This window comes from Xylophilus sp. Leaf220, assembly GCF_001421705.1.
Classification (GTDB): Bacteria; Pseudomonadota; Gammaproteobacteria; order Burkholderiales; family Burkholderiaceae_C; genus Xylophilus.
This window is the reverse complement of record NZ_LMKO01000025.1, coordinates 1-115,343: the sequence shown is the minus strand read 5'-3', so window position 1 is coordinate 115,343 and position 115,343 is coordinate 1. Positions and strand designations below refer to the sequence as shown.

92 protein-coding genes, 3 tRNA genes and 2 riboswitches (1 of these 97 running past the window's edge) are annotated in these 115,343 nt (G+C 70.5%); of the genes, 48 read left to right on the top strand and 47 right to left on the bottom strand.

All coding sequences use genetic code 11. From position 1 onward, the window contains the following. Positions 1-477, bottom strand: partial view of an RNA polymerase sigma factor gene (locus ASE76_RS16975; protein ID WP_055842215.1) — the 5' portion only. It extends 108 nt beyond the left edge of the window; the window shows 477 of its 585 coding nt (coding positions 1-477); the start codon lies at positions 475-477; the stop codon falls past the left edge of the window. Positions 478-621: 144 nt separating this feature from the next. Here ASE76_RS16975 and ASE76_RS16970 point away from each other — a divergent pair, with 144 nt between their 5' ends. Together ASE76_RS16970 and argG are read left to right on the top strand one after the other, a co-directional pair. After that, a complete protein-coding gene (locus tag ASE76_RS16970) occupies positions 622-939 on the top strand; it encodes a pyrimidine/purine nucleoside phosphorylase (RefSeq protein ID WP_055842213.1) in 318 nt (105 codons plus the stop codon). Between the two features lie 8 nt (positions 940-947). Further along, complete coding sequence (gene argG / locus ASE76_RS16965; protein WP_055842209.1) at positions 948-2,294, top strand: argininosuccinate synthase; 1,347 nt, start codon at positions 948-950, stop codon at positions 2,292-2,294. Positions 2,295-2,483: 189 nt separating this feature from the next. Here the strand turns inward: argG and murB are convergent, their stop codons facing one another. After that, positions 2,484-3,542: a UDP-N-acetylmuramate dehydrogenase gene (murB, locus tag ASE76_RS16960; protein WP_055842207.1), complete on the bottom strand. Its 1,059-nt coding sequence runs from the start codon at positions 3,540-3,542 to the stop codon at positions 2,484-2,486. Positions 3,543-3,573: 31 nt separating this feature from the next. Between murB and ASE76_RS16955 the strand changes: the two genes are divergently transcribed. The 3 genes from ASE76_RS16955 to ASE76_RS16945 all read left to right on the top strand — a co-directional run bounded on the left by ASE76_RS16955 (position 3,574) and on the right by ASE76_RS16945 (position 5,945). Continuing rightward, positions 3,574-4,263, top strand: coding sequence for a TIGR02281 family clan AA aspartic protease (locus ASE76_RS16955; protein WP_055842204.1), 690 nt, complete (start codon positions 3,574-3,576; stop codon positions 4,261-4,263). Between the two features lie 97 nt (positions 4,264-4,360). After that, a complete protein-coding gene (locus ASE76_RS16950) occupies positions 4,361-4,846 on the top strand; it encodes a YajQ family cyclic di-GMP-binding protein (RefSeq protein ID WP_055842201.1) in 486 nt (161 codons plus the stop codon). Positions 4,847-4,940: 94 nt separating this feature from the next. After that, positions 4,941-5,945 (top strand): HD-GYP domain-containing protein, encoded by a 1,005-nt coding sequence (locus ASE76_RS16945; protein WP_055842197.1) that lies wholly within the window; start codon positions 4,941-4,943, stop codon positions 5,943-5,945. Positions 5,946-6,002: 57 nt separating this feature from the next. On the opposite strand, the gene plsY is transcribed toward ASE76_RS16945, so the two are convergent. From plsY to ASE76_RS16930, 3 genes are all read right to left on the bottom strand, one after another. After that, positions 6,003-6,644, bottom strand: a complete 642-nt coding sequence (plsY, locus tag ASE76_RS16940; protein ID WP_055842193.1) for a glycerol-3-phosphate 1-O-acyltransferase PlsY — start codon at positions 6,642-6,644, stop codon at positions 6,003-6,005. Positions 6,645-6,726: 82 nt separating this feature from the next. Continuing rightward, the gene (locus ASE76_RS16935) at positions 6,727-7,218 is read right to left on the bottom strand and encodes an aminoacyl-tRNA deacylase (protein WP_055842437.1); all 492 of its coding nucleotides are present in this window, start codon (positions 7,216-7,218) and stop codon (positions 6,727-6,729) included. Between the two features lie 178 nt (positions 7,219-7,396). Then, positions 7,397-8,458 (bottom strand): aldo/keto reductase, encoded by a 1,062-nt coding sequence (locus tag ASE76_RS16930; protein WP_055842435.1) that lies wholly within the window; start codon positions 8,456-8,458, stop codon positions 7,397-7,399. Positions 8,459-8,706: 248 nt separating this feature from the next. Between ASE76_RS16930 and ASE76_RS16925 the strand changes: the two genes are divergently transcribed. The 5 genes from ASE76_RS16925 (at position 8,707) to ASE76_RS16905 (ending at position 16,026) form a co-directional block, all read left to right on the top strand. Then, complete coding sequence (locus tag ASE76_RS16925; protein WP_055842432.1) at positions 8,707-9,621, top strand: alpha/beta fold hydrolase; 915 nt, start codon at positions 8,707-8,709, stop codon at positions 9,619-9,621. 213 nt (positions 9,622-9,834) lie between these two features. Then, on the top strand, positions 9,835-13,365 hold the full coding sequence (locus tag ASE76_RS16920) for a response regulator (RefSeq protein WP_055842191.1): 3,531 nt from the start codon (positions 9,835-9,837) through the stop codon (positions 13,363-13,365). After that, positions 13,365-14,198, top strand: a complete 834-nt coding sequence (locus ASE76_RS16915) for a protein-glutamate O-methyltransferase CheR (RefSeq protein WP_055842187.1) — start codon at positions 13,365-13,367, stop codon at positions 14,196-14,198. The genes ASE76_RS16920 and ASE76_RS16915 overlap by 1 nt, the downstream gene beginning before the upstream one ends. After that, complete coding sequence (locus ASE76_RS16910; RefSeq protein ID WP_082448680.1) at positions 14,198-14,824, top strand: chemotaxis protein CheB; 627 nt, start codon at positions 14,198-14,200, stop codon at positions 14,822-14,824. The genes ASE76_RS16915 and ASE76_RS16910 overlap by 1 nt, the downstream gene beginning before the upstream one ends. Next, on the top strand, positions 14,818-16,026 hold the full coding sequence (locus tag ASE76_RS16905) for a hybrid sensor histidine kinase/response regulator (protein WP_201781879.1): 1,209 nt from the start codon (positions 14,818-14,820) through the stop codon (positions 16,024-16,026). The genes ASE76_RS16910 and ASE76_RS16905 overlap by 7 nt, the downstream gene beginning before the upstream one ends. 68 nt (positions 16,027-16,094) lie before the next feature. Here ASE76_RS16905 and ASE76_RS16900 read toward each other — a convergent pair whose 3' ends face one another. Next, positions 16,095-17,174 carry a sterol desaturase family protein gene (locus tag ASE76_RS16900; protein ID WP_055842184.1) on the bottom strand — a complete coding sequence of 360 codons (1,080 nt, stop codon included), beginning with the start codon at positions 17,172-17,174 and terminating at the stop codon, positions 16,095-16,097. 127 nt (positions 17,175-17,301) lie between these two features. Here ASE76_RS16900 and prfB point away from each other — a divergent pair. The 4 genes from prfB (at position 17,302) to ASE76_RS16880 (ending at position 22,365) form a co-directional block, all read left to right on the top strand. Next, positions 17,302-18,406, top strand: a protein-coding gene (prfB, locus tag ASE76_RS16895) for a peptide chain release factor 2 (protein ID WP_156362841.1) whose coding sequence is annotated in 2 segments (ribosomal slippage) — positions 17,302-17,382 and positions 17,384-18,406 — 1,104 coding nt in all. Because the reading frame shifts where the segments join, the coding sequence is not laid out codon by codon here. Positions 18,407-18,487: 81 nt separating this feature from the next. Next, positions 18,488-21,217: an aminopeptidase N gene (gene pepN, locus ASE76_RS16890; RefSeq protein ID WP_055842418.1), complete on the top strand. Its 2,730-nt coding sequence runs from the start codon at positions 18,488-18,490 to the stop codon at positions 21,215-21,217. Positions 21,218-21,269: 52 nt separating this feature from the next. Further along, positions 21,270-22,277: a class 1 fructose-bisphosphatase gene (locus ASE76_RS16885; RefSeq protein ID WP_055842181.1), complete on the top strand. Its 1,008-nt coding sequence runs from the start codon at positions 21,270-21,272 to the stop codon at positions 22,275-22,277. A 12-nt stretch (positions 22,278-22,289) separates the two neighbouring features. Next, positions 22,290-22,365, top strand: a tRNA-Thr gene (locus tag ASE76_RS16880). 95 nt (positions 22,366-22,460) lie between these two features. Here the strand turns inward: ASE76_RS16880 and ASE76_RS16875 are convergent. The 6 genes from ASE76_RS16875 to ASE76_RS16850 form a co-directional block, all read right to left on the bottom strand. Further along, entirely contained in the window at positions 22,461-22,874 is a 414-nt protein-coding gene (locus tag ASE76_RS16875; protein ID WP_055842179.1) for a hypothetical protein, read from the bottom strand. A gap of 115 nt (positions 22,875-22,989) precedes the next feature. After that, on the bottom strand, positions 22,990-23,343 hold the full coding sequence (locus ASE76_RS16870; protein ID WP_055842176.1) for a hypothetical protein: 354 nt from the start codon (positions 23,341-23,343) through the stop codon (positions 22,990-22,992). A gap of 206 nt (positions 23,344-23,549) precedes the next feature. Next, positions 23,550-26,768: an EAL domain-containing protein gene (locus ASE76_RS16865; protein ID WP_236698507.1), complete on the bottom strand. Its 3,219-nt coding sequence runs from the start codon at positions 26,766-26,768 to the stop codon at positions 23,550-23,552. 115 nt (positions 26,769-26,883) lie between these two features. Then, positions 26,884-27,849, bottom strand: coding sequence for an alpha-E domain-containing protein (locus ASE76_RS16860; RefSeq protein ID WP_055842171.1), 966 nt, complete (start codon positions 27,847-27,849; stop codon positions 26,884-26,886). A 1-nt stretch (position 27,850) separates the two neighbouring features. Beyond that, positions 27,851-29,296 (bottom strand): circularly permuted type 2 ATP-grasp protein, encoded by a 1,446-nt coding sequence (locus ASE76_RS16855; RefSeq protein ID WP_055842168.1) that lies wholly within the window; start codon positions 29,294-29,296, stop codon positions 27,851-27,853. A 110-nt stretch (positions 29,297-29,406) separates the two neighbouring features. Further along, positions 29,407-31,905 carry a DNA internalization-related competence protein ComEC/Rec2 gene (locus ASE76_RS16850; protein ID WP_236698506.1) on the bottom strand — a complete coding sequence of 833 codons (2,499 nt, stop codon included), beginning with the start codon at positions 31,903-31,905 and terminating at the stop codon, positions 29,407-29,409. A gap of 184 nt (positions 31,906-32,089) precedes the next feature. Here ASE76_RS16850 and ASE76_RS16845 point away from each other — a divergent pair, with 184 nt between their 5' ends. The 9 genes from ASE76_RS16845 (at position 32,090) to hemP (ending at position 42,447) form a co-directional block, all read left to right on the top strand. After that, on the top strand, positions 32,090-35,518 hold the full coding sequence (locus ASE76_RS16845) for a DUF2126 domain-containing protein (RefSeq protein ID WP_055842165.1): 3,429 nt from the start codon (positions 32,090-32,092) through the stop codon (positions 35,516-35,518). Between the two features lie 157 nt (positions 35,519-35,675). After that, positions 35,676-38,234, top strand: a complete 2,559-nt coding sequence (locus tag ASE76_RS16840; RefSeq protein ID WP_055842412.1) for a circularly permuted type 2 ATP-grasp protein — start codon at positions 35,676-35,678, stop codon at positions 38,232-38,234. 21 nt (positions 38,235-38,255) lie between these two features. Next, a complete protein-coding gene (locus ASE76_RS16835; protein WP_055842162.1) occupies positions 38,256-39,152 on the top strand; it encodes a transglutaminase family protein in 897 nt (298 codons plus the stop codon). 99 nt (positions 39,153-39,251) lie between these two features. Continuing rightward, entirely contained in the window at positions 39,252-39,707 is a 456-nt protein-coding gene (locus tag ASE76_RS16830; RefSeq protein WP_055842160.1) for a RidA family protein, read from the top strand. Positions 39,708-39,880: 173 nt separating this feature from the next. Further along, complete coding sequence (locus ASE76_RS16825) at positions 39,881-40,153, top strand: bacterioferritin-associated ferredoxin (protein ID WP_055842156.1); 273 nt, start codon at positions 39,881-39,883, stop codon at positions 40,151-40,153. Between the two features lie 84 nt (positions 40,154-40,237). Further along, positions 40,238-40,948: an energy transducer TonB gene (locus ASE76_RS16820; RefSeq protein ID WP_055842153.1), complete on the top strand. Its 711-nt coding sequence runs from the start codon at positions 40,238-40,240 to the stop codon at positions 40,946-40,948. A 19-nt stretch (positions 40,949-40,967) separates the two neighbouring features. After that, positions 40,968-41,684, top strand: a complete 717-nt coding sequence (locus ASE76_RS16815; RefSeq protein WP_055842150.1) for a MotA/TolQ/ExbB proton channel family protein — start codon at positions 40,968-40,970, stop codon at positions 41,682-41,684. A 2-nt stretch (positions 41,685-41,686) separates the two neighbouring features. After that, positions 41,687-42,100, top strand: a complete 414-nt coding sequence (locus tag ASE76_RS16810; RefSeq protein ID WP_055842147.1) for a biopolymer transporter ExbD — start codon at positions 41,687-41,689, stop codon at positions 42,098-42,100. Between the two features lie 128 nt (positions 42,101-42,228). Continuing rightward, positions 42,229-42,447 carry a hemin uptake protein HemP gene (hemP, locus tag ASE76_RS16805; protein ID WP_055842145.1) on the top strand — a complete coding sequence of 73 codons (219 nt, stop codon included), beginning with the start codon at positions 42,229-42,231 and terminating at the stop codon, positions 42,445-42,447. Positions 42,448-42,625: 178 nt separating this feature from the next. Here the strand turns inward: hemP and ASE76_RS16800 are convergent, their stop codons facing one another. Then, positions 42,626-43,033, bottom strand: a complete 408-nt coding sequence (locus tag ASE76_RS16800; protein ID WP_055842141.1) for a heme-binding protein — start codon at positions 43,031-43,033, stop codon at positions 42,626-42,628. Positions 43,034-43,248: 215 nt separating this feature from the next. Here ASE76_RS16800 and ASE76_RS16795 point away from each other — a divergent pair, with 215 nt between their 5' ends. Next, positions 43,249-43,947, top strand: a complete 699-nt coding sequence (locus tag ASE76_RS16795) for a Bax inhibitor-1/YccA family protein (protein ID WP_055842140.1) — start codon at positions 43,249-43,251, stop codon at positions 43,945-43,947. Positions 43,948-44,211: 264 nt separating this feature from the next. Further along, on the top strand, positions 44,212-44,601 hold the full coding sequence (locus ASE76_RS16790) for a hypothetical protein (protein WP_055842137.1): 390 nt from the start codon (positions 44,212-44,214) through the stop codon (positions 44,599-44,601). Positions 44,602-44,684: 83 nt separating this feature from the next. Here the strand turns inward: ASE76_RS16790 and rlmD are convergent, their stop codons facing one another. The 4 genes from rlmD to surE form a co-directional block, all read right to left on the bottom strand. Continuing rightward, entirely contained in the window at positions 44,685-46,139 is a 1,455-nt protein-coding gene (gene rlmD / locus ASE76_RS16785) for a 23S rRNA (uracil(1939)-C(5))-methyltransferase RlmD (RefSeq protein ID WP_055842408.1), read from the bottom strand. A 350-nt stretch (positions 46,140-46,489) separates the two neighbouring features. After that, positions 46,490-47,389 (bottom strand): peptidoglycan DD-metalloendopeptidase family protein, encoded by a 900-nt coding sequence (locus tag ASE76_RS16780; protein ID WP_055842134.1) that lies wholly within the window; start codon positions 47,387-47,389, stop codon positions 46,490-46,492. Positions 47,390-47,401: 12 nt separating this feature from the next. Further along, on the bottom strand, positions 47,402-48,187 hold the full coding sequence (locus ASE76_RS16775; RefSeq protein ID WP_369793414.1) for a protein-L-isoaspartate(D-aspartate) O-methyltransferase: 786 nt from the start codon (positions 48,185-48,187) through the stop codon (positions 47,402-47,404). Between the two features lie 49 nt (positions 48,188-48,236). Continuing rightward, positions 48,237-49,052: a 5'/3'-nucleotidase SurE gene (gene surE, locus ASE76_RS16770; protein ID WP_055842128.1), complete on the bottom strand. Its 816-nt coding sequence runs from the start codon at positions 49,050-49,052 to the stop codon at positions 48,237-48,239. A 164-nt stretch (positions 49,053-49,216) separates the two neighbouring features. Between surE and ASE76_RS16765 the strand changes: the two genes are divergently transcribed. Beyond that, positions 49,217-50,203, top strand: coding sequence for an NADPH:quinone oxidoreductase family protein (locus tag ASE76_RS16765; RefSeq protein WP_055842125.1), 987 nt, complete (start codon positions 49,217-49,219; stop codon positions 50,201-50,203). A gap of 33 nt (positions 50,204-50,236) precedes the next feature. On the opposite strand, the gene ASE76_RS16760 is transcribed toward ASE76_RS16765, so the two are convergent. The 12 genes from ASE76_RS16760 to ASE76_RS16705 all read right to left on the bottom strand — a co-directional run bounded on the left by ASE76_RS16760 (position 50,237) and on the right by ASE76_RS16705 (position 61,390). Then, on the bottom strand, positions 50,237-52,312 hold the full coding sequence (locus ASE76_RS16760) for a bifunctional diguanylate cyclase/phosphodiesterase (RefSeq protein WP_168389267.1): 2,076 nt from the start codon (positions 52,310-52,312) through the stop codon (positions 50,237-50,239). Positions 52,313-52,415: 103 nt separating this feature from the next. Continuing rightward, positions 52,416-53,045 (bottom strand): exosortase H-associated membrane protein, encoded by a 630-nt coding sequence (locus tag ASE76_RS16755; protein WP_055842405.1) that lies wholly within the window; start codon positions 53,043-53,045, stop codon positions 52,416-52,418. A 5-nt stretch (positions 53,046-53,050) separates the two neighbouring features. Next, positions 53,051-53,560, bottom strand: coding sequence for an exosortase H (gene xrtH / locus ASE76_RS16750; protein WP_055842119.1), 510 nt, complete (start codon positions 53,558-53,560; stop codon positions 53,051-53,053). Between the two features lie 164 nt (positions 53,561-53,724). Further along, positions 53,725-53,800: transfer RNA gene (locus tag ASE76_RS16745), tRNA-His, on the bottom strand. Between the two features lie 64 nt (positions 53,801-53,864). Next, a complete protein-coding gene (locus tag ASE76_RS16740; protein ID WP_055842115.1) occupies positions 53,865-55,784 on the bottom strand; it encodes a SurA N-terminal domain-containing protein in 1,920 nt (639 codons plus the stop codon). A 75-nt stretch (positions 55,785-55,859) separates the two neighbouring features. Continuing rightward, positions 55,860-55,935: transfer RNA gene (locus ASE76_RS16735), tRNA-Val, on the bottom strand. 13 nt (positions 55,936-55,948) lie between these two features. Beyond that, on the bottom strand, positions 55,949-56,221 hold the full coding sequence (locus ASE76_RS16730) for an HU family DNA-binding protein (RefSeq protein WP_055842112.1): 273 nt from the start codon (positions 56,219-56,221) through the stop codon (positions 55,949-55,951). A 324-nt stretch (positions 56,222-56,545) separates the two neighbouring features. Further along, on the bottom strand, positions 56,546-57,112 hold the full coding sequence (gene pgsA, locus ASE76_RS16725) for a CDP-diacylglycerol--glycerol-3-phosphate 3-phosphatidyltransferase (RefSeq protein ID WP_055842108.1): 567 nt from the start codon (positions 57,110-57,112) through the stop codon (positions 56,546-56,548). A gap of 74 nt (positions 57,113-57,186) precedes the next feature. After that, positions 57,187-59,202, bottom strand: a complete 2,016-nt coding sequence (gene uvrC / locus ASE76_RS16720) for an excinuclease ABC subunit UvrC (RefSeq protein WP_055842106.1) — start codon at positions 59,200-59,202, stop codon at positions 57,187-57,189. Positions 59,203-59,248: 46 nt separating this feature from the next. Further along, entirely contained in the window at positions 59,249-60,301 is a 1,053-nt protein-coding gene (locus ASE76_RS16715) for a CapA family protein (RefSeq protein ID WP_236698505.1), read from the bottom strand. Beyond that, positions 60,298-60,615 (bottom strand): hypothetical protein, encoded by a 318-nt coding sequence (locus tag ASE76_RS16710; RefSeq protein WP_055842103.1) that lies wholly within the window; start codon positions 60,613-60,615, stop codon positions 60,298-60,300. Before ASE76_RS16710 ends, ASE76_RS16715 begins: the two co-directional genes overlap by 4 nt. Positions 60,616-60,820: 205 nt before the next feature. Continuing rightward, complete coding sequence (locus ASE76_RS16705; protein ID WP_055842099.1) at positions 60,821-61,390, bottom strand: STM3941 family protein; 570 nt, start codon at positions 61,388-61,390, stop codon at positions 60,821-60,823. A 73-nt stretch (positions 61,391-61,463) separates the two neighbouring features. Here ASE76_RS16705 and earP point away from each other — a divergent pair, with 73 nt between their 5' ends. After that, positions 61,464-62,531, top strand: a complete 1,068-nt coding sequence (earP, locus tag ASE76_RS16700) for an elongation factor P maturation arginine rhamnosyltransferase EarP (RefSeq protein WP_082448677.1) — start codon at positions 61,464-61,466, stop codon at positions 62,529-62,531. A 107-nt stretch (positions 62,532-62,638) separates the two neighbouring features. Then, positions 62,639-63,193, top strand: coding sequence for an elongation factor P (gene efp, locus ASE76_RS16695; protein ID WP_055842096.1), 555 nt, complete (start codon positions 62,639-62,641; stop codon positions 63,191-63,193). Between the two features lie 80 nt (positions 63,194-63,273). Here the strand turns inward: efp and prpR are convergent, their stop codons facing one another. Then, positions 63,274-65,214 carry a propionate catabolism operon regulatory protein PrpR gene (prpR, locus tag ASE76_RS16690; RefSeq protein ID WP_156362839.1) on the bottom strand — a complete coding sequence of 647 codons (1,941 nt, stop codon included), beginning with the start codon at positions 65,212-65,214 and terminating at the stop codon, positions 63,274-63,276. 172 nt (positions 65,215-65,386) lie between these two features. On the opposite strand from prpR, the gene ASE76_RS16685 reads away from it, so the two are divergent. The 4 genes from ASE76_RS16685 to ASE76_RS16670 all read left to right on the top strand — a co-directional run bounded on the left by ASE76_RS16685 (position 65,387) and on the right by ASE76_RS16670 (position 69,685). Further along, on the top strand, positions 65,387-66,583 hold the full coding sequence (locus ASE76_RS16685; RefSeq protein WP_055842090.1) for a CaiB/BaiF CoA-transferase family protein: 1,197 nt from the start codon (positions 65,387-65,389) through the stop codon (positions 66,581-66,583). A 14-nt stretch (positions 66,584-66,597) separates the two neighbouring features. Continuing rightward, entirely contained in the window at positions 66,598-67,554 is a 957-nt protein-coding gene (locus tag ASE76_RS16680) for a hydroxymethylglutaryl-CoA lyase (RefSeq protein WP_055842087.1), read from the top strand. 80 nt (positions 67,555-67,634) lie between these two features. After that, positions 67,635-68,624, top strand: coding sequence for a tripartite tricarboxylate transporter substrate binding protein (locus ASE76_RS16675; RefSeq protein ID WP_055842086.1), 990 nt, complete (start codon positions 67,635-67,637; stop codon positions 68,622-68,624). A gap of 65 nt (positions 68,625-68,689) precedes the next feature. Next, positions 68,690-69,685: a tripartite tricarboxylate transporter substrate binding protein gene (locus tag ASE76_RS16670; protein WP_055842083.1), complete on the top strand. Its 996-nt coding sequence runs from the start codon at positions 68,690-68,692 to the stop codon at positions 69,683-69,685. Positions 69,686-69,710: 25 nt separating this feature from the next. Here the strand turns inward: ASE76_RS16670 and ASE76_RS16665 are convergent, their stop codons facing one another. From ASE76_RS16665 to ASE76_RS16655, 3 genes are all read right to left on the bottom strand, one after another. Next, positions 69,711-70,157, bottom strand: coding sequence for a GNAT family acetyltransferase (locus ASE76_RS16665; protein ID WP_082448676.1), 447 nt, complete (start codon positions 70,155-70,157; stop codon positions 69,711-69,713). 2 nt (positions 70,158-70,159) lie between these two features. Next, a complete protein-coding gene (locus ASE76_RS16660) occupies positions 70,160-73,012 on the bottom strand; it encodes a DUF349 domain-containing protein (RefSeq protein WP_055842079.1) in 2,853 nt (950 codons plus the stop codon). Between the two features lie 286 nt (positions 73,013-73,298). Then, positions 73,299-77,219: a DUF748 domain-containing protein gene (locus ASE76_RS16655; RefSeq protein WP_055842076.1), complete on the bottom strand. Its 3,921-nt coding sequence runs from the start codon at positions 77,217-77,219 to the stop codon at positions 73,299-73,301. Between the two features lie 528 nt (positions 77,220-77,747). Here ASE76_RS16655 and ASE76_RS16645 point away from each other — a divergent pair. The 4 genes from ASE76_RS16645 to yccS all read left to right on the top strand — a co-directional run bounded on the left by ASE76_RS16645 (position 77,748) and on the right by yccS (position 83,005). Next, positions 77,748-78,632 (top strand): lytic transglycosylase domain-containing protein, encoded by an 885-nt coding sequence (locus tag ASE76_RS16645; protein WP_055842070.1) that lies wholly within the window; start codon positions 77,748-77,750, stop codon positions 78,630-78,632. A 49-nt stretch (positions 78,633-78,681) separates the two neighbouring features. Further along, positions 78,682-78,845, top strand: a riboswitch (ZMP/ZTP riboswitch). 57 nt (positions 78,846-78,902) lie between these two features. Beyond that, complete coding sequence (gene glyA / locus ASE76_RS16640; protein WP_055842067.1) at positions 78,903-80,147, top strand: serine hydroxymethyltransferase; 1,245 nt, start codon at positions 78,903-78,905, stop codon at positions 80,145-80,147. Positions 80,148-80,187: 40 nt separating this feature from the next. After that, positions 80,188-80,637, top strand: a complete 450-nt coding sequence (nrdR, locus tag ASE76_RS16635; protein ID WP_055842062.1) for a transcriptional regulator NrdR — start codon at positions 80,188-80,190, stop codon at positions 80,635-80,637. An 85-nt stretch (positions 80,638-80,722) separates the two neighbouring features. Beyond that, positions 80,723-83,005: a YccS family putative transporter gene (yccS, locus tag ASE76_RS16630; RefSeq protein ID WP_082448675.1), complete on the top strand. Its 2,283-nt coding sequence runs from the start codon at positions 80,723-80,725 to the stop codon at positions 83,003-83,005. Here the strand turns inward: yccS and aroC are convergent. From aroC to ASE76_RS16615, 3 genes are all read right to left on the bottom strand, one after another. Then, positions 82,986-84,083 (bottom strand): chorismate synthase, encoded by a 1,098-nt coding sequence (gene aroC / locus ASE76_RS16625; protein ID WP_055842059.1) that lies wholly within the window; start codon positions 84,081-84,083, stop codon positions 82,986-82,988. The two genes, yccS and aroC, sit on opposite strands and share 20 nt — an antisense overlap. Before the next feature lie 69 nt (positions 84,084-84,152). Next, entirely contained in the window at positions 84,153-85,769 is a 1,617-nt protein-coding gene (locus ASE76_RS21405) for a methyl-accepting chemotaxis protein (protein WP_055842056.1), read from the bottom strand. Between the two features lie 275 nt (positions 85,770-86,044). Then, complete coding sequence (locus ASE76_RS16615; RefSeq protein WP_055842053.1) at positions 86,045-86,497, bottom strand: CBS domain-containing protein; 453 nt, start codon at positions 86,495-86,497, stop codon at positions 86,045-86,047. A 103-nt stretch (positions 86,498-86,600) separates the two neighbouring features. Here ASE76_RS16615 and ASE76_RS16610 point away from each other — a divergent pair, with 103 nt between their 5' ends. After that, positions 86,601-87,911: an O-acetylhomoserine aminocarboxypropyltransferase gene (locus ASE76_RS16610; protein ID WP_055842050.1), complete on the top strand. Its 1,311-nt coding sequence runs from the start codon at positions 86,601-86,603 to the stop codon at positions 87,909-87,911. Between the two features lie 2 nt (positions 87,912-87,913). Next, positions 87,914-88,747, top strand: a complete 834-nt coding sequence (locus ASE76_RS16605) for an alpha/beta fold hydrolase (protein ID WP_055842047.1) — start codon at positions 87,914-87,916, stop codon at positions 88,745-88,747. A 1-nt stretch (position 88,748) separates the two neighbouring features. Here ASE76_RS16605 and ASE76_RS16600 read toward each other — a convergent pair whose 3' ends face one another. Next, complete coding sequence (locus tag ASE76_RS16600; protein ID WP_201781878.1) at positions 88,749-90,017, bottom strand: YihY family inner membrane protein; 1,269 nt, start codon at positions 90,015-90,017, stop codon at positions 88,749-88,751. 55 nt (positions 90,018-90,072) lie between these two features. On the opposite strand from ASE76_RS16600, the gene ASE76_RS16595 reads away from it, so the two are divergent. Both ASE76_RS16595 and ASE76_RS16590 read left to right on the top strand, forming a co-directional pair. After that, the gene (locus ASE76_RS16595) at positions 90,073-90,468 is read left to right on the top strand and encodes a DUF2069 domain-containing protein (protein ID WP_055842043.1); all 396 of its coding nucleotides are present in this window, start codon (positions 90,073-90,075) and stop codon (positions 90,466-90,468) included. Between the two features lie 75 nt (positions 90,469-90,543). Next, the gene (locus tag ASE76_RS16590; protein WP_055842039.1) at positions 90,544-92,010 is read left to right on the top strand and encodes an FAD-binding oxidoreductase; all 1,467 of its coding nucleotides are present in this window, start codon (positions 90,544-90,546) and stop codon (positions 92,008-92,010) included. 90 nt (positions 92,011-92,100) lie between these two features. Here ASE76_RS16590 and ASE76_RS16585 read toward each other — a convergent pair whose 3' ends face one another. The 9 genes from ASE76_RS16585 to ahpC form a co-directional block, all read right to left on the bottom strand. Beyond that, on the bottom strand, positions 92,101-92,904 hold the full coding sequence (locus tag ASE76_RS16585; RefSeq protein ID WP_055842038.1) for an ATP-binding cassette domain-containing protein: 804 nt from the start codon (positions 92,902-92,904) through the stop codon (positions 92,101-92,103). Further along, on the bottom strand, positions 92,901-93,959 hold the full coding sequence (locus ASE76_RS16580) for an iron ABC transporter permease (protein ID WP_055842035.1): 1,059 nt from the start codon (positions 93,957-93,959) through the stop codon (positions 92,901-92,903). Before ASE76_RS16580 ends, ASE76_RS16585 begins: the two co-directional genes overlap by 4 nt. 123 nt (positions 93,960-94,082) lie before the next feature. Beyond that, positions 94,083-94,967 carry a hemin ABC transporter substrate-binding protein gene (locus tag ASE76_RS16575; protein ID WP_055842030.1) on the bottom strand — a complete coding sequence of 295 codons (885 nt, stop codon included), beginning with the start codon at positions 94,965-94,967 and terminating at the stop codon, positions 94,083-94,085. A gap of 76 nt (positions 94,968-95,043) precedes the next feature. Next, positions 95,044-96,183 (bottom strand): hemin-degrading factor, encoded by a 1,140-nt coding sequence (locus ASE76_RS16570; RefSeq protein ID WP_082448671.1) that lies wholly within the window; start codon positions 96,181-96,183, stop codon positions 95,044-95,046. Continuing rightward, positions 96,180-96,569, bottom strand: a complete 390-nt coding sequence (locus tag ASE76_RS16565; RefSeq protein WP_055842026.1) for a hypothetical protein — start codon at positions 96,567-96,569, stop codon at positions 96,180-96,182. Before ASE76_RS16565 ends, ASE76_RS16570 begins: the two co-directional genes overlap by 4 nt. Before the next feature lie 67 nt (positions 96,570-96,636). Beyond that, positions 96,637-98,913, bottom strand: a complete 2,277-nt coding sequence (locus ASE76_RS16560) for a TonB-dependent hemoglobin/transferrin/lactoferrin family receptor (RefSeq protein ID WP_055842386.1) — start codon at positions 98,911-98,913, stop codon at positions 96,637-96,639. Between the two features lie 195 nt (positions 98,914-99,108). Next, positions 99,109-101,247 carry a TonB-dependent siderophore receptor gene (locus ASE76_RS16555; protein WP_082448670.1) on the bottom strand — a complete coding sequence of 713 codons (2,139 nt, stop codon included), beginning with the start codon at positions 101,245-101,247 and terminating at the stop codon, positions 99,109-99,111. Positions 101,248-101,409: 162 nt separating this feature from the next. Beyond that, positions 101,410-102,966 carry an alkyl hydroperoxide reductase subunit F gene (gene ahpF, locus ASE76_RS16550; protein ID WP_055842021.1) on the bottom strand — a complete coding sequence of 519 codons (1,557 nt, stop codon included), beginning with the start codon at positions 102,964-102,966 and terminating at the stop codon, positions 101,410-101,412. Between the two features lie 96 nt (positions 102,967-103,062). After that, the gene (ahpC, locus tag ASE76_RS16545; protein WP_055842017.1) at positions 103,063-103,626 is read right to left on the bottom strand and encodes an alkyl hydroperoxide reductase subunit C; all 564 of its coding nucleotides are present in this window, start codon (positions 103,624-103,626) and stop codon (positions 103,063-103,065) included. A 237-nt stretch (positions 103,627-103,863) separates the two neighbouring features. Between ahpC and bfr the strand changes: the two genes are divergently transcribed. The 6 genes from bfr (at position 103,864) to ASE76_RS16515 (ending at position 111,625) form a co-directional block, all read left to right on the top strand. Next, a complete protein-coding gene (bfr, locus tag ASE76_RS16540; RefSeq protein ID WP_055842016.1) occupies positions 103,864-104,340 on the top strand; it encodes a bacterioferritin in 477 nt (158 codons plus the stop codon). 106 nt (positions 104,341-104,446) lie between these two features. Further along, a complete protein-coding gene (locus ASE76_RS16535) occupies positions 104,447-105,658 on the top strand; it encodes a threonine ammonia-lyase (RefSeq protein ID WP_055842011.1) in 1,212 nt (403 codons plus the stop codon). Positions 105,659-105,839: 181 nt separating this feature from the next. Beyond that, a complete protein-coding gene (locus ASE76_RS16530) occupies positions 105,840-108,011 on the top strand; it encodes a TonB-dependent siderophore receptor (protein ID WP_055842010.1) in 2,172 nt (723 codons plus the stop codon). A 43-nt stretch (positions 108,012-108,054) separates the two neighbouring features. After that, complete coding sequence (locus ASE76_RS16525) at positions 108,055-110,205, top strand: TonB-dependent siderophore receptor (protein WP_055842007.1); 2,151 nt, start codon at positions 108,055-108,057, stop codon at positions 110,203-110,205. Between the two features lie 113 nt (positions 110,206-110,318). Further along, positions 110,319-111,320: a DnaJ C-terminal domain-containing protein gene (locus tag ASE76_RS16520; protein ID WP_055842004.1), complete on the top strand. Its 1,002-nt coding sequence runs from the start codon at positions 110,319-110,321 to the stop codon at positions 111,318-111,320. Further along, a complete protein-coding gene (locus ASE76_RS16515; protein ID WP_055842001.1) occupies positions 111,317-111,625 on the top strand; it encodes a chaperone modulator CbpM in 309 nt (102 codons plus the stop codon). The genes ASE76_RS16520 and ASE76_RS16515 overlap by 4 nt, the downstream gene beginning before the upstream one ends. A 120-nt stretch (positions 111,626-111,745) precedes the next feature. Here the strand turns inward: ASE76_RS16515 and ASE76_RS16510 are convergent, their stop codons facing one another. Then, positions 111,746-113,449, bottom strand: coding sequence for a thiamine pyrophosphate-binding protein (locus ASE76_RS16510; RefSeq protein WP_055841998.1), 1,704 nt, complete (start codon positions 113,447-113,449; stop codon positions 111,746-111,748). 141 nt (positions 113,450-113,590) lie between these two features. Continuing rightward, positions 113,591-113,775, top strand: a riboswitch (FMN riboswitch). Positions 113,776-113,916: 141 nt separating this feature from the next. Between ASE76_RS16510 and ASE76_RS16505 the strand changes: the two genes are divergently transcribed. Then, positions 113,917-114,453 (top strand): 6,7-dimethyl-8-ribityllumazine synthase, encoded by a 537-nt coding sequence (locus tag ASE76_RS16505; RefSeq protein WP_055841995.1) that lies wholly within the window; start codon positions 113,917-113,919, stop codon positions 114,451-114,453. 34 nt (positions 114,454-114,487) lie between these two features. Beyond that, on the top strand, positions 114,488-115,138 hold the full coding sequence (locus ASE76_RS16500; protein WP_055841992.1) for a TetR/AcrR family transcriptional regulator: 651 nt from the start codon (positions 114,488-114,490) through the stop codon (positions 115,136-115,138). Positions 115,139-115,343: the final 205 nt, after the last annotated feature.

Sequence of the window (115,343 nt, the reverse complement as noted above, 5' to 3'; positions counted from 1 at the left end):
CAGGTCGCGCATGTAGGCCAGGCTGACCACCTCGCGCTGCTTGGCCTCGAGCCGCGACAGGCACTGGCGCAGGGCGAAGGCCTGCTCGCTCAATTCCGCCGCTTCGGCCGGGTTGGTGCCGTCGCCGGCCACCGTGTCCTGGATGTAGTCGTCGAGCTCGACGCCCTGGTCGGCCCGTTCGCTGGTGCGGCGCCGCAGGAAATCGAGCGCACGGCTGCGCACGATCACGCCCATCCACGCCATCGGCGGGCTGAGGCTGACGCGGTAGTCGCCGGCGATGCGCCAGATGTTGAGAAACGCCTCCTGCAGCACATCTTCGGCCCAGTTCCTGTTGCCGGTCACCCGCAGGGCCACGCCGTAGAGGCGCGACGAGGTGGCGTCGTACAGTTCGCGCAGCGCAGCGGCGGCGTCGTTGTCGTGGGTGGAGATGCGCTGCATAAGGTCGATCAGGGTTTGGTCGGGGTGTTCTGCAGGCATCCTGCAATTGTGGCCGATGCATCCATTACGCGGTCGTTCGGCGATCGGATGCAGGCGAATGGGGACGCGGCGAGCGGCGCGGGCGGCACGCCTAAAATCGCCGGTTCGTTCCTCGCAGCCCCTCTTGCGGAAAGCAGCAGCTCCATGACCACCCAGACTTTCGACGGCGTCTCCGTCAGCACCCAGGCCAGCGTCTACTTCGACGGCAAATGCGTCAGCCACGGCATCACCCTCGCCGACGGCACGAAGAAATCGGTGGGCGTGGTCCTGCCGGCCGAGCTGACCTTCAACACCGGCGCCCCCGAAATCATGGAATGCGTGGCCGGCGGCTGCCAGTACAAGCTGGCCAGCACCGACGACTGGAAAACCTCGGGCCCTGGCGAGAAATTCAGCGTACCGGGCAACTCGAGCTTCCAGATACGGGTGACCGAGCCCTACCACTACATCTGCCACTTCGGTTGAGCACCCCCATGTCCACCATCCTCCAACACGTTCCCGCCGGCCAGAAGGTCGGCATCGCCTTCTCGGGCGGCCTCGACACCAGCGCCGCGCTGCACTGGATGAAGAACAAGGGCGCCCTGCCCTATGCCTACACCGCCAACCTGGGCCAGCCCGACGAGCCCGACTACGACGAGATCCCGCGCAAGGCGATGGAGTACGGCGCGGAACTGGCCCGCCTGATCGACTGCCGCCAGCAGCTCGCGACCGAGGGCATTGCCGCCCTGCAGGCCGGCGCCTTCCACATCTCGACCGCCGGCGTGACCTACTTCAACACCACGCCGCTGGGCCGCGCGGTGACCGGCACCATGCTGGTGGCCGCCATGAAGGAGGACGACGTCCACATCTGGGGCGACGGCAGCACCTTCAAGGGCAACGACATCGAGCGCTTCTACCGCTACGGCCTGCTGACCAACCCGGCGCTCAAGATCTACAAGCCCTGGCTCGACCAGACCTTCATCGACGAGCTGGGCGGCCGGGCCGAGATGTCGGCGTTCATGACCAAGGCCGGCTTCGGCTACAAGATGAGCGCCGAGAAGGCCTACAGCACCGACAGCAACATGCTGGGCGCGACGCACGAGGCCAAGGACCTGGAGCACCTCTCCACCGGCATGAAGATCGTCAACCCGATCATGGGCGTGGCCTTCTGGAAGGACGAAGTCGAGGTCAGGCGCGAAGAAGTAACGGTTCGCTTCGAGGAAGGCCGCCCCGTCGCCCTGAACGGCAAGGAATACACCGACCTGGTCGAGCTGATCCTGGAGGCCAACCGCATCGGCGGCCGCCACGGCCTGGGCATGAGCGACCAGATCGAGAACCGCATCATCGAGGCCAAGAGCCGCGGCATCTACGAGGCCCCCGGCCTGGCGCTGCTGTTCATCGCCTACGAGCGGCTGGTCACCGGCATCCACAACGAAGACACGATCGAGCAGTACCGCGAGAACGGCCGAAAGCTCGGCCGCCTGCTCTACCAGGGCCGCTGGTTCGACCCCCAGGCGATCATGCTGCGCGAAACCGCCCAGCGCTGGGTGGCCCGCGCTGTGACCGGCGAGGTGACGGTCGAACTGCGCCGCGGCAACGACTATTCGATCCTGAACACCGTCTCGTCCAACCTGACCTACAAGCCCGAGCGGCTTTCGATGGAAAAGGTGGAAGACGCTCCGTTCTCGCCGGCCGACCGCATCGGCCAGCTGACGATGCGCAATCTGGACATCGTGGATACGCGGGACAAGCTGGCGATCTATACCAAGGCCGGGCTTCTGACGGTGGGCGGTGGCACGGCGCTGCCCCAGTTGACGGACGAGAAGACCCAAAAAGACTGAGGCTTCGCGCCCAGGGACTTTTGGGAGAAAAGTAGCCCGGGCCGGCACCGGACGTCGGCCTGTAGCTATTAAATAGAGAGCAAACCCTTTTTCGACGCTTCACCTGAACGGCCACCTCGCGGTGGCCGTTCAGCTTTTCCGACGACGCCCTCCGGAGTTCCGCAGGCCGGCACCCCGCCGGTTCGCCGCTCACACCACCACAGGCTCCGGCTCCAGCAGAATCCCGAAGCGCTCGTACACGCTGGTCTGGATCGCCTTAGCCAGCGTCATCACCTCCCCACCGGTCGCACAGGTCGCCGGGTCGGCCACCCCCGGGTTGACCAGCACCAGCGCCTGCTTCTCGTACACCGCGGCGTGGCCGACCGACTTGCCCTTCCAGCCGCAGGCGTCGATCAGCCAGCCGGCGGCCAGCTTGATGGAGCCGTCGGGCATCGGGTAGTGCACGATCTTCGGCTCGCGGGCGATGATGTCGGCGCACTGGTCGGGGGAGACGGTGGGGTTCTTGAAGAAGCTGCCGGCGTTGCCGACCACCTTCGGGTCGGGCAGCTTGGCGCGGCGGATCTCGCAGATCCAGTCGAAGATCTGCTGCGACGTCGGGTCGTCCACGCCGGCCTCGGCGCGGCGGCGCTCCAACTCCAGGTAGCCCAGCTCGGGCTTCCATGGGCGCGGCAGCAGGAAGCGCACCCGCAGGATCAGCGCCCGGCCGGCCAGGCCCAGGTCGTGCGGGCCGGCGGCGGCGTGCTTGAAGATCGAATCGCGGTAGCCGAAGCCGCACTGCCCTGCGTACAGGGTGAACAGGCGGCCGGTCTGCAGGTCGATCGCATCCAGCGAATGGAAGCGGTCCTGCAGCTCGACCCCGTAGGCGCCGATGTTCTGCACCGGCGACGCGCCCACGGTGCCGGGGATCAGCGCCAGGTTTTCCAGGCCGGGGATGCCCTGCGACAGGGTCCAGGCGACGATGTCGTGCCAGCCTTCGCCGGCACCGGCCTCGACCACCCAGTGCCGCTCGGCCGCCTCGACCACCCGGCGGCCCCGCACCTCCACCTTCAGCACCAGCGGCCGCACGTCGCCGGTCAGCACGATGTTGCTGCCGCCTCCCAGGACGAACTTGGGGGCGGCGGCCAGGTCCGGGTCGGCCAGCAGGGCGCGGACGTCGTCCTCTCCCGAGATCCGCACCAGGCGGTGGGCGCGGGCGACGATGCCGAAGGTGTTGTAGGGCCGCAGTGCGACGTTGTTCTCGACTAACATCCGCGGCATTTTCTCACTCCGGGTCTTCCCCATGCCTCTCGCACCGCACGGCACCGCCGCCCACCGCCTGCGCCGCCTGCTGCACGGCGCGCTGCTGGCAGCGGCCCTGTGCGTTGCCGGCCCGGCGGCGCAGGCCGCGCCCGCGGTGGCGCTGGCCGGCGTGCTGGGCGCCAAGGCGCTGCTGGTGGTCGACGGCGAAACCCGCGCCCTGGCCCCCGGCGAATCGGCCCGCGGCGTGCGGCTGGTGTCGGTGACCAAGAACGACGCGGTGGTGGAGGTGGGCGGCGCCCGGGCCACGCTGGTGCTGGGCGGCACGCCGGCCCTGGTGGGCGCCGCGACGCCCGCGGGCGGCGGCCGCCGGATCGTGATGACGAGCGACAGCCGCGGCCACTTCATGCCGCAGGGCAGCATCAACGGCCAGGTGACCCAGTTCATGGTGGACACCGGCGCCAGCGGCATCGGCCTGTCGCAGGAAGAGGCCGAGCGCATCGGCCTGCGCTTCAAGGACGGCGAGCCGGTGCAGATGCGCACCGCCAACGGCACCGTGCAGGGCTGGCGCACCCGGCTGGCGCAGGTGCGGGTGGGCGATGTGGAAATCTACGACGTCGAGGCCTTCGTCACCCCGCAGCCGATGCCTTTCGTTCTGCTGGGCAACAGCTACCTCAACCGCTTCCAGATGACCCGCACCAACGACCAGATGGTGCTCGACAAACGCTACTGACCGGCGGTGGCGACAGCGTGTTTTCCGACGCGGGAGGGACCGGGCTTTGGCATAACATGGCGCGCTGTTCCTTTCCGTACACGCCTGGAGTTCTGACATGCCTTCTTTCGATACCGTCTGCGAAGCCGATCTGCCGGAGGTCCGCAACGCGGTCGACAACACCACCAAGGAAATCGTCACCCGCTTCGATTTCAAGGGCACCTCGGCCGCGATCGAGCTGAAGGACAAGGAAATCACGATGTTCGGCGATGCCGAATTCCAGCTCACCCAGGTCGAGGACATCCTGCGCAACAAGCTCACCAAGCGCAACGTCGACGTGCGTTTCCTCGACATCGGCAAGGTCGAGAAGATCGGCGGCGACAAGGTCAAGCAGGTGATCAAGGTGCGCAACGGGATCGAGGCCGAGTTGGCCAAGAAGATCCAGCGCACCATCAAGGACAGCAAGATGAAGGTGCAGGCCGCGATCCAGGGCGATGCGGTGCGCGTCACCGGCGCCAAGCGCGACGACCTGCAGGCCGCGATGGCCCTGCTGAAGAAGGACGTGGTCGACATCCCGATCAGCTTCAACAACTTCCGCGACTGACCACGGCGAGCCCGGCGGCCTGCACTGCCCGCCGCACGCTCGCCGCCGTTTTCCGCCCACGCCTTCCGTCCCCCGCTTCCGTTTCCTGCCGACCATGCCCCATCCCACGTCCCTGCCTGCCGCCACCGAGCACGGATCGGAAGACCTGCTGAGCCTGTGGTCGGACCTGGAGTCGGGCCTGTCGATCATCCTCACGCGGCCGCAGAACGTGCAGGATTTCCCGCAGAAGGTGCTGCAGTACGACCGCTGGATGCAGGCGCTGGTGCTGCAGGACGTGGACACGGCGCTGTACCTGCTGTTCCAGCTGGCCTCGACCTCGTCGGTCGGCTACAGCGCGTCGCATGCGCTGGTCTGCGCCGCGCTCTGCCACATCGTCGCCGACGAACTGGCGCTGCCGCGGGCCGAGCGCGACACCCTGGTCCAGGCCGCGATGACGATGAACGTGGCGATGACCGATGTGCAGAACCGCCTGGCCTCGCAGAAGGAGCGCCCCAGCGCCCAGCAGCGCCAGGTGATCCGCCACCACGCGACCGACGGCGAGGCGATGCTCACCCGCCTGGGCGTGGAGAACCCGGTGTGGCTGGAGGTGGTGCGCACCCACCACGGCGCGGACAACGCCCGCGCCACGCTGACCGACATGGCCCCGGCCGCGCGGTTGGCCCATGTGTTGCACACCATCGACCGCTACGCCGCCATGATCAGCCCGCGCAGTTCGCGGACCGGCCGCAGCGCGCTCGATTCGGTACGCGCCATCCTGAACGGCCGCGACAGCTATCGCGACGAAGTGGGCTATGCCCTGGTGCGCGCGGTGGGCCTCTGCCCGCCCGGCACCTTCGTCGACCTGACCAGCGGCGAGACCGCGGTGGTGGTGCGCCGCAGCCCGGTCGCCAACAAGCCGATCGTCGCGATCATGCTCGACGCGCAGAAGCAGCCGCTGCGCAGGCCGCGCCTGCACCGGCTGGCCTCGGGCGCGCCGCGGATCCGCTCCGCCCTGTCGCACGACCAGGTGCCGCCGCTCGACCACCGGCTGGTGCTGCAGGTGGGCGTGCAGGCCAGCCGGCAGATCGCGTCGTGGACAGAACAGCAGTCGGCGGCTTAGCCCGCCCCCGGTAGAAAAAGCCGGGGCCGTTTCGGGCGGACGCGCAGCGGCGCGGCGTCATGCTTTCGGCTTTGCCTTCGAGCCCAGGCGGGATTCGGTGCCGGCGACCAGCCGGCGGACGTTCTCGCGGTGGCGCCAGGCCAGCAGGGCGGCCATGGCCGCGATGGCCGAGGCGATCCAGGGGTCGGCGGTCCAGGCGATGCCGTTGCCGAAGCGGTAGTAGAAGACCGCGAAGGCCGCGGCCACCAGCGAGGCCAGCGACGAATAGCGAAAGAAGAAGGCGATCACCAGCCAGGTGGCCGACACCGCCAGGCCCAGCCAGGGGTCGATGCCGTACAGCACGCCCAGCGCCGTCGCCACGCCCTTGCCGCCCTGGAAGCGGAAGAACACCGGGTACAGGTGGCCCAGGAACGCGGCCAGCGCCACCAGGGCCACGGTGCCGGTGCCCAGGCCCCATTCCCCGCCGTAGAGCCGCACCAGCAGCACCGGCACCCAGCCCTTGGCGGCATCCAGCAGCAGCGTGGCGATCGCTGCCTTCTTGCTGCCCGAGCGCAGCACGTTGGTGGCGCCCGGGTTGCCGCTGCCGTAGCTGCGCGGGTCGTCCAGCCCCATCGCACGGCTGACGATGACCGCGAACGACAGCGAACCGATGCAGTACGCCGCGAACGCGGCCAGGGCGGGAAGGTAGGAATTCGTCATCACGGCAGTCTGTCTCTCTGGCCCCGGCCTGCGCGGCGTGGCGGCGGGGCCGGGTGCGATGGATGGTGGATCGGCGCGGCGGCTATTCTGCCAGCGCGCACTGCACCGCCCGGGCCGCCAGCAGGTCCACGCAGACCTGCGGATCGATCCCCACCAGGTAGCCGCGCCGCCCGCCGTTGATGCAGATCCGCGGCAGCGCCAGGATGGTCTCCTCGATGTAGACCGGCATCGCCCGCCGGGTGCCGAAGGGCGAGGTGCCGCCGACCAGGTACCCGCTGTGCCGGTTGGCCACCTCGGGCTTGCACGGCTCGACCGACTTGGCGCCGATCTGGCGCGCCAGGTTCTTGGTCGACACCTTGCGGTTGCCGTGCATCAGTACCAGCAGGGGCTTGGCGTCCTGGTCCTGCATCACCAGCGTCTTCACCACGGTGAACGGATCGAAGCCCAGCACCGCCGCGCTGTGCTGCGCCCCGCCGTGCTCCAGGTACTCGTAGGGATGCTCGGTGAACGCCACGCCGCGCGTCCGCAGCATCTGCGTCGCCGGCGTCTCGGAAACATGCTCTTTCTTGGCCATGGTCATTGAAGCCAGCCGAAGCCGGCAGTAAGGAAAGGCGCCCTCGACCCACGCACCCGCACATCGGCCGGGCTCTGGGATGCAGCCGAGCCGGCTTCGCCAGGCCCCCGGCATCGCCCCCGGCTAGGGGGGGGATGCGAAGACACGAAATGCGAAGCCCTTTGGGGGGGTTGCCCGGCTACAGCGCCGGATCGCGGAACTGCCACCGGATCGCGTCGATCTCGGCCAGCACCTCGGCCGACAGCGTCGTGCCCCAGGCGTCGAGGTCCTCGTCCAGCTGCGCCAGCGTGGTCACGCCGATGATGGTGCTGGCGACCTGCCACTTGGTGTAGCAGAAGGCCAGCGCCATGCGGGTCGGCGTCAGGCCGTGGCGGCGGGCCAGGTCGTTGTAGCGGCGGGCGGCGTCCAGCGCCTCGGGGCGGCCCCAGCGCTGCTTCTTCATCGATTCGAACTTCGCCAGGCGCCCTTCCTTCGGTGCGTCGGGGCCGCCGATGCCGCTCTTGTCGTACTTGCCGGTCAAGAGGCCGAAGGCGACCGGCGAATAGGCCAGCAGCGACACCTCCAGCCGGTGCATCGTCTCGTCCAGGCCGTTCTCGACCGTGCGGTTGACCAGGCAATACGGGTTCTGCACCGTGGCGACGCGCGGCAGGCCGTGCTGCTCGGCCAGGCGCACGAACTCGTGCACGCCGTAGGGCGACTCGTTCGACAGGCCGATGGCGCGCACCTTGCCGGCCTGCACCAGCTTGCCCAGCGCCTCCAGCTGCTCGTGGATCGGGGTGGCCGAGGTTTCCTTGGCCGGGTCGTAGTACACGTTGCCGAAAGCCGGCACGTGGCGCTCGGGCCAGTGGATCTGGTAGAGGTCGATAGTGTCGGTCTGCAGCCGGCGCAGGCTGGCGTCGCACGATGCGGCGATGTCCGCGGCCGTCATGCCCTTGCCCTCCCGCACCCACGGCATGCCGCGCGAGGGGCCGGCCACCTTGGTCGCGAGCACCACCTTCCGGCGCAGGCCGGGATCGCGGGCGAACCAGTTGCCGATGATTCTCTCGGTGGCGCCGTAGGTCTCTTCGCGGGCCGGCACCGCGTACATCTCGGCCGTGTCGATGAAGTTGACGCCGCGCTCCAGCGCGCGGTCGAGGATGGCATGCGCGTCCGCTTCGGCGACCTGCTCGCCGAAGGTCATGGTGCCCAGGCAGATGGGGGTGACATGGAGATCGCTGCGGCCGAGCCGGAGGGTTTGCATGGACATAAAGGGGGGATGGAAAGGTTGGATCGGCGGTCATTACACCAGCTTCGGCCGGCGGCTGCAGGCGGCGGGCGCGGGCCGGCAGGAGCGGACTCCGCCCATCGCGATTTCAAACAAATAATGGCCGCAGCCGGCGTTCCGCGCCGACAAGTAGCTATGCTTTTAATAGCAAACCACCCGGCACGAGCCTGTTGCTGTCCTGCACAGGACCGGTCCGGCGCCCCGCCCTTCCTATGATCCGCCGCATGTACCAGCCCCGCCGCCCGCACCACAGCACCTTCGTCCCGATCCGCCACCTGCGCTACCACGTGCACACCTGGGGCACGCCGCAGCCGGGCCGGCCGCCGCTGGTGATGCTGCACGGCTGGATGGACGTGGGCGCGTCCTGGCAGTTCGTGGTGGACGCGCTGGCCCACGACCGCCAGGTGCTGGCGCCCGACTGGCGCGGTTTCGGCCGCACCGAGAGCCCGCCCACCGACAGCTACTGGTTCGCAGACTACCTGGCCGACCTCGACATGCTGATCGACCACTGGTCGGCGGACGGGCCGGTCGACCTCGTCGCCCACAGCATGGGCGGCAACGTCGCCATGCTCTACGCCGGGGTGCGGCCCGCCAGGGTGCGCCGGCTGGTGAACCTGGAGGGCTTCGGCATGCCCGCCACCCAGCCCGACGCGGCGCCCGAGCGCCACGCCCGCTGGATCGACGAGATCAAGGCCCTCGGGCGCGGGGAGCTGGCGCTCAAGACCTACGAAAGCGCCGACGGCGTGGCCCGCCGGCTGATGAAGACCAACCCGCGCCTGGACGCCGACAAGGCGGCCTGGCTGGCGCAGCACTGGGCGCAGCCGGTCGCCACGCCCGACGGTGGTGAGGGCTGGCGCATCCTGGGCGACGCGGCCCACAAGATCGTCAATCCGCAGCTCTACCGGGTGGAAGAGGCGCTGGCCCACTACGCGCGGATCGCCGCGCCGGTGCTGTCGGTGGAAGCCGCCGACAACGCGATGGAGCGCTGGTGGCAGGGCCGCTACACCCTGCCCGAGTACCACGCCCGGCTGCGGAGCGTGCCCGACTGCCGCAGCGTGCAGGTGGCGGACGCCGGCCACATGCTGCACCACGACCAGCCGGAGCGGGTCGCGGCGCTGATCGAGGATTTCCTGCGCTGACTGCGCGCGGCCGGTCGCCACCGGCCGCTGGCTCCACCGACGACGGCGCTGCCCGTGCCGCCGCCCCCCGGGCTCTAGGAAGGCCCCGGCACGTCAGAATCCGCCGTTTCCCTACGTGCGGAGGGTCCTTTGTCGGGCACACTCAGCGCGCCCGCTTCTACCCCGATCTTTATTGCCCCTTCACGGCCCTGTCGCCGCGAACACGACCCGACCATGAACAGTCAGTCCACGATCCATCCCGAGACGTTCCGCAAGATCCTGTCGCGCACCGTGGTGCTGCCGCTGCTGCTGGGCCTGGCCGGCGCCGCGATCTTCGTCGGATTGATCTTCTACCTGCTCTCCACCATCCGCTGGGTGGAGCACACCGACCAGGTCATCAGCCAGGGCTACGAACTCTCGGCTTTGAGTGCCGACATGGAGACCGGCATGCGCGGCTTCGTGATCTCCGGCAACCCGCAGTTCCTCGACCCGTACGAGCTGGCCAAGCCGCGCATCGCAGTGGGCCTGGCCAACCTGCGTGCGCTGGTGTCGGACAACGGCGCGCAGGTGACCCGGCTCAACCGGATCGAAGCGCTGCAGGGCGAGTGGCTGAAGTATTCGCAGGAGGTGATCGCCGCCCGCCGTGCCAACGGCACCGTCGACCGCGAGATCATCGGCACCGGCCGCGGCAAGCGCCTGACCGACGAGGTGCGCCGCGAGTTCGCCGAATTCACCAACCAGGAGGAGCGCCTGCGGGTGACGCGCAACGAGACGGCGCACAACACCACCGTCCTGGTGGTGGTGCTGTACCTGCTGTTCAGCGCGGTCTTCGGCGGCAGCCTGGCCTACTTCGGCCGGCGCGAGCTGAAGCGGGTGTCGTCCATCTACGACCGGGTGCTGGGCCAGCAGGCTGAATACGCCGAGAAGCTGCAGCGCCAGGCCTGGCTGCGCGAGGGCCAGAGCCAGCTCGCCGACACGATGATCGGCCAGCAGGCGCTGCCGGTGCTCGGCCGCAGCGTGCTGGAGTTCATGGCCCGCTACCTGGGCGCGACGGTCGGCGCCGTCTACGTGCGCGACAACACCGAAGGCCTGAAGCGGGTCGCCAGCTACGGCTTCAGCCGCGCGCTGCAGGAAGAGCACCATGCGCTGCAGGGCGCGGAAACCCTGGTCGGCCAGGCCGCCCACGAAAAACGGCTGATCCGGCTCGACGAAGTGCCGGCCGGCTACATCCGGGTCAGCTCGGGCCTGGGCGAGGGCCTGCCGCGCAGCGGTGCGGTGCTGCCGATCGACAACGACGGCGACGTCAACGGCGTGATCGAGCTGGGCTTCCTGCGGCCGCTCGACGCGCGCGATGCGGAATTCCTGGCGCTGGTTGCCAACAACATCGGCAGCTCGGTGGAGGCCGCCCGCTTCCGCCAGCGGCTGCAGGACATGCTGGCCGAGACGCAGCAGCTCAACGAGGAGCTGCAGGTGCAGCAGGAAGAACTGCGCATCGCCAACGAGGAACTCGAGGAACAGTCGCGGGTGCTGAAGGAATCGCAGGCCAGCCTGGAGGTGCAGAAGGAAGAACTGCAGCAGACCAACGAGCGCCTGGCCTCGCAGGCGGTGATGCTCGACCAGCGCAACGTCGCCCTCAACACCGCGCACGACCAGCTGGAGCAGCGGGCAGACGAATTGCAGCGCGCGAGCCGCTACAAGTCGGAGTTTTTGGCGAACATGTCGCACGAGCTGCGCACGCCGCTCAACAGCTCGCTGATCCTGGCGAAGCTCCTGGCCGACAACCCCAACGGCAACCTGAGCACCGAGCAGGTGAAGTTCGCCGATTCGATCTACGGAGCCGGCAACGACCTGCTGAACCTGATCAACGACATCCTCGACATCTCGAAGGTCGAGGCCGGCAAGCTCGACATGCGGCCGCAGGAAGTCGGCATGCAGCGCCTGGCCGACGCGCTGCGGGTCACCTTCGAGCCGCTCGCCAAGGAGAAAAAGCTCGATTTCCGGGTCGAGATCTCGCCGGGAGCGCCCGCCTCGATCTTCACCGACCGGCAGCGGATCGAGCAGGTGCTGAAGAACCTGCTCTCCAACGCGGTCAAGTTCACCGACGCCGGCAGCGTCGTCCTGACCATCGGCAGCGGCGCCGATGGGCATGTGTTGTTCGGCGTCAAGGATTCGGGCATCGGCATCGCGCCGGAGCAACAAGAGGCAATCTTCGAGGCCTTCCGCCAGGCCGACGGCACCACCAGCCGCCGCTACGGCGGCACCGGCCTGGGCCTGACCATCTCGCGCGACCTTGCCCAGCTGCTGGGCGGCACGCTGACGGTGGAGAGCACGCCGGGCCAGGGCAGCACCTTCCTGCTGGTGCTGCCGCGCAGCTACGAGCAGCGGCAGGCGGCGCTGCCGCAGGCCCCGTCGCCGGCGCAGCCGCCGTACACGCGCGCCCTGCCCGGCCCTGCGGCGCCCGCGCCGTCGCCCGCCCCGTACACGCCGCCGGCCCCGGTGCCGCCCCAGGCCGCGCCGCGCGCGCCGGTGCCCGCGCCCACCTTCGCCGACGACCGCGAGCAGAGCGCGCCCGGCCAGCGCTGGGTACTGGTGGTGGAGGACGAGCCGAAGTTCGCCCACATCCTCTACGACCTGGCCCACGAGCTGCAGTACCGCTGCCTGGTCGCCCACGGGGCGGAGGACGGCTTCCTGCTGGCGCAGAAGCACGTGCCCGACGCGATCCTGCTCGACATGGGCCTGCCCGACCGCCCCGGCATCACCCTGCTGCAGCGCCTGAAGGAAAGCCCGCAGACGCGCCACATCCCCGTGCACGTGATCTCGGCCGAGGACCGCAGCGAATCGGCCATGCACATGGGCGCGATCGGCTACGCCACCAAGCCCACGACCCGCGAACAACTCAAGGGCATCTTCCAGAAGCTCGAGGACAAGCTGACCCAGAAGGTCAAGCGGGTGCTGGTGGTGGAGGACGACGCCCGCCAGCGCGAGAGCATCGTGCACCTGATCGGCGACGACGACGTCGAGATCACCGCGGTCGAGTTCGGCGAGGAGGCCCTAGGCCTGCTGCGCGCCAACGTCTACGACTGCATGATCATCGACCTGAAGCTGCCCGACATGAGCGGCAACGAGCTGTTGAAGCGCATGTCGGGCGAGGAGATCTGCTCGTTCCCGCCGGTGATCGTCTACACCGGCCGCAACCTGACCCGCGAGGAAGAGGCCGACCTGCTGCGCTACTCGCACTCGATCATCATCAAGGGCGCCCGCTCGCCCGAGCGGCTGCTCGACGAGGTCACCCTCTTCCTGCACAAGGTCGAGGCCGAGCTCTCCACCGAGCGCCAGACCATGCTGCGCACCGCGCGCAGCCGCGACAAGCTGTTCGAGGGCCGCAAGATCCTGCTGGTGGACGACGACGTGCGCAACATCTTCGCCCTGACCAGCGCGCTGGAGCACAAGGGCGCCTTCGTCGAGATCGGCCGCAACGGCCGCGAGGCGCTGGAGCGGCTCGGCGCGGTGCCCGACATCGACCTGGTGCTGATGGACGTGATGATGCCGGAGATGGACGGCCTGGAGGCCACCCGCCAGATCCGCCAGAACCCCGCCTGGCAGAAGCTGCCGATCATCGCCGTCACCGCCAAGGCGATGAAGGACGACCAGGAGCAGTGCCTGAAGGCCGGCGCCAACGACTACCTGGCCAAGCCGATCGACCTGGACCGCCTGTTCTCGCTGCTGCGCGTCTGGATGCCCAAGATGGAGCGCACGGTCGGCTGATGGTGCAGCCCGTCCCTCCCGTCGATACGCTGGAGATCGAGCTGCGCCTGCTGGTCGAGGCGATCTACCAGCAGTACAGCTACGACTTCCGCGACTACTCGGTCGCCTCGCTGCGCCGGCGGGTGCTGCACGCGCTGCCGCAGTTCGATTGCGCCACCGTCAGCGGCCTGCAGGAAAAGCTGCTGCACCACCCCGACGTGTTCGGCCGGCTGCTGCAGATCCTCACCATTCCGGTCAGCGACATGTTCCGCGACCCGCCCTACTTTCTGGCGCTGCGCCAGCACGTGGTGCCGGTCCTGCGCACCTACCCGTCGATCAAGGTGTGGGTGGCCGGCTGCAGCACCGGGGAAGAGGTGTACTCGCTCGCGATCCTGCTGCGCGAAGAAGGCCTGCTGGAGCGCAGCATCCTGTATGCGACCGACATCAACCCCCGCTCGCTGGAGAAGGCCCAGCGCGGCATCTTCGCCCGCGAGCACATCGCCGGCTACGCCACCAGCTACCGCGAGGCGGGCGGCAGCGCGACGCTGTCGGACTACTACACCGCGGCCTACGACGGCGTGCTGTTCGACAAGTCGCTGCGCGAGCACATCACCTTCGCCGACCACAGCCTGGCCACCGACAGCGTCTTCGCCGAGACGCACCTGATCTCCTGCCGCAACGTGCTGATCTACTTCAACAAGAAGCTGCAGGACCGGGCGCTGGGTCTGTTCCGCGAATCGCTCTGCCGCCGCGGCTTCCTCGGGCTGGGCAGCAAGGAAACGCTCGATTTCTCGGCCCATGCCGAAGGCTTCGAGCCGGTGGCGCGCCACGAGCGCATCTACCGCAAGCGCTGATGTCGACCGCTGCGGGCGATGCGCCCTCCCTCTTCCAGCGCCCGGTGCCGAGCGGCACCGCGGCCGTCGCCATCGGCGCATCGGCCGGCGGCGTCGATGCGCTGCTGCAGCTCTTCTCCGGACTGCCGCCGCAGTTCCGGCTGCCGCTGGTGGCCGTGCTGCACCTGCCGGAAGACCGGCACAGCCGCCTGGCCGACGTCTTCTCGCAGCGGCTGGCGCTGCAGGTGCGCGAGGCCCGCTCGGGCGAGCCGATCCAGCCCGGCACCCTGTACTTCGCCCCGCCCTCCTACCACCTGCAGGTGGAGCCCGACCAGAGCTTTTCCCTGAGCTGCGACGGGCCGGTGCACTTCTCGCGGCCGTCGATCGACGTGCTGCTGGAGTCCGCCGCCCATGCCTACGGCCGCCGTCTGGCCGCGATGCTGCTGACCGGCGCCAGCGCCGACGGCGCCGCCGGCCTGGCCGCGGTGGCCGCCCGCGGCGGCTTCACCGCGGTGCAGGACCCGGCCGAGGCCCGCATCGACACCATGCCCGAAGCCGCCATCGCGCTCCGACGCCCCGACCGGGTGCTGCCCCTGCGCGCCCTGCGCCAACTGCTCGTCGAGCTCGACAGGACCTCATCATGCTGAAAGCCACCCCCGAGGCGAAAGTCCTCATCGTCGACGACCTGCCGGAGAACCTGCTCGCCCTGGAGGCCCTGATCCGCCAGGACGACCGCATCGTCCACCAGGCCCGCTCGGCCGACGAGGCGCTGGCCCAGTTGCTGCGCCACGAATACGCCCTGGCCATCCTCGACGTGCAGATGCCCGGCATGAACGGCTTCGAGCTGGCCGAGCTGATGCGCGGCACCGAACGCACCCGGCACATCCCGATCGTCTTCGTCAGCGCCGCCGGGCACGAGATGAACTACGCGTTCCAGGGGTACGAGAGCGGCGCGGTCGATTTCCTGCACAAGCCGCTCGACCCGCATGCGGTGCGCACCAAGGTCGCCGTCTTCGTCGACCTGTACCGCCAGCGCCAGGCGCTGCGGCTGCAGCTGGAGGCGCTGGAGCAGTCCCGCCGCCAGCAGGAGCTGCTGCTGGCCGACCTGCAGGCCACGCAGGGCGAGCTGCAGCGCGCGGTGCGGGTGCGGGACGACTTCATGTCGATGGTCTCGCACGAGATGCGCACCCCGCTCAACACGCTGTTCCTGGAGGCGCAGGTGCGCAAGATGCACCTGGCCCGCGGCAAGCTCGACGCCTTCGCACCCGACCAGCTGCGCACCATGGTCGAGCGCGACGAGCGCCACATCAAGGCCATGATCCGCCTGATCGACGACATGCTCGACGTCACCCGGCTGCAGCGCGGCACCCTGTCGATCCTGCCCAAGCGCTTCGACATCGCCGAGCTGGTCGCCCGCCTGGTCGAGAGCTTCACCCACCAGGCCGCCGCTGCCGAATGCGCCATGGGCCTGCAGTCGCCCCCGACGCTCGAGACCGAACTGGACGAATTCCGCATCGAACAGGTCCTGACCAACCTGCTGACCAACGCGATGCGCTACGGGCCCGGCCAGCCGGTCGAGCTGCTGGTCGCCGAATGGAACGGCGGCGTGCGCATCGACGTGCGCGATCACGGCCGCGGCATCGCCCAGGAAGACCAGCAGCGCATCTTCAACCAGTTCGAACGCGTCGGCGACCGCGGCACCAGCGCCGGCCTGGGCCTGGGCCTCTACATCACCCGCCAGATCGTGGAAGCGCACGGCGGCACCATCGGCGTGTCGAGCACCCTGGGCGCCGGATCGACCTTCAGCGTGTGGCTGCCGAAAGTGGCGCCGCGGGTCGAGGCGGCGTGAGCGCAATTCGCCTCAGGTCGAACGGCCTGCTATCGAATGTATAGCTGGTGGTCGGCTCAGTACGCGGGCTAGCGCCCTTTTTTACTTTCAGCTGAGGATGGCGGCCCGGCACGCGAGTCGCCGGAGACAGGCGGCGCCTGCGTCGCATCCCGCACCGGCGCATAGCCCGGACCGCCGAAGGACACGTCGCCCGGCCGCCAGCCGTCGCGCCGGCGGAACGCGGCCCAGAAGCGGCGCAGGGTGTGCCACTGCTGGGCGACCAGGCCGCGGTCGTTGTCGGCATCGACGACCGGGTCGCTCACGCCGGTAGGCCGCAGCGGCTCGCCGTAGAGGGCGGTGCCGAAGAGCCGGTCCCAGAACGGGAACACCTGGCCGAAGTTGCAGTTGTGCAGCGTCGGCCGGTCGGGGTCGCGCAGCATGTGGTGCAGCCGGTGGAAGGAGGGCGCCACCAGCAGCCGCTCGCCCACCCGGCCGAAGCCGAGCGCCACGTTGGCATGCGAGAAGTTCTGCACCAGTTCGCTCAGCAGCACCAGCAGCGCGAACTCCGACGGGTCGACGCCCATCGCCAGGCCCACGCCGGCCAGGATGAAGGACTGCAGCACGCCGTCGAGGTAGCTGCCGCGGTCGTTCGACCAGCAGCTCATCTGGCGCTGGCTGTGGTGCATGCTGTGCAGCGCCCACCACCACGGGATCGCATGCTGCGCGCGGTGCATCCAGTAGTACACGCAGTCGTAGACCAGGTAGTAGACGGCGAAGGCCGCCACCGGGTGGGACTCAAACCAGGGCAGCCAGCGCCGCAGGCCCGACGCCTCGGCGGCGGCCGGCCCGCCGCCCAGCAGGTGGGAGAAGGGCATCAGCACCAGGAAGCTGAAGAGCGGGAACAAACCGAGCAGCATCAACAGCGTGTAGTGGCGGTCGACGGTGGTCAGCCGCCGGTCGGGCCAGTGCTCGGCCGGCCGCCAAGATTCGAGCGGGCACATCACGCCGGCGATCAGCACCAGCTGCAGCGCGGCGATCAGCAGCGCCTCGGCGATCTCGCGCGGATCGCCGGCGGCGGCACCCAGGTGCAGGGCTGCCAGCACGGGCACGACCAGGTGGGCGGACAGCACGTCGATCGCGCCGTGCCACGAAGAAGACAGGGAGGACATGGCGCGATCCTAAAACTTGTGCGGGCTTTCGGCAGGCGACTGTCACTCTGGCGGCACCCGAACATGAGAAAATCGTGGGTTCCGGGGGCGCAACGCCCTCCTCACCCCGACACGCACAGGATTCCCCATGGACGCAGAACGCATCAACCTCATCGGCAACCAGATCTCCGACCTGAGCGCCAGGACTGCCGAGTTACGGGGGTATCTTTGACTTCGATGCTAAAAAAGAACGCCTGCGCACGGTAGACGCATCGCTCGAAGACCCGACGGTCTGGAACGACCCCAAGCGCGCCCAGGAGCTGGGCAAGGAGAAGAAGGCGCTCGACGGCGTCGTGGTGATGCTCGAGAAGCTCACCCGTGAGCTGTCGGACAACGCCGAACTCTTCGAGATGTCGAAGGAAGAAGGCGACTTCGACGGCCTGGCCTCGATTGAGGCCGACGTGGCCCTGCTCGCCGCCGACGTCGAGCAGCTCGAATTCCGCCGCATGTTCCGCAACGAGGCCGATCCGCTCAACGCTTTCCTGGACATCCAGGCCGGCGCCGGCGGCACCGAGGCCTGCGACTGGGCCAGCATGCTGCTGCGCCAGTACCTGAAGTACGCCGAGCGCAAGGGCTTCAAGGCCACGGTCGAGGACGAGACGGCGGGCGACACCGCCGGCATCAAGAGCGCCACGATCAAGCTCGAGGGCGAGTACGCCTTCGGCCTGCTGCGCACCGAGACCGGCGTGCACCGGCTGGTGCGCAAGAGCCCGTTCGATTCGTCGGGCGGCCGGCACACCTCGTTCGCCTCGGTGTTCGTCTATCCGGAGATCGACGATTCGATCCAGATCGACATCAACCCGTCGGACGTGCGCACCGACACCTTCCGCGCATCGGGCGCCGGCGGCCAGCACATCAACAAGACCGATTCGGCGGTGCGGCTGACGCACATCCCGACCGGGATCGTGGTGCAGTGCCAGGACGGCCGCAGCCAGCACAGCAACCGCGACGTGGCGTGGCAGCGCCTGCGCTCGCGGCTCTACGACTTCGAGATGCGCAAGCGCCAGGAAGAGCAGCAGAAGCTGGAAGACACCAAGACCGACGTCGGCTGGGGCCACCAGATCCGCAGCTACGTGCTGGACAACAGCCGCATCAAGGACCTGCGTACCAACGTCGAGGTCTCGGCCACGCAGAAGGTGCTCGACGGCGACCTGGACGTGTTCATCGAGGCTTCGCTGAAGCAGGGCGTGTGAGCCCGGGCGGCTTGCCACGCGGGCCGTCCCACCCACTTTTGTTTCGCCACATCGGCCCAATTTTCCGGAGAAGCTCCCATGATGCGTGAAGGCCAGTCCACCGCGATCCACCGCGCCGACTACACCGCCCCGGCGTTCTGGATCGACACGGTCGATCTCTGCTTCGACCTCGACCCTGCGAAGACCCGGGTGCTCAACAAGATGCGGGTGCGCCGCAACCCCGACGTGGTGCCGCAGGCATTGCGCCTTGACGGCGAAGAGCTCAACCTGGCGCGGGTGCTGGTCAACGGCCAGGGCACCTCGTTCCGCATGGACGGCGACACCCTGGTGCTGGAGAACCTGCCGGCCGGCGACGACCCGTTCGAGCTGGAGATCTTCAACACCTGCTGTCCCGCCAAGAACACCAAGCTGATGGGCATCTTCGTGAGCGAAGACACCTTCTTCAGCCAGTGCGAGGCCGAGGGCTTCCGGCGCATCACCTACTTCCTGGACCGTCCCGACGTGATGGCCAGCTACACCGTCACCCTGCGCGCCGACAAGGCCCAGTACCCAGTGCTGCTCTCCAACGGCAACCTGATGGAGGAAGGCGAGCTGCCCGACGGCCGCCATTTCGCCCGGTGGGTCGATCCCTTCAAGAAACCCGCCTACCTGTTCGCCCTGGTGGCCGGCAAGCTGGTGGCCCGCGAGCAGAAGATCCGCGCACGCAACGGCAAGGAGCACCTGCTGCAGATCTTCGTGCGCAGCGGCGACCTCGACAAGACCGAGCATGCGATGAACTCGCTGATCGCCTCGATCGCCTGGGACGAGGCGCGCTTCGGCCTGCCGCTGGACCTCGACCGCTTCATGATCGTCGCGACCAGCGACTTCAACATGGGCGCGATGGAGAACAAGGGCCTCAACATCTTCAACACCAAGTACGTGCTGGCCAGCCAGGCGACCGCCACCGACGCCGACTTCTCGGGCGTGGAATCGGTCATCGGCCACGAGTACTTCCACAACTGGTCGGGCGACCGGGTCACCTGCCGCGACTGGTTCCAGCTGAGCCTGAAGGAAGGCCTGACCGTCTTCCGCGACCAGGAGTTCAGCATGGACCTGTGCGCCGACCCGTCTGCCCGCGCGGTCAAGCGGATCGAGGACGTGCGCGTCCTGCGCACCGCCCAGTTCCCCGAAGACGCCGGCCCGATGGCCCATCCGGTGCGGCCCGACAGCTACATCGAGATCAGCAACTTCTACACCGTCACCATCTACGAGAAGGGCGCGGAAGTCGTCCGCATGATGCAGACGCTGGTCGCGAGCGAAGGCGACACGCTGGGCCGCAAGGCATTCGAGAAGGGCATCACCCTCTACTTCGAGCGCCACGACGGCCAGGCGGTCACCTGCGACGACTTCGCCCAGGCCATCGCCGACGCGAACCCGCAATCCGACCTGGCGCGCCTGCTGCCCCGGTTCAAGCGCTGGTACAGCCAGGCCGGCACGCCGCGCGTCAAGGCCGAAGGCCACTACGACACCGACGCGCGCCGCTACACCCTCACCCTGTCGCAGAGTTGCCCCGCCACGCCGGGCCAGCCCGACAAGCAACCCTCGGTCATCCCGGTGCGCCTCGGCCTGCTGGCACAGGACGGCACTGCGCTGCCGGTGCGCTACACCGTCGGCGGCGGCGCGCCGGTCTCGGCACCGCTCTTCGTGCTGACCGAGCCGCAGGAAACCCTGGTGTTCGACGGCCTGGACGCGGCGCCGGTGCCGTCGCTGCTGCGCGGCTTCTCCGCGCCGGTGATCCTGGACATCGACTACACCGACGCGGACCTGCTCAACCTGCTGGCCCACGACGCCGACCCGTTCAACCGGTGGGAAGCCGGCCAGCGCCTGTCGCTGCGCCGAGCTATTAATTTGATAGCGGACAGCCGAAGCGAATCGCCGGCTGCAGGCACTTTCGATGCCCAGTTGCTCGATGCGGACTACCTGGAGGCGATGCGCGGCGTCCTGCGCCATCCGACGCTGGACGCGGCCTTCAAGGACCTGGTGCTGACGCTGCCGTCCGAGGGCTACATCGCGGAACAGCTGGCCGTCGTCGATCCGCAGCGGATCCACGCGGTGCGCGAGGCGATGCGCGCGCAGATCGCCACCGCGCTGCAGGCCGACTGGGCCTGGGCCTGGGAGCAGCACCACGACAACGGCGCCTACACGCCCGATCCGCTGTCGTCCGGCCGCCGCGCGCTCGCCGGCCTGGCCCTCACCCACCTGTGCCTGGCGGCCCGCAGCTCCGGCGACACCGTCTGGCCCGGCCGCGCCTTCCAGCGCTTCAAGGACGCCGACAACATGACCGACCGCGCCAACGCCCTGCAGGCGCTGGTGGTGGGCGGCAGCGAGCTGGCCAAGCCGGCGCTCGAGCGCTTCCACGCGCTCTTCAAGAAGGAAGCGCTGGTACTCGACAAGTGGTTCTCGATGCAGGCCGGCGCGCCCGACCGCGGCGGCGACGTGCTGCCCGCGGTGCAGAAGCTGATGGCGCATCCGGACTTCAGCCTGAAGAACCCCAACCGCGCCCGCAGCGTGATCTTCAGCTTCTGCAGCGCCAACCCCGGCGCCTTCCACCGGGCCGACGGCGCGGGCTACGCCTTCTGGGTGGAGCAGGTGAAGACGCTCGACGCGCTCAACCCGCAGGTCGCCGCCCGCCTGGCCCGCGCGCTCGACCGCTGGAAGAAGCTGGCCCCGGCCTACCGCGACCAGGCCCGCGACGCGATCGCCCGCGTGGCCGCCCTGCCCGCGCTCAGCAAGGACACCCGCGAGGTCGTCGACCGGGCCCTGGCCGACTAGCCTGCCCGCTCCGCACCACGCCCCCCATTTTTCCGAGAGAAGGACACCGCCCATGGCGCAGAAAATCAGCCTGACCCGCTACCTGGTCGAGAAACAACGCACCGACGGCCACATCCCCGCGCAACTGCGCCTGCTGCTGGAGGTGGTGGCCCGCGCCTGCAAGGGCATCAGCCAAGCCGTCAGCAAGGGCGCGCTCGGCGACGTGCTGGGCACAGCCGGCAGCGAGAACGTGCAGGGCGAAGTGCAGAAGAAGCTCGACATCATCAGCAACGAAGTGCTGATCGAAGCCAACGAATGGGGCGGCCACCTGGCCGCGATGGCCAGCGAGGAGATGGACAGCATCCACCTGATCCCGAGCCGCTACCCGCAGGGCGAGTACCTGCTGCTGTTCGACCCGCTCGACGGCTCCAGCAACATCGACGTGAACGTCAGCATCGGCACCATCTTCAGCGTGCTGAAGAAATCCGATGCGCACCCCGGCGTGCAGGAATCGGACTTCCTGCAGCCCGGCACCCAGCAGGTCGCCGCCGGCTACTGCCTCTACGGCCCGCAGACAACGCTGGTGCTGACGGTGGGCAACGGCGTCGCGATGTTCACGCTCGACCGCGAGCAGGGCTCGTTCGTGCTGACGCAGGAAGACGTGCGCATTCCCGCCGACACCAGGGAATTCGCGATCAACATGAGCAACATGCGGCACTGGGACGCGCCGGTGAAGCGCTACATCGACGAGTGCCTGCAAGGCCAGGACGGCCCGCGCGAGAAGGACTTCAACATGCGCTGGATCGCCAGCATGGTCTCCGACGTGCACCGCATCCTGACGCGCGGCGGCATCTTCATGTACCCCTGGGACAAGCGCGAGCCCGACAAGCCTGGCAAGCTGCGCCTGATGTACGAAGCCAACCCGATGTCGTGGCTGGTCGAGCAGGCGGGCGGCGCCGCCACCGACGGCCGCGAGCGCATCCTGGACATCCAGCCGACCAAGTTGCACCAGCGCGTCGCGGTGGTGCTCGGATCGAAAAATGAGGTCGAACGCGTCACCTCCTACCACCGCACGCTATAATCGCGGGCTTCAGCCGGTGTAGCTCAGTCGGTAGAGCAGCTCATTCGTAATGAGAAGGTCGGGTGTTCGATTCATCTCTCCGGCACCAAATCAAAAATCCCGCTACCTCTCGGTAGCGGGATTTTTTCGTTGGGGGCCGGTCCGCAGTGCCGGTAAGCATTGCGAGGTGGACTGCCCGATCGATCAGCGTGTGCCGGTACCGGTACCCGTGCCGGTCGTGCCCATGCCAGAGCCGCCCATCGAGCCGGTGCCGCTGGTACCGGCGCTGCCCGGCGTCGTGCGGCTGCTGCCGACCGGTGCCTGGTTCGACATGCCGCCCGGTGCCATCTTGTCGGCGCGGGTGGTGCCCTTCGTCGCATTGGCAGGATTGGTGCCGCTCGGCGTGGTGGCGGTGCCCGGGGCGGTGCTGGGCGTGGCCGGGCTGCTCATCGCGCCGGCACCGGTCGCGCTGCCGGTGCTGCCCGAGCCGCCCGCACCACCGGCACCCGCGCCCCCTGCACCACCGGCGCCGCCGGCACCTTGTGCGAAAGACAACGGAATGGTGGCGCCGAAGGCGGCCACTGCCAGAGCACAGGCGATCTTGTTGCGGAATTTCATGGGTATCTCCAGAAGAGTGGGGGGCGACATGCCCAAGACACCCAACTTAAAGCACGCCTGCGGATGGCGTGCCCGCCCATGTCGTCCAGGGAGGTAGGACGGGGCCTGCGGTGCGTCAGCGGGTGCCGGCCGCGCCGCCCGGGTCGCCTTTAGGCTTCGCGGACGGGACCCCGGCGTCGGACGCGTCGTGGCGACGGCTGCCGGTGCCGAAGGGCGCGCGGCCCAGGTCGCCTTCGCGCCTGGGCGCAGCCGCCCTGCGCGGCCTGGCGTCATGGCCGGCACCGGCGTGCTGGGTGCCCGCGGACGCGGCACCCTGGCCGGGTGCGGAGGGCGCGGTCACGGCCGGTGGGCTGTCGTTGCCGGACGCGCCCTGTGCGTTGGCGCCAGTGGCCGCGATCAGCAGCAGCAGCGTCGCCGCCGCGGCGTGCGCAGTACGGCTGTCGATGCGGATGGTGGGGAGATGGATCATCGTGTCTCCGGATGGGAAATGAATCCCACTTTCGCACGGCTCGGCACCGGGCAGGTGCCCTCCAGACGGGAAAACGGCCCGAAGAAGGGTAAGCACCGACAGGGGCATTACCGATAGCCCCCGCGGCATACAGCTCGCACGGCGCCTTTCTGCGAGGCACCGCCGGCACCGTCGTGTCGCCAGACGGTCGCGGCTCGACAACCGCGCTAGCGGAGCGAGTGCATGTCGTGGTCGTCGTCCATCAGGTCGCGGGCGGCGTAGTGCGCCTTGAGCCACTCCTCCAGCTGCGGCACCGCCATCGGCCGGGCGAAGTGGAAGCCCTGCAGCTCGTCGCAGCCCAGCACCTTGAGCCGCTGCGCGGCCGCGGCCGACTCGACGCCCTCGGCCACCACGCCCAGGCCCAGGTTGTGGCCCAGCGCGATGATGGCGCGCACGATGGCCAGGTCGGTCGTGTCGGACAGCAGGTCCTGCACGAACGACTTGTCGATCTTCAGCTTGTCGATCGGGAACCGCTTCAGGTAGGCCAGGCTGGAATAGCCGGTGCCGAAGTCGTCGATCGAGAAGCGCAGGCCTAGCGCCCGCAGCGACGAGAGTGCCGCACCGGAGGCATCGGCGTTCTCCATCAGCTGCGTTTCGGTGATCTCCAGCTCCAGCAGCCGCGGCTCGATGCCGGTGCGGGCGAAGAAGTCGCGCAGGAACTCGAGCACGTCCGGATCGCCCAGCTGCACGGTGGAGATGTTGACCGACAGCGCGATCGGCTCCCGCCCCGAACGAGCCCAGCTCTCCAACTGGGTGCAGGCCTTCTGCAGCGCCCAGAGGCCGAAGGGGCGGATCAGCCCGGTCTCCTCGGCCACCGGGATGAAGACCGCGGGCGACACGCTGCCCAGCTCCGGGTGCTGCCAGCGCATCAGCGCTTCCATGCCCACCACCTGCAGCGTGATCGCATCGACCCGCGGCTGGTAGTGCAGGCTGAGCTCGTCGTGCTCCAGCGCCACCCGCAGGTACTGCTCGATGGTGCGGCGCTCGCGGGCCAGCTGGTCCAGCTCCGACGAGAAGAAACGCACCTGGTCGCGGCCGGCGGCCTTGGCCTCGTACATCGCAGCGTCGGCCCGGCGCATCAACTCGTCGAGGTTGGAGCCGTCCTCGGGATACACCGCGATGCCGATGCTGCAGGAGACCCGCAGCTCGTTGCCGTCGCCGTCGTGGGGCGCCCGGATCAGCGGGATCAGCCGCTGCTCGACGATGTCGCGGATTTCCTGCACCGTGTCGACGCTGCGCAGCACCACCACGAATTCGTCGCCGCCGAGCCGGCTCACCGTGTCGTCGCCCCGCACTGCCTGGGCCAGGCGGCTCGCGACCGAGCGCAGCAGCGCGTCGCCCACATGGTGGCCGAGCGTGTCGTTGACCAGCTTGAACCGGTCGAGGTCGATGAACAGCACCGCCACCCGCTCGCCCGCCACCTCGGCGCTGGCCAGCGCGTCGGCCAGCCGGGTCAGGCAGAGCGCCCGGTTGGGCAGCTCGGTCAGCACGTCGTGCTCGGCCAGGAAGCGCACCCGCGCCTCGGTGCGCTTGCGCTCGGTGATGTCGACCGAGATGCCGATGTAGTGCGAGATCGGGCCCAGCTGCGCGTTCTCGCGCACCGCCGACACGATCAGCCACGCCGGGTAGCTCTCGCTGCGCATGCGGCGGAAGGCCACCTCGCCCTGCCACGCCCCGCGCTCGGCCAGGGTGTCGGCCATGCGGTGCGCCAGCGCGCCCTGCTGCGGCTCCTCCAGCAGGGTGGAGAAGGTCTGTCCGATGACCTCGTAGGCCTCGTACGACGTGCTGCGGCAGAACGCGTTGTTCACGCTGAGCACCCGCTGTTGCTCGTCCATGATGACGATGCTCTCGGACGATGCCTCGAACACCTTGGCCCACAGTTCCAGCCGGCGCTCCATCTGCTTCTGGATGTTGATCGGGGTGATCGAGGTGAGCACCGCGTCCTGCCCCTGGAACTGCAGCCGGCGTGCCGAGAGCAGCGCCCACGACACCTCGTCCGCGCCGCGCCAGCAGACCTCGAACTCGTCCACCGCACCGCGGTCGGCCAGTTGCTGGAAGAACCGTGCCCGCACCGACGGTTCGAGGCTGCGGCCCCACGGATCGTCAACCATGCCGCCGAGCCATTGCGCGGCCGGCGTGTTGGCGTGCAGCACCGTGTGCCGCGGCACCGAGGTGACGACCATCGCGATCGGCGTCGCCTCGACGATTTCCTGTTGCGCGTGGGCGGCCCGTTCGCGCAGCGCCAGCTCCTGCTGCGTCTCGCGCTCCCGGCCCAGTTGGGCCAGCATGCCGTTGAAGGCCTGGACCAGCTGGCCGATCTCGTCGCGGCTGTTCCAGACGGCGCGGTGGCGGTAGTCGCCGGTGCGGCGCACGTCGTCGGCCACCCGCGCCAAGTGCCGCAGCGGCCGGGCGATCTGCTGCGCGACGGCGTAGACCAGCGTCAGGATGCAGGCCAGCAGCAGCAGCGCGGTGCCCAGGTGCAGCCACATGCGGGTGAAGAGCGCCTGGACCCGCGCGTCGAGCATCTGGTCGAGCTCGGCGGCGGCGCGCGACCAGGCCTCGTCCAGTTCCTCAAGCGTTTCGGCATGGGCCTTCTGCAGCATGCCGACGTCGCCGGCCGAAGGACCGTCGGCCATGCGCTGCACGATCGCCAGGAAGCGCCCCAGGCTGGCACCAACGCCGGCCTGCCCCGGCTCCAGGGCCGCACGCAGCGCGGGGGACCCCGCGGCGAAGGCCTGCAGGTAGTCCGATCGGATGCCGAGGCTGGTCGCGTCGATCCGGCCGGCGAGGATCAGCAGCTCGGCCCGCCGCTCGCCGCGTTGCAGCGACGCGAGGCCCGGCCCGTCCAGCGCCCGCATCGTGTCGTTCATCACGTCGAGCAGTTCGGGGAAACGCAGCACGACCAGCGACATCGCGTAGTAGCTGTCGAGGTCGGGGTCGAGGATCAGGTTGGACTGGTTGCCGACGGTGGTGAGCAGCTCGCGCGAGGCCCGCACCAGGTCGCGCAGTTCCGAAGCCGGGGGCGGCGCACCGGCGTTCTTCGCCTGCAACTGCTGGGCCTTGTCCCAGGCCTGGACGAACGAGGCGCTGGCCTCGGCGGACCGCAGGGCCGGGTCGTGCTGCAGCCGCAGGGATTCCAGCCGCTGCCGCGCTTCGGCCGGCGGCGCCGCCTGCGGGTCGCGCGACGGCAGGAACGGGATCAGCAGCATGTCGCGCACCGCGGCGCTGTAGACGCTGCCTACGCTCTCCTTGCGGGTGAAATCGATCGAGAGGAATTTCTCGTGGATCAGGATGCCCGAGACGAAAATGACCGCGCTCAGGTCGAGCAGGTAGATCAACGTGAGCTTCTTGCCGACCGAGAGGCGGCGCAGCCAACGCGTGAGCACATGCAGAACCGGGAGCTTGGGACCGTGGTGTGCGGGAGCGCCTGACGCTGGACTGGAAATTTGGGTGCTCCCGGGATGGCGCCGCGTACCGCTCTGGACCTGCCTGCCGCGCCGCTTACGCGGTCGTCGGCACCAGGAACTCGCGGCTGATGTGGGCGCCCAGTTCGTTCACGCGGTCGAGGAACTGCGTGAGGAAGGCGTGCAGGCCGGTCGCCAGGATCTCGTCGATCTGGCCGAACTGCAGGTCGGCGCGCAGCTTGCCCGCCTTGCGCTGGCTCACGCTCACCGTGCCCGGATCGTTCACCACGAAGCCCAGGTTGGCGACGACCTCGTTCAGGCTGGAGTGCAGCGAGCGCGGCATGTCGGCCCTCAGGATCAGCAGGTCGGCGACGCGCTCCGGACGGATCACGTCGCGGTAGACGCGGCGGTAGATCTCGAAGCCCGAGACGCTGCGCAGAATCGCGCTCCAGTGGTAAAAGTCGTACTCCTGGCCGCGCTCGCTGGCCGACCCGTAGAAGTCGTTCTGGATCGCGTGGAACTTGGTGTCGACCAGGCGGGCGGTGTTGTCGGCCCGCTCCAGGAAGGTGCCGATGCGCATGAAGTGCAGCGCCTCGTCCATCAGCATGGTGCCGACCGTCACGCCGCGCGAGAGGTGCGAGCGGAACTTGACCCATTCGAAGAACTGGGCCGGATCGCGCTCGAACTCGCCCTGGCGCAGCATGCGGTTGACCTCCAGCCAGGTCTGGTTCTGGGTTTCCCAGGCCTCGGTGGTGAGCGTGCCGCGGACCGCGCGTGCGTTCTCGCGGGCCGCCTTCAGGCAGGAGACGATCGAGGACGGGTTGGCCTCGTCCTTCACCATGAACTCCATCACCTCGCGGGCGGTGATGGTGCCGTGCAGCGCGGTGTAGTGCGGCAGCAGCTCGCTGATGGTGAGCAGGCCTTCCCAGCCGGTCAGCGCGGCTTCGGCGGACTGGGGCAGCAAGGCGGTCTGGTAGTTGACGTCCAGCATGCGGGCGGTGTTTTCCGCCCGCTCGGTGTAGCGGGACATCCAGAACAAATGGTCGGCGGTGCGGCTCAGCATGTCAGACTTCCAGAATCCAGGTGTCCTTGGTGCCACCACCCTGGGACGAATTGACGACCAAAGAGCCTTCTTTCAGCGCCACGCGGGTCAGACCGCCCGGCACCATCTGCACGTCCTTGCCCGACAGCACGAAGGGCCGCAGGTCGATGTGGCGCGGCGCGATGCCGCTCTCGACGAAGGTCGGGCAGCTCGACAGGCTCAGCGTGGGCTGGGCGATGTAGCCGTCGGGCCGGGCGATCAGCGCACGGCGGAAATCCTCGATCTCGGACTGGGTCGACGCGGGGCCGACCAGCATGCCGTAGCCGCCGGCGCCGTGCACTTCCTTGATCACCAGGTCCTTCATGTTGGCGAGCACGTAGGCCAGATCGTCCGGGTTGCGGCACATCCGGGTCGGCACGTTCTTCAGGATCGGCTGCTCGCCCAGGTAGAACTCGATCATCTTGGGCACGTAGGGGTAGATCGACTTGTCGTCGGCCACGCCGGTGCCCACCGCATTGCAGATCGCCACGTTGCCGGCGCGGTAGGCCTGCAGCAGCCCGGCACAGCCGAGCGTCGAGGTGGGGCGGAAGGCCAGCGGATCGAGGAAATCGTCGTCCACCCGGCGGTAGATCACGTCGACCCGCTTCGGGCCGCGGGTGGTGCGCATCCAGACGAAGTCGTCCTTCACGAAGAGGTCCTGGCCCTCGACCAGTTCGACGCCCATCTGCTGCGCGAGGAAGGCGTGCTCGAAGTAGGCGCTGTTGTACATGCCGGGCGTGAGCACCACCACCGTCGGGTGCGCGGTGGCCGGCGGCGCCGAGGCGCGCAGGGTCTCCAGCAGCAGGTCGGGATAGTGCGCGACCGGGGCCACGCGGTGGCGGCTGAACAGGTCGGGGAAGAGCCGCATCATCATCTTGCGGTCTTCGAGCATGTAGCTCACGCCGCTCGGGACGCGGAGGTTGTCCTCGAGCACGTAGTACTCGCCGTTGCCCTGGGCGTCCGGCGCCCGCACGATGTCGATGCCGGCGATGTGCGAGTAGATGTGGTTGGGCACGTCGACGCCCATCATCTCGGGGCGGAACTGCGCGTTCTGCAGGATCTGCTCGGCCGGGATCATCCCGGCGCGGATGATCTCCTGGTCGTGGTACACGTCGTGCAGGAAGCGGTTGAGCGCGGTGACGCGCTGCACCAGGCCCCGCTCCATCGTCGCCCACTCGTGCGCCGGGATGATCCGCGGGATCAGGTCGAAGGGGATCAGGCGCTCGGTGCCGGAGCCGTCCTCGTCCTTCGCGCCGTAGACGGCGAAGGTGATGCCCACCCTCCGGAAGATCATCTCCGCCTCTTCGCGGCGGACCCGCATGGCATCGAGCGGCTGGCCGTCGAGCCACTGGCCGTACGTGCGGTAGTGGTCTCGCACGTTGCCGGTCTCGGGCGGCAACGCGGTGTACATCTCGTCGAATAGCTGCATAAAGGGGCGATCTCCTGGCAGTGAGGATAGCAATTTCCACGCCTCGTTATGGGGAGCCGGCGGAAGATTTCGCGTCGGATAAAACCTTGTGCCGCAGCCGACGATTTTTCTCAGGGTAATGAACCGGGCTGCGGCAGGTGCTGCCAGTAGTGTGGCGCAACCCGGCGCTCGCACGCCATCCGGCCCGGCGCGGCACTGCTCCACCGCGCGGCGCCGCAGTCCGGGCTGGCGACCAGGGTCGCGCCGCGGGCGGCATAGCGGGCCGCCACCTCCGGTGCCGGATGCCCGAAGCGGTTGCGGTAGCCGGCCTGCACGATCGCCCAGCGCGGCGCCACCGCGTCGACGAAAGCGGCGGTGGAGGAGGTACGGCTGCCGTGGTGCGGCACCAGCAGCACGTCGGCCGCGAGCGGTGCGCCGGCGCTGCGCAGCGCGTCCTCCTGCGCCGCCTCGATGTCGCCCACCAGCAGCGCGGTGGCGGAGCCGGTCGAGATGCGCAGCACGCAGCTGAGTGCGTTGCTCTTCGCCGCGGCGGTGTAGTCGGCCGCCGCGGGATGCAGGAATTCGAAGCGCACGCCGTCCCAGTCCCAGTGCTGGCCCGCGGTGCAGCTGTCGATGGGGCGCAGCGCCTGCAGCGGATGGCCCGCCTCGACCGAGCTGCGCAGCGTGGCCTGCGGCTGCCGGGCCAGGACCGCCGCGGCGCCGCCGGCGTGGTCGGTGTCGCGGTGGCTCACCACCACCGTGTCCAGCCGCTCGCCCAGGGCCTGCAGCAGGGGCACCAGCACCCGGTGGCCGGCGTCGCTGTCGGCGGAGTAGCGCGGGCCGGTGTCGTAGAGCAGGCTGTGCCCGGCGGTGCGGACCAGCACCGCGTTGCCCTGGCCGATGTCGGCCGCCAGCAGCTCGAACTGGCCCGGCGCCGGGCGCGGCGGCTGCCAGAACAGGGCCGGCAGCAGCGGCGCCAGGCCCAGCAGCCGCAGCGGCACCGGCAGGCGCATGCAGAGCAAGGCGCCGCCCAGCACCGCGGCGGCGGCGGCCCACGCCGGCGCCGCCGGCCGTGCCACGGTGGCCCACGGCCAGGCGGCCATCACCGCCAGCACGCCGCCCATCGCCTGCACCGCCCAGGCCGCCGCATCCCACAGCACCGGCAGCACCACCCCGCCCATCGCCAGCGGCGTGACCAGCAGCGTCATCCACGGGATCGCCACCAGGTTGGCGACCAGGCCGACGGCAGACGCCTGGCCGAAGAGCAGCAGGGTCAGCGGCGTCAGCGCCAGGGTCACCACCGCCTGTTCCCGCAGAAGCCGGCCGGCCCAGCGGCCGACATTCGAATGAAAAGTGCCCGCAGCCGGCGTGACGCGCCGGCCACCCGCTATCGAATCCGTAGCAAACAACACGCCGACCGCCACGAAGCTCAGCCAGAAGCCCGCCTGCAGCAGTGCCCACGGATCGAGCGCCACCACCGCCGCACAGGCGGCCAGCCATACCTGCGGCCAGGGCCAGCGGCGGCCCGACAGCCGCAGCAGCGCCACCACCGCCAGCATGCAGACCGTGCGCTGGGCCGGCAGGCCGCCGCCGCTGAAGAGTGCGTACCCGGCGGCCAGCGCCACGCCGCCGAGCAAGGCCGCGTGCTGTGCCGGCACCGCGCGGCAGAGCCGGCCCGAACGGCGCCACAGCCGCCCGATCACCGCGGCCGCCAGCCAGGCGAACATGGTCACGTGCAGGCCCGAGATCGACACCAGGTGGGCGACGCCGGTCGCGCGGAACACATCCCAGTCGGCCCGGTCGATGGCGCGCTGGTCTCCGGTCACCAGGGCGGCCACCACCCCGGCGGCCCGGCGACGGGCATCGGCCGTATCGGGCGCAGCACCGCCGGGCAGCGCCAGCCGGGCATAGATCGCGTCGCGCACCGCCTGCCGGGCCCGCTCGACCGGGTAGCGCCAGGTGGGCCCGAGCAGCCGGGGCCGCGGGGCGGAGGCGGCGACCCGCACCGTGCCGGTCGCCTGGACGCCCTGCTCCCAGGCCCACAGCTCGTAGTCGAAGCCGTGCGGGTTGCGGGTACCGTGCGGCGCCTTCAGCCGCACCGTCCACTGCCACCGGTCGCCGGCCCGCACGTCGGGTAGCGATGCCTGCGCCGCCAGCGGATCGGCGCCCCCGAACGCACCGGCCCCGTGCCAGCCCAGGTCGACCAGCGGCGGCACCCGCACCGGTGCGCCCTCGAGCACGGCCGTATCGGGTGCGAAGCGCAGGCGCAGGCCGGCCTCGGCCCGCTGGGGCATCGCGACGACGGTGCCGGTCATCGCCAGGTCGCGGCCTTCGAGGGCCGGGTCCAGCGCGTCGGCGGCGAACCACGCGGCGCGCAACCCGGTGGCGCCCCAGCCCGCCGCCAGCGCGGCCAGCAGCAGCACCGCACCGCTGGCCCGCAACCGGCCGAACGACAGCCGCGCCCGCCGCGTAGCGCGCAGCAGCAGCACCGCCAGGCCGGCGACCGCCACCGCCGCGTACACGGAGACGGGCGACAGCACCGGCTGCAACAGCTGCAGCCCGGTGCCGCCGATGGCCCCCACCAGCGCCCAGGCCATGTCGGGTCGCTCCGCCGCGGCGGGCCGGGGCATGGCAGGTACGGCGTGGGCGGGCGGCACGGCGGGCATCGGAGGGCGTGGGGCGTCAGCGCGAGGTCGGGGAACCGGCGCGTCGCCGTCGTAAGCGGTAACGGCGACGGGCTTGTCTCTTGCTAGTATGGTCTGCCCGTTGTCCGCCAGGCCTCGTCCGACCCCGCCCGTCCCCGAAAGCTCCCGCATGTCCATCCACGCCGCCCTGCACCACGTCACGCACTACCGCTACGACCGCCCGATCCTGCTCGGGCCGCAGGTGGTGCGGCTGCGGCCGGCGCCCCACTGCCGCAGCAACGTCATCTCGTATTCGCTGCGGGTGGAGCCGGCCCACCATTTCGAGAACTGGCAGCAGGACCCGTTCGCAAACTACCTGGCCCGCCTGGTGGTGCCCGACCGCACCACCGAGTTCAAGGTGACCGTCGACCTCGTCGTCGAGATGGCGGTCTACAACCCGTTCGACTTCTTCCTGGAGCCCGAGGCCGAAGAGTTTCCGTTCGCCTACCGGCCGCAGCAGTTGCAGGAGCTGGCGCCCTACCTGGCGGTGGAAGCGCCCGAGCCGTTGCTGGCCGCCTACCTGCAGAAGGTCGACCGCACCGCCCGGCCGACGATCAACTTCCTCGTCGGCCTGAACCAGCAGGTGCAGGGCGACGTGCGCTACCTGATCCGGATGGAGCCCGGCGTGCAGACGCCCGAGGAAACGCTGGCCCTGGCCTGCGGCTCCTGCCGCGACTCAACCTGGCTGCTGGTCAACCTGCTGCGCCACTGCGGGCTGGCGGCGCGCTTCGTCTCCGGCTACCTGATCCAGCTGGCGCCCGACGTGAAGGCGCTCGACGGCCCGAGCGGCACCGAGGTCGATTTCACCGACCTGCACGCCTGGTGCGAGGTGTACCTGCCCGGCGCCGGCTGGATCGGGCTCGACCCGACCTCCGGCCTGCTGGCGGGCGAAGGCCACATCCCGCTGGCCGCCACGCCCACGCCGAACAGCGCCGCGCCGATCGAAGGCACGCTGATGGAGCGGGCCGAGGTCGCGTTCAGCCACGAGATGCGGGTCACCCGCATCCACGAATCGCCCCGCGTCACCCATCCCTACACCGACAGCCAGTGGCAGAAGGTGCTCTCCCTCGGCGCCGCGGTCGATGCCGAGCTGGTGGCCGGCGACGTGCGCCTGACGATGGGCGGCGAGCCGACCTTCGTCGCCACCGAGAACCGCGACGCCGCCGAGTGGAACACCGCGGCCCTCGGCCCCACCAAGCGCGGCTGCGCGGTGGCGCTGGTCGACCGGCTGCGCGCCGAGTACGCGCCCCAGGGCTTCCTGCACGTGGGCCAGGGCAAGTGGTACCCCGGCGAGCAGCTGCCGCGCTGGGCGATGGGCATCTACTGGCGCACCGACGGCAAGCCCGTCTGGGACAACCAGGCCCTGCTGGCCGACGAGCGCTCGCCCACCCACTACACCACCGCCGACGCCGAGCGCTTCGTCCGCCGGCTGGCCGCCGAACTGGGCGTGGCCGACAGTTTCGTCGAGCCGGGCTACGAGGACGCGCTCTACTACCTCTGGCGCGAGCGCAAGCTGCCGGTCAACGTCGACGTGTTCGACTCGAAGCTGGGCGATGTGCAGGAGCGGGCCCGGCTGCGCCGCAGCTTCGACCGCGGCCTGGACGCGGTCACCGGCTACCTGCTGCCGCTGCAGGCCGCGCCGCGCGCCGATTCGCCGCTGCCCGAGGCCGGCACGCCGCCGGCACCCTCCTCGCTCGACACCGCCTGGGCCACCGGCCCCTGGTTCCTGCGCGACGACCGGCTGCACCTGATCCCGGGCGATTCGCCGATGGGCTACCGCCTGCCGCTCGATTCGCTGCCGTGGATGCGCGACGAGGACATCCCCTACCTGATCGAGCTGGACCCGACCGCGCCGCGCACCCCGCTGGCCGACAAGCCGCGGAAGATACCGCTGGCCGCGCTCGCCGCGCCGGTGGCGATCGCCGCGAAGCCCGAGCGCTTCGACGCCGCCAAGTGGAACAGCCGCACCGCCCTGTGCGTCGAGGTGCGCGACCCGGCACTGGCCAACGGCCCCGAGGCCGAGATCGAGGCGCTCAGGAAGGCTGCCGCCGAGGGCCGCAAGACCGGCCTGCTGTACGTCTTCATGCCGCCGACCGCCTACCTGGAAGACTACCTGTCGCTGGTGGCCGCGGTCGAGCGCACCGCCCAGGGCCTGGGCGTGCAGGTGGTGCTGGAAGGCTATCCGCCGCCGCGCGATCCGCGCCTGCAGCTGCTGCAGGTCACCCCCGATCCGGGCGTGATCGAGGTCAACGTCCAGCCCGCCCGCAACTGGGACGAGCTGGTGCACAGCACCGAGTTCCTGTACGAGGCCGCATTCCAGTCGCGGCTGTCGGCCGAGAAGTTCATGACCGACGGCCGCCACACCGGCACCGGCGGCGGCAACCACTTCGTGATGGGCGGCGCCACGCCCAACGACAGCCCGTTCCTGCGCAAGCCCGAGCTGCTGGCCAGCCTGGTGCACTACTGGCACAACCACCCGTCGCTCAGCTATGTGTTCAGCGGCATGTTCATCGGACCGACCAGCCAGGCGCCCCGGGTGGACGAGGCCCGCAACGACCAGGTCTACGAGCTGGAGATCGCGCTGCAGCAGATCGCCAGGGCCCGCGCGGAGCACGGCGAGTCGATGCCGCCGTGGATGGTGGACCGCACCCTGCGCAACATCCTGATCGACATCACCGGCAACACCCACCGGGCCGAGTTCTGCATCGACAAGCTGTACTCGCCCGACTCCTCCACCGGCCGCCTGGGCCTCTTGGAGCTGCGCGCCTTCGAGATGCCGCCGCACCCCCGGATGAGCATCGTGCAGCAGCTGCTGCTGCGCGCCCTGGTCGCCCGCTTCTGGAAGAAGCCGTACAAGGCGCCGGTCGCCCGCTGGGGCACCACGCTGCACGACCGCTTCATGCTGCCGCGCTACCTGCAGGAAGACTTCGAGGACGTGATCGGCGAGATGGTCGAGGCCGGCTACGCGTTCGACGCCGGCTGGTTCGCGCCGCACTTCGAGTTCCGCTTCCCCCGCGTCGGCAGCGTGCAGGCGATGGGTGTCGAGCTGTCCCTGCGCGCCGCGCTGGAGCCGTGGCACGTCATGGGCGAGGAGACCGCCGGGGGCGGCACGGTGCGCTTCGTCGATTCTTCGATCGAGCGGCTGGAGGTGAAGGTCAACGGCGTCGATGCCGCGCGCCATGCGGTCACCGTCAACGGCCGGCCGCTGCCGCTGCACTCCACCGGCGTCGAGGGCGAGTTCGTCGCCGGCGTGCGCTTCAAGGCATGGAACCCGTACTCGGCCCTGCACCCGACCATCGGCGTGCATGCGCCGCTGACCTTCGACATCGTCGACACCTGGAGCGGCCGCGCCCTGGGCGGCTGCCGCTACCACGTGGCGCACCCCGGCGGCCGCAACTACACCAGCCTGCCGGTCAACGCGTACGAGGCCGAGAGCCGGCGCCTGGCGCGCTTCTTCCAGACCGGGCACACGCCCGGCGAGATCGAACTGCCCGAGACGCCGATCAGCGGCACCGCCGCCAGCCGCGAGTTCCCGCACACGCTGGACCTGCGCCGCTGAGGCCCCGCCGGGGCGCCGCCGTCCGGCCCGCGGGTACGGCCGGCAGCCCGCGGCAGCCTTTCGTCGTCAATTACCTACGGGTTGTGCATCCTGCAGTGGGACAATCCGCGGCTCCGTGAACGATCCCCGCCCCGCCCTCTTCCCCGACCCCGCCGACATGTCCGACGCGTCGCTCGACCGCATGGCCGAGCTGCTCGCCGCGCCGGCGGCCGCCGGCCATTTCGACGAGCTGCGCGGCAAGGTGGGCGCGGGCGAAGGCCTGGCGCCGCACTGGCAGCAGTTCTTCGCGCGCCTGGGCCCCGGCGGCTTCCACGACCTGCAGCGGCGCATGGCCAGCCTGCGCCGCCAGCTGCACGACAACGGCGTCACCTACAACGTCTACGCCGACACCGACGCCGGCCTGCAGCGGCCCTGGGCGCTCGACCTGTTTCCGCTGGTGCTGCCGCCGGCCGCCTGGCAGCAGATCGAGACCGGGGTGCTCCAGCGGGTGCGGGTGCTCGACCGGGTGCTGGCCGACGTCTACGGCCCGCAGAAGCTGCTGGCCAGCGGCCTGCTGCCGGCCGCGCTGGTGCACGGCCACCCCGGCTACCTGCGGGAGATGCACGGCACCGTGCCGGTGGGCGGCACCTTCCTGCACATCGCAGCCTTCGACCTGGCCCGCGGGCCCGACGGCCACTGGTGGGTGGTCTCGCAGCGCACCCAGGCGCCCTCCGGCCTGGGCTACCTGCTGGAGAACCGGCTGGCCATCTCGCGGCAGTTTCCGGAGGCCTTCGAGGCGCTGCAGGTGCAGCGGCTGGCCGCGACCTACGGTGCCTTGGTCGAGGGCTTGAAGAAAATGAGCCCGGCCGGCCCCGACGCGCTGATCGCGCTGCTGACGCCCGGCCCCTACAACGAAACCTATTTCGAGCACGCCTACCTGGCCCGCTACCTGGGCCTCACCCTGGTCGAGGGCAGCGACCTGACGGTGCGCGACGAATGCGTCTACCTGAAGACGCTGCAGGGCCTGAAGCGGGTGCACGGCCTGCTGAAGCGGCTGGACGACGAATTCCTCGACCCGCTGGAGCTGCGCTCGGACTCCACCCTGGGCGTCTCCGGCCTGCTGCAGGCGGTGCGGGCCGGCAACGTGCTGGTCGCCAACGCGCCCGGCTCGGCCTTCCTGGAATCGCCCGCGCTGCTGGGCTTCCTGCCGGCGCTGGCGCGCCACCTGCTGGGCGAGGAGCTCGCGCTGCCGGCCCTGCCCACCTGGTGGTGCGGCGAGCGCACGGCGATGGAATACGTGCTGCCGCAGATGGCCGACTGCGTGATCAAGCCCACCTACGCAGGCTCGACCTACCACGAGGGCTTCGACGCGGTGCTGGGCGACACGCTGTCGCAGCGCGGCCGCGACGAATGGACCGGCCGCATCCTGCGCCGCGGCGAGGAGCACACGCTGCAGTCGCAGCTGCCCCTCTCGCAGATGCCCACCTGGCGGCAGGACCCGCTGTCGGATCTGGGCCGGATCGCGCCCAGCTCGGTGATGCTGCGGGTGTTCGCGGTGACCGACGGCCCGGGCAGCTGGCGGGTGCTGCCCGGCGGCATGGCCCGGGTGGCCGGCCCGGGCGCGGCCACCGGCATCGCCTCGATGCAGCGCGGCGGCAGCAGTGCCGACGTCTGGGTGCTGACCCCCGGCGCGGTCGACCCCACGACGCTGCTGCAGCCCAAGCTGTCGGCGGCGGCGGTGGCCCAGCGGCGGCGCATGGTCACCAGCCGTGCGGCCGAGGGCCTGTTCTGGCTGGGCCGCTACACCGAGCGGGCGGAGAACACGGTGCGCCTGGCGCGGCTGGCGCTGCAGTCGCTCAACGGCGACGACCAGTCCTCGGTGCCGCTGCTGTCGTGGATCTCGGCCGTGTCCGAGGACAACGGCCTGGTGCTGCCCACGGTGCCCGCCGCCACCCAGGCGCGCCGCGTCTTCGAACGGGCCCTGATCGACGGCCTGGGCCGGCCCGAGCGCGGCAGCGTCGGCTTCAACCTGCGCGCCCTGCGGCTGGCCGCGGCCGGCGTGCGCGAGCGGCTCTCGCAGGAGCACTGGGCGACCATCGTGCGGGCCGAAGAAGAATTCCTGCGCCGCAGCGCCGAGTTCGCGGCTGAGGACAAATACCAGACCTCCGACGCGCTGCGGCTGCTGGAATCGGCCAGCAGCCACCTGGCCGCGATCACCGGCGGCCAGACCGACCGGATGACCCGCGACGACGGCTGGCGCCTGCTCTCGGTCGGCCGGCACATCGAGCGGCTGGCCTTCCACGCCCAGGCGCTCGGCATGGGCTTCCAGACCGGCGCGGTGCTCGACGGCGCCGGGTTCGAGGGCGTGCTGGCCCTCTTCGACAGCACCATCACCTTCCACGCCCAGTACCAGCAGACCCGCGACGTGGCCGCCCTGCTCGACCTGCTGGTGACCGACCGCGACAACCCCCGCTCGCTCGGCTGGGTGGCGCAGACGCTGCGCGGCCGGCTGGCCAAGCTGGCCGGCAGCCGGCCGGGCGAGCTGTCGTTCGCGATCCCCGATCCGGCCGAGTGGAGCCTGGCCGACCTGTGCCCGGTGGCCTACGAAGGCGCGATGCCCGCATCGCTCGACACGCTCCTGCGCAACTGCACCGAGGCTTCCTTCGCCCTGTCGGACGCGATCGGCGCGCTGTACTTCACCCATTCCACCAACACCCGGACCAGCTTCGGCGTCTGAGACGGACCGCCCGCCCACGCGATGAAACTCCACGTCGTCCACGACACGCACTACGAGTACACGCCCGCCGTCGAGACGGCCCAGCACATCGTGCACCTGAAGCCGCGCGACACGCCGTCGCAGCGCCTGCTGCAGCACGAGCTGGTGGTCACGCCGGTGGAAGCCCGCCGCGGCGAGCGGATCGACGTCTACGGCAACACCCGCACCTTCTTCGCGCTGCAGTCGGCGCACGAAGAGCTTCGGGTGGTGGCCGACAGCATGGTGCTCACCGCCGTGCCCGCGCCCGCCCCGCTCGGCCCCGGCGCCAGCCCGGCCTGGGAGGCGGTGCGCGAGCAGTTCAGGTTCCGGGCCGGAGGGCGGTGGGACGCGGCGACCGAGTTCGTCTTCGCTTCCGAGTACGTACCGCGGCACGACGACTTCGTCGCCTATGCGCGGCCCAGCTGCCCGCCGGGCCGCACGGTGCTGGATGCGGCGCACGACCTGATGCGCCGCATCCACGCCGAATTCCGCTACGAGAGCGACGCCACCGAGGTCGACACGCCGGCGCTGCAGGCGCTCGCCCTGCGCCGCGGCGTCTGCCAGGACTTCGCCCACATCATGATCGCCTGCATGCGGTCGATGGGCATCCCGGCCCGCTACGTGAGCGGCTACCTGCTCACCACCCCGCCGCCGGGCCAGCGCCGGCTGGTGGGCAGCGACGCATCCCACGCCTGGGTCGAGGTCTATGCGCCGGCGCTGGGCGGCGGGCCCGGCGCCTGGTACGGTTTCGACCCCACGAACGACCGGGCGCCGGGCGAGGACTACATCGTGCTGGCCATCGGCCGCGATTTCGGCGACGTGTCGCCGATGCGCGGCCTGCTGTTCGGCGGCGGCGACCACACGCTGGAGGTCGGCGTCACGGTGGAGCCGGTCGCCTGACCGCCAGCCTCCGCACCGCTCGTGCCGCTACGCAATTTATAGCACATGGCCGGCGCCCGGCGTCGGCTGCAGCCCCGTTTCATTCAAAAAGGAGTATCCATGAGCGTTTACGACACCCTGCGCGAACTCGACATCACCCTGCCGCCGGTGGCGGTGCCGGCCGCGGCCTACGTGCCCTTCGTGCGCACCGGCAACCTGGTCTTCCTGTCGGGCCACATCGCCCGCAAGGACGGCAAGCCGTGGGTCGGCCAACTGGGTGCCGACCTGGCCACCGCCGACGGCAACGCCGCCGCCCGCGCGATCGCGGTCGACCTGCTCGGCACGCTGCAGGCCGCCATCGGCGACCTCGACCAGATCACCCGCGTCGTGAAGCTGCTGTGCCTCGTCAACTCGGTGCCCACCTACACCGAGCAGCACCTGGTGGCCAACGGTGCCAGCGAGCTGTTCGCGAAGGTGTTCGGCGACAAGGGCGCTCACGCCCGCAGCGCCTTCGGCGTGTCGCAGATCCCGATGGGCGCCTGCGTCGAGATCGAGCTGATCGCCGAAGTCCGCTGACCTTCGCTCCGCGGTGCGCCTGCCCGGCGCACCGTTGCGTGGCCGGCCCGCGCCCGCCGGATACGCCTGCCGACCGTCTAAAACCCCACGGTCGCGCAAAGTTTTAAGAAATGCGACGAATTCGCATTTATACTCGGGCGATTCTTCCACAGCATGCCGCCCTGCCTGTTGCCATGATCGTCTGCGTTTGTCACCGTGTCTCCGACCGTGAAATTGCCCGTTCTGTGCGCGCGGGCCTCGATTTCGACGGAATCCAGTTCGAGCTGGGCGTTGCCACCCAGTGCGGCCAGTGCGAAGGGTGTGCCCGCGATATCGTCGCGCAGTGCAGCGCCTCCCACAAGATCGCGGCCGTGCACCGTGACACGCCCGCCCAGGTGATCCAGATCGCGCAGGCGATCCAGGACAACAAGGCCTGGAAGGGCTCGCGCGCGCTGGTCGCCGCTTGACACCGCCCGCGCCGGCCCGGTACCCGATTTTCAGCCCGTAGAAACTTCTGCGCGTCTCCGTCCCGGCGGGTACGCGCCCGCTCCATGACCGCAAGCCGACGTTACGCCAACCCACCCCGCATCAGCCGCAATGTCGTCATCGCCGGCGGCGTGCTGGCCTTCCACGCGGCCGTGCTCTGGGCGATCCAGTCGGGCCTGGTCCAGCGGGTGGTGGACGTGGTGACGCCGGTCGTCATGATCAGCGAGATCATCACGCCGCCCGAGCCCAAGGCGCCTCCTCCCCCACCTTCGCCACCGCCGCCCGCTCCCAAGCCGCCGGCCCCGGCGCCCAAGCCCAAGGCCCCCACCCCGCCGCCGGCCCCGCGCCCGGTCGCGATCCCCGATCCGACGCCCGCACCGTCCGCCCCCGTCGGCGTGACCGCGCCGCAACCGCCGGCACCGCCGGTGGCCGCACCCGTCGCCGCGCCCGAAGCCCCGCCGCCGGCACCGCCCGCGCCGCCGGCCCCTGCCAAGATCGAGCTGCCCTCTACCGACGCCGACTATCTCGACAGCACCCGCCTCAACTACCCGCCGATCAGCCGGCGCCTGGGCGAGCAGGGCAAGGTGCTGGTGCGCGTGACCATCGGCCCCGACGGCAGCGCCCAGCGTGCCGAGATCGCCAAGTCGAGCGGCTTCGAGCGGCTCGACAAGGCCGCCCTGGAATACGTGCTCAAGCGCCGCTACGTGCCCGGCAAGGTCAACGGCGTGCCGCAGAGCATGGCCTACACCGCGCCCGTCAATTTCATCCTCGAATAATTTTCTGGAGTATCTGCATATGGATTCGCAATTCGGCCTTTCGCACGTCTGGAGCCAGGGCGACTTCGTCATCCGTGGCGTCGCCGTCCTGCTGCTGGTGATGTCGCTCGCCTCGTGGCTGGTGATCCTGACCAAGGCGGTGGACATCATCCGATCGAAGAAATTCGCCCGCCGAGCCGACGCCTTCTGGCACAGCGAGGACTTCGCCACCGGCCTGGCCAAGCTGGGCGAGAACGACGACAACCCGTTCCGCAACCTGGCGCTCGACGGCCGCGAGGCCGCCGCCCACCACCGCAACACCAAGGCCCACCTGCACGACAGCCTGGACGCGAGCGACTGGATCACCCGCTCGCTGCGCAACGGCATCGACGAGACCACCGCTCGCCTGCAGTCGGGCCTGGCGATCCTGGCCTCGGTCGGCTCCACCGCGCCCTTCATCGGGCTCTTCGGCACCGTCTGGGGCATCTACCACGCGCTGATGAGCATCGGCACCGCCGGCCAGGCGACGATCGACAAGGTGGCCGGCCCGATCGGCGAGGCGCTGATCATGACCGCGCTCGGCCTGGCCGTCGCCATTCCCGCGGTGCTGGGCTACAACGCCCTGGTGCGCGGCAACAAGTCGGTGCTCAACAAGCTCAACAGCTTCGCCCACGACCTGCACGCCTACTTCGTGACCGGTGCCCGCATCAGCGTCGGCACGCCGGCCACCGTGTTGCCGCTCAAGAAGGGCGGCTGAGCATGGCCTTCGGTACCCAGGACGAATCCGACGAGGTGATGAACGAGATCAACATGACGCCGCTGGTCGACGTCATGCTGGTCCTGCTCATCGTCTTCATCATCACCGTGCCGGTGATGAAGAACGCGGTCAACATCGAACTGCCCCGCGCCAGCAGCCAGGCCGAGGACATCAAGCCCGAGACGATCCGCCTGAGCGTGGACGCGAGCGGAGCCTTCTTCTGGAACGAGAGCCGGATCGAGGAAGCCGACCTGGAGCCACGGCTCCAGGCCGCCGCCGCCAAGGAGCCGCAGCCCGAGCTGCACATCCGCGGCGACAAGGACGTGCGCTACGAGCGCGTCGCCATCGCGATGGCCGCCGCCCGCCAGGCCGGGGTGAAGAAAATCGGCTTCATCACCGAGCCGAAGACGAACTGACGGGGTGCGGCCGCCGGGCCTCCGGTGGCCTTGCACAATCTGTCGCGATAAAAATAATTCTCATTGGGTGTTGCGTCAATCCTGAGAATAGTTATCATTAATCCATCGCGACACATTCCTGACCGCCCATGTACGCCACGCTTTCCGCCTCCTCCGCCGCCGTCCTCTCGCACCCTGGCCTGCGCAGCCTGCCGGCGGACGACACGACTGTGCAGGGCTTGGACCACCGCACCACGGTGGAGAGCGAAGACCTGCTGCGTGGCGGCAAGTCGGTCGAGATCAGCCACAACGGCTCCATCTACCGCCTGCAGGCCACCCGCCTGGGCAAGCTGATCCTGACGAAATAGGTTTCATCGTGGGGCGACTCCAGGACTGGCCTCCGGTCCTCCAGGGTCGTTTTTGCCAGCCAACGGGTCCGCCCGTCCAGCCACGCATTTTTTTCCCCACCTCCAACGACGAACGCCGACCATCTGGTCGGCGTTTTGCCTGGTGCTGCGGCCGCGGGGCCGTGGCGGCCCCGGCGCTTCAGAGACCGATGGCCGCGATGCCGGCGCGGCCGATCTGCACGTCCTCGGACGACTTCACGCCGCTCACGCCGATGGCGCCGATGCAGTGGCCGTCCTTCATGATCGGCACGCCGCCTTCGAGCAGGCCTTCGAGGCCGGGCGCCGACAGGAAGGAGAAGCGGCCGCCGTTGATCATGTCCTCGTAGCTCTTGCTCTCGCGGCGGCCGGTGGCGGCGGTCCGGGCCTTGGCCGGGGCGATCTGCGCCGAGATGGGCGCGGCGTCGTCCAGGCGCTGGAGCCACAGCAGGTGGCCGCCGTCGTCGACGATGGCGATCGTCACCGCCCACTTGTTCTTGAGCGCCTCGGCTTCGGCCGCGGCGGCGATGGTCTTCAGGTCGGCGAGTTCGAGGGTGGCTTTGGTCTGCATGGTGCTCCGCAATGGGTGGGTGTGTGGCGAATGGAGCGACGAGCATAACGGCTGCGCCGCGCGCGGAAGCCCCATGCCGGTCACAACAGACCTGACGCCAGCGGGCAGGTCCGCGACAGGGTCTTGCCGCCGGTCCGCGGCACCGGCCCCTAGAATCTCGGTGCCCGGACAGCGGGCGACCCGTCTGCATCCCACAGACCCTCCAGGAGCCCGCCATGACCTCCCCCCTGCACACTGCCGGCCCCGCCGGCTACGGCATCGACGTCGCCCGGGCGCAGCGCCACCGGGTGCTGCGCAACACCTACTGGCTGCTGGCGCTGAGCCTGCTGCCCACCGTGCTGGGCGCCTGGATCGGCGTGCAGACCGGCATCACCCAGGCCCTGCGCGGCGGGCTCGGCCTGATGGTGTTCATGGGCGGTGCCTTCGCCTTCATCTTCGCGATCGAGAAGACCAAGAACTCGGCCGCGGGCGTGCCGGTGCTGCTGGGCTTCACCTTCTTCATGGGCCTGATGCTGTCGCGGCTGATCGCAGCGGTGCTGGGCTTCAAGAACGGCCCCGAGCTGGTGATGACCGCCTTCGGCGGCACGGCCGGCGTGTTCCTGGTGATGGCGAGCCTGGCGACGGTGATCAAGCGCGACCTGTCGGGGCTGGGCAAGTGGCTCTTCGTCGGCGCGCTGGTGCTGATGGTGGGGGCGGTGGTCAACGTGTTCGTCGGCTCCACCGCCGGCATGCTGGCGATCTCGGTGGCCGCCATCGGCATCTTCAGCGCCTACATGCTCTACGACCTGAAGCAGATCCTGGACGGCGGCGAGACCAACTACATCAGCGCGACCCTGGCGCTGTACCTCGACCTGTTCAACGTGTTCCAGAGCCTGCTGGCGCTGCTGGGCATCATGGGTGGCGAAAGGGAGTAGGGCACTCCCCCAGGCTTGCGCACTGCGTGTCGCAGCGCCTACCCCCTCGCCGGGGGCGACACCGGTGGGCCGGCGGAGCCGGACCCACGGTGTCCCGTGTATCGGGCAGTGCCCATGGAGATGGCGGTGCCAGCGCAATGCAGCGCGGCGACTGATCCGGGTATCGCGCTATGTCTTTGCTAGCGTTCAGCGTTCTCGGCTTCAGGAACGCCGGGCACTGCCGATAACCTATCAAGCCGACCCGCCCGCAACACCTCCGCCACCATGACCTACCCACCCCGACTGTTCCTGCGCCTGAGCTGCGTCGCCGCGGTGGCCCTGCTGGCCGGTTGCGATATCCCGGGGATGGGGCCCGATCCCAAGATCGCGCAGCGCGAAGCCGATGCCCGCGCGGTGGGCGGTGCCTGCCGGCATGCGCTGCGGGGGATCGAGGACTGCTATTCGCTCAACCCCAAGGCGCCCAAGGCGCCGGTGTTCGCGGGCTGGAAGGACATGGACCAGTACATGCGCGAGAACAAGATCGAAGGCCGCGCATCGGTGATCGGCCAGGCGCCGGCCGCGGCGGTCGACGAGGCGGGGATCGACAAGGCGACCGAGAAGGTCATGGCGGCACCGCCGCCGGCCCGCAACCGGGGCACCGGCCGCTCGCTCTAACGCCTGGGTTCCCGCGTGCCGGCCGGACGGGCGGCAGCGCAGGCGCAGGCATCCGCCGGCCCGCCGTCGCGGCCCTACCTCCTTCAGTCCGCCACGACCCGGTCGAACACCGCCATGCTCTCGACGTGCGCGGTGTGCGGGAACATGTTGACCGCGCCCGCCGCGCTGCAGCGGTAGCCGCCGTGGTTCACCAGCAGGCCGGCGTCGCGGGCCAGGGTGGCCGGGTTGCAGCTGACGTAGACGATGCGCCGGGGCGGGCGCCAGGCGGCCACGGCCGCCGCGTCGGGCAGGTCGAGGGCGGCCGCTGCGGCGGCGTCTCCCCCTTCGGCCGCGGCCATCACCGGCAGGCCCTGGCGCAGGCGGTGCAGGTCCACCACCGCCTTGGCCAGCGCGAAGGCGCCCTCGCGCGGCGGATCGACCAGCCACTTCTCGGCAATGCCGTCCTGCAGCAGCAGGCCGGGCGTCATGTCGAACAGGTTGCGCGCTACGAAATCCGTAGCGCATAGTCGGCCCGCAGCGCCGGCCGGACGCTGGTTCTTCTCGTAGTTTTCGCGCGAGCGGGCCACCAGGGCTTCGCTGCCCTCGATGCCGCGCACCTCGCGGGCCTGGGTGGCCAACGGCAGGGTGAAATTGCCCAGGCCGCAGAACCAGTCGATCACCCGCTCGTCGCGCTGCACGTCCAGCAGCCGCAGCGCCCGTCGCACCAGCACCCGGTTGATGTGCGGGTTGACCTGGGTGAAGTCGGTCGGCCGGAACGGCATGACGATGCCGTAGTCCGGCAGGGCGTAGTCGAGCGCCGGGCCGCCCTCGTCCAGTAGCTTGACCGTGTCGGGGCCCTTGGACTGCAACCACCACTGCACGCCGTGCTGGTCGGCGAAGGCACGCAGCCGCCCCAGGTCGGCCTCCGACAGCGGCGCCAGGTGGCGCAGGACCATCGCGGTGACCGCGTCGCCGCAGGCCAGTTCGATCTGCGGCAGGGTGTCGCGGGCGTCCATGCCGCCGATCAGCGCGCGCAGCGGCATCAGCATCGCGCTCACATGCGGCGGCAGTACCGGGCAGACCTGCATGTCGGCCAGATAGCGGCTCTTGCGCTCGTGGAAGCCGATCAGCACCGTGCCTTTCTTGGCCACGTAGCGCACCGACAGCCGCGCGCGGTAGCGGTAGCCCCAGGCAGGGCCCTCGATCGGCCGCAGGATGGTCTCCGACTTCAGCTTGCCCAGGTGCCAGAGGTTGTCCTCCAGCACCCGCTGCTTGACCGCCACCTGCGCCATCGGGTGCAGGTGCTGCATCTTGCAGCCACCGCAGGCACCGGGATGCAACCCGAAGTGCGGGCAGCCCGGCCGCACCCGCTGCGACGACTCGCGGTGGATGTCGGTCAGCGTGGCCTGCTCCCAGTTGTTCTTGCGCTTGAAGGTGCTGGCGCTCACCCATTCGGTGGGCAGCGCACCTTCGACGAACACCACCTTGCCGTCGGCGCGGCGGGCGACGCCCTGCGCCTCCAGGTCGAGCGAATCGATTTCCAGCGCGCCGGCCGGCATGCGGGGATCGGGAATGCGGGCGGCGAGGGGCGGGGCGACGGGCGCTTCGGCCGTGGCGGTGGGGGACAGTTCGGCGGTCATGTTCTCGCGCTCGTCGGCGCTTTCAAGGCGGGGTGGCGGGCCGGGTCCGGGGCCCCGGATTGCCGGCGGCAGCATGCGGGCTCGGAACCCAATGCAGGTTCGGCACCGGCGGCGTCCACGCTGTCCGGCTGCACCGGGGCTGTTCGCCCGATGGACCGAGCCCCGATCGGCGGGTGGATGGCGGGCGGTTTCGGCGAACGGCAATCGCCTACCGGGGCGTGGCGGAGGCTCGGCAGCGCGCGGGTCGCGCCGCCGGCACCTTCAGGCGCTCAGCGTGCCGCTAGGTAGCGGGACGGATCGACCGGCTTGCCCTGGCGGCGGATCTCGAAGTGCAGCTTGACGCGGTCGGCGTCGCTGTTGCCCATCTCGGCGATCTTCTGGCCCTTGCGCACCGTCTGATCCTCCTTGACCATCAGCGACTGGTTGTGGGCGTAGGCGGTCAGGTAGGTGTTGTTGTGCTTCAGGATCACCAGGTTGCCGTAGCCGCGCAGGCCGGCACCGGCATACACCACCCGGCCGTCGGCCGCGGCCAGCACCGGGTCGCCGGCCTTGCCGCCGATGTCGTAGCCCTTGTTCTTGGCTTCGTCGAAGCTGGCCAGCAGCGTGCCGCTGGCGGGCCAGATGAAGGCGACCTCGTCCTCGCCGCTCGGGCCGGGCGGCGGCACCACCGGCGCCACCACGCCGCTCGGCGGGGTGGCCGGCTTGGCGGCGGTGACGGCCACCGGCGGCAGCGCGCCGGCGACGACCGGGTCGCCCGACGGCGTGGCCGCCACCGCAGGTGCGGCGGGCGGCGTATGGGGAACGGCGCCCGGCGAGATGCGCAGCACCTGGCCGACTTCGATCAGGTCGGGGTTGTCGAGGTTGTTGAGGCGGACGATGTCGCGCCAGTTGACGCCGTTGTCGCTGCCGATCTTGCGGATCGTGTCGCCTGGCTTGACCGTGTAGAAGCCGGGCCGGCCGGCATTCTCGATACCGGGCAGCGGCTTCGCGGCGGGCACCACCGGCGCCGGGGTGGCCGTGACGGGCGCAGTGCCGAAGGAGCCTGCGCCCAGGCCGCGGTCTTCCACCGGCGGCGCGCGCCGGGGCTGGTCGGCCGAGCAGCCTGCGAACATCGACACCGCTGCCAGCGCCGCCGCCCCGAGCCACAACCGTCCACGCAATCCCAACATGAGCAAATCCTCTTAAGCAATCCCCGATTTTAGGGGGACAAAGCGAACGTCTTCCAGAATGCTGTGTTTGAAGCCCTGCCTTTGGCGCTCGACCATCACCAGCGCCTGCCGGCCGTCGCCGGTGGCCATCGGTGCGACCAGTCGGCCGCCGACCGCGAGCTGGGCCGTCCAGGCGTCGGGCAACGCCTCGCCGCCGGCCGCCGCGATGATGCCGGCATAGGGCGCGCCTTTGGCGTAGCCGGCCATGCCGTCGCCGAAGAGCAGGTGCACATTGGCCAGGCGGAACGGCCGCAGGTTCTCGCGGGCCTTCTCGTGCAGGCCGCGCAGCCGCTCGATGCTGTAGACCTCGCGCGCCACGCAGGCCAGCACCGCGGCCTGGTAGCCGCAGCCGGTGCCGATCTCCAGCACCCGGCCCAGCCGGCCGTCCTGCACGCCCTCGGCACCCAGTAGCAGCTCGACCATCCGCGCCACCACGCCGGGCTTGGAGATGGTCTGGCCCAGGCCGATCGGCAGGCTGGTGTCTTCGTACGCCTGGGCGCCGAGCGCCGAATCGACGAAGCGGTGCCGCTCGACCGTTCCCATCGCCTCCAGCACCGCGGCCGAGCGCACGCCCTGCTCAGCCAGTATCTGCACCAGGCGGGCCCGCATCGCCGGCGAATCCTGGGCGGCACGGACGTCGGCTTCTTTTCTCGAACCGAAAAGGGCCGTAGCCGGCGCTGCAGGCCGGCCACCAGCTATGTCTTTGATAGCAAGCTGCGGGGCGCCGAGCCGGGCGGGGAAACGGGGTCGCGAAGTCACCGGGCGGCCCCGGTGCAGCGCAGGCCCGTGCCGACCGCCAGGCGGGCGCTCATGCCGGGGCGCGGACGATGCCGGCGTCGGGATCGTGGTCGGCCTGCGGCGCCAGGCCGCCGCCCAGGCGCGCGGCCGTCTCGACCCAGTAGCCCAGGTTGTCGTGGTCGGTCAGGTCGACCTTCAGCGGGGTCATGGCGACATGGCCCTGCGCGGTGGCATGGAAATCGGTGCCCTCGGCATCGTCCTTGGCCAGGCCGGCGTTGCCGATCCAGTACATCGTCTCGCCGCGCGGGCTGTCCTGGGTGATGACCCGCTCGGCCGCGTGGCGCCGCCCCAGGCGGCAGAGGCGCACCGGCTTCAACTCGGCCAGTGGCCGGTTGGGGATGTTGACGTTGAGCAGCCAGGGCGTGGCGCCCACCAGCTGCTGCGCGATCATCTCGCCGACGATCTCGCGCACCTTCTGCGCCGCGTCCTCCAGGTGGCCCCAGCCCTTGTCGACCTGGGAGAAGGCGATGGCCGGCACGCCGAAGAGAAAGCCCTCCATCGCGGCGCCCACGGTGCCCGAGTAGATGGTGTCGTCGCCCATGTTGGCGCCGTTGTTGATGCCCGAGACCACCAGGTCGGGCCGGTAGCCGAGCAGGCCGGTCAGGGCGATGTGCATGCAGTCGGCCGGCGTGCCGTTGATGTAGCGAAAGCCGTTGGGCGCGGTGTTGACGTAGAGCGGGGCGTTCAGCGTCAGCGCGTTGGACTTGGCGCTGTTGTTGTGCTCGGGGGCCACCACCTCGACCTCGGCGAGGTCCTGCAGCGCCGCATGCAGCGCGACGATGCCGGGCGCCTGGAAACCGTCGTCGTTGGAGATCAGAATTTTCATGGGGTCCGCGAAGTGCAGGCGGATTGTAGGTGGCGCGATCGGCCGCGTGCGGCGGCAAGGCCCGGTCGCCAGAGGGACAAAACCTGCGCGCCCGCGGCCCCTATGATGGCCCGCGCCCGGGGCAACCGCCCCGCCCGAACGCCCCCTTCCGGAGACATACGCCCATGCATGCCTGGCTTTGCGAAACACCCACCGGCGTCGACGCCCTCACCTGGAAAGAACTGCCCACGCCCGTCCCCGGCCCGGGCCAGGTGCTGGTGCGCATCCGCGCGGCGAGCCTCAACTTCCCCGACCTGCTGATCGTGCAGAACAAGTACCAGATGAAGCCCGAGCTGCCCTTCGTGCCGGGCTCCGAATTCGCGGGCGTCGTGCAGGCGCTGGGCGACGGCGTGACGCAGTTGCGGGTGGGCCAGAACGTGGCCTGCCTGCAGGGCACCGGCGGGTTCGGCACCCATGTGCTGGCCCAGGCCGACCAGTGCCTGCCGCTGCCGGACGGTTTTTCGCACACCGACGGTGCCGCGTTCATCATGACCTACGCCACCTCGTTTCACGCCCTGATGGACCGCGGCCAGCTGCAGGCGGGCGAGACGGTGCTGGTGCTGGGCGCCGCCGGCGGCGTGGGCACGGCCGCGATCCAGATCGCCAAGGCGGCCGGCGCGCGGGTGATCGCCGCCGCGTCGTCGGAGGAGAAATGCGCGCTCTGCCGGGCGCTGGGCGCCGACGCCACCATCGACTACGGCCGCGAGGACCTGCGCACCGCCCTGAAGACCCTCACCGACGGCCGCGGTCCCGACATCGTCTACGACCCGGTCGGCGGCGACCTGGCCGAGCCGGCCTTCCGCTCGATCGCCTGGCGCGGCTGCTACCTGGTGATCGGCTTCGCGGCCGGCGGCATCCCCGCCCTGCCCTTCAACCTGCCGCTCCTGAAGGGGGCGTCGGTGGTGGGCGTGTTCTGGGGCGGCTTCGCGCGGCACGAGCCCAAGGCCCAAGCGGAGATGATGGCCACGCTCGCCCAGTGGTATGCCCAGGGAAGGATCAAGCCGGTGATCGACCGCACCCTGCCGCTGGCCCGGCTGAAGGAGGCCTACGCCCTGATGGGCTCGCGCAGCGTCAAGGGCAAGCTGGTGATGGTGGACGATTCGGCCGACTGAGGGCCGCCGCGGCCGCGGCCGGCAGGGCGCCGTTCAGCCTGCCGCCAGCAACTGCAGCAGCGCTTCGGGCCGCTGCGGCCGCGCGAACAGGTAGCCCTGCGCCGAGGTGCAGTGTAGGTGCCGCAGCCGCTGCGCCACCGCGTCGGTCTCGACCCCCTCGGCCAGCACGTCGAGCCCCAGGCTCAGCCCCAGCGAGATGATGCCGCGCACGATCGCGGCGTTGTCGGGGTCCTCGATCAGGTCGTGCACGAACGACTGGTCGATCTTGATCTTGTCGAACTTCACCCGCCGCAGGTAGGAGAAGCTGGAGTAGCCGGTCCCGAAGTCGTCGATCGACAGCTTCACGCCCAGCGCCTTCAACCGTCGCAGCGTGGCGGTGACCAGGGCGTTGTCGTGCAGCAGGGCGCTTTCGGTCAGCTCCAGCTCCAGCCGGTCGGGCGCAAGTCCGGCATCGACCAGCGCGTCTTCCACCTGCTGCAGCAGCACGCCCCGCTGGAACTGGCGAGCCGACAGGTTCACCGCCATCACCAGGTGCGGATAGCCCGCGTCGTGCAGCAGTCGCAGCTGGGCGCAGGCGGCATGCAGCACCCAGCCGCCCAGGGGCTCGATCAGGCCGGTGTCCTCGGCCAGCGGGATGAAGACGTTCGGCGGCACGCTGCCGTGCTCGGCATCGTCCCAGCGGCACAGCGCCTCGAAGCCGACGATGCGGTTGCTGGCGAAGTCGATCAGGGGCTGGTACTCCAGCCGCAGGCCCTGGGTGTCGATCGCGTGGCGCAGCGCGGCCTCCAGCCGCAGGCGGGCCAGGGCGGCGTCGTTCATCGCCGCGGTCGCGAAGTGGTAGGCGCCCCGGCCGCCCTGCTTGGCCGCGTGCAGGGCCGCGTCGGCACAGCCGAACAGGGCGTCGTAGTGGTCGCCGTCGCCCGGGTACAGCGCGATGCCGATCGACAGCGACACGCTCATCGGCAGGTCGCCCAGTGCGAGCGGCGCGCCCACCTTCTCCATCAGCGTGCGGGCCACGCCCGCCGCCTCGACCGAGTTCTCCACGCCCGGCAGCGCCACCAGGAATTCGTCGCCGCCCAGCCGGCCCACGACCGCCTGCAGGCCCGCGGCGGCCTCCAGCCGCTGCGACACGGTGCGCAGCAGCTGGTCGCCCGCCACATGGCCGAGCGAATCGTTCAGCATCTTGAAGTTGTCGACGTCGATCACCATCAGCGCCAGGCCGCCGCCCTGGGCGCGGGCGTTGTCCAGGGCCACCGCGGTGCGCAGCGCCGTCTGCACCCGGTTCGGCAGGCCGGTGACGATGTCCTGCGTCGTCAGGGCGGCGATGCGCGCCTCGGCCGCCTTGGTTGCGCTCAGGTCGGCCATCACCGCGATGTAGTGGGTGATCGCCCCCTCGTTGCGGTGCTGCAGGGCCGACAGGGTGAGTTGCTGGGCGAACGTCTGGCCGCTCTTGCGCCGGTTCCACACCTCGCCGATCCAGCGGCCCTGCGCGGCGGCCTGGTCCCACAGCGCTCGCCGCTCGGGCTCGTCCAGCTGGCCGGCGGTCAGCAGGCGCGGGTCGAGCTGCAGGGCCTCTTCCTGGCTGTAGCCGGTCGCCTCGCAGAACGACGGGTTCACCATGATCACCTGCAGGTTGGCATCGGCGACCAGCACGCCGTTGGTGCTGTGGTCGAGCAAGCGGCCGGCCAGCTCGAGCTTGGTCGACAGGGTGCGCATCGCGGTCACGTCCTGGCGCAGCACCAGCAGGCACTGCCGCTCGCCACCGGCACCGAAGACCGGCACCCGCAGCACCTCGCAATGGCGCGGCGGCTGGCCGGTGCCGGGCCACAGCTCCTCCTCGCGGGCGCTGCGCCCGGCCAGCCAGACCGCTTCTTCCTGCAGGGCGGTCAGGCGCAGGAAGGCGGCCATCGGATGCCCGCGGTCCGCCAGCTCGATCGAGGTGGAGCCGACCGGCGACTCGGCCGCACCCAGCCAATCGCACAGGGCCGCATTGGCCAGGATCCAGCGGCCGGTGCCGTCCTGCACCCCGACCATGTCGCGCAGGTTGCCGGCCAGGAGCTGCAGCAGTTCCCGCGCCGCGCCGTCCGAGGAAAGATCGACATTCGTCATCGCGGCCTCCTGCCGGTGGCCCGGAACCGCGACGCTTCCGGTGACGTTGGGTCGCATGCTGCGGCCCGCCGACCGGCGACGGAGCGTACGAAGGCCGGCAAGCTCATGCGCGCGCTGCCACCGGCCGCCAGGGCGCCGCGATGGCCTGGAAGAATTCGCGGTCGAGCAGCAGCCACACGGCCACCGGTGCCAGCGTCGGCAGCACCAGCACGCCGAACTGGTAGCCGTAGGCGATGCCCTCCAGCTGCCACTGCGACACGCCCAGCGTCCCCGGCGTTCCGGCCGCGGCCATCGCCATCTGCTTGAGCAGGTCGAACGCCAGGCTGAAGGCCTGGAACGGCAGCAGCACCAGGTAACCGAGCAGCGCCCGCCGCACCAGCGCCCGGCTGCGCGCCGCCAGCAGCAGCGCCAAAAACACCGGCAGGCCGTAGGCGTAGTGGCCCGGCTTCGCACTGACGTCGATCTCGCCGCGCACCTTCCCGGCGGGGCCCTGGGTGACCACCTCCAGCCGGGTTTCCACGTCCATGCGGTCGGGGCTCAGCCGAACCGCACGGATCCAGTAGGGCGCGCCGGCTTCGAGCCCAATGCGGGCGAGCATGGCCGAGGGATACGACGTCCAGGGCGACACCGCGATCCAGCCGGCCGTCAGCACCACCAGCCACACCAGGCCCAGCAGGAAGAACCTGCGCAGCGAGGGCACCGGCCGCGCACCTGCGGCGACAGCGGGAGCCATGGTGGTCATGCCGCAGGAGCCGTCGGCGTGCCGGATGCCACCGGCCGGATGCCCTTGACCCACCACAGCCAGACCACCAGCACGTCCAGCATGATCAGCGCCTGCCAGAGGTACTCGTGGGCGAAACGGAACGCGGTGTCGTTCCACTGCCCCAGGTAGAACAGGCTGATCACCCGCACCACGTTGAGCGCCTGCACCGCCACCAGGCCGACCGCCAGGCCCCGCAGCTTGTGCCGCCAGCCGGCGGGGAACGCCACGATGGCCGCGACCAGCACGATGCAGGCCTCGATACCGTTGCAGCCCGGCTCGATCGACACGCCGAATCCGGTGATGGTGTTGAACAGCACCTTGCCGGTGGCGGCGGTCGTGGCATCGAACGCGGTGACAAGCCAGGCGCAGGCATGCGCCAACGCGGCCGTCCACGGAAGCACAGCGTACTGCTGGACCGGGTTCAGCATGTTGATGCCGAAGAGAGAGGCCTGGACGCCCAGGAAGATCAGGAAGAAGCGAAGCATGGTGTGCGTAACATACAGCAACAAATCGTTCGTGCGCCGACTTTACAAACCAGAGCTTACGCAAAGTGCCTGATGGTTGCACCCGGGTCCACCATAGGAACAGCACCGAGAAAGCAGGCAAGAACGAAAACGGCCTCCGCAAGGGAGGCCGTTTCACTGAATACTGGGGTGGCTGATGGGGCTCGAACCCACGACAACAGGAATCACAATCCTGGACTCTACCAACTGAGCTACAACCACCGTAAGAACGCGATTATAGCGCGGCGCGCAGAAGGTTCGGAAATTTCTGCGCGTCGGCGTGGGGTCAGCCCTCGACGGTCGAGGCCGCCGGGCGGTCGGCCTTGATCCGGACCTTCATCTTTTCCTTCAGCAGCTCGTAGTAGGCGGCGCCTTCGGCCGAGCTCCACCATTGCACCACCTGGGCACGGTCGCGGGCCTGGTTGTCGCCGGTGGCGGGCTGGCGCGCCTCGACCTTGTTGACACGGACGACGGCATAGCCTTCCGCGCCCAGATCGACGCCTTCGAATCCCGGCAGCGGCGCTGCGGCGACGCGCATCGCGGCATCGACCACGGCGCGGGGCTGCTGCTGGGGATCGCTGCGCGAAACCGTCACCGCCGCCGGCAGGCTGGCCTTCGCAGGGTCGGCCTTCCAGGCGGCCAGCTTGGCTTCGCCGTCCTTGCGCGCCAGTTCGGCGGCGCGCTGGGCGGTGGCCAGTTCGCGCACCCGTGCCTCTACCGCTTCGAAGGCCGGCGTCTGGGCCGGGGTGTGGCGGACGATGCGGGCGGCCGCCAGCTGGTTCGGACCGATCTCGATCGCCTCGGTGTTGCGCTTCTTCTCGATCGCATCGGCGGAGAACAGAGCCTCGAGCAGACGCGGGTTGGCCAGTGCGCCCACCGCACCCGGGGCCGGCGTGCGGGCCACGTTGGCGGCGGTGCGCACCGTCAGCTTCAGGCGTTCGGCAGCCGGCTGCAGGCTTTCGGCTTGTTCGTAGACCGTGTTGGTGAACGTCTCGGCGGCTTCGGAGAACTTGGCCTGCGCCTGCTGCTGGCGGTACTCGGCTTCGAGCTCGGGGCGCATCTCGGCGAAGGTGCGCACCTTCGGGGCCTTGATGTCGGTCAGCATGATGATGTGGTAGCCGAAGTCGGAGGCGACCACGTCGCTGATCTCGCCCTTCTTCATGGCGAAGGCCGCGTCCTCGAAAGGCTTGACCATCGCGCCGCGGGCGAAGAAGTCCAGATCGCCGCCGTTGGCGGCAGAGCCCGGGTCCTGCGAGTTCTTGCGGGCGAGTTCGGCGAACTGCGCCGGGTTCTTGCGCGCGGCCGCCAGCAGCTCGTCGGCCTTGGCCTTGGCCTTGTCGCGTTCCGCGGCAGGCGCGTCCTTGGCGACGGTCAGCAGGATGTGGCTCGCGCGGCGCTCCTCCTGGCCGGCCAACTTGGCCTGGTTCTGTTCGTAGTAGGTGCGCAGGTCCGCTTCGGTCGGCACGATGGTCTTCTTGATGCTTTCGAGGTCGAGCACCAGGTATTCGACGTCGGCCTGTTCCTGCACCCGGAACTGCTGCTGGTGCTGCTGGTAGTAGGCCTGCAGGTCGGCATCGGTCAGCGATACCTTGGCGGTGAAATCCTGCGGCTTGAATTGCGCGACCTGGATCGTGCGCTTCTCGAAGAACGGGTCGAGCGCGGCGTTGGCCTGGCCGGTGGAGGCGAAGGCGGTGGCCTGCACCGAGTCGATGATCTGGCGCAGCGCCAGTTCCGAGCGCACGCTGGATTCGTACATCTCGGGGGTCATGCCCTGGCGCTGCAGCGCCTCGCGGTACTGGGCCATGTCGAGCTTGCCGTCGGGGCCGCGCAGCGCGGCGACGCCCGGGTCGTCGTGCAGGGTACGGGCCAGGCGGGCATCGCTCGGCAGGATGCGCTTCTGCTCGGCGGCGATGCGCAGCACCCGCTCCCGCACCAGACGCTCCAGCGACGAATAGCGGGCCTCGGGCGAATCGAGGAGGCGGGGATCGACGTTGGGCGACTGGGCGCGCATGCGTTCGATGTTCTGGCGGTGGGCCGCGTCCCAGTCGCCCTGGGTGATGTCGTGTCCGTCGACCGTGGCCACGGTGGCGCTGGCCGACATCGACTGCCTGTAGCCGTCCACGCCGAACAATACGAAGGACGGGATGATCAGCAAGAACAGCACGATCATCACGATCTTCGAGTGCTTGCGGATGGACTCAAACATGGGATTCTTTCAACGACGATGCGGAGCGGAAAAAGGAAAAGGCGAACCAGGGTTCGCCTTTTGCTGTGTCGGTGGTGGTGGGTGCTGAGGGGCTCGAACCCCCGACCTACGCCTTGTAAGGGCGCCGCTCTACCAACTGAGCTAAGCACCCCACGCGACAGGAATCAGTTCAACGCATCTTTCAATGCCTTGCCCGGACGAAACTTCGGTACTTTAGCAGCCTTGATCTTGATGGTGTCGCCGGTGCGGGGATTGCGGCCGGTACGCGCGGCGCGCTTGCCCACCGCGAAGGTGCCGAAACCGACGAGCGACACGGTTCCACCCTTCTTCAGCGTGGTCTTGACGGCGCCGATGGTGGACTCCAGCGCGCGGGTGGCGGCGGCCTTGGAGATGTCGGCGTTCTTGGCGATGTGCTCGATCAGTTCGGTTTTGTTCACAGGATCCCCTCGAAGAGATAGGCGTTGACCGGAGTCGGGTAGGTGGAATCTGGTTCTTCCCCTTGCTCGCGGCCCGTGTTGCGCGGGCTGCAGTCGAGTGGGCGGAAGAGGACTGGCGTGAAGCGCAGTGCGTCAGATTAGAGCTACGGACAAAGGTGGTGTCAACAGGAAGAAGTCTGCCGTCTTGCGACGGCGCGGAGCCGGAATTCTAGACGGTTTTACCCCCGGTGCAGACCCCTGCGCGCCCGCGTCTCCAGCCGGGATGACCCGGGTTTGCAACAGCTGCCGAAGGACCGCACGCAGGTACTTGCGGCGACCGGCTTTTCAACGTACGCGCGCCCGTATTTCCGGCAACGCCTTCTGCAGGTAGTACACCATCGACCAGATGGTGAGCAACGCCGCGATCCAGATCAGCACGATGCCCCAGAGGCCGGTGTCGACCACGCCGAAGAGCGTGCCCTGATAGAGCAGGAACGGGATCGCGACCATCTGCACCGTGGTCTTGACCTTGCCCAGCATGTGCACCGCGACGCTGCCCGACGCGCCGATCTTGGCCATCCACTCCCGCAGCGCCGAAATGGCGATCTCGCGGCCCACGATGATCAGCGCGACGAAGACGTCGGCCCGGTGCAGATGCACCAGCACCAGCAGCGCCGCGCACACCAGGAACTTGTCGGCCACCGGGTCCAGGAATGCGCCGAAGGACGAGGTCTGGTTGAGCTTGCGGGCCAGGTAGCCGTCGAGCCAGTCGGTCGCGGCGAAGACGACGAACATGACGGTAGCCAGCAGGTTGCGCATCGGCTCGGCCATCGGCAGGTAGAACACCCCCACGATCAGCGGGATCGCGATGATCCGCGTCCAGGTCATGATGGTGGGGATGGTCCAGAACATGGACCGATTGTGCCACCCGGTCTTCGGGCCGAACGCGTGCAGATGTACCGGCCGCCGCCTGGGCGGACCGCCGCTCAGTGCAAGGCGCGGTAGATGTCTTCGGCCAGCTCGTGCGAGATGCCCTCGACCCGCGCGATGTCCTCCACGCTGGCCGCCGCCACGCCGCGCACCCCGCCGAAACGCTGCAGAAGCCGCGCCCGCTTCTTGGCGCCGATGCCCGGGATGTCCTCCAGCTGGCTGCCGCCCACCCGGATCTTGGCGCGCTTGGCGCGCATGCCGGTGATGGCGAAGCGGTGCGCCTCGTCGCGGATCTGGGCCACCAGCATCAGCGCGGCCGAGTCGCGTCCCAGGTAGACCTTCTCGCGGCCGTCGGCGAAGACCAGTTCCTCCAGACCCACCTTGCGCCCCTCGCCCTTCTCCACGCCGATGATCAGCGCCAAGTCGAGGCCCAACTGCTCGAACACCTCGCGCGCCATCGACACCTGGCCCTTGCCGCCGTCGACCAGCACCAGGTCGGGCATCCGCGCGGTCTTTGTCGCGGGATGGTCGGGGTCGGCCGACTCGCGCGCCGCCTCGGCCAGCTTGGAATAGCGGCGGGTCAGCACCTGGCGCATCGCGGCGTAGTCGTCGCCGCCGGTGATGCCTTCGATGTTGTAGCGCCGGTACTCGGCATTCTGCATCTTGTGGTGCTGGAACACGACGCACGAGGCCTGCGTCGCCTCGCCCGCGGTATGCGAGATGTCGAAGCACTCGATGCGCAGCGCATCCAGGTCGTCGGGCGCCAGATCGAGCGCATCGGCCAGCGCACGGGTGCGCGCCTGCTGCGATCCCTCTTCGGCCAGCAGCCGCGCCAGCTGCAGCTCGACGTTCTTCTGCGCCATCTCCAGCCAGATGCGGCGCTGCTCACGCGGGTTGTGCACCGCCGACACCTTGTTGCCGCTCTGCAGCGTCAGCGCCTCCACCAGCATGCGGTTCACCGGGTGGCTGGTGATGAGCGCGGGCGGCACCGGCACGCCCAGGTAGTGCTGGGCGATGAAGGCTTCTAGCACCTGCACCTCGACCGGCTGGCGCGCAGGGGCGGTGACTGAAGCGGCGGCACCGGCCTCGCCGTCCGTGCCGGCGCCGTCGTCGGCTTCCGCGGCGTCGGCAGCTTCCTCGGCCTCCATCAGTGCCGCAGCATCCTCCACGTGCACCGGGAAATACGGCCGGTCGCCCAGGTGCCGGCCGCCGCGCACCATCGCCAGGTTGACGCAGGCGCGGCCGCCCTGCACCTTCACCGCGAGGATGTCGGCGTCCTTGTCGGTATCGGTCTCGACCGACTGCTGGTGCAGCACCCGCGACAGCGCGGTCATCTGGTTGCGCAACTCGGCCGCCTGCTCGAACTCGAGCCGCTCGGCATGGCCCATCATCCGCGTCTCCAGCGCGCCGATGACCTGCTGGGTGTCGCCGCGCAGGAAGCTCTCGGCATGCGCCACGTCGACCCGGTAGGCCTCGGGCGAAATCAGGTCCACGCAGGGGCCCGAGCAGCGCTTGATCTGGTAGAGCAGGCAGGGCCGGGTGCGGTTGGCGAAGACCGTGTCCTCGCAGGTCCGCAGCCGGAACACCTTCTGCAGCAGCTGGATCGATTCCTTCACCGCCCAGGCGCTGGGAAACGGGCCGAAGTAGCGGTGCCGCTTCTCGACCGCACCGCGGTAGTACGCCACCCGCGGGAAGGTGGTGCCGGGCGATGCGGCCACCGCGCCGCGCTGCTCCGGGTTGCCGGTGATCTTCAGGTACGGATAGCTCTTGTCGTCCCGGAACAGGATGTTGTAGCGCGGGTTCTGCGTCTTGATCAGGTTGTTCTCGAGCAGCAGCGCCTCGGCCTCCGAGCGCACCACCGTCGTCTCCATCCGCACGATCTTGCTGATCATGTGGCCGATGCGGGTGCCGCCGTGGTTCTTCTGGAAATAGTTGGCGACGCGCCGCTTCAGGTTGCGCGCCTTGCCCACGTAGAGCAGGCCGCCGGCGGCGTCGAAATAGCGGTAGACACCCGGCAGCGCGGGCAGCGCCGCGACCTCGCTGAGCAGTTGATCGGAGTGCACGTCGGACATGGCGCCTATTGTGGCCGCGGCCCGGGCCGGGATCGGCGCCGGGCGGTCAGTTCCCCACAGCTTTGCAGGTCGATACCGCGCCGTCGCCGCGCTGCCAGCAGGGCGTGGCCGCGTAGCGCACCGGGTGCGGAACGCCGTCGCGGTCGAGCCGTACCGGATCGGTCCGCAGGCTGCGCACGCCGCGGCGGTCCAGTTCCAGCCGCAACACCCAGCCCCGGGTCTGGGCCGGGTTGTCGAGCGCGTCGATCATGAAGTTGCCGACGCTGTAGACGATGGGTACACCGCGGTGCAGCTCCACCTCCTGGGTCACATGCGGATGGCCGCCGATCACCGCGTCGGCGCCGGCCGCGACCATGCGCTGCGCCAGGTCGCGCTGCCGGTCGGTGGCCGTGCGGTCGTTCTCCCAGCCCCAGTGCATCACCGGCACCACCAGGTCGGCGCGGTGCACCGTGCGCGCGGCCCGAATGTCGTCCTCGACCTGCTCGTCCTCGCTCCAGGCGATGCCGGGCGCCCGGGCCTCGGCCTCGAAGCTGCGCGGCATGAATTCGTTGTAGCCCAGCAGGGCGATGCGCAGGCCCTTGCGCTCGACGACCAGCGGAGTGTGCGCCTCGCGCAGGTCGCGCCCGCCGCCGAAGCGGCCGATGCCGCTGCGGTCGAGCAGCGCCAGCATCTCGGTGAACGCCGCGCGGCCGAAGTCGCCCGAGTGGTTGTTGGCGATCGAGACCGCGTCGATGTGCCGGCGCAGTACCGCCAGCGTCCGCGGATGGGCGCGGAAGTTGTAGATCTTGTCGGAGGCGGTGCCCTGCGTGGCCACCACGCATTCGAGGTTGGCCAGGCGGATGTCGGCCCGCAGCAGATGCGCGGTGGCGGCGAAGGGGTCGCGCCCCCGGGCGATGGCGCGGCCGGGCCACCCGTCCAGCACGACGTCGCCCGCGAAGACCAGGCTGACGGGCGCGTCGTCTTCGGCGGCCGGCGCGGCGGCAGCGGCTGCGGGATCGGCCCCGCGGATTTCCTCGGCACGCACCGCGCCGACCTGCACCATGCCGGCAGCGCCGGCCCGCAGCACCAGGCGTCGGGAAACGGAAGGCGGCCGCGTCATGGCAATCTGCAGGCGTAGTGCAACTGCCGCTCCAGCGGCGGCGCGATCACCGTGTGCTCGCCGGTGAAGCCGCCCGGCAGCGGCGCGCGGGAGAACGGCGGCAGGTACCGCGCTTCGTGCAGCAGCACCGGCTGCCGCGGCGTCTCCAGATAGACGTAGACCTTGACCGTCTCGATCCGCGGCGCCCGGCCGCGCACCACGGCCTTGAACCGGAACCGCTCGTCGATGCCGACCGCCTCGGCGGTGTACGGATCGGTGTCGGGCGCGACCGCGATGGTGCGCACCGTGCCGCCGTACGAAACAGCGCACAGCACGGCCGGATCGGCAGTGGCAGTGGCAGTCGGGGGCTCAGGTTCGTCCCGGCCCGCGGCGGGTGCCGAAAACGGAACCGCCAGGGCCACGAGCAGCGCGGTCGCGACGCCGCCGGCACCGCGCGATCTGCACGAGGGCGGTGGGCATCGCGGAGCGGTGTGGCGCGCCATTCGATAGCTCCCTGCGGGACCGGCTGTCCGGTGCCGATCAGATCGCCGGTGCCGCGGCCGGCACCGCGCCGCCGTAATGCCCCCGGTACGCATGCGCCACCTGCACCAGATCGTCGAAGCCGATCCGCAGCGCGCCCGCAGGAATCGCGACAGGGCTGCCGCACAGCCGGTGGTCGGCCTCGGCCAGCGTGCGTCCCAGCGCGGGCGCCCGGTCGAGCAGGGCCTGCGCATCGGCCACCTGCACCACCAGCGTGAACTGGTGGCGCACCTTCAGCACCGCCAGCCCGGTGATGCCCGACCAGGCGATGCGCCCGGCCTGCACGCTGCTGATCTGGTCGACGATGCCGTCGGCGTCGAAAGTCAGGCCCGGCGTCCGGTCGGTCCAGCCGCGCCAGCCCAGGCGCAGGCACAGGGCCATGCCCGCCCAGGCCAGCGCACTCAGCACCCGTACCGGCACCAGGCTCTCGAAACGGCTCTGGCCGGCGAGCCAGGCGGCGTCGCGCAGCAGCAGCCACAGCCCTGCCGCGGCCAGCGCGGCGGCCGCCGTCAGCAGCAAAAGCGCTTTGGCGCGGCTTCGTTCGAGGGCGAGCGATGGGGCGATGTTCATGGCGGGATTATCGGCAGGCGGCGCCGCCCGCCCGCGGCCGCCGCCGACAATGCGCGGACAAGGACACGCACGCATGCAATGGGACCTCTTCTGCCGGGTGATCGACAACTACGGCGACATCGGCGTCTGCTGGGGGCTGGCCGCCGACCTGGCCGGCCGTGGCGAGCGGGTGCGGCTGTGGATCGACGACCCGGCACCGCTCGCCTGGATGGCGCCGGGCGGTGCGCCGGGGGTGGAGGTGCTGGCCTGGCAGCCGGGCCGCACCGCGGGCCTGTCGGCCCCCTGCGAGGTGCTGGTGGAGGCCTTCGGCTGCGATCCCGATCCGGCTTTCCTGGCCGGCGCAGCGGCCCAATCCAGACCGCCGGTCTGGATCAACCTGGAATACCTCTCGGCCGAGGCCTATGTCGAGCGCTGCCACGCCCTGCCCTCGCCGGTGATGCAGGGGCCGCTGGCGGGCGCGACCAAGTGGTTCTTCTACCCCGGCTTCACCGCGGCGACGGGCGGGTTGCTGCGGGAGCCCGGGCTGACCGCGCGGCAGGCAGCGTTCGACATCGCCACCGCCCGCCACGCCGCGGGTGCGGCGCCCGGCGACCTGCTGGTGCAGCTCTTCTGCTACGAGCCGGCCGCCTTGGCCGAACTGCTCGCCCGGCTGGCCCACGGACCGCAGCCGGCGCGCCTGCTGGTGGCCGCCGGACGGCCCGCGCGTGCCGTCGAGGTCGCGATTGCAAGCGAAAAGTGGCTGCAGCCGGCGTCCGGTGCCGACCACCTGCTATCGATTTCGAAGTGCCCGCCGGTACCGCAACCCGCATTCGACGAACGCCTGTGGACGGCCGACCTGAACTTCGTGCGGGGCGAGGATTCGCTGGTGCGGGCGCTGTGGGCCGGCAAGCCCATCGTCTGGCAGGTCTACCCGCAGGACGACGGCGCCCATGCCGAGAAGCTCGACGCCTTCCTCGACTGGCTGCAGGCCCCCGCCAGCCTGCGCCGGTTCCACCACGTCTGGAACGGCACCGCGCCGGGCCCGTTGCCGGCCTTCGACCTGCCCGCTTGGCAGGCCTGCGCCACCGCCGCGCGGGCCCGGCTGCTCGCGCAAGACGACCTGGCGACGCAGCTGTGCCGGCTGGCAGCGCAAAAACAGTAAAATCCGAGGCTTTGCGCAATTCGGGCAGCGACTGCCTGGTGGCGCCCCGCCGGCTGCCCCCTGGGCCGCAGCCGGCCTGCAACCCAGCCCCAACAGGCCTCCAACCTATGAAAATCGCTCAAGAAATCCGCGCCGGCAACGTCATCATGCACGGCAAGGACCCGATGGTCGTCCTGAAGACCGAATACAGTCGCGGCGGCCGCAACTCGGCCACCGTGCGCATGAAGCTGAAGAGCCTGATCGCCAACTTCGGTACCGAAGTGGTCTTCAAGGCCGACGACAAGATCGACCAGGTCATCCTCGACAAGAAGGAATGCACCTATTCGTACTTCGCCGACCCGATGTACGTCTGCATGGACGCCGACTACAACCAGTACGAAGTCGAAGCCGAGAACATGGGCGACGCGCTCAACTACCTCGAAGACGGCATGACCGTCGAAGTGGTGTTCTACGACGACAAGGCCATCTCGGTCGAACTGCCGACCAGCGTCGAGCGCGAAGTCACCTGGACCGAGCCCGCCGTCAAGGGCGACACGTCCGGCAAGGTGTTGAAACCCGCCAAGATCGCCACCGGCTTCGAAGTGCCGGTGCCGCTGTTCGTCTCGCAGGGCGACCGCATCGAAATCGACACCCGCACCGGCGAGTACCGCAAGCGCGTCTGAGCGGCTTCTCTCCGCGTGGCGCGTTCGGCGCCGCACCGCAAAGGCTCCCTCGGGAGCCTTTTTTGCTTTCTGCGCCCGCCTCATCCGCCGGCGGCGCCTTCTTCGGAGCCCTCCTGCAGCCAACGCCACAGCGTGGACCGGCTCACCCCCAGCCGGCGCGCGGCGGCGGCCCGGTTGCCGCGGCTGGCCTGCAGCGCCTGCTCGGCCCGGCCGCGGGCCGAGGCCGCCGCATCGCCGATCGGCGGGTCGCCGCCGGCGAACAGCTCCGGACAGTCGTGGCGCAGGCCGTCGTAGACGATCTCGTCGGTCTGCCCGAACTGCGCCAGGAACACGGCGGTGCGCTCGCCCAGGTTCTCCAGCTCGCGGACGTTGCCCGGCCAGCCGTAGGCCTGGAAATGCGGCAGCAGCGGCGCCAGCGCGCGCTGCGCCGGCAGGTCGGAGCCCAGGCGCCGCAGGCCGGCCGCCACCACCGATTGCAGCAGCGGCGCGATGTCGGCCCGGCGTTCGCGCAGCGGCGGCAGCGGCAGGCCCAGCAGGTTGATCCGGTAGAACAGGTCCTGCCGGAAGCGGCCTTCGGCCACCATCTCGCGCAGCGGCTGGTGGGTGGCGGCGACGATCCGCACGTCCACCGGAATGGCGGCGGTGGCGCCCAGCCGGGTGATCTCGCGTTCCTGCAGCACCCGCAGCAGGCGGCTCTGCAGGGCCAGCGGCATGTCGCCGATCTCGTCGAGGAACACGGTGCCGGTGTGCGCCGTCTCGAACAGGCCGCGCTTGCCGCCGCGGCGTGCGCCGGTGAAGGCACCCTCCTCGTAGCCGAACAGTTCGCTCTCCAGCAAGGTTTCGGGAAAGGACGCGCAGTTGATCGCGACGAAGGGCCGCGGCGCCCGCCCGCTCTCGTTGTGGATCGCCTGCGCGAACAGCTCCTTGCCGACCCCGCTTTCGCCCAGCAGCAGCACCGTCAGGTCGGTGCGGGCGAAGCGCCGGGCGGTCTCCACCGCGCGCAGGAAGGCCGGGCTCTGCCCCGCCAGCGTGGCGAAGCGGTGGCGGGCGGTGCCCTGGCGGCGGCGCTGCTGCATCCGCAGGCTGGTGTCGGCCTCCTGGATGCTGTGCGCGTCGTAGAGGGTCAGTGCCGCGCCGACGATGCGGCCCTGCTCGCGGATCGGGGTGCGGTTGACCACCCAGTCGCGGTCGGCGAAGCGCTGCACCGCGGCCCGTTCCTCCAGGCCCTCGTCCAGCGTGTGCTGCAGCGACAGCGCCGGCTGCAGCGCATCGAGCGCCATGCCCAGCAGCGTGCCGTGCCCGCCGCCGCCCAGCAGCCCGGCCATCGGCGGGTTCACCGCGATGATGCGGTTGCCGCCGTCGACCGCCAGCACCGCGTCCTGCAGGTTGTGCAGCACGCCGTTCAACTGCTCGTAGCGGCCCGCCTCCAGCCGGGCGACGCGGGCCAGTTCGATCGCATCCTCGAAGCCCTGGCGGATGCTGGCGAGCGAATAGGCCAGCAGCCCGTGCAGCCCGGCCTCTTCCGCCAACTCCACCACCAGGCTGGAGCCGACGATCACCCGAAACCCGTCCTGCCGCAGCATCTCGAAGCGCTGGCGGGCGTCGCCGGGGGTGCGGTAGGCGTACTGGGTGATCTCGATGTTGAGCAGGTCCTTGACCGCGTCCAGCGCCGGGATGGTCTGGCCGTACATCACCACGCCCACCCGGCTGGCGATGCGCCGCGCCTGCAGCAGCGCCTGCAGGATGTCGAAGCCGCCCAGCTGGATCGTCGCGACCGGCGCCTGCAGGCCGTTGCGCAGGATGCTGGCGTTGGAGCCGGCGCTGACGAAGGCATCGACCGCGCCGCGGTCGATCCGGTCCTGCGCGATGGCGAGCGCGCCGCCGAAAGTGCCGTCGACCACCTCGATCTCGGCCCGGTCGGCGTATTCGGCCACCACCGGGCGGGCGAACTCCCGTATCTGCCGGTAGCTCAGGAAACACAGGCGCGGCAGGGCCGGGCGGGGAAGCGAAGGGTTGCGCATGCGGCCATGGTCGCATGAAACATCGCTGCGACGCATCCTCGTCTTCCCGCAACGCCCGCAGGTGCGGGCTCCTGCAAAAGGCCCAATCGAATCAAGCACTTGCAGCCGGCGCGGCAGTTGGCACAGCGCGTGCAATCCCGCTCCGCATACGCAGCCCTTTCGGAGACATGCCTTGGCACTCGAACACATCACCGTCCTCGACCTCACCCATATGCTGTCGGGCCCCTACGGCACCATGCTTCTGGCCGACCTGGGCGCCCGCACGATCAAGGTCGAGCCGCCCGGCGCCGGCGAAGGCACCCGCCGCCTGCTGGAGCACGATCCCGACTACTCCCGCGACGGCATGGGCGCCTACTACCTCACGCTCAACCGCAACAAGCAGAGCGTCTGCGTCGACTTGAAGAGCGAGACCGGCAAGGCGGTGTTCCTCGACCTGGTGCGCCAGGCCGACGTGGTGTTCGACAACTTCAGCGTCGGCGTGACCGAGCGCCTGGGCATCGACTACGCGACGCTCTCCAAGGTCAACCCGCGGATCGTGACCTGCTCGGTCACCGGCTTCGGCCAGACCGGGCCGCAGACCCAGCGGCCGGCCTTCGACCAAGTGGTGCAGGCGATGGGTGGCGGCATGTCGATCACCGGCACGCCCGAGAGCGGCCCCACCCGCAGCGGGATCCCGATCGGCGACCTGGGCGGCGGCATCTTCGGCGCGATGGGCGTGCTGGCGGCGATCGCCGAGCGCGAGCGTACCGGCCGCGGCCAGCACGTCGACGTCTCGATGCTCGACGCGCAGATCTCGCTGCTCAACTACATGGCCACGATGCACCTGATGTCGGGCATCGTGCCCGACGGCATCGGCAACGCCCACTTCGTGCACGTGCCCTACAACAGCTACCCGACGGCCGACGGCCATGTGATCGTGGCCTGCATCGGCGATGCGTTCTTCGAGCGCTTCGTCGAGTTCATCGACATCCCGGAACTGCGCGATCCGGAGTACCGCAAGCAGCCGGTGCGCTTCGCCGCCAAGGCGCGGATCGACGCGCTGATCTCCGACAGGCTCAGGACCGAAAGCACCGCGCACTGGCTGGAGCGGCTGCGCGCGGCGCGCATCCCCTGCGGTCCGGTCAACGACTTCGCCCAGGCGCTGGGCGACGCCCAGGTGCTGGCACGCGACATGGTGGTCGAGGTGCCGCTCAAGACCGGCGACACGGTACGCATGCCGGGCAACCCGATGAAGCTCTCGGCCGCGCCGCAGGCCACCTACACCTGCCCGCCCGCATTGGGCGAGGACACCACCCGGGTGCTGCGCGACCTGCTGGGCTATTCGCCCGAACGCCTGGCCGAGCTGCAGGCCACCGGCGCCATCGCCTGACAGGAGTTCATCCCATGGAACAGATCCACATCACCGACGTTTCGCCCCGCGACGGCCTGCAGAACCAGCAGATCGCCGTCTCCACCGACGCCAAGCTGCGTTTGATCGAACTGCTGGTGCGGGCCGGCGTGCGGAGCGTCGAGGCGACCAGCTTCGTCTCGCCCCGAGCGGTGCCGCAGATGGCTGACGCCGCCGACCTGGTGCCGCGCATCCGCGCCGCCGTGCCCGGCCTGCGCACCTCGGTCCTGGTGCCCAACCTCAAGGGGCTGGAGCGGGCCCACGCCGCCGGCGCCCAGGAGATCGCGGTGGTGCTGTCGGCCACCGAGACGATGAACAGCAAGAACATCAACATGGGCCTGGACGCCGCGACCGGGGTGAGCGAGCAGACATTGCACGCCGCCCACGCGCTGGGCCTGCGCACCCGGGCCTACGTGGCGGTGGCCTTCGACTGTCCGTTCGAGGGCGAGACGCCGCTCGTCACCGTGCTGCGCCTGGCGGCCCGGATGCAGGCGGCCGGCGCCGGCGAGATCGTGATCGCCGACACCATCGGCTCGGCCTCGCCCGGCCAGGTGAAGGAGCGGATGCGGGCGCTGACCGGCGTGGTGCCGCTGCAGCAACTGGCGGTGCATTTCCATGACACCCGCGGCATGGGCGCGGCCAACGCCTGGGCCGCGCTGGAGGCCGGCGTGCGCCGCTTCGACGCCAGCGTCGGCGGCATCGGCGGCTGCCCGTTCGCGCCCGGCGCGGCCGGCAACCTGGCGACCGAGGACCTGGTGCTGCTGGCAGAGCGCAGCGGCTTCTCCACCGGCATCGCCCTGCCCGGCCTGCTGGCCGCGATCGATTTCGCCGAGGCGACGCTGCAGCGCGCCCTCGGCGGCCGGTCCATCGCCTGGCTGCGGCGCGAGCAGGCGCGCGCCCAAGGCGCATCCGCTGCGGCCGCCACCATTACGCCGGAGGCCGCGACCGCCTGAGCCCGCGCTTCCCCGGCGCACCGGCGCCGAACCCCGATCCCGATCCCTACAAGAACTTCCCGCAGACGGAGACAACCGACATGACAGCCCCATTTCCCACCCGCCGCCACGCACTCGGCGCCCTGGCCGGCGCCGCGCTCGCCGCCGCACACGCCACGCTGCCGGCCTGGGCGCAAGCGCCGCTGCACGCCGACGGCAAGCCGGTCACCCTGGTCGTGCCTTATGCGGCCGGCGGCGGCACCGACATCGTCGGCCGGCTGATGGCCCAGAAGCTCGGCGAGCTGTGGGGCCAGACGGTCATCGTCGACAACCGCACCGGCGCCAACGGCGTGATCGGCTCCAGCTACGTGGCCAAGGCCGCGCCCGACGGCCACACGCTGCTGCTGGTGGTCGGCTCCCACGCGATCAACCCGGTGCTGATGAAGAGCGTGCCCTACGACACCGCAAAGGCCTTTACCCCCATCACCAACATCGCCAGTTCGCCGATGGTGCTGGTGGTGGCCGCGCGCGGCCCCTACAAGGCGCTGCCCGACCTGCTGCAGGCGGCCCGGAAGGACGACATTCCGGTCGGCTACTCCGAAGGCCAGACGCGCCTCACCGGCGAGCTGATCCGCCAGGCCGGCGGCCTGAAGATCACCGGCGTGCCCTATAAGGGCGGTGCGCCCTTGATGGTCGACATCATCGGCGGCCACCTGCCGGCCGGCTTCACCAGCGTGCTGACCGCCCTGCCCCATGTGCAGGCCGGCAACCTGCGGGTGCTGGGCGTGGTGGCCGACCAGCGCATGGCGCTGTTCCCCGACGCGATGACCTTCCAGGAGGCGGGCCTGCAGGGCGTCGAATCGCTCAACTGGTACGGCCTGTTCGGCCCGGCCCACCTGCCGGCCGAGACGGTCGCGAAGATCCGCGAGGGCCTGCAGACCGTCACCCGCGACCCGGGTGTCGCCAAGCAGATGCAGGACCAGGGCGCGCGGCTGGTGCTCGACACGCCCGAGGCCTTCCAGGGCTTCCTGGCCCGCGAGACCGGCAAGTGGACCCAGGTGGCAAAGCGCGGCGGCATTCAGGCCGAGTAGGCACGCGCGCCCCGGCGCCGGCGAACGAACGAACGAACGAACGACAACAACGACGGAGACAGACCATGAACGCATCCCCCTCCCGCCGCAAGGCGCTGCTCGCGCCGCTGGCGCTGGCGCTCGGGCTGGCGGCGCCGCTGCTGGCGACGGCCCAGGCCGGCGACTACCCCAACAAGCCGATCCGCCTGATCGTGCCCTTCGCCCCCGGCGGCGTGACCGACACCGGCGCCCGGGTGGTGGCCGAGCGGCTCGGCCAGCGGCTGGGGCAGCAGGTGGTGGTCGACAACAAGCCGGGTGCCTCGGGCAACATCGGCACCCAGATGGCCGCCGTGGCACCGCCCGACGGCTACACGCTGGTGGTCGGCTTCGACGGCACGCTGGTGATCAACCCGCACGTCTTCGCCAAGGTGCCGTTCGATCCGGTGAAGGACTTCGCGCCAGTCAGCAAGATCGGCGACGCGGTGCTGGTGATCGTCACCAACCCCACCGTGCCGGCCAGGAACCTGCAGGAGCTGGTGGCATATTCCAAGACCTTGCCGGGCGGGGTCTCCTACGGCAGCGCCGGCACCGGCAGCACGCCGCACCTGGCGGGCGAGCTGCTCAAGCAGCGCACCGGCGCCCAGTTCACCCACATTCCGTACAAGGGCGGCGGCCAGGCGATGGCCGACGTGGTGGGCGGCACCCTGCCGATGCTCTATACCGCGGTGGCGGGTGCGTCGGCCTTCATCCAGAACAACCAGGTGCGGCCGATCGCGGTGTCGAGCAGCACCCGGCTGGCCTCCTTGCCCAACGTGCCGACGGTGGCCGAATCGGGCGTGCCGGGCTTCGAGGCCAGCTCCTGGATCGGCATCCTGGCCCCGGCCCGGACGCCCCAGCCGATCGTCGACCGGCTGCAGCGCGAGATCGACGCGGTGGTGCACATGCCCGACATCCAGGCCCGCCTGGCGACGCTGGGCATCTCGGCCGTCGGCAACACGCCGGCCGAGTTCGGCGCCCAGATCCAGTCCGACCTGCGCAAGTATGCGGAGATCGTGAAGGGGTCGAACATCAAGATGGAGTGACGCAGCCGGAGGCCGGCGCGGGCGTTCAGTCGGGGATCAGCCGCTTGCCCAGGCTGACGGATGCATCCTGCACATAGCCCAGCCGGCGGTAGAACTCCAGCACTCCGGTGTTGCCGGCCCGCACCAGCAGGTTCACCTTGGGGCAGCCGCGCGCGAGCAGCATCCGCTCGGCCTCGTCCATCAGGCGGCGGCCGATCGAGAGGCGCTGCCGCCCGGGCGCCACCGCCAGGTAGTAGACCCAGCCGCGGTGGCCGTCGTAGCCGACCATCGCGCTGCCGACGACGGTGCAGTCCTGCTCGGCCACGAGGAACATCTCCGGTTGCACCGCCTGCTTGCGGGCGATGTCCTTGACCGGATCGTTCCACGGCCGCACCAGCCCGCAGGCCTGCCACAGCGCCACGACGGCGGACGTATCCGCCGCCGCGAAGGCCCGCAGACGAACCGCGGCCGGTGCGCCTTCTGCCCCCGTCACGCTCAGGACGTCTTCAGCAGCGTCTTCAGAACGTTCTGCAGACGGCGGGCGTTCTGCGCCTCGCTCGGGCTGGCCAGCACCTTGGCCACGTCCTCGCCCCAGGTCTGGGCCGGGGTCGGGTCGTTGCGGCGGGTCAGCAACTGCAGCTGCAGCAGGCGACGGGCGCTCATGTGCTCGGCCGGCGTGGGTGCTTCCGCGGCGATCTCGAGCCGCAACAGCGCTTCCGCCGCATCGCCCTTCGTCACGCCGCCGAGGGCCTGCGACCAGGCGGAGCGCACGGCCGGCGCCACCCGCGGGCCCAGCTCCTGGGTGCCAGGGATCGCGGCCGGATCGCGCTTCTCCCACGCTTCCATCAGGTGGCTCAGTGCCTCGCCGTGGGCCTGGGCCGCCAGCTTGCGCAGCGTGGCCTGGGCATGTTCCAGGGCTTCGCGCTGGGCGCGGAAGGCGGCATCGCCCAGGCGCGGGCCGCGGTCTTCGTAGGCCGGACGGTCGCCGAAGCGGCCGCCCGCACCCGGGCCACCGGCACCGGGGCCGCGCGGGCCGCGGTCGTCCGGACGGCCGGGACGACCGGGGCCGCCCGGACCCCGCGCACCCGGACCACCGGCGCGGTCGCCGAACTTGCCGCCGCGGCCCGGCACCACCGGCTCCGACTTGCGCATGCCGGGACGGTCGTCGCCCCGCACCGCCACGACCGGCTTGGGGGCCGGCTTCGGCGGCGCTGCCGGTTCCGCGGGCGCAGCGGCCTCGGCCGGCGCGTCGCCTTCGGCAGCCGGCTCGGCCGACGCATCGCCTGCAGCGGCCGGCGCGGCAGCATCGCCACCCTCGGCGTTTGCTATATTTTCAGTAGCAGCAGGTCCGGACGCAGCGCCAGCTGGCGCCCCGTTCGGTGCAGGGCCGGCCGCCGATGCCGCCGCGGCCGCATCGGCCTGGCCGCGCAGGGCGGCGTCGAGCGCCGACATCGCGGCGCGGATGCGCTGCGCATCGCCGCTGGCGTTGGCGGCTTCCAGCGCCTTGGAGGCGTCGAGCACCACCCGGTCGTGGTGGCTCACGGCCGATGCCGCCTTCTCGCGCTCGGCGGTCTTGCGGTTGAACGCGTCGTCGATCGGCTTGCGGAAGGCGTCCCACAGCTTCTGTTCGTGCTTGCGGTCCAGCGGCACCGTCTGCGCCTCGGCCTGCCAGCGCTGCTGCAGCGCCTTGACCGCGTCGATCCGCAGCATCGGCGCGGCACCCAGGGCGACGGCCTCGTCGATCATCGCGTGGCGGCGGGCCAGGCTGTCCTTCTGGGCCGCTTCCATCGGCGCGGCGGCGGTGGCGAAGGCCTCCTTCCACTGCGGCTGGATCTCGGCGAAGGCTTTCTCGCCCAGGTGGCCGGCATCGCGCCAGCGGTCGGCGAACTGGTGCAGGCCGCGGTTGAGCGCCTTCAGGTCCTGGCCGCCGGCATGCGCCTGGCCGAAGGCCTTCAGTTCCTCGATCAGCGCCAGGCGCTGGCCGCGGTGCTCGGCGGCGTCGGCCTTGACCTTCTCCAGCCAGGCCTCGACCACCTTGTGCGCCTCGTTGCAGGCTTCGTCGAAGCGCTTCCACAGCGCATGGTTGGACGGGCCGCCCTGGTCGGTCTGCTTCCATTCCTCGCGCAGGCGGCGCAGGGTTTCCTGCATCTTGCGGCCGCCGAGGGCCTGGCCTTCGGGGCGCTTGGTCAGGCCTTCGGCCTGGGCGACCAGCTCTTCGCGCAGCTGGTCGGCGCGCCAGCGCTGCCAGCCCTCGAGTTCGCCGGCGGCCGACAGGGCCGCGTGGACCTTGGCTTCCAGCGCCGGGTCGATATGGCGGCCGTGCTCTTTCAGCACATTGCGCAGCGCGGTGGCGGCACCGGCGCTGGCCTTGCCGTGGCCTTCGGCGGTTTCCTGCTCCAGCTTGCCGACGGCCTCGGCCACCGCCTTGCGGGCCTTGTCGCGCACGGCCGGGTCGACCATCTTGCCGCGCGGCGCGCGGGGTGCCGCACCGCCGGCCGGGGCCGCGCCGTCCTCGGCGGCGACGACGCGGGCCGGGCCGCCCCGGGCGACCGTCAATTCCTCCGCCCACACCGGCACCGGCGGAAGCGGCGCGGCGGTGTCGGCGGCCGCGGCCACGGCCTGGGCCACGGCGGCCTGGAAGGCCTCCCACACCACCAGCAGCTGGGCCTTGGAGGCATCGAGCTGCGGCGGGAACTTGGCCTCCACGCTCGGCCAGGCGGCGTCGCCGGCCAGGGTGGCGGCCTGGTCCTGCCAGTGCTGCACGTCGCTGCGCAGGGTGTCGACCGCGCCTTCCGCATCGCGCCACGGCTTGGTGGAGAGCACCTCGATGCGCTGGGCCAGCAGCACCGCGGCTTCGCGCTGCACCTGCACCCGGTGCTGCAGGTCCTCGATGACCTTGACCCGGTCGGCCACCTGCACCTTGAGCAGGGACAGCGGCTCGCGCGAGAGCGGCGCGCCGGCCTTGGCGGCATCGCGCTGCCAGGCCAGGGCGTCGGCGATGTTGAGCTTGGGCGCGGCCAGCAGGGCCTGGGCCTTCTCGGCCCATTCGGCGGCGATCGCCTCCTGGCCCTTGGCGCGCTTGAGTTCGTCCAGGCGCTCGCGCAGCGGGCGGGCGGCACCCTTGTCGCGCACGCTCAGCTCCTTGAAGACGTCCTGGATCTGCTCGGCGGAGGGTTGGCGGGCCAGCCATTCGCGCACGCGCGAAGCGCGCTCGCCGGACGTGGCGGCCGAGAAGGCGCCGCCCGTCAAGGCATCCAGCGGATGCGCTTCGGCGGCCTTGGCTGGGGTCGGGTTCACGTCGTTGGCGTCGGGCATTGTCTTGGGGGTGCGGGAAGGGAATGGAAACATGGGGCGGATGGTGCGGATCGGAAGCCCTGGCGCAGACTTTTTGCGTGCGCGCAGCGCCGGGCGGCTTTTGCCGGGCCGGCCGCCGCAGGACACGGCGAGGCGAAAGGCGCTATTTTCACCGCCTTTTCGGCCGGCGCACTTCCGATGATGACAGGCCGGTCTTTCGGGGGGCCGAAGGCGGGGCCCGCGGCGGCCGGCGGAGGCCGCACGCCGCCCGGTTTTCGGTGCCCGGGAGGGACTCCGCGGCCTTCTATATAGAGAGCGTCGAAAGCGCTGCGGCGGCTCCTCAGCGCGCCGACAGATCCAGTTCCGCATGCGGCGTCCAGCCCGCGCGGGCGTCGGCATCGGACACCCGCCGCGCGGCACCGACGAACAGCCGGTCGGTCGCGACGCCGTGCGCCGCCAGGTAGTCGCGCACCGCGGTGCCGCGGCGCACCGCCAGCGACTGCACCGTGTCGTCGGTCACGTCGATCTGCTCCATCAGCAGCTTCTCCATCTCGTCGGCCGGCAGCGTGCGGGCCAGGCCGATCGCGTTGCGGGGCTTGGGCATGTCGGTGCGGTCGTAGAGGCTGGCGAGCAGCGCGGCGCGCTCCTGCGGTGCCACCTGCACCTCGGCCAGGGCGGGCCGCGGCGTATCGCCCCGCGCGTCGGCCGGCAGGCTGCGGCGCTTCTCGATGCGCAGCAGCTGCTCGAGCCGTTCGCGGCGCAGGCCGTCGGCCTCGGTCTCGCGGTGGGCCATGCCGACCACCGTCATCCGCAGCGCCGGCCGCTCGACCAGCGCCTGCGCGACCTTGGCGAGCGACGCCTCGGCCGCGCCTGCGATCTCCGCGCTGCCCGGCGCGAAGCTCACGGTCGCCGCCTCCGACGCGTTGCCGCCCAGCGCGTTGCTCAGCAGGGAGAACGGCGAGGTGATCGCCCGGGCCACCAGGTTGACCAGGGCCTTGCCGATCACCGGCGCCAGGCTGAACTGCGGGTCGTTGAGCGAGCCCTGGATCGGCAGGTCGAGGTCGATCACGCCGTTGCGGTCGGCCAGCAGGGCCGTCGCCAGCTTGACCGGCAGGCTCGTTTTCGCATCGCCCTGCTGTTCGCCGAAGACCAGCTGGCGCAGCACCAGCGCGTTGGTGGCCGTCAACAGCCCGTCGGGCTGCACCTTGTAGGCCACGTCGACGTCGAGCTTGCCGCGCTCGATGCCATGGCCGACGTACTTGATCGCGTAGGGCGACAGTGGCGGCAGCTCCAGGTCGCGCACCTTGCCCTCGATGTCGAGCGCCAGCGGCTGCACCAGCGGATTGAGCTTGCCCTTGACTTCGAGCGAGGCGGTGCCCTCGACCTTGCCGCGCAGGCTCAGGTCGGCCATCGCAGGCCCGGCGCCCGCGCCGTCGGCCGCGGCGGCCGGCGCCGAGGTGAAGCCGCCGAGCTGTCCGGTCAGCTCGCTCAGGTTGGCCTCGTACGAGGGCTGGATGAACCGGTCGGAGAACAGCACCCGGCCGTTGACGAAGCGCACCGGGCCGACCCGCACCACCGGAGCCGGTTTCTGCGGGTCTTTCGGTGCCGTAGTCGGCGCCGCGTCACGGCCTCCCGCTATCTTTTCAGGAGCATCCGGCGCCGGCTTCCTCACCAGGTCGCGCAGGTTGCTGCGGCCGTTGGGATCGATCGCGATCCGGGCGAAGAAATCGCTCCAGACGGTGTCGTTCACCGAGGCGCGCAGCGCGCTGCCCGGGGCCACCGCGACCGACAGCCCGCGCAACTCCAGGTTGCCCCAGCCCAGCAGCGAGGTGGCGCCGCGCGAGAAGGCGCCGACCGAGAGCGCTCCGCCCCGCCGCGACGGCGCGACCGTCGCCACCCGCGCTTCCGACACCGGCGCGGTGGCCGGCGCGTCGGGCGCGGCGCTCAGGATGCGCACGTTCTCGACCGTGCCGTCGCCGTCGAGCTGCCACTGCGCGCCGGCGGGCGTGGCGGCGAACTTCACATCACCGGTGTAGCCCACCTCGGCCCGCGCCACCTGCACGTTGAGCAGGTCGTCGAAGTACGACTCGAAGGCCTGCAGCGGCACCCGCCGCGCCTCCAGCCGCCCGGCGACGGCCAGCGGCGAGGGCGCGACGGTGCCGCGGAACCGGGTGCGCCCGTCGGCCGCGGCGGTGCCCCGGCCGCGGCCGGCGGGCGCGGTCTCCTGCGCCTCCCCGATGCGGGCCGAGAGATCGACCGCGACCGGCGCCTCGCCCGGCACCAGCGGCCACTGCAGCCGGCCGGTGCCCAGCTGCAGCTCCGACACGTCGACGGCCACCGCCGGGGAGCGGCTGGCGTCGCGGAACTGCAGGGCGCCCTCGTCCAGCGCCAGTTGGCCGACCGCGACCGACCAGGGCATGGCGCCGGCAAAGGCCGGCGCGGGCGTGGCCGGGCCGGAGCTGCCGCGCGCTTCCTTCTCGGCCCCGTCCGGGCCGCCCGCCGGCGTGCCGGCCCGGGCCGCATCGGGCGCCACGCGCCAGTCCTCGAACATCCAGCGGCCCCGGGCGTCGCGCGCCAGACGCAGCTGGGGCGCCGAGATGCCGACCTGCGGCAGCGACACGCTGCGCCGCGCGGTGTCGATCCGGGCGCCGTCGAGCGTGAGGCGGCGCACGCCGGCCAGCGACTCGCCGGTGCGACCGGCCAGGGCCAAGTCGGCGAGGCGCAGGCTCTTCGCCTCGACCACGGTGCCGGCAGGGGACCACTGCAACACCGCCTGCGTGGCGAGCGTGCCGGCCAGCGTCGGCGCCAGCACGCCCTTCAGATAGGGCGCGGCCCAGGCGAGCGGGAGCGCGCCGCTGTCGATGTCGAGCGCCACCGCGTCGGGTGCCACCGTGCCACGCACCGCCAGATGCGCCGTGGTGGCGGCGCCTTCGCCGGCGCCGTTCCTGCGGCCGGCAGCGGGGCTCGTCACCTCGGCCGATGCGCTCAGGCGCGCCGGCTGCCTCACCGGCCAGGCGGCGCCTTGCAGGTCGAGAGCCAGGCCGCCCAGCGCCAGCGCTGCAGCGGGGTCGGTCGTGTCGTCCTGCCAGTCGACCTGCCCCTGCACGATCTTGAAGTGGGACACGGTGACGGTCCACGGCGGGGGCGCCTTGGTGGCGGCAGCCGCGACCGGGGCCGCCGCTTGCGCGGGCGCGGTCTTGCCATCGGCGGCGGGTGCGGTCGCCACGGCGGGTCGGCCCGTCCCTGCGATCCGGCCGTCGCGGCCGCGGCGCACCGTGGCGTGCGGCGCCTGCAGCGTCACCTGGCCGATGGCGGCCTCGCGGGCGAAGGGCCGCAGATGGGCGACCTCCACCGCCAGCCGCTCGGCCCGCAGCACCTCCTGCCCGCCGGCATCCTGCAGCACCGGGCGGTGGGCGGTGAACTGGCCACGGATCTCGAGGTTGGCCGGCGTCGGCGCCTCGGCCTGACGGAACGAGGCGTGTACCTCGGCGTCCAGAGTGCCGCCGGCCAGTCGCACCGGCAGGCCGGTGGGCCAGTAAGAGAGATAGGGCGCCAGGTCCAGGCCCTCGAAGCGCAGCGTGGCTTCGCCCTCGCGGGTGGAGGCGAAGGGCGTCGCCTGGGCCGAGCTGTCGAAGCGGCTGCCGTCGAGGGTGAAGGCCAGGTGCGGCTCGACCGCCGTCTCGCGTTGCGCGGCCAGGCTGCTGAGCAGCGGCAGGCGCAGGCCCAGGTCGCGCACCGCGTGGGCACGGCCACGGTCGTCCAAATCGATCTCGCCACCGCGCAGTTCCAGGTCGTGCAGCGAGAAGCGCACCGGCGCGGCCGCAGGGTCGCGCGGCGTGCGCTCCAGCCGCGCCAGGATGTCGTCGATATCGAAGCCGCCCTCGCCCTTGTGTGCGATGCGCAGACGGGGCTGCTCGATCCGCAGCGTGCGCACCACCGGTGCCAGGTAGCGCACAGACGACCAGGCGAGCCGCAGCCGTACCGCGTCGATCTGCAACTGCGGCGGGGCGCCGGGCACGGCCCCCGCCACCGCCAGGTCGTGCATCCGCAGCTCCAGCCGCCAAGGCCGGAAGTCGATCCGGCCGGCCGTCACCGCCCGGCCGAGCCGCTCCGACGCCTGATGCGCCAGCTGGTGGCGCACCAGGTGCGGCACACCCCACCAGGCCAGGACGACGAGGAACGCGAACGCGGCCAGCAGGATGCCGAACGCGCGCAGGTAGCGCAGCGCGCGCTGCTTCGGTGGGATGCGGTCTGCAGTCATCGCGGCAGCTCCGCGCGGGGGATGTGGATCGGCATCGGCTGAGTGTCGGTGATGCGGGCGGGGCGGATTCGGCGGGCGGGGCGGTCGATTACGTACCGTTGGTAGGAGCTGCGACAGAGATTGCGTACCGTGCCATACGCGATCTGGCCCATCCCGCCGCCCGTCGCCCGGAGCGGGTAGGACAAAACCCGGCTTTCATCCGGAAACACTCTTTTCGCCGAGGAAAAGTAATGTGCCACCCGCTCACAACTACTTTTCGACAGACACATATGGAATATCGATCGTATTCTTTATAGTTGACTCGATATTTGGAAGCCTCCTAGAATCCGCCCGTTCCCGAAATCGGGACCCCGACCCCCGCTGCCGACCAACCGGCTAAGTCGATTCGTTGCCTCATCTTCCCTGCCCCATCGCGGCAGGCCTGCACGAATCCGATGGCGACCCAATCCAAACGAGCGACCGTTCTCCTGCGAGACATGCCTGGCATGTGGCGCGCAGGCCGGCCCCCTCGTGTAGAAAGGAAGAGCTATGACAGCGTTAGGAAAAATAGCCCAGGCCGCGCGGACCTTCACCGCCGACGTCGCCGAGGGATTTTTCGAGATCACGCACAACGGTTTTGCCCTGATCGGCCTCGTGGTGGCTTTCGCCGCCCTGACGCTGTTCCTTCGGGGAGACCTCCGCCAATCCGGCGAAGCGCAACTGATGGGCCTGCTGCAGGCCCGCCTGGTCGAGCAGGTCGGCCTGCCGATCCAGCGCGATGCGGTGGAACGTGCCACCGCGACCAACCCGCAGGAACTGCCCAAGGCCCAGGCCGCGGTGGCGTTCTGGCTGAGCAAGAAGTACCGGGTGGCGCCCGAGCCGATCGGCGCGCTGGTGGCCGAGGCCTTCGACACCGGCGCCCGCACCAAGCTCGACCCGACGCTGATCCTCGCGATCATGGCGGTGGAGTCGGGCTTCAACCCGTTCGCGCAGAGCCCGGTGGGCGCACAGGGCCTGATGCAGGTCATGACCCGGGTGCACACCGACAAGTACCAGCACTTCGGCGGCCAGTTGGCGGCCTTCGATCCGGTGACCAACCTGCGGGTGGGCGTGAAGGTGCTGCAGGAATGCATCGCACGTGCCGGCTCGCTGGAGGCCGGCCTGCGCTACTACGTGGGTGCGGCCAACATGGAGGACGACGGCGGCTACGCCGCCAAGGTGCTGGCCGAGCACGGCCGTCTCCGCTCGGTCGCGCTGGGCAAGAACGTGCCGGTGACGCCGCCCGCGATCGTGGTGCCGCCGCCGGCCGCCGTGCCGGCGCCCGCCCAGCCGATCAAGGTCGAGGCTCCGGCCCCTGCACCCGCCGCCCCGGCGGCAGCGCCGAAGCTGGTCGCCCTGGCGACCGACGGGCTCGAAGCCGTCGACGCCCGTTGATCCGGCAAGGTCTTCGGCGCGGCGCCCGGCCAGGCCGGTGCGCTAAAATCATTGGGTACGCGACTGGCGATAGGCGCGGCCCCCGCATGGCGGACAGGCCGCCGCTGACGTGGAACCACCGCAGGGCACGCGCCCTCGACAACCACTGGGAAGCGTACCGCCCCGGATGCCGTAGGCACCGGAGTGTTTCAGCCGTTCGCCTGGGCAGCCCTTCCTGGAACCGTGCACCGCGCACCGCCCAGAGGGACCACGTCTGTCAGGACTGCCACCATGTACCACCGCAACCTGCTCGTCGAGCAAGCCGACCCTGAACTCTTCGCGGCCATCCAGGCCGAGAACGCCCGCCAGGAACACCACATCGAACTGATCGCCAGCGAGAACTACGCGTCTCCGGCGGTGATGTGGGCCCAGGGCACCCAGTTGACCAACAAGTACGCCGAGGGCTATCCCGGCAAGCGCTACTACGGCGGCTGCGAGCATGTCGACGTGGCCGAGCAACTGGCCATCGACCGGGTCAAGCAGATCTTCGGCGCCGACGCCGCCAACGTGCAGCCGCATTGCGGTGCGTCGGCTAACGAGGCCGTCTTTCTCGCATTCCTCAAGCCCGGCGACACCATCATGGGCATGTCGCTCGCCGAAGGCGGCCACCTGACCCACGGCATGCCGCTCAACATGAGCGGCAAGTGGTTCAATGCCGTCTCCTACGGCCTGAACGAGAAGGAAGAGATCGACTACGACGCGATGGAGCGCAAGGCCCACGAAACCAAGCCCAAGCTGATCGTGGCCGGTGCCTCCGCCTACAGCCTGCGCATCGACTTCGAGCGTTTCGCCAAGGTGGCCAAGGACGTCGGCGCGATCTTCATGGTCGACATGGCCCACTACGCCGGCCTGATCGCCGCGGGCGAATACCCCAACCCGGTGCCGCATGCCGACGTGGTGACCTCCACCACCCACAAGAGCCTGCGCGGTCCGCGCGGCGGCATCATCCTGATGAAAGCCCAGCACGAGAAGGCGATCAACAGCGCCATCTTCCCGGGCCTGCAGGGCGGCCCGCTGATGCACGTGATTGCGGCCAAGGCGGTGGCCTTCAAGGAAGCGCTGCAGCCCGAGTTCAAGACCTACCAGCAGCAGGTGGCCAAGAACGCCCGCATCGTGGCCGACACCCTCACCGAGCGCGGCCTGCGCATCGTGAGCGGCCGCACCGAGAGCCACGTGATGCTGGTCGACCTGCGCGCCAAGGGCATCACCGGCAAGGAAGCCGAGGCGGTGCTGGGCAGCGCGCACATGACGATCAACAAGAACGCGATCCCGAACGACCCCGAGAAGCCGATGGTCACCAGCGGCGTGCGCATCGGCACCCCGGCGATGACCACCCGCGGCTTCAAGGACGACGAGGCCCGCGCCACCGCCCACCTGATCGCCGACGTGCTGGACAACCCGCGCGACCCGGCCAACATCGACGCGGTGCGCGCCAAGGTGCATGCCCTGACGAGCCGCTTCCCGGTCTACGGTTGAAGCCTGTTCGCCGCCATCGCCGCGTGCGCGCCGCCCTGCCGTGAAATGCCCCTTCTGCAACCACCCCGACACCCAGGTGGTGGAGACACGGGTGGCCGAGGACGGCACCTCGGTGCGGCGGCGGCGGCGGTGCGGCGACTGCGACAAGCGCTTCACCACCTACGAGCGGCCGGACGTCAGCCTGCCCGCGCTGGTCAAGAAGGACGGGCGGCGGGTCGACTACCGGCGCGAGAAGCTGCGCGCGTCGATGAACCTTGCGCTGCGCAAGCGGCCCATCGGCGTCGAGCAGGTCGATGCCGCGGTCGAGCGGATCGAGGAGACGCTGCTCGGGCTCGGCCTGCGCGAGCTGCCCTCCAACCGCATCGGCGAGCTGGTGATGCGGGAGCTGAAGCGGCTCGACAAGGTGGCCTACGTCCGCTTCGCGAGCGTCTACCGCAGCTTCGAGGACATCGACGAGTTCAAGACGCTGGTGGACGAGGTCCGTACCTGAGACCGGCGGCTACCCGCCCGGCTGTCTGTCAGGCCGTCCGTCTGCCGAGCGCCGAGACTGGCGCGCTTCCTGCGTCGTACCCCGCATGAATCTCACCACCGTCCGGCATGCGCTGCGGCGCCTCTGGGCGCAGGACACCTTCGTCTACAGCCTGCGGGTGGCCCTGGCGCTGGGCAGCGTGATGGCCGTCTGCTGGAGCTTCGGACGGATGGACCTGGTGATGCCGGTGCTGCTGGGCGTGATCGCCTGCGCGCTGGCCGAGACCGACGACAGCCTGCGCGGCCGGCTGCGGGCGGTACTGGTCACGATGGGCTGCTTCGTCGCGGTGGCCCTCGCGGTGCAGGCGCTGGCGGCGCATGTGGTGCTGTTCGGCCTGGCGCTGCCGGCAGCGGCCTTCGCCCTCACCTTGCTGGGTGCGGTGGGCGAGCGCTACCGCGCCATCGGCTATGCGACGCTGATCGTGGTGCTCTACACCGCCATCGGCCTGGAGCACCTGGCGGCCAGCGGCATCCCCTTCTGGCAACGGCCGCTGCCGCTGCTGGCGGGCGCCGCCTGGTACGGCGCGATCTCGCTGGTGTGGGCCGCCCTCTTCGCGCACCAGCCGGTGCAGCAGAACCTGGCCCTGCTCTTCGACGAACTGGCCGAGGCGCTGTGGATCAAGTCGTCGATGTTCGAGCCGGTACGCGGCATCGACGTGGCCCGCCGCCGCATCGCGCTGGCGCGCCACAACGGCCGGGTGGTGCAGGCGCTCAACACCGCCAAGGAGAGTCTGTTCCGCCGCATCGGCACCGGCACGGTGGCCAGCACCCGGATGCGCCGCTACCTGGGCCTGTACTTCATCGCGCAGGACGTGCACGAGCGGGCCAGCTCGTCCCACTACGCCTACGACGAGCTGACCGACGCCTTCTTCCACAGCGACGTGATGTTCCGCGGCCAGCGGCTGCTGTCGCTGCAGGGCCGCGCCTGCCTGGAGCTGGCCCGCGCGATCCGGATGCGGGAGCCGTTCGAGAAGCAGGCCGACAGCCTGCAGGCGATGGCCGACCTGCGTGCCGCGATCGACCACCTGCGGCACCGCCCGCCCGCCGACCGGCCCGAGACGCCCGGGCGCACCGCGCGGCTGCTGCGCTCCCTGCAGGCGCTGGCCGACAACCTGGCCGCGCTGGACGCGACGCTCACCAGCGCCGGCCGCCCGCCTGCCGAGCACGATGCGCAGCGCGACAGCAGCCTGTTCGACCGCTCGCCCCGCACCGCCCGCGACGCCATCGGCCGGGTGCGCCAGCAACTGGGTCTGGCGTCGCCGCTGTTCCGGCATGCGGTGCGCCTCTCGCTGGCGCTGGGCGCGGGCTACGCCGCGATGCAGGCGATGCATGTGCAGGAAGGCTGGTGGGTGGTGCTGACGACGCTCTTCGTCTGCCAGCCCGGCTACGGCGCGACGCGCTTGCGGATGCTGCAGCGGGTGGCCGGCACCTTCGGCGGGCTGGTGGTGGGGTGGATGCTGTTCGGCCTGTTCCACCAGCCGCTGGTGCAGGCTACGCTAGCCGTCGTGGCGGGCATCGTGTTCTTCGCGGCACGGCGCAACCGCTACGCCCTGGCCACCGGCGCGATCACCCTGCTGGTGCTGCTGTGCTTCAACCAGATCGGCAACGGCTACGACCTGATCGTGCCGCGCATGGTCGATACCGTGGCCGGCGCGCTGATCGCCGGCGTCGCGGTTTTCCTGGTGCTGCCCGACTGGCAGGGCCGGCGGCTGGAAACCACCGCCGCCCACGCGGTCGGCGCCAGCGCCAGGTACCTGCAGGCGATCCTGCAACAGTACCTGCACGGCAAACAGGACGACCTGGCCTACCGGCTGGCGCGCCGCAATGCGCACAACGCCGATGCCGCGCTTTCCTCGGCCCTGGTGCAGATGCTGCAGGAGCCGGGCTTCCTGCACCGCAACGGCGAGGCGGCGATCCGCTTCATGGTGCTGTCGCACACGCTGCTCAACTACCTCTCGGCACTGGGCGCGCACCGCGGCGCGGTTTCGGCCCACGGCCGCGACCCGCTGCTGGAGCAGGCCGGCGCTTTTCTGATGCAGGCCCTCGGGCAGGTGGCCTCGCATCTCGCGGACCATCGCACCATGGAAGCCGCGGCCCCGGAGTCGTTGACGCTGGCCGCCGCGCTGGAGGCGCACGACGGCTCCGATGGCCTGGGCCTGGAGCACATCCAGATGGCCCTGCTCTGCCGGATGGTGGAGCCGCTGCGGGCCGGCGCGGCGCGCCTGGTCGAACAGCCGGCGGTGGGCTGGAACACAGCCGGGCCGGCACCGCAGGCGCCGGCCGAGGGCCTTCCGACCCCGCCGCCCGCCGCTACAGGAACGAAGCCTTGAGCACCGGCGCCGGCGGCGCCACGTCGCCGCACTGCGCCCGGTGGCGCAGCGCATGGTCGATCATCACCAGCGCCAGCAGCGCCTCGGCGATCGGCGTGGCGCGGATGCCGACGCAGGGGTCGTGCCTGCCCTTGGTGACCACCTCGACCGGCCGCCCCTCGGTGTCGATCGAGGCGCGCGGGCTGATGATCGAGCTGGTGGGCTTGATCGCGATGGAGACCTCGATGTCCTGCCCGCTGCTGATGCCGCCCAGGATGCCGCCGGCGTTGTTGGTCTCGAAGCCTTCGGGCGTGATCGAATCGCCGTGCACCGTGCCGCGCTGCGAGACGCTGGCGAAGCCGGCGCCGATCTCCACGCCCTTGACCGCGTTGAGGCCCATCATCGCGAAGGCGATGTCGGCATCGAGCTTGTCGTAGAGCGGCTCGCCCAGTCCGACCGGCACGTTCTGCGCCGTGACCCGCAGCCGCGCGCCGCAGGAATCGCCAGTCTTCCTCAGCGCGTCCATGTAGGCCTCCAGCGCCGATACGTCGGCCACCGGGGCGAAGAACGGGTTCTCGCGCACGTGGCGCCAGTCCTCGAAGGCGATCGGCAGCTCGCCGACCTGCGTCATGTGGCCGCGCACCACGACGCCGTATTTCTCCTTGAGCCACTTCTTGGCGACGGCGCCGGCGGCCACCGTGGGTGCCGTCAGCCGGGCCGAGGAACGGCCGCCGCCGCGCGGGTCGCGGATGCCGTACTTGTGCCAGTAGGTGTAGTCGGCGTGGCCCGGCCGGAAGCTCTGGGCGATGGCCGAATAGTCCTTGCTGCGCTGGTCGGCGTTGCGGATCAGCAGCGCGATCGGGGTCCCGGTGGTCTTGCCCTCGTAGACGCCCGAGAGGATCTCGACCGCGTCGGGTTCGTTGCGCTGGGTGACGTGCCGGCTGGTGCCGGGGCGGCGCAGGTCCAGGTCGGGCTGGATGTCCGCCTCCGACAGCGGCATGCCGGGCGGGCAGCCGTCGATCACGCAGCCGATGGCCGGGCCGTGCGATTCACCGAAGTTGGTGACCGCGAAAAGAGTACCGAATGTGTTGCCGCTCATGGGCGGCGATTATCCCCGACGGGCCCGACCGCCCGGCCCCGCGCCGGCGCCGGCCGCGGCCCGGCCGGTTCAGCCCGCCGCCAGCCGGGGCGCTGCCCGCAGGTCCAGCGCCGGCTGCACGCGGGCCGCGGCGGCCACGGTGTCGAGCTGGAACACGCCGACCATCTGCGCCATGTGGGCGGCCTGGTCGCGCAGCGCCTGGGCGGCGGCCGTCGCCTGCTCCACCAGCGCGGCGTTCTGCTGGGTCATGCCGTCGAGGTGGGCCACCGCCTGGTTCACCTCGCCGATGCCCGACGCCTGCGACGCGGTGGCGCTGACGATCTCATCCATGATGTGGCTGACCCGCGAGATCGCCTGCACGATCTCGCCCATGGTGCCGCCGGCGGCCTGCACCAGCGAGGCACCCGTCTCGACCTTGCTGCCGGACGCGCCCAGCAGGCCCTTGATCTCCTTGGCCGCGGTGGCGCTGCGCTGCGCCAGGCTGCGCACTTCGGATGCCACCACCGCGAAGCCGCGACCCTGCTCGCCCGCGCGGGCGGCTTCCACCGCCGCGTTCAGCGCCAGGATGTTGGTCTGGAACGCGATGCCGTCGATCACGCCGATGATGTCATGCACCTTGCGCGACGATTCGGTGATCGCCTGCATCGTGTCGACCACGTCCTTCATCACCTTGCCGCCGCGCTCGGCCGCCTCGGAAGCCGAGCCGGCCAGGCCCTGGGCCTGGCGGGCGGCCTGGGCGTTCTGCGCCACGGTGCCGGTCAGGTGCTCCATGGATGCGGCCGTCTCCTCCAGGCTGCTGGCGGTCTGCTCGGTGCGGATGCTCAGGTCCTGGTTGCCGGAGGCGATCTCCTGCGACGCGGTCGCCACGCTGTCGGTAGCGCCACGCACCCCGCCCACCACCTGGGCCAGGAAGGCGTTCATCTGCACCAGGGAGCGCTGCAGTTCGCCGAATTCGTCGCGCCGGGCGGTGGTGGCCTTCTGCGTCAGGTCGCCGCCGGCGATCGCCTGGGCCAGTTGCAGCGAGCGGGCCAGCGGATCGCGGATCGAGCGCACCAGCAGGGCCGCCACGCCCATGCCCAGCACGATCACGACCAGGCCACCGGCGCCGCCCAGCAGCGCCAGGCGGCGGCCGGTGGCGGCGGCCTCGGCGGTCACTTCGTCGGTGCGCTCGCCGCGCAGGGCGATGTAGCGCTGGATGCCGGCCAGGTAGGCCTTGGTGGCGGGCTGGTAGTCGCTCTGCAGCTTGGCGCTGACGACCGCGCCGTCGCCGCTCTCCTGCGCCTCCATCAGCACCGCGGTCTTGGTGCGCAGCACCTCGGTCAGGGCGCCGATGGCGGCGAGCTGCGCCTTGGCCGGTTCCGAATCCTCGGCGGCGGCCAGGTCCTGCCGCAGCTTGACGATGGCGGCGGCCGAGCGGGTCTGCTCGTCCTTGAACAGGTCGGCGACCGACGGATCGGCGCTCAGCGCGCCGGCCATGGTCTTGGCGATGCTGGTCTCGGCCATGCCGTGCCACTGCACCGCGCTGGAGGTGAGTTCGTGCTGACGGGCGGTCAACTCGGCGGCCTGCGCATGGCCCACGTCGGAGCGCCAGTAGGTGGCGGCCGCGATGCCCAGCATGGCGACCAGCAGCAACAGGATCGCGCCCCATACCTTGCGGGCGACCGGCATGTTTTCGAGAAAATTCAAGGGAGTCCTTTGGGGGAAAGAAGGGCCGAGTGCCGAGCTGCCATCGCACCTGCAAGAGCCATACCCGCGCACGCGGTCACGACCCGGGCGGAATGTAGCAGCGGACGGCCGCGGCTGCACGCTCCGGAACCCCCGGCGGCGGCCGTCTCGCCGCGGCGTTGCGCGCAAGCGCCAACCGATGCCGCGGATGGCGGAATCTATGCAAGGAATCGATGACGTCCGCATCCCTTGCGGCCGTCGCGGCGCGGCGGCATGCGCCGGAGACGCCGGGCGCCTCAGCCGTTGTCTTCGGTGCCTTCGGGCCAGTCGCGGATGTAAGCCTTGAGCATCTTGTTCTCGAAGTTCTGGCTGTCGACCACCGCCTTGGCGACGTCGTAGAGGCTGATCACGCCCATCAGCATCTTCTGGTTCATGACCGGCATGTAGCGGGCATGGCGGTCGAGCATCATGCGGCGCACTTCGTCCAGTTCGGTCTCGGAGGTGCAGGTGAGCGGGTGGTCGTCCATCGCGGTGCGCACCAAGGTGGTCCCGATGGCGCCGCCGTTCTTCTCGAGCGTCTGGATCACCTCCCGGAAGGTGAGCATGCCGATCAGGTCGCCGTGCTCCATGACCACCAGCGAGCCGATGTCGCGCTCGGACATGATCGAGACCGCCGCGGCCAGCGGTTCCTCGGGCGTGACGGTGTAGAGGGTGTTGCCCTTGACACGCAGGATGTCGCTGACTTTCATGGGATGTCTCCGTGGGGTGGCGCCGATTGAATATAGCCCACAATCGTCCGGATTTCATTCCCGACAGGCCGCCTGCAAGGGGCCCCGACAACAGGAGACAGACGTGCCCGGCTATTCCGATCCCGGCTTCGACACGCTCGCGCTGCATGCGGGCGCCTCGCCCGACCCCGTCACCGGGGCGCGCGCCGTGCCGATCCACCTCACCACTTCCTTCGTCTTCGAATCCAGCGACCACGCCGCCGCGCTCTTCAACCTCGAGCGCGCCGGCCACGTCTATTCGCGGATCAGCAACCCGACCAACGCGGTGCTGGAGCAGCGTGTGGCGGCGCTCGAAGGGGGCATCGGCGCGATCGCCACCGCCAGCGGCCAGGCGGCGCTGCACCTGTCGGTGGCCACGCTGATGGGCGCGGGCAGCCACATCGTCGCCTCGACCGCGCTCTACGGCGGCTCGCAGAACCTGCTGCACTACACGATGCGGCGCTTCGGCATCGACACCACCTTCGTCAAGCCCGGCGACATCGACGGCTGGCGCGCGGCGGTACGCCCGAACACCAAGCTGTTCTTCGGCGAGACGGTGGGCAACCCCGGCCTGGACGTGCTCGACATCCCCACGGTGGGCGCCATCGCCCACGAAGCGGGCGTGCCGCTCTTGGTCGACTCGACCCTCACCTCGCCCTACCTGGTCAAGCCCTTCGACCTGGGGGCCGACCTGGTCTACCACTCGGCCACCAAGTTCCTCTCGGGCCACGGCACGGTGATCGGCGGCATCGTGGTGGACGGCGGCAGCTTCGACTGGGAGGCATCGGGCAGGTTCCCGGAGCTGACCGCAGCCTACGACGGCTTCCACGGCATGACCTTCAGCGAGGAATCGACCGTCGGCGCCTTCCTGCTGCGCGCCCGGCGCGAGGGCCTGCGCGACTTCGGCGCCTGCATGAGCCCCCACACCGCCTGGCTGGTCCTGCAGGGCATCGAGACGCTGCCGCTGCGGATGGAGCGGCATATGTCCAACACCCAGAAGATCGTCGAATTCCTGGCGGCGCATCCGCTGGTGGCGCGGGTGGGCCATCCGCTGCTGGAATCGCACCCCAGCCATGCGCTGGCCGAGAAGCTGCTGCGTTTCGGCGCCCGGGGCGCGGGCTCGGTCTTCAGCTTCGACATCAAGGGCAACCGCGCGCAGGGCAAGACCTTCATCGAGGCGCTGCGGGTCTTCAGCCACCTGGCCAACGTGGGCGACTGCCGCTCGCTGGTGATCCACCCGGCCAGCACCACCCATTTCCGGATGGCCGACGAGGCGCTGGCCGGCGCCGGCATCGCCCAGGGCACGATACGCCTGTCGATCGGCCTGGAAGACCCGGCCGACCTGATCGACGACCTGAAGCGCGCGCTGAAGGCGGCCGAGAAAGCAGGGGCCTGAGCATGCTCGTCGACGTACAGGGCCACGCCACCTACTGCTACACCGGCGGCAAGCCGTTCGATGCCGCCAAGCCCACCGCGGTATTCATCCACGGGGTGCTCAACGACCACAGCGTCTGGATCCTGCAGACCCGCTACCTGGCGCACCACGGCTGGAACGTGCTGGCGGTCGACCTGCCCGGCCACTGCCGCAGCGCCGGCGCGCCGCCCGCCACCGTCGAGGCCGGTGCCGACTTCGTGCTGGCGCTGCTGGATGCATTGGGCGTGGAGCGGGCCGCGCTGGTCGGCCACAGCTTCGGCTCCCTGATCGCGCTGGAGGCCGCGGGGCGCGCGCCCGGGCGGGTCTCGCACCTGGCGCTGGTCGGCACCGCGTTCCCGATGCCGGTATCGCCCGCGCTGCTGCAGGCCTCGCAGGACGCGCCGATGAAGGCGATCGACATGGTCAACACCTTCTCGCATTCGATGCTGGCGCCGCCGCCCTCCACCCTGGGGCCGGGGACCTGGCTCTACGGCGGGTCGCGGGCGCTGATGCGGCGGGTACTGCGCAGCAACCCGCGGGCCAACGTGTTCCACACCGGCTTCAAGGCCTGCGACGACTACCGTGGCGGCGAGGCGGCGATGGAGCGGGTGGCCTGCCCGGTGCTCTTCGTGCTGGGCGAGCAGGACCAGATGACGCTGCCGCGCATGGCCGACGGGCTGATGCAGGCGGCACGCCTCTGGCAGGTGGTGCGGCTGCAGTCGGGCCACGCGCTGATGGCGGAAGCGCCCGACGGCGTGCTGTTCGCGTTGCGGAATTTCCTGGGGACACCGGCTCCGCAACAAGCCGATGCTACTTAATTCATAGCACGTCGCCGAGGTACAGCGCCGACAGGCGGCCTTTTTGCCACAGGCCGTCGAGCGTGCGGGCCTGCGGCAGCAGCAGCCGCTCGACCAGCGGGGCCAGCAGCGTGCGGTCCGGGTCGGCCAGCAGCACGGTGCGCGAGGGGGTGTCTTCGCCCTGCTCCTGCAGCTGGCCCGTCCAGTCCAGCGAGGCCAGGGTTTCCAGCACCGGCTCCAGCTGCAGTGTGTCCACGCCCAGGGCCGCCGCCAGCTGCACCGTGGTGCGGCCGTGCAGGCCGGCGCGCTGCGCGGCCTGCAGCCGCTGCAGCACCTCGACCGCCAGCTGGAACTGCCAGCCGTGCGAGGCCGCCCGGCGCGACACGCCCGCCAGCAGGCTCGGCAGGTAGGCGGTGATCACCGCGCCCAGCAGCACGATCACCCAGGCCACGTAGATCCAGATCAGCAGGATCGGCAGGGTGGCGAAGGCGCCGTAGAGCACCGAATAGGTCGGCACCGCGCCCAGGTAGAGGCCCAGCACCCGCTTGGCCAGCTCGATGCCGATGGCCACGAACACCCCGCCGATCCAGGCGTGCGCCCATTTCACCCGCTGGTTGGGCACGTAGTGGTAGAGCGCCGCCATGCCGCCGGCCATCAGCAGGAACTCCATCGAATCGAGTAGCAGCCGCAGCGCGCCGGGCACCGCGTCGACCACGCCGCGCGAGGCGGTGATCACGAACGAGGTGGTCGACAGGCTCACCCCCAGCACCAGCGGCCCGAGCGTGGTGGCGGCCCAGTAGATCAGCACCCGCTGGCCCAGCGGCCGGGGTCGGCGCACCCGCCAGATGGCGTTGAGCCGGTAGTCGATCGTCAGGATCAGCGCCAGCGCGGTGACCAGCAAAAAGGAAAGCCCCACCCCGCCCAGCCGGCTCGCCTTGCTGGCGAACTGGGTCAGGTAGCCGAGCACCTGGCGGGCGATGCTGTCGGGCACCAGGCTCACGATCAGCCAGCGCTGCAGCTGCTCCTGTACCTGGCTGAACATCGGGAACGCGGTGAAGACGGCCAGCGCCACGGTGAAGAAGGGCACCAGCGCCAGCATCGTGGTGAAGGTGAGGCTGCTGGCGGTGAGCGCCAGCTGGTCTTCGCGAAACCGCTCCCGCAGGGTGAGCGCGGTGATGCGCCAGGGGAAGTGCGACAGGTCCAGCAGCAGCTGCTCCAGCCGCGGTCCCCAGCGGCGCTCCCAGGCGTCGGGCAGCCAGGAGGGGAATGGAGACCGGGGCACGCGCGACATGGCCGGTATGATGCCATCGCCTATGTCCGCGCCCCTTGCCCCGCCCCCCGTTTCCATGGGCGCCGTGCGTGCCGAACCCTCGGTGCGCCTGACCCGCTGGCTCGCGACCGGCAGCCTGCTGGGGCTGATCGCGCTCTCCCTGGCCTGGGAGCTGTGGCTGGCGCCGGTGCGGCCCGGCGGCTCCTGGCTGGCGCTCAAGGCGCTGCCGCTCTGCCTGCCGCTGGTGGGGCTGCTCAAGCACCGGATGTACACCTACCGCTGGGTCAGCCTGCTGGTCTGGCTCTATTTCACCGAAGGGGTGGTGCGCGCCTGGAGCGACCGGCCGCCCGGCAACTGGCTGGCACTGGTCGAGATACTGCTCTGCCTGGTGCTGTTCACCGCCTGCGCGATGCATGTGCGGCTGCGCCTGCGCCACGCCAGGGCCGCGGCGCCGGCCGCACCCGCGGCCTAGCCCCTCGGGCGGCGACGCCCACCCCCGCTTCGGTTCCTCCCTCGACTGACGACTCTCCGGACGACGACCACCGCTATGACCACCGCCACCGCCACCACGCCCTTCCTCGAAGCGCTCCGCCAGATCGTCGGCGACGCCCATGTCCTGACCGAGGGCGACCTGAGCGCCTGGGAGCAGGACTGGCGTAAGCGCGTCCACGGCAAGGCGCTGGCCGTGGTGCGCCCCGGCAGCACCGCCGAGGTGGCCGCCGTGGTGAAGGCCTGCGCCGCCGCTGGCACCGCCATCGTGCCGCAGGGCGGCAACACCGGCCTGGTGGTCGGATCGACCCCCGACCGCAGCGGCACCGAGGTGCTGCTGAGCCTGACCCGGCTGAACGCGGTGCGCGGCATCGACGCCGGCAACCTCACCATGACGGTCGAGGCCGGCTGCATCCTGCAGACCCTGCAGGAAACCGCGGACAAGGCCGGCCTGCTGTTTCCGCTGAGCCTGGCGGCCGAGGGCAGCTGCACCATCGGCGGCAACCTGGCCGCCAATGCCGGCGGCACGCAGGTGGTCCGCTACGGCAACGCCCGCGAGCTCTGCCTGGGCCTGGAAGTGGTCACCGCCCAGGGCGAGGTGTGGGACGGCCTGAGCGGCCTGCGCAAGGACAACACCGGCTACGACCTGCGCGACCTGTTCGTCGGCAGCGAAGGCACGCTGGGCATCATCACCGCGGCCACGCTCAAGCTGTATCCGCAGCCCGCCGCCTCGCTCACCGCCTGGGCCGCCGTGCCCTCGCTGGAGCAGGCGGTGGCGTTGCTGGGCCTGGCCCACAGGCAACTGGGCGCCGGCCTCACCGGCTTCGAGGTGATGGGCCAGTTCGCCCTCGGCCTGGTCGGCAAGCACATGCCGCAGCTGCGCGTCCCCTTCCTGGGCGACGACACCGCGCCCTACTGCGTGCTGCTGGAGAACGCCGACAGCGAATCCGAAGACCACGCCCGCCAGCGCTTCGAGCAGATGCTGGAGGTCGCCTTCGAGCAGGGCCTGGTCGGCGACGCGGTGGTGGCCGAAAACCTGGCCCAGGCCCACCAGCTCTGGCACATCCGCGAGAGCATTCCGCTGGCCCAGGCCGAGGAAGGCCTGAACGTGAAGCACGACGTGTCGATCCCCGTGTCGCGCATTCCGGAATTCGTCGCCACCACCGACGCGCTGCTGCAGCGGGAGATTCCCGGCGTGCGCCTGGTCAACTTCGGCCACCTGGGCGACGGCAACCTGCACTACAACGTGCAGGCCCCCGCCGACGGCGATGCCAGGGCCTTCCTGCGCGACCACGAGCATGCGATCAACGCCCTGGTCTACCGCTCGGTCGCCGCGTTCGACGGATCGTTCTCGGCCGAGCACGGCGTGGGTGCGCTGAAGGTCGAGGAACTGGAGGAATACAAGTCGCCGGTGGCCCTCGGCATGATGCGGGCGATCAAGCAGGCGCTGGACCCGCAGAACATCCTGAACCCGGGACGGGTGCTGCGGGCCGACGGCGCCGCCCCGGTCGCGCACTCGGCATGATGCTACTGAATTGATAGCTAGAGGCCGGCACTGCACGCCGGCCGCAGGCACTTTTCGTTCGAAATCTGCCTACAGGCCCTGGGCGGCTGCTCAGCCGAAGAGGTATTGCAGCGTGCCGTCCGCCAAGGCCACGGGCTCGCAGCGCATCTGCCAGACCGCCTCGATCCGTTCGGGCCGCAGCACCTCGGCCACCGGGCCGAAGCCGCAGCCGCCCGCGTCACTGCCCTCATCGCCCTCGCCGCCCAGCACCAGCGCATCGTCGGCATAGCGCAGCGCCAGGTTCAGGTCGTGCAGCACCGCGACGACCCCTACGCCCTGCTCCACCGCCCACTGCCGCAGCAGCCGCATGCAGCGGTGCTGGTGCTGCAGGTCGAGCGCGGCGGTGGGCTCGTCGGCCAGCAGCCAGCGCTCGGCCCCGTCGGCCGGCGGGTGCCAGACCTGGGCCAGGGCGCGGGCCAGGTGCACCCGGGCCTTCTCGCCGCCCGACAGGGTCTGCACGCTGCGGCCGGCCAAGTGGGACACGCCGGCCGCCTCTAAAGCCTGCCCGACGATCCCGGCCTCGTCCGGCGCGGGCCGCTGGCGGTGCGGAAAGCGGCCCAGCTCGACCACCTCGGTGGCCGAGAAATCGAAGGCGACCGCGCTCTCCTGCGCCATCAGCGCCCGGCGGCGCGCCAGCGCGGCGGCGGGCTGGCGGTGCAGCGGCAGGCCGTCGAGCAGCACGCTGCCCGACAGCGGCGCGCGCTGCCCGGCCAGGAGGCCCAGCAGGGTGGACTTGCCGGTGCCGTTGGGGCCGACGATGGCGGTGACGCGGCCGGCGCGCAGCCCCGCCGACACGGTCGCCAGCACCCGGCGGCCGTCGGCCGAGACAGCAGCGCTGCGGCATTCCAGGCTCATACGCTGCTCCGGAAGTGGCGCAGCATCAGCAGGAACACCGGCACGCCGATCAGCGCGGTCAACACACCCAGCGGCAGCTCGGCCGGCTGCACCAGCGTGCGGGCGACCGCGTCGGCCACCAGTACCAGCGCCCCGCCCAGCAGGGCCGCGCCGGGCAGCACCACCCGGTGGTCGGGCCCGGCCACCAGCCGCACCCAGTGCGGCGCGATCAGCCCGACGAAGCCGACGATGCCGGTGGTGGCGGTCACCGCGCCCACCGCCAGCGCGCAGACCAGCACCGCCCGCCGCTTGACCGCCTCCACCGGCACCCCGAGCAGCGCTGCCTGCGCTTCGCCGAGCGCGATCGCGTTCAGCGGCCGGGCCAGCCGCAGCCCGGCGACGGCGGCCACCGCCACCACCGCGCCGACCAGCGCCACCGCGCTCCAGCGGGCGCCGCCCAGGCTGCCCAGCAGCCAGAACTGCAGGCTGCGCAGCTGCTCGTCGCTGGCCAGAAAACTCAGCCAGCCCAGGCCCGCGCCGGCCAGCGCATTCACCGCGATGCCGGCCAGCAGCATCAGGCCCATGCGGGTGGTGCCCTGGCTCTGCGCCAGCGCATAGATCAGCACCGTCACGCCCAACCCGCCGCCGAAGGCCATCGCCACCAGCGTCCAGCTGCCGAGGGCACGCGGCAGCTCGGGAAACCACCGGCTGCCGACGACGATCGCCACGCCCGCCGCCAACGCGGCGCCGCTGCTGACGCCGATCAGCCCCGGGTCGGCCAGCGGGTTGCGGAACAGGCCCTGCATCAACGCGCCCGACAGGCCCAGGCCGGCGCCCGCGGCCACGCCCAGCAGCAGACGCGGCAGGCGGATGTTCATGAAGACCAGGTACTCGGGCGACGTACCGCCGCCGCCGAGCGCCTGCATCAGCACGTCCCACAGCTGGGCCGGCGAGATCGGGTACGCCCCGCTGGCGCTGCCGGCCAGCACCGCGGCCAGCAACAGTGCGCCGCCCAGGGCCAGCGCGGTACGGAGCGGCAGCCGGCGAGCCGATGCACCGGATGCGCGGTCAGCCATGGCGGATACTTCCGGACCCGGTGGGCGACGGCAGACCGGCGATCCACGCCCACAGTGCCGACACCCCGCAAGACGACCGGACCGCTGCGCACGCGACCCGCGGGCCCGACGCCGCCCGGCCCTTCACGCCGTGGCCGCCAGCGCGCGGCCGTGCACCTCGCGCACCACGCCGGGCAGCCGCGGGCCGAAGCCCAGCATCCGGCTGGCCTCGAGCGCGATCAAGGCGCGGCGGCGGTAGGCGGGGGTCAGCGCCAGTTCGGGCCGCTGCCAGAATCTGTCGGTGCCGCCCTGGGCGTCGATGCCCTGGGTGCTGGTCAGGATCAGTTCGGGCGCGGCGCCGGCCATCGCCTCGGCGGTCAGCGGCCGGTAGCCGTCGAAGCCCTGCATCGCGTTGGTGCCGCCGGCGAAGCGGATCAGCGCGTCGGCCGCGGTGCCCTGCCCCGCCACCTGCGGACTGGCCGCGTGCGCCAGGATGAACAGCATCCGCGGTCGCCGGGCGGCGCGCTGCACCTCGGCGCGGGCCGCCGCCCATTCGGCATCGAGCCGGAACTGCAGCGCCGCCGCTTCCGCCGGCCGCCGCGCCGCGCGGCCGACGGCCGCCACCTTGCGCTGTACCTCGTCCCAGCTGTGATCGGCCACTACCAGCTCCACCTGCACCCCGGCGCTGCGCACCTGGTCCAGCACCACCGGCGGCCCGGCCTCGGTGGTGGCGATTACCGCATCGGGCCGGAGCGACAGCAGGCCCTCGGCCGAGAGCTGCCGCATGTAGCCGACCTTCGGCGTCTTCAGCGCCGCGTCCGGGTACAGGCTGGTGGTGTCGGTGCCCGCCAGCAGCGATTCGGCGCCCAGGGCATAGACCACCTCGGTGATCGCACCGCCGAGGGTGACCAGCCGGCGCGGGCGGGCAGCCGTCTGGGCGTGGGCCCAGGCAGGCAGGCTGCCGGCGGCGGCCAGCGCCTGCAGCCAGCGGCGGCGCGACGGATCGGCGGCGAAAAAGGTTGCAGTCATACGGACGATGCCAGCGAGAAAGCAGCGCGCGCGCGGCCCGTGGCCGCACCGCGCCGAAAGAGGGGGCACAACCGCTTCATCCGGCGCGCTCCAGCCCGGCCACGATGGCCCGCCACTCGGCCCGCTCGGCCTGGCCGGGCTTGCGGGCGCCGAAGAACATCGCCATCAGCTCGCCCTCGGCGTCGAAGGCCTCGACCGAGGTGACGGTGCCGTCGCCGGTGGGCTTCTCGACGATCCAGACCTGGGCGATGCGGTCTTCGCGCAGGTGCAGGTTGAAGCCGACATCCAGCACGTTGATCCAGCGCACCGCACCGCTCTCCATCGGCACGATGCGCTGCACCGGGCCGGTATGGATCTGGATGCAGCCGCCGCTGCCGACGAACACCATGATCGGCGTGCCGTCGGCCGCCGCGGCCTGCAGCAGGCCACGCACCGCGTCGGCCGTCGCGCGGCGGGTGAAGCGGCCCTCGACCAGCCGGAAGCCCTGCTGGCGCTCGACACCGAAGCGCCGCAGCACGCCGAAGAAGTCGTGCGTGTCGTGCATCGCCGCCCAGGCGTCGGCGAAGCCTGCGGCGTCGATGGACGCATCGGGCGCGGGCGCCGCGGGCGCGGACGCAGGCGTGAAGACATAGCCCGCGCTCGGCTGGGCGAAGCGGGCGACGACCGCCGCGAAAGCCCCGAGATCGGTCGCGTCGCGCGGGTAGATCTTGTGCATCGCCAGGCCGTGCGCGTCGTAGAACTGCAGGCTGGTGACCGGCGGCGCGGCGGCGTCGCGGCCCGGCTCGGTGACGGCGAAGCCGGCGTGCCAGCGGTTGAAGAAGAGCCGCAGGTCGATCTCGGCGCCCAGCGCCAGGCCCATCGGGCCGGTGCCGGAGATGTCGCGGTAGACGCCGGTCTTCTCGTGCACCGTGCTGTCGTTGCGGGTGAGCGCCATCAGCGGGCCGCAGGGCTCCAGCGCCTGCAGCAGCGCCAGCCACGGGCCGGCGAGCGGCACGGCACGCAGGGCGGCGGCGTGGTGGCCGGCGTGCGCGGCGATGGCCGCGCCTTCTGAGAGGCCGAGCGACCGGGCCGCGTCGCGCGCGCGCAGGCCGCCGTCGCGCGCCGCCTGAAAGCGGGCACGCACGTCGGGCGCGGGCGGCGCGGCACCGGGCACGAACGGCGCGGGCGCCTGCGGCGACGGTTCGGTTGTCGGCACCGCGGCGGGCGAGGCGCTCATTGCACCGCCTCCGGCGCGACATGCCACAGCACCTGGGGCGGGCGGGCCGGAGCGGCGGGGGCGGTGGCGGTTGCTGCAGCCGTGGGCACCGGCATCGGGCCTGCGGCGTCGACCAGATCGGAGATGCCGGCCTGCCGCATCCAGCAGCCGTGCAGGTTGGCCAGCATGGTGCGGAAGTGCGGGGTGAAGCCCGGCTGCTGGCCCAGGCACTGCAGCCGCACCACGATCTTGCGGGCCATGGCCTCGCGGTGGCTGTCGCAGCAGGCCTGGGCGTGGCCGGTCATCAGGGCCAGCGTGCCGGCGAGCAAGGCTTCGGCGCAGGCGACATCGGTGTCGAGCGTGTCGGCCGTGGCGTCTGGGGCGGGGGGAATGGAAGGCAAGGTCATGGAATCTCCTGGCGGTGGGGATGCGATGGGCAGTGGTGGGCAGTGCGGCGGCGCAGGCGGTCGCCGCTCAGAAATCGGCGACCAGCGACACGCGGGCATAGCGCCCGGGCTGGGTGTAGGCGTCGGCATAGGACACGGTGGACGAGAGGCCGCGCACGTCGGCCCAGTTCCAGACCTTGCGGTCGGTGATGTTGTAGAGGCCGGCGATCAGCCGCAGGTCGGGGCGGATGCGCCACTGGCCGCTCAGGTCGAAGGTGGTGGACGACGGCGGCAGGAACTGGCTGGCGAGCGCCACGCCGTCGACGTCGCCCGCCTTCTTGCCGGCGCGGTGCGTCATGTCGAGCCGCACCGCCCAGGCGGCGGTGTCGTAGCGGGCGCCCAGGTTCAGGCGCTGCGGGTCGATCGAATTGACCGGCCGGCCTGTGGCGGTGTCCTTGCCCTCGGTGACGCCATAGGCGAAGGGCGTGCCGAGCCGGCCGGTGCCGAGGCGGCCCCAGTCCATGTCGCCCTTCAGCTCGAAACCGTTGATCCGCACCCGGCCGCGGTTGATGCTCTGGAACACCAGCGGATTGCCGGCGCGGCCGGTGCCGCCGACCTGCACCAGGTCGTCGATGAAGTCCTTGTACCGGCCGGTGAAGACGGCCGCCTCCACCCGCAGCCGGTCGAGCCGGCCGCGGGCGCCCAGCTCCAAGTTCTGGCTCTTCTCGGGCTTGAGGTCCGGGTTGGGAATGGTTTTGTAGAACTGGGTGACGTTCTCGAAGAAGGCGTTCACCTGGCCCGCGTTGGGCGCACGGAAGCCGGCCGCGTAGTTGCCGAACACGCTCCACCGGTCGGTGGCGCGCCAGAGCACGCCCAGCTTGGGAGAGGTGGCCGAGCCCGAGATGGACGCGGCCGGCGTGGTCGAGGGCGGCGAGAAACCCGCCTGGCTCGCGTCGATCGCGAAGTGGTCGACGCGCACGCCCGGCGTGAGGCTCCAGGCGCCGGCGATCAGCTCGTCCTGCGCATAGAGGGCTGTGCTGGTCTCGCGGGTGTCGAGGAAGCGCTTGAGCGGGAAGGTCTCGCCGGCGGCCGGCGTCACGCCGGTCTGCAGGTTGCGGATGCGGGCCTGGGTGTAGTCGAGGCCGTAGGTGATCTTCTGCATCCAGCCGCCGGCCATCGCCAGCGTCTTGTGGGCCTGCAGGTTGGCCTGCAGGGTGCGCTCGCGGTAGGTCACGTCGCGCACCCGGTCGGCGGCGGTGGCGCGGTCTTCGAAAAGATATTCGCGGGAATCGGCGTTCTGGTAGCTGAGCACCGCCTGCAGCTCGTCGGCCACGGGCGTGTCCAGTGTCCAGCGGCCGTCGTAGGTGAGGCGGTCGCGGCGCATGTCGGTGAACGAGGTGGCGCCGACGACCGAGGTGGCGGCCAGCGGCGGCTTGGCGCGGGCCGACAGCAGGTCGTAGTCGGCCTTCTTGTCGACATGCTCGTAGCTCAGCACATGGCGCTGGCCGCCGCCCGGAGTGAGCACCGCCTTGGCCAGCAGCGACATGCCCTTGTCGCGCTCGGGGTTGGCCACCGTGCGGTCGATGTCGGCGGCGGCGTTGGTGCCCATGGTCTCCAGCCCGCGGCTGCGCACCACGTTGCCGCCCACCATCCACGACAGCGTGTCGTTCGCCTTGCCGGCCACGGTGGCGCCGGCGCGGCGGCCGTTGCTGTCGCCGTCGTAGCCGACGCTGGCGCGGCCGCCTATCGCCTTGCCCGGCGCCAGGAAGTTGGCCGGCTCGGAGGTGATGAAGTTGACAAGGCCCGCCATGCCGTCGGAGCCGTAGAGCGCCGAGGTGGCGCCGCGCACCACCTCCACCTGCTGCACCAGGCCGATGTCGAGGTAGTCGCGGCCGAAGCTGTTGGCGCTGAAGGCGTAGCTGCGCGGCAGCCGGATGCCGTCGACCAGCATTAGCACCCGGTTGCCGTCCAGGCCGCGGATGTTGAAGCCGGCGTTCTGGTCGCGGCCGGTGGGCGTGCCTGCCAAGCTGAAGCGGGCCGGGCCGCGCGAGACGCTGACGTTGGGCAGGTCGCGCACCAGGTCGCGGATGTCGCGCACCTGCTTGTTTTCGATGTCCTCGCGCCGGATCACGTCGATGCTGACCGGCAGCTCGTCCGGGTCCTGGGCGCGGCGCGATCCGCTCACCACCGTTTCCTTCAGCGCCGGGCCGGCCGCCAGCAGCACCGCCGCATCCGCCGCGGCGATCGCGGCCTGCGCAGGCGGCAGCGCCGGCTGGGCGCGCAGTTGCGGCGCGAAGGCGCAGGCCAGCAGGCAGGGGATGGGAAGAAGACGGTGCGCGGATGCGCGGGCGGACAGGTGTGCCACGAAGGAGCCTCGGTTCTGCAACAGCGGTTGGACAGAGCTGGCTCGTACGGCACCTGGACACAAATGCGCACCGGCTGGCGGTAGAAAAAATTATATGCGAATAATTCTCATCTCTTGCAAAGCCATCGATTCGCTACGGGCCTCGGCCGGCGGTGCGCCGCGCCCGAGGCCACATGCGCACCGGGCCGTTCCGCTTCAGAAGTCGACCTTGGCCGCCAGCCGCACCGTGCGTGGCGCACCGACGCCCAGCAGGCCGTTGCCGGTGCTGTTCCAGTAGTTCTTGTCGGCCGCGTTGTCGACGTTGACCTGCAGGGTCGTCTGTCGGCCAGCCAGCCGGGTGCGCCAGCGCGCGCCGAGCGAGACCAGCCCCACGCCGTCGATGAAGGCCTGGTTGGCGTTGTTCACCGGCCGCTTGCCGGTGTAGTAGTAGCCGGCGTTGAAGGCCAGGCCCGGCAGCGCGTCGGGCCGGTACTCGCCGAACAGGCTCCAGGTGGTGCGCGGCGCGTTCTCGGGGATGCGGCCCAGCTCGGCCGCGACGGCGGTGCGCACGATCTTCGGGTCCATCGCCAGCGCCGAGGCCACCAGCGCGAACTGCCGGGTGATCTCGCCCGAGGCGGCGAACTCCAGGCCCTTGTAGCGCGACTCGCCGCCCAGCACGAAGCGGTTGGCCGCGTCCACCGTGGTGGAGGGCCGCTTGACATCGAAATACGCAGCCTGCAGCAGCACGCCCTGCGCGACCTCGGCCTTGGCCCCGAACTCGATCTGCTTGTTGACCGAAGGCGGCAGCAGTTCGCCCGCATTGGCGCGGGTGGCCGGCGCGGTGCCCGACTCCTCCAGCCCCTGGATGTAGCTGGCGTAGACCGAGGTGCGCGCGGTGGGCTTCCACATCAGCGAGACGGTGGGGCTGGTCTTCTGCGCTTCGTAGCGGGTGGTCGGCGTGGTGCTGCTGTAGTCGGAGCGCCGCAGGCCCGCCATCACCTGCCACTGCTCGCTCAGGGCGATGCGGTCGAACAGGTAGAGCCCGCGGTCGACGATGGCCGACGGGGTGCTGGCGTTGGCGGCCGTGCGCGGCACGAACGGGATGTCGACCGGGGTGTAGAGGTTCTGCGGAAAGCTCAGCGTGGGCGAATTGCGGCTGTCCTGCGCGCGCTCGTTGCGGGTGAAGCCGACGGTGATCTCGTGCGCCACCGGGCCGGTGGCGACGCGGCCCGCCAGCTCGGTGCGCAGGTTGTCGTTCTGGTAGCTCTGGCCGTCCTGCTGGCTCACCGTCAGCGTGCCGGCGCCGGTGACGGGATTGGCGAGGCCGAACTGCGAGAAGCGTCGGTCGCGGTGATTACGTGCGCGGCCCAGCTCGACGATGGCCGACCAGTCATCGGTCAGGGCGAAGTCGGCACGGGCCAGCAGGTTGGCCGCGTCGGCCTTGTAGCGCTGCCACTCGCCCGCCAGGTTGGTGCGGTTGTCGGGCAGGCGCGGCAAGGTGATGCGGCCGGCCACCGCGGCCGGCAGGGTGATGCCGGCCTGCTCCGAGACGTCCTTGCGGTAGTACTCGGCGTCGAGCCGCAGGTTGAGCCGGCTCGACACCTTCCAGTCGAACGCGCCCGAGAGCAGTTGCCGGTCGCCCGAGAAGTTGCGGATGCCGCTGTCCTCGCGCCCGGTGACCGCGTTGATCCGCAGGCCCATCGCATCGCCCTCTCCGAAACGGCGGCCGATGTCGGCGTGCACGTCGGCCGCACCGTACTGGTTGACCGAGGTGGCGAAGCTGGTTACCGGCTGCGCGCCCGCGCGCTTGGTCACGAAGTTGACGATTCCCGACGGCGGCACGAAGCCGTAGTAGAGCGAGGACGCGCCCTTCAGCACCTCCACCCGCTCCTTGTTCTCCAGCGGCACGTCGATCAGGTTGACGATCGGCAGCGAACCGTTGAGCCGGTAGTTGCCGCGGTTCTCTACCAGGATGCCCCGGATGGCGATGTTGTCGTAGGCCGAGCCGCTGAGCTGCGAGCGGGTCACGCCCGCGGTATTGCGCAGCGCGCCGTAGAGGGTGCGCTGGCCCTGCGCGTCGATCACCTCGCGGGTGATGACGTTGTTGGTGAGCGGCACGTCGAGCGGGTTCTGGTCGCGGAAGGTGCCGACCTGCACCGTGCCGCTGCCGAAGCTGCCGAGCCGTTCGCTGCTGACGGTCACGTCGCCGAGCGTGCCGGCGGTGGCGGCCGTGGCGGCCGATGCGGTGGCGGCACCGGCGGCCGGTGCGTCCTGGGCCAGGACGGGTGGAACGCCCAGCAGGGCGATGGCCGCGGCCAATGGCGCACGGCGGAAACGGGCAGGAAAGAAGGGCATGGCGGCTCGCGAAAGGGAGTGGCGAAGAGGTGGCTTGCCTCTCGACCGCACCGCGCGCGGCACGCAGTCCTGGTGGGCTGGCTGGGGCAGGAGTGTAGGAGTTCGCGCCCTGCTCCCGCGCCCATGCCCCCTGCCCCTCCGGGGTCTGACGCCCTCAGCCCGTCATGCCGGCACCGACACCCGGATCAGGTGGTCGAACGCCCCCAATGCCGCCTTGGCACCGTCACCCGCGGCGATGATGATCTGCTTGTACGGCACCGTCGTCGCGTCGCCCGCGGCGAACACGCCGGGCACCGAGGTCTGGCCCTTGGCATCGACCACGATCTCGCCGTGCTTCGACAGTTCGACCGTGCCCTTCAACCAGTCGGTGTTGGGCACCAGGCCGATCTGCACGAACACGCCTTCGAGCGCCACGGTGTGCACCTCGCCCGTGACCCGGCTCTTGTAAACCAGGCCGTCGACCTTCTGGCCGTCGCCGGTCACCTCGGTCGTCTGGGCCGAGACGATCACCGTCACGTTGGCCAGGCTCCGCAGCTTGCGCTGCAGCACCTCGTCGGCCCGTAGTTGCTCGCCGAACTCGACCAGGGTCACATGGCCGACGATGCCGGCCAGGTCGATCGCAGCCTCGACGCCCGAGTTGCCGCCGCCGATCACCGCCACCCGCTTGCCCTTGAACAGCGGGCCGTCGCAGTGCGGGCAGTAGGCCACGCCCTTGTTCTTGTACTCGGCCTCGCCGGGCACGCCGATAGTGCGCCAGCGGGCACCGGTCGAGATGATCAGCGACTTGGTCTTCAGCGAGGCGCCGCTGGCGAGCTTCACCTCGATCATCTCGCCGGGGACGAGCGATTCGGCGCGTTGCAGGTTCATGACGTCCACGTCGTAGTGCTTGACGTGCTCTTCGAGCGCGATCGCGAACTTCGGCCCTTCGGTCTCCTTGATCGAGATGAAGTTCTCGATGCCCAGGGTGTCGAGCACCTGGCCGCCGAAGCGCTCGGCGGCCACGCCGGTGCGAATGCCCTTGCGGGCCGCATACACCGCGGCGGCCGCGCCGGCCGGGCCGCCGCCGACCACCAGCACGTCGTACGGTGCGCGGGCCGAGATCTTCTCCGCGTCGCGGGCCACCGCGTTGTGGTCGACCTTGGCGACGATTTCCTCCAGGCTCATGCGGCCCTGGCCGAAGTGGGTGCCGTTCAGGAACACCATCGGCACGGCCATGATCTGGCGCGCCTCGACCTCGGTCGGGAACAGCCCGCCGTCGATGGCGGTGTGCCGGATGCGCGGGTTGAGGACCGCCATCAGGTTGAGCGCCTGCACCACGTCCGGGCAGTTGTGGCAGGACAGCGAGAAGTACGTCTCGAAGTGGAAATCGCCGTCGAGGTTGCGCACCTGCTCCAGCGTGTCCTGCGCTTCCTTCGACGGATGGCCGCCGACCTGCAGCAGCGCCAGCACCAGCGAGGTGAACTCGTGGCCGAGCGGGATGCCGGCGAAGCGCACGCCGGTATCGACGCCCGGGTTGGCGATCAGGAACGAGGGCTTGCGCTCGCCGTCGTCGGTGCGGGTCACCAGGGTGATCTTGTCGGTGAGCACGACGATGTCGTCGAGCAGGCCGCGCAACTCGCCGGACGCCGCGCTGTCGTCGAGCGAAGCGACGATCTCGATCGGCTTCGTCACCCGCTCCAGGTAGGCCTTGAGTTGGGTCTTGAGGGTGGCGTCCAGCATGATAGCTTCCTTCTACTTAATTTGATTTATCGATAGCCGATGGTCGTGCGCGGAAAAAAAAGCCCGGGCGCACCCAGGCTTTCGAGGCGGAGCGCTTTAGATCTTGCCGACCAGGTCCAGCGACGGTGCGAGCGTCTTGGAGCCTTCGTTCCACTTGGCCGGGCACACTTCGCCGGGGTGGGCGGCGGTGTACTGGGCGGCCTTCAGCTTGCGCAGCGTTTCCTTCACGTCGCGGGCGATCTCGTTGGAATGGATCTCGGCGGTCTTGATGATGCCGTCCGGGTTGATCACGAAGGTGCCGCGCAGCGCCAGGCCTTCTTCGGGGATGTGCACGCCGAACGCGTGGGTCAGCGTGTGGGTGGGGTCGCCGACCAGGGGGAAACGGGCCTTGCCGACGGCGGGCGAGGTTTCGTGCCAGACCTTGTGCGAGAAGTGCGTGTCGGTGGTGACGATGTAGACCTCGGCGCCCATCTTCTGGAACTCGGCATAGTTGTCGGCCGCGTCCTCGACTTCGGTGGGGCAATTGAAGGTGAAGGCCGCCGGCATGAAGATCAGGACCGACCACTTACCCTTGAGCGTCTCGTCGCTGACCGTGATGAACTTGCCGTTGTGGAAGGCTTCGGTCTTGAAAGGCGTTACTTGGGTGTTGATCAGGGACATGTTTTTCCTTGGGAGATGGAGAGTTGGAACCCAGAAGCATAAGGGCTTACCCTGTACCGCTCCAATGAATTGACGGTATGCCGGGCATTGGGATTTTCTATGCAGGCATTCCGAATACGAACACCTATCAGCCTCACCCGTAGGCACACCGCCATAACAGGGAGATTCCTTGTCGGCAACAGGGACAAGCCCGACAATTCGTCCCATTCGACAACCCACAACAACAGGGGAACCACCATGCAAGGCGACGCTCAGGTCATCCAGCACCTCCAGGCCCAACTCAAGAACGAGCTGACCGCGATCAACCAGTACTTCCTGCACTACCGCATGCTGAAGCATTGGGGCTTCGACAAGCTGGCCAAGAAGGAATATTCGGAATCCATCGGCGAGATGAAGCACGCCGACTGGCTGATGGACCGCATCTTCATGCTCGACGGCCTGCCGAACCTGCAGGACCTGGGCAAGCTGACCATCGGCGAGGACGTGCCCGAGATCCTGCGCGCCGACCTGGGCCTGGAGCGCGGTGCCCAGACCACCATCAAGGCCGGCATGGCCCACTGCGAGACGGTGCGCGACTATGTCTCCCGCGACCTGCTGCAGAAGATCCTGGACGACACCGAGGAGCACATCGACTTCCTGGAAACCCAGATCGACCTGACGGAGAAGGTCGGCATCCAGAACTACCTGCAGTCGCAGATGGGCGAGATCGAGTAAGCCGGGCGACGACAGCCACCGAAAAACGGGGCACGGCCCCGTTTTTTTTCGCCTGCGCCCTGCCGCACAATGCCGGGCCCCGCTCCTCGCGCCACGCCGCCCGCCGATGTCCACCACCTTCAGCTTCGCCGATATCCAGACCGCCGCCGACCGCCTGCGCGGCGAAGTGCTCGACACGCCCTGCCTGCATTCGCGCACCCTGTCGGCGCTGCTCGGCTGCGAGGTGTACCTGAAGTTCGAGAACCTGCAGTTCACCGCCTCCTTCAAAGAACGCGGCGCCTTCAACAAGCTGGCGCAGCTGAGTGCCGAGGAGCGCGCCGCCGGGGTGCTGGCCGTCTCGGCCGGCAACCATGCGCAGGGCGTGGCCTACCACGCGCAGCGGATGGGCATCCCGGCCACCATCGTCATGCCGCGCTTCGCGCCGGCGGTGAAGGTCGACAACACCCGCCGTTTCGGCGCCACGGTGCTGCTGCACGGCGAGACCTTCGACGACGCCCGCGCCCACGGGCTGGCCCTGGCGGCCGAGCGTGGTCTGACGGTGGTGCACCCGTTCGACGACGCGGCCATCGCCGCCGGCCAGGGCACTGTGGCGCTGGAAATGTTCGCGGCCCAGTCGCGGATCGACACGCTTGTGGTGCCGGTGGGCGGCGGCGGCCTGATCGCCGGCATGGCGACCGCCGCGGCCGCGCTGCGCCCCGGCTGCCGTGTCTACGGCGTGCAGACCGAGCGCTTCCCGACCACCTGGAGCGCGGTGCACGACACGCCGCGCCCCAGCGGCAGCGCCACCATCGCCGACGGCATCGCGGTGAAGGCGCCGGGCGTCGTCACCCTGCCGGTGATCAAGCAGCATGTGGCCGACGTGCTGCTGGCCTCCGAGGGCGATATCGAGCAGGCGATCCTGATGCTGCTGGAGATCGAGAAGACGGTGGTCGAAGGCGCCGGCGCGGTGGGCATCGCCGCGCTGCTGCGCCACCGCGACCTGTTCGCCGGGCGGCATGTCGGCGTGGTGCTGTCGGGCGGCAACATCCAGCCGCTGGTGCTGGCCGGCATCGTCGAGCGCGGCATGGTGCGCTCGGGCCGGCTTGCGCGGCTGCGGCTCGATCTGCGCGACGTGCCCGGCGCCCTGGCCGACGTGGCCCGGCTGCTGGGCGAGCTGGGCGCCAACATCGACGAGCTGCAGCACCAGCGGGCCTTCACCGCCCTCTCGCTCGAGCGGGTGCAGGTCGAGGTGGTGCTGCAGACCCGCGACGCGGCCCACATCGCGCAGATCATCGACGGCCTGCGTGCCCACGGCTGTCCGGCCGAGCAGGTGGGTTAGCGCCCGGCCGCCCGCCGGGGCAGGCCCGGTACCGGATTCGGGTCTGCGCGCCACGGCGCAGGTCAAATGCGAACGTAAACCATTTCACGCGTTTACAATCCGTTGACATCGCCAGCCAGTCGTTCCGTGCGTCGGTCCCGTTAGCCAGCGTTTTCCAACCGCTGACTTTCCGGAGACCTCCATGTCCGTCCTGCGTGCACACCTGCCCGCGGCATGCCTTCGCGTGCCATTCCCCGCCTCCCGTACCGCCTGCGCCACCGGCGTCGCACTGTGCCTGCTGGCGGCCGGACCCGCGCGCTCCCAGGTGCTGGCCGAGCCTTCGCTCTCCCCCGTGACCGTCACCGGCGGCACCGAGAGCGCCACCGGACCGGTGCCGGGCTTCGTCGCCCGGCGCGCCGCCACCGCCACCAAGACCGACACGCCGCTGATCGAAACGCCGCAGGCCGTCTCGGTCGTCACCCGCGACCAGATCGAGGCCCAGGGCGCGCTCACCCTGCGCCAGACCACCTCCTATTCGGCCGGCGTGGTGTCGAGCTACTTCGACAGCCGCACCGACAGCTTCACCGCCCGCGGCGGCAGCGTGGTGCAGTACCAGGACGGCCTGCTGCGCAGCTACGGCACCTACAACACCACCAAGCCCGAGACGTACACGCTGGAACGCGTCGAGCTGCTGCGCGGCCCCTCGTCGGTGCTCTACGGCCAGGGCGGCGTGGGGGGCGTGCTCAACATCGTCACCAAGCGACCGCAGGCCGAAGCCCTGCGCGAGATCCAGGTGCAGGCCGGGAGCTACGACCGCAAGCAGGTGGCCGCCGATTTCACCGGCCCGCTCGACGCCGAGGGCAAGTGGCTCTACCGACTGGTGGCGGTCGGCCGCGACAGCGGCACGCAGGTGAACCACGTGCCCGACGACCGGCGGGTGTTCGCGCCCTCCCTCACCTGGCGTCCCAGCGCCGACACCTCCCTCACGCTGCAGGCGCTCTACCAGCGCGACAAGAGCGGCTCGCTGATCGGTTTCTTTCCCTGGCAGGGCACGCTGTTCCCGGCACCGAACGGGCCGATCTCCACCGCCACCTTCACCGGGGAGCCCGGCTGGGACGCCTACGACAGCCGGCAGGACGCGCTGGGCTACCTGTTCAGCCACCGCTTCGACGACACCTGGACGGTGCGCCAGAACTTCCGCGCGGTGAAGTCCGAGGTCGACTACCGCACCGCCTACACCAGCTTCACCGCAGTGCCGGGCAGGGGACGGCCGGCGCGGCCGGTGTTCAACGCCGACAACCGCACCATCGACCGCGACCTGGTCCAGCAGCGCAATACCGGCGAGATGCTGGTGCTCGACAACCAGGCCGAGGCCCGCTTCGCGACCGGCGGCGTCGGCCACACCGTGCTGGCCGGCCTGGACGCGCAGCGCAACGTCTTCGGCACCGCCAACGGCCGCGGGAGCGCCGCGCCGCTCGACGTCTACAACCCGGTCTACGGCAACTACACGCCGCCCACCCGCCTGACCGCATCGCCCGACGTGACCCAGCGCCAGCTGGGCCTGTACCTGCAGGACCAGATCCGGTGGGACCGCTGGGCCGCGACCGTGGGCCTGCGCCACGACAGCGCGCAAACCGACAGCGCCAGCGCCAGGGTCGACGACGACGCCTGGACCAAACGCGCCGGCCTGGTCTACCTGGCCGACGGCGGCTGGGCACCCTACGTGAGCTATACCGAGTCCTTCCTGCCGCTGGGAGGCGTGAACCTGTTCGGCACGCCCTTCAAGCCGCAGCGCGGCAAGCAGTACGAAGCCGGCGTGCGCTGGCAGCCCGAGGGCAGCCGCAGCTCGGTGCTGGCCGCCGTCTACGACCTGCGCGACACCAACCGCAAGACCAGCGACCCGTCCAACCCGCTCAACAGCCTGCAGGTGGGCGAGGTGCACGTCCGCGGGTTGGAAATCGAAGGCAAGCTGAGCCTGCCCGCCGGCTGGGACGCCACCGCCGCCTACGCCTATACCGACGCGAAGATCTCGCGTGCCAACGACGCCACGCAGGGCAAACGGGTCGGCGGGGTTCCCGCGCAGAACACGTCGTTCTGGCTCTCGCGCCGCTTCGCGCTGGGCGGCAGCGGCGCGTTCACCGTGGGCGGCGGCGTGCGCTACCTGGGGGCCAGCTGGGACGGTACCGACACCCTGCGCACCCCGTCGTCCACGCTGTTCGATGCCTTCCTGGCCTACGACACCGGTGCCTGGCGGGTGGCGCTCAACGCGGTCAACCTGACCGACAAGGTGCAGCTCACCACCTGCCTGACCCGGGGCGACTGCTTCTTCGGCCAGCGCCGCACCGTCACCGCCACCGCCACCTACCGCTTCTGACCGCGCTCCACGCCCCCTCCCAGTCCCGCTGCAGGCACACACCATGAACACTCCCGCATTTCCCCTCAACGCACTCTGCACCGCGCTGTTCGCCCTCGCCGCGGGCGGGGCGGCGCATGCGCAACCGGCCCCGGCCGGTACCCAGCTGCGCGAGGTGACCGTCAACGCCGCCGGCGAGAGCGAGGGCTACTCGCCCGCCGCCGCCACCACCGCCACCAAGGGCAGCGCCCCGCTGCGCGACGTGCCGCAGGCGGTCAACGTAGTGCCGCAGCAGCTGCTGCGCGACCAGGCGGCGATGTCGGTGCAGGACGCGCTGCGCAACGTGCCGGGCGTGGCCTTCAGCAGCGGCGACGGCCAGCGCGACCAGGTCAACATCCGCGGCTTCAGCGCCATCGCCGACCAGTTCGTCGACGGCGTGCGCGACGACGCGCTCTATTTCCGCGACCTGGCGGACGTGGAGCGCATCGAGGTGCTGAAGGGCCCGGCCGCCGTGCTCTACGGCCGCGGGTCCTCGGGCGGGCTGATCAACCGCGTCACCAAGAAGCCGGTCTTCGGCAGCACCTTCGGCGAGGCGGGCGTCACCCTGGGCAGCCACAGCACCAAGCGCCTCACCGGAGACATCAACACGCCGCTGGGCGAGTCGGCGGCGTTCCGGCTCAACGTCTCGCGGGAGGATTCGGGCAGCTACCGCGACCAGCAGTTCCTCGACCGGTTCCACTTCGCGCCGGCGCTGGCCTTGAAGCTCGGCAGCGCCACCGACCTGCTGCTGCAGTACACCAACGCCCGCGACCAGCGCCTGACCGACTTCGGCATCCCGGCGCTCAACGGCCGGCCGGTGCCGGTGGCGCCGTCGACCTACTACGGCTCGGGCAACGCGCGGCGCGACGACACCACCACCAGCCGGGTCGAGTCCTTCACCGCCACGCTCAACCACCGCTTCGGCGACACGCTGAAGCTGCGCAACATCGCCCGCTACTCCGAGTACACCCTCGACCGCTTCAACACCCTGCCGAGCGGCGACACCAACCCGGTGGCGATGACCGTCGGCCGCACCCGCAGCTCCGTCCAGCGCCAGGAGAGCGGCTGGTTCAACCAGACCGACCTGACCTGGCAGAACCAGCTCTTCGGCCTGCGCCAGGAGTGGCTGGTGGGCACCGAGTTCGGCCGCCAGAAGAAGCGCGCCTACTCCGTCTCGGGCGGCGTGGTCGACACCGTGCCGCTGCTCGACCCCGCCGGCCGGGTGCCGCCCGCCATCGCCGCGGCGGCTTACCTGGCCGACAGCGCCATTCCCAGCAACTCGACCTTCGACACCCGCGCCGTGTATGCGCAGAACCAGATCACCCTGGCGCCGCAGTGGAAGGCGCTGGTCGGCCTGCGCTACGACGACTTCGGCCAGGCGACCAGCTTCGAGCGCAAGCTGAACAGCCTGGAGCGCAGCGACACCAAGATCAGCCCGCGCGCCGGCCTGGTGTGGCAGCCGTCGGAATCGCAGTCGTACTACGCCTCGGTGAGCCGGTCGTTCCAGCCCTCGGCCGAGACCTTCGCGCTGAGCGCGGCCATCGCCGGCGCGGCACCCGAGATCACCACCAACCGCGAGATCGGCGCCAAGCTCGATTTCCTCGACGGCGCGCTCTCCACCACCGCAGCGCTCTTCTCGCTGGAGCGCACCAACATCAAGAACACCGACCCGGCCAACCCGGCGCGGCAGATCAACGTCGGCACCCAGCGCACCAACGGCCTGGAGCTGACCGCCAGCGGCCGCCTGCCCGGCCGCTGGGACCTGAGCGCCGGCTATGCGTACCTCGACGGCAAGATGGTCGAGTCGCTCGCCACCACCCGCACCAACCAGTTGCCGATCGCGCAGGTGGCGGCGCTCGGCAAGACGGCGGCGCTGACGCCGCGGCATTCCGGCTCGGTCTGGGCGATGAAGGACCTGGGCGCCGGTTTCAGCGCGGGCGGCGGGCTGCAACTGGTGGGCGCGCGCTTCACCTCGCTCACCAACCAGGTCACGCTGCCCGGCTACGTGAGCGCCGACCTGGCCGCGGTGTGGCGCACCGGCCCCTACGAGATCGCGGCCAACCTGAAGAACGCCACCGACAAGCGCTACTACGTGTCGGCCCACGGCAGCGTGGACAACCTGATCCTGCCCGGCGCGCCGCGCGAGCTGTTCGTCACACTGCGCGCCCGGTTCTGAACATGGCCCGGCACGGACGCCGCGCTGTAACCAATTGGAATCCGCCGCCGCGGCGCGGGCGGGCTGCGCTATCGTGATCCGGCGGCCATCCCGGGCCGCGGACAAGGCACGGCATGCAGTACAAGGATTACTACCAGACCCTGGGCGTGGCGCGCGAGGCCAGCGCCGACGACATCAAGAAGGCCTACCGCAAGCTGGCGCGGGAGCACCATCCCGACGTGTCGGGCGACGCGGCCAGCGGCGAGAAGTTCAAGGAGATCGGCGAGGCCTACGCCACCCTCAAGAACCCGGAGAAGCGCGCCGCCTACGACGCCCTGGGCCGCCCGCCCGAGGGCCAGCCCTTCCGGCCGCCGCCCGGCTGGGGCGGCACCGGCGGTCCGGGCGCAGCCGACACGGGCGCTGCCGGCGCGCGGCCCGACATGCAGGGCTTCGACGACATCGACCTGGCCGACCTCTTCGCGCAGATGGGCGCGGGCCGCGGCGGCTTCGGTGGTTTCGGCGGCCGCGCCGCCGCGCGGGACGACGGCCCGGAGCCCGGCGAGGATTTCGACACGCCGGTGACGGTCTCGCTCGAAGACGCCTTCCACGGCACCACGCTGCAGATGGAGCTGTCGGTGCCCGAACCCGGGGAAGACGGCCGCATCCGCCGCGTGGCGCGCACCCTGCAGGTCACCGTGCCGCCCGGCACGGTCGAGGGGCAGAAGCTGCGGCTGCGCGGGCGCGGCGGCAAGGGCCGCCACGGCGGGCGCGACGGCGACGTCTACCTGCACGTCGCGCTCGCGCCGCATCCGCTGTTCCGGGTGAGCCAGCACGACCTCTACCTCGACCTGCCGCTCGCACCGTGGGAAGCGGTGCTGGGCGCCGAGATCGAGGTGCCCGCCCCCGGGGGCGCCCTGCTGCTCACCGTGCCGCCCGGCACCCGCGCCGGCCGCAAGCTGCGCCTGGCCGGCCGCGGCCTGCCGAAGCCCGGCGGCACCGCCGGCGACATCTACGCGGTGGTGCGGATCGACGTGCCCGGCACCCCCACCGCCCGCGAGAAGGAACTGATGGCCGAACTGGCCGCCGCATCGTCATTCGCGCCGCGCGCGCACTTCGCCGAGGAGGCACCGCGATGAACACCCCCGACCCCTCCGTGCCCCGCGGCGCCGCCGTCTCGCTCGACGAACTGGTACAGGCCTCGAACCTGACCGAGGACGAGGTGCGCAGCCTGGTGGACTACGGCGCGCTCGCGCCCGACGGCGCCCCCGGCGGATGGACCTTCACCAGCCGTTGCACCGTCACCGTGCGCACCGCGAGCCGGCTGCGCGACGACCTCGACCTGGACCTCTACGCGGTGTCGGTCTGCCTGCGCTACCTCGACCGCATCGACGCGCTGGAGCAGCAGCTGCGGCACCTGCAGGCGCAGCTGCCGCGGGGCTGAGCGTGCAGGCCGAATGGCCGGCTCGCCCTCGCATGCGGATGAAATCGGCCCGCAGCCGGCGCCAGTCGCCGGCCGGTTGCTATCGATTCAATAGCGACGGGCTGGCACGGCCCGGCGACCTCAGCCGAGCTGGGTCAGCGCCTTCCGCGTGATCGCGGCCAGGGTGCCGCGGGTCGAGATCACCTCCGGGTCGAGCGGCACCAGGATCAGGGTGCCGGTGTCGCGGGCCAGGGCGCGCTGCAGCGCCGGCTCGAATTCCTCGGTGCGCACCACCTTCTCGGCCGCATAGCCGTAGGCCTGGGCCAGCGCGCAGAAATCCGGGTTGTGCAGCCGGGTGCCGCTGTTGGCGCCGACGTTGGTCGGGTACTCGCGCTCCTGGTGCATCCGGATGGTGCCGAACATGCCGTTGTCGAGCAGCAGCACGATGCTCTTGCCGCCGTGCTGCATGGCGGTCGCCAATTCCTGCCCGTTCATCAGGAAGTCGCCGTCGCCCGCGATGGTGAACGCCGTGCGGCCGGTGGCGATGCTGGCCGCGATGCCGGCCGGCACGCCGTACCCCATCGCGCCCACGGTCGGCGCCAACTGGGTCTTGTGGCCCTTGGCCAGGCCGTGGTGGCGGAAGAACCGGTGCACCCAGCTCGCGAAGTTGCCGGCGCCGTTGGTCAGCACCGCGTCGGCCGGCAGGTGCTTCTGCAGCGCGGCCACGATCGCCGGCATGTCGATGTCGCCCGGCAGCGGCTGCGGCACCAGGTTGGCGAGGTAGTCGGCCGCGGCGGCGCGGGTGTTCTCGGCCCAGGGCACGCTGGCCGGCGCCGGAAGCACGGCCAGCGCCGCGGCCAGCGGGCCGGGCGTGGCGTTGATCGCCAGGTCGGCCTGGTAGACGCGGTTGAGTTCGTCCGCGCCGGCATGCACGTGCACCAGCGTCTGCAGCGGCCGCGGCGCCTGCAGCAGGGTGTAGCCGCCGGTGGTCATCTCGCCCAGGCGCGGGCCCAGGGCCAGCACCAGGTCGGCGTCTCGCACCCGCTGCGCCAGCGCCGGGTTGATGCCGATGCCCACGTCGCCGGCATACAACGGGTGGTGGTTGTCGAAGGTGTCCTGGAAGCGGAAGGCGTTGCCCACCGGCAGCTGCCAGGCTTCGGCGAAGCACTGCAGGTCCCGCGCCGCGGCCGGCGTCCACCCCGGGCCGCCGGCGATCACGAAGGGCCGCTCGGCCTGCATCAGCATCTGCTGCAGCCGGGCGATGGCGGCCGCGTCGGCGCCGATCGGCACCGGCTCCACCCGCGGCAGCGCAGGCACGTCGACCATCTCGCGCAGCATGTCCTCGGGCAGCACCAGCACCACCGGGCCGGGCCGACCGGCCATCGCGGTGGCGAAGGCGCGGGCGATGTACTCGGGGATGCGGGCGGCGTCGTCGATCCGCTCCACCCGCTTGGCCATGCCCTTGGTGCTGGGGCCGAAGAAGCTCTGGAAATCGACCTCCTGGAAGGCTTCGCGGTCGCGGAAATCGCTGCCCACGTCGCCGATGAACAGCACCATCGGCGTCGAATCCTGGAACGCGGTATGCACCCCGATCGAGGCATTGGTGGCACCCGGCCCGCGGGTGACGAAGCAGACCCCCGGCCGGCCGGTCAGCTTGCCGTGCGCCTCGGCCATGAAGGCGGCGCCGCCCTCCTGCCGGCAGGTCACGAAGCGGACCGCCTCGCCGTAGGTGTGGAAGCCGTCGAGCACGGCCAGGAAGCTTTCGCCCGGCACGCCGAAGGCATGGGTCACGCCCTGGGCGGCCAGGCATTCGACGATCAGGTGGCCGGCGAGTTGACGCGTCATGGAGAAGTCTCTTTCTGAGAATGGGTGCGAAGAATCCGGATCATTATGCGAGCCCCCTGCCCCGCCGCCGCAGGCAGGAAACGCCACCGCCGCCTACAATCGCGCCGCCCCGGCACGGTCGTTCGCACCGCGCCGGGACACAAGCGTTCTCAGGGCAGGGTGCAACTCCCTACCGGCGGTGATGGCGGGCCTGCGGGCCGGCACGAGCCCGCGAGCGCCGGCCAACCGCGGCACCCTTTCCTGCAAGGGCGCCGCGGGTGGCCGGGTCAGCAGACCCGGTGCGATCCCGGGGCCGACGGTGACAGTCCGGATGAAAGAGAACGCGCGCCGCCCCGGCCGCCGCACTGCGCGGGCCCGCTCGTTGTCGTGTCGTCGACGGGCGGGCCGCGTGCCGTGCGCCTGCCGTGGCGGCGCGTGATCGCCCTGGCTCTGGTCCATCTTGCCCACGCGATTTTTCTGGAACATCCATGCGTCAGACCGACACCTCCGTCGCCAACATCCGCTCGGCCACCTCGTTCTCGGGCTCCGGCAGCCACAGCGCCGCCTCCGCGCCGCGCATCGCCTACGTCCAGGCCAACTGGCATGCCGACATCGTCGGCCGCGCCCACCAGGCGTTCATGGCCGAGACGGCCGCCCGCGGCGTGCCGGCGTCGGCGGTGCAGCTCTTCGACGTGCCGGGCGCCTTCGAGATCCCGCTGCACGCCCAGGCCCTGGCCCGCAGCAGCCGTTTCGACGCCATCGTCGCCTGCGCCCTGGTGGTCGACGGCGGCATCTACCGCCACGACTTCGTCGCCACCGCGGTGATCGACGGGCTGATGCGGGTGCAGCTCGACCACGGCGTGCCGGTGTTCTCCGCCGTGCTCACGCCCCACCATTTCCACGAACATGCCGAGCACCGCGAGTTCTTCCAGGCGCACTTCACCGTCAAGGGCAAGGAAGTGGCCGACGCCTGCCTGCGCACCCTGGAAACCCTGCGCAGCCTGCCCGCCCCCGCCCAGCCCTGAAGCGGCTCTATTAACCTTTTGGTTAACTAGCGGCATGGACACTCCCGCCGACACCCCGCCCGGCCCGCGCTCCCGCGACGCGGAACGCTCCCAGCAGGCGATCCTCGACGCGGCGAGCGCCGAGTTCGCCCAGCACGGCCTGTCGGGCGCCCGGGTCGACCGGATCGCCGAGCAGGCGGGCCTCAACAAGCGGCTGCTCTACTACTACTTCGGCAGCAAGGACGACCTGTTCCTGGCGGTGCTGGAAGCCTCCTACGCCCGCATCCGCCAGGCCGAGCAGGCCCTGCACCTGCAGGACATGCCGCCCGCCCAGGCCCTGCGGCGCCTGACCGAGTTCACCTGGGACTACTACATCGCGCACCCCGAGTTCATGACCTTCCTGAACAGCGAGAACCTGCACCAGGGCCGGCACCTGGCCCAGTCGCGCAAGGCGCAGGACGTGAACTCCCCGTTGGTGGAAACGCTGGGCGCGATCCTGGAGCGCGGCCGGCTCGACGGCAGCTTCCGCGGCGGGATCGACCCGGTGCAGCTCTACGTCTCGATCGCCGGGATGGCGTACTTCTATCTGTCGAACCGCTTCACCCTGTCGGCGATCTTCGCGCGGGACCTGATGACGCCGAAGGCGCGACACGAGCGGCTGAACCACATCTGCGACGTGGTGCTGGGGTATGTGTTGAGGGGGTGAGGGGTACGGCTGATGACCAGGCTGTTCTGCCTTGGCCCCTCTCCCCTTGGGAGAGGGTGGGGGTGAGGGCCGCACCCGGCTTTTAGTTGGCGCTGCTGCTCGTCGCTGCGCTGCGGCTTTCAAGTCCGGAGGCGGGGATTTCGCCCCCGCGGGCGAGTCCCTTTCTTTGCTTCGCCAAAGAAAGGAACCAAAGAAAGGCGACCCC

Bases quoted from the DNA above. Each gene is read 5' to 3' on its own strand.
- ASE76_RS16970 (WP_055842213.1), top strand. From the start codon at position 622: ATGACCACCCAGACTTTCGACGGCGTCTCCGTCAGCACCCAGGCCAGC.
- argG (WP_055842209.1), top strand. From the start codon at position 948: ATGTCCACCATCCTCCAACACGTTCCCGCCGGCCAGAAGGTCGGCATC.
- murB (WP_055842207.1), bottom strand. From the start codon at position 3,542: ATGTTAGTCGAGAACAACGTCGCACTGCGGCCCTACAACACCTTCGGC.
- ASE76_RS16955 (WP_055842204.1), top strand. From the start codon at position 3,574: ATGCCTCTCGCACCGCACGGCACCGCCGCCCACCGCCTGCGCCGCCTG.
- ASE76_RS16950 (WP_055842201.1), top strand. From the start codon at position 4,361: ATGCCTTCTTTCGATACCGTCTGCGAAGCCGATCTGCCGGAGGTCCGC.
- ASE76_RS16945 (WP_055842197.1), top strand. From the start codon at position 4,941: ATGCCCCATCCCACGTCCCTGCCTGCCGCCACCGAGCACGGATCGGAA.
- plsY (WP_055842193.1), bottom strand. From the start codon at position 6,644: ATGACGAATTCCTACCTTCCCGCCCTGGCCGCGTTCGCGGCGTACTGC.
- ASE76_RS16935 (WP_055842437.1), bottom strand. From the start codon at position 7,218: ATGGCCAAGAAAGAGCATGTTTCCGAGACGCCGGCGACGCAGATGCTG.
- ASE76_RS16930 (WP_055842435.1), bottom strand. From the start codon at position 8,458: ATGCAAACCCTCCGGCTCGGCCGCAGCGATCTCCATGTCACCCCCATC.
- ASE76_RS16925 (WP_055842432.1), top strand. From the start codon at position 8,707: ATGTACCAGCCCCGCCGCCCGCACCACAGCACCTTCGTCCCGATCCGC.
- ASE76_RS16920 (WP_055842191.1), top strand. From the start codon at position 9,835: ATGAACAGTCAGTCCACGATCCATCCCGAGACGTTCCGCAAGATCCTG.
- ASE76_RS16915 (WP_055842187.1), top strand. From the start codon at position 13,365: ATGGTGCAGCCCGTCCCTCCCGTCGATACGCTGGAGATCGAGCTGCGC.
- ASE76_RS16910 (WP_082448680.1), top strand. From the start codon at position 14,198: ATGTCGACCGCTGCGGGCGATGCGCCCTCCCTCTTCCAGCGCCCGGTG.
- ASE76_RS16905 (WP_201781879.1), top strand. From the start codon at position 14,818: ATGCTGAAAGCCACCCCCGAGGCGAAAGTCCTCATCGTCGACGACCTG.
- ASE76_RS16900 (WP_055842184.1), bottom strand. From the start codon at position 17,174: ATGTCCTCCCTGTCTTCTTCGTGGCACGGCGCGATCGACGTGCTGTCC.
- pepN (WP_055842418.1), top strand. From the start codon at position 18,488: ATGCGTGAAGGCCAGTCCACCGCGATCCACCGCGCCGACTACACCGCC.
- ASE76_RS16885 (WP_055842181.1), top strand. From the start codon at position 21,270: ATGGCGCAGAAAATCAGCCTGACCCGCTACCTGGTCGAGAAACAACGC.
- ASE76_RS16875 (WP_055842179.1), bottom strand. From the start codon at position 22,874: ATGAAATTCCGCAACAAGATCGCCTGTGCTCTGGCAGTGGCCGCCTTC.
- ASE76_RS16870 (WP_055842176.1), bottom strand. From the start codon at position 23,343: ATGATCCATCTCCCCACCATCCGCATCGACAGCCGTACTGCGCACGCC.
- ASE76_RS16860 (WP_055842171.1), bottom strand. From the start codon at position 27,849: ATGCTGAGCCGCACCGCCGACCATTTGTTCTGGATGTCCCGCTACACC.
- ASE76_RS16855 (WP_055842168.1), bottom strand. From the start codon at position 29,296: ATGCAGCTATTCGACGAGATGTACACCGCGTTGCCGCCCGAGACCGGC.
- ASE76_RS16850 (WP_236698506.1), bottom strand. From the start codon at position 31,905: ATGCCCCGGCCCGCCGCGGCGGAGCGACCCGACATGGCCTGGGCGCTG.
- ASE76_RS16845 (WP_055842165.1), top strand. From the start codon at position 32,090: ATGTCCATCCACGCCGCCCTGCACCACGTCACGCACTACCGCTACGAC.
- ASE76_RS16840 (WP_055842412.1), top strand. From the start codon at position 35,676: ATGTCCGACGCGTCGCTCGACCGCATGGCCGAGCTGCTCGCCGCGCCG.
- ASE76_RS16835 (WP_055842162.1), top strand. From the start codon at position 38,256: ATGAAACTCCACGTCGTCCACGACACGCACTACGAGTACACGCCCGCC.
- ASE76_RS16830 (WP_055842160.1), top strand. From the start codon at position 39,252: ATGAGCGTTTACGACACCCTGCGCGAACTCGACATCACCCTGCCGCCG.
- ASE76_RS16825 (WP_055842156.1), top strand. From the start codon at position 39,881: ATGATCGTCTGCGTTTGTCACCGTGTCTCCGACCGTGAAATTGCCCGT.
- ASE76_RS16820 (WP_055842153.1), top strand. From the start codon at position 40,238: ATGACCGCAAGCCGACGTTACGCCAACCCACCCCGCATCAGCCGCAAT.
- ASE76_RS16815 (WP_055842150.1), top strand. From the start codon at position 40,968: ATGGATTCGCAATTCGGCCTTTCGCACGTCTGGAGCCAGGGCGACTTC.
- ASE76_RS16810 (WP_055842147.1), top strand. From the start codon at position 41,687: ATGGCCTTCGGTACCCAGGACGAATCCGACGAGGTGATGAACGAGATC.
- hemP (WP_055842145.1), top strand. From the start codon at position 42,229: ATGTACGCCACGCTTTCCGCCTCCTCCGCCGCCGTCCTCTCGCACCCT.
- ASE76_RS16800 (WP_055842141.1), bottom strand. From the start codon at position 43,033: ATGCAGACCAAAGCCACCCTCGAACTCGCCGACCTGAAGACCATCGCC.
- ASE76_RS16795 (WP_055842140.1), top strand. From the start codon at position 43,249: ATGACCTCCCCCCTGCACACTGCCGGCCCCGCCGGCTACGGCATCGAC.
- ASE76_RS16790 (WP_055842137.1), top strand. From the start codon at position 44,212: ATGACCTACCCACCCCGACTGTTCCTGCGCCTGAGCTGCGTCGCCGCG.
- rlmD (WP_055842408.1), bottom strand. From the start codon at position 46,139: ATGCCGGCCGGCGCGCTGGAAATCGATTCGCTCGACCTGGAGGCGCAG.
- ASE76_RS16780 (WP_055842134.1), bottom strand. From the start codon at position 47,389: ATGTTGGGATTGCGTGGACGGTTGTGGCTCGGGGCGGCGGCGCTGGCA.
- surE (WP_055842128.1), bottom strand. From the start codon at position 49,052: ATGAAAATTCTGATCTCCAACGACGACGGTTTCCAGGCGCCCGGCATC.
- ASE76_RS16765 (WP_055842125.1), top strand. From the start codon at position 49,217: ATGCATGCCTGGCTTTGCGAAACACCCACCGGCGTCGACGCCCTCACC.
- ASE76_RS16760 (WP_168389267.1), bottom strand. From the start codon at position 52,312: ATGACGAATGTCGATCTTTCCTCGGACGGCGCGGCGCGGGAACTGCTG.
- ASE76_RS16755 (WP_055842405.1), bottom strand. From the start codon at position 53,045: ATGGCTCCCGCTGTCGCCGCAGGTGCGCGGCCGGTGCCCTCGCTGCGC.
- xrtH (WP_055842119.1), bottom strand. From the start codon at position 53,560: ATGCTTCGCTTCTTCCTGATCTTCCTGGGCGTCCAGGCCTCTCTCTTC.
- ASE76_RS16740 (WP_055842115.1), bottom strand. From the start codon at position 55,784: ATGTTTGAGTCCATCCGCAAGCACTCGAAGATCGTGATGATCGTGCTG.
- pgsA (WP_055842108.1), bottom strand. From the start codon at position 57,112: ATGTTCTGGACCATCCCCACCATCATGACCTGGACGCGGATCATCGCG.
- uvrC (WP_055842106.1), bottom strand. From the start codon at position 59,202: ATGTCCGACGTGCACTCCGATCAACTGCTCAGCGAGGTCGCGGCGCTG.
- ASE76_RS16715 (WP_236698505.1), bottom strand. From the start codon at position 60,301: ATGACGCGGCCGCCTTCCGTTTCCCGACGCCTGGTGCTGCGGGCCGGC.
- ASE76_RS16705 (WP_055842099.1), bottom strand. From the start codon at position 61,390: ATGAACATCGCCCCATCGCTCGCCCTCGAACGAAGCCGCGCCAAAGCG.
- earP (WP_082448677.1), top strand. From the start codon at position 61,464: ATGCAATGGGACCTCTTCTGCCGGGTGATCGACAACTACGGCGACATC.
- efp (WP_055842096.1), top strand. From the start codon at position 62,639: ATGAAAATCGCTCAAGAAATCCGCGCCGGCAACGTCATCATGCACGGC.
- prpR (WP_156362839.1), bottom strand. From the start codon at position 65,214: ATGCGCAACCCTTCGCTTCCCCGCCCGGCCCTGCCGCGCCTGTGTTTC.
- ASE76_RS16680 (WP_055842087.1), top strand. From the start codon at position 66,598: ATGGAACAGATCCACATCACCGACGTTTCGCCCCGCGACGGCCTGCAG.
- ASE76_RS16675 (WP_055842086.1), top strand. From the start codon at position 67,635: ATGACAGCCCCATTTCCCACCCGCCGCCACGCACTCGGCGCCCTGGCC.
- ASE76_RS16670 (WP_055842083.1), top strand. From the start codon at position 68,690: ATGAACGCATCCCCCTCCCGCCGCAAGGCGCTGCTCGCGCCGCTGGCG.
- ASE76_RS16660 (WP_055842079.1), bottom strand. From the start codon at position 73,012: ATGTTTCCATTCCCTTCCCGCACCCCCAAGACAATGCCCGACGCCAAC.
- ASE76_RS16655 (WP_055842076.1), bottom strand. From the start codon at position 77,219: ATGACTGCAGACCGCATCCCACCGAAGCAGCGCGCGCTGCGCTACCTG.
- ASE76_RS16645 (WP_055842070.1), top strand. From the start codon at position 77,748: ATGACAGCGTTAGGAAAAATAGCCCAGGCCGCGCGGACCTTCACCGCC.
- glyA (WP_055842067.1), top strand. From the start codon at position 78,903: ATGTACCACCGCAACCTGCTCGTCGAGCAAGCCGACCCTGAACTCTTC.
- yccS (WP_082448675.1), top strand. From the start codon at position 80,723: ATGAATCTCACCACCGTCCGGCATGCGCTGCGGCGCCTCTGGGCGCAG.
- aroC (WP_055842059.1), bottom strand. From the start codon at position 84,083: ATGAGCGGCAACACATTCGGTACTCTTTTCGCGGTCACCAACTTCGGT.
- ASE76_RS16615 (WP_055842053.1), bottom strand. From the start codon at position 86,497: ATGAAAGTCAGCGACATCCTGCGTGTCAAGGGCAACACCCTCTACACC.
- ASE76_RS16605 (WP_055842047.1), top strand. From the start codon at position 87,914: ATGCTCGTCGACGTACAGGGCCACGCCACCTACTGCTACACCGGCGGC.
- ASE76_RS16600 (WP_201781878.1), bottom strand. From the start codon at position 90,017: ATGTCGCGCGTGCCCCGGTCTCCATTCCCCTCCTGGCTGCCCGACGCC.
- ASE76_RS16595 (WP_055842043.1), top strand. From the start codon at position 90,073: ATGGGCGCCGTGCGTGCCGAACCCTCGGTGCGCCTGACCCGCTGGCTC.
- ASE76_RS16590 (WP_055842039.1), top strand. From the start codon at position 90,544: ATGACCACCGCCACCGCCACCACGCCCTTCCTCGAAGCGCTCCGCCAG.
- ASE76_RS16585 (WP_055842038.1), bottom strand. From the start codon at position 92,904: ATGAGCCTGGAATGCCGCAGCGCTGCTGTCTCGGCCGACGGCCGCCGG.
- ASE76_RS16580 (WP_055842035.1), bottom strand. From the start codon at position 93,959: ATGGCTGACCGCGCATCCGGTGCATCGGCTCGCCGGCTGCCGCTCCGT.
- ASE76_RS16575 (WP_055842030.1), bottom strand. From the start codon at position 94,967: ATGACTGCAACCTTTTTCGCCGCCGATCCGTCGCGCCGCCGCTGGCTG.
- ASE76_RS16570 (WP_082448671.1), bottom strand. From the start codon at position 96,183: ATGAGCGCCTCGCCCGCCGCGGTGCCGACAACCGAACCGTCGCCGCAG.
- ASE76_RS16565 (WP_055842026.1), bottom strand. From the start codon at position 96,569: ATGACCTTGCCTTCCATTCCCCCCGCCCCAGACGCCACGGCCGACACG.
- ASE76_RS16555 (WP_082448670.1), bottom strand. From the start codon at position 101,247: ATGCCCTTCTTTCCTGCCCGTTTCCGCCGTGCGCCATTGGCCGCGGCC.
- ahpF (WP_055842021.1), bottom strand. From the start codon at position 102,966: ATGCTGGACGCCACCCTCAAGACCCAACTCAAGGCCTACCTGGAGCGG.
- ahpC (WP_055842017.1), bottom strand. From the start codon at position 103,626: ATGTCCCTGATCAACACCCAAGTAACGCCTTTCAAGACCGAAGCCTTC.
- bfr (WP_055842016.1), top strand. From the start codon at position 103,864: ATGCAAGGCGACGCTCAGGTCATCCAGCACCTCCAGGCCCAACTCAAG.
- ASE76_RS16535 (WP_055842011.1), top strand. From the start codon at position 104,447: ATGTCCACCACCTTCAGCTTCGCCGATATCCAGACCGCCGCCGACCGC.
- ASE76_RS16530 (WP_055842010.1), top strand. From the start codon at position 105,840: ATGTCCGTCCTGCGTGCACACCTGCCCGCGGCATGCCTTCGCGTGCCA.
- ASE76_RS16525 (WP_055842007.1), top strand. From the start codon at position 108,055: ATGAACACTCCCGCATTTCCCCTCAACGCACTCTGCACCGCGCTGTTC.
- ASE76_RS16520 (WP_055842004.1), top strand. From the start codon at position 110,319: ATGCAGTACAAGGATTACTACCAGACCCTGGGCGTGGCGCGCGAGGCC.
- ASE76_RS16515 (WP_055842001.1), top strand. From the start codon at position 111,317: ATGAACACCCCCGACCCCTCCGTGCCCCGCGGCGCCGCCGTCTCGCTC.
- ASE76_RS16510 (WP_055841998.1), bottom strand. From the start codon at position 113,449: ATGACGCGTCAACTCGCCGGCCACCTGATCGTCGAATGCCTGGCCGCC.
- ASE76_RS16505 (WP_055841995.1), top strand. From the start codon at position 113,917: ATGCGTCAGACCGACACCTCCGTCGCCAACATCCGCTCGGCCACCTCG.
- ASE76_RS16500 (WP_055841992.1), top strand. From the start codon at position 114,488: ATGGACACTCCCGCCGACACCCCGCCCGGCCCGCGCTCCCGCGACGCG.